Annotated in this window: 84 protein-coding genes, 1 tRNA gene, 2 rRNA genes and 1 pseudogene (1 of these 88 only partly in view); 55 read left to right on the top strand and 33 right to left on the bottom strand. The window is 56.7% G+C overall.

Annotation, left to right across the window (positions count from 1 at the left end):
* Positions 1-219: 219 nt before the first annotated feature.
* The 3 genes from rrf (RTX96_RS08375) (at position 220) to rrf (RTX96_RS08365) (ending at position 581) form a co-directional block, all read left to right on the top strand.
* Positions 220-335, top strand: a 5S ribosomal RNA gene (gene rrf, locus RTX96_RS08375).
* A 14-nt stretch (positions 336-349) separates the two neighbouring features.
* Positions 350-425: transfer RNA gene (locus RTX96_RS08370), tRNA-Thr, on the top strand.
* Between the two features lie 40 nt (positions 426-465).
* Positions 466-581, top strand: a 5S ribosomal RNA gene (gene rrf / locus RTX96_RS08365).
* A 312-nt stretch (positions 582-893) separates the two neighbouring features.
* On the opposite strand, the gene RTX96_RS08360 is transcribed toward rrf (RTX96_RS08365), so the two are convergent.
* The 6 genes from RTX96_RS08360 to RTX96_RS08335 form a co-directional block, all read right to left on the bottom strand.
* The gene (locus RTX96_RS08360; RefSeq protein ID WP_103821412.1) at positions 894-1,652 is read right to left on the bottom strand and encodes an amino acid ABC transporter ATP-binding protein; all 759 of its coding nucleotides are present in this window, start codon (positions 1,650-1,652) and stop codon (positions 894-896) included.
* A gap of 8 nt (positions 1,653-1,660) precedes the next feature.
* Positions 1,661-2,764, bottom strand: a complete 1,104-nt coding sequence (locus RTX96_RS08355; protein WP_312670711.1) for an amino acid ABC transporter permease — start codon at positions 2,762-2,764, stop codon at positions 1,661-1,663.
* A gap of 9 nt (positions 2,765-2,773) precedes the next feature.
* Positions 2,774-3,955, bottom strand: a complete 1,182-nt coding sequence (locus tag RTX96_RS08350; RefSeq protein WP_312670710.1) for an amino acid ABC transporter permease — start codon at positions 3,953-3,955, stop codon at positions 2,774-2,776.
* 85 nt (positions 3,956-4,040) lie between these two features.
* A complete protein-coding gene (locus RTX96_RS08345; protein WP_042389966.1) occupies positions 4,041-5,066 on the bottom strand; it encodes an amino acid ABC transporter substrate-binding protein in 1,026 nt (341 codons plus the stop codon).
* A 387-nt stretch (positions 5,067-5,453) separates the two neighbouring features.
* A complete protein-coding gene (locus tag RTX96_RS08340; RefSeq protein WP_042389968.1) occupies positions 5,454-5,675 on the bottom strand; it encodes a membrane protein in 222 nt (73 codons plus the stop codon).
* Between the two features lie 153 nt (positions 5,676-5,828).
* Positions 5,829-6,473, bottom strand: a complete 645-nt coding sequence (locus RTX96_RS08335) for a TetR family transcriptional regulator (protein ID WP_409418558.1) — start codon at positions 6,471-6,473, stop codon at positions 5,829-5,831.
* Between the two features lie 240 nt (positions 6,474-6,713).
* Here RTX96_RS08335 and RTX96_RS08330 point away from each other — a divergent pair, with 240 nt between their 5' ends.
* The 3 genes from RTX96_RS08330 (at position 6,714) to RTX96_RS08320 (ending at position 14,296) form a co-directional block, all read left to right on the top strand.
* Positions 6,714-9,836 (top strand): efflux RND transporter permease subunit, encoded by a 3,123-nt coding sequence (locus tag RTX96_RS08330; RefSeq protein ID WP_312670708.1) that lies wholly within the window; start codon positions 6,714-6,716, stop codon positions 9,834-9,836.
* A gap of 129 nt (positions 9,837-9,965) precedes the next feature.
* A complete protein-coding gene (locus RTX96_RS08325) occupies positions 9,966-11,126 on the top strand; it encodes an efflux RND transporter periplasmic adaptor subunit (protein WP_103821407.1) in 1,161 nt (386 codons plus the stop codon).
* A gap of 26 nt (positions 11,127-11,152) precedes the next feature.
* Positions 11,153-14,296: an efflux RND transporter permease subunit gene (locus tag RTX96_RS08320; protein ID WP_312268675.1), complete on the top strand. Its 3,144-nt coding sequence runs from the start codon at positions 11,153-11,155 to the stop codon at positions 14,294-14,296.
* Between the two features lie 33 nt (positions 14,297-14,329).
* Here the strand turns inward: RTX96_RS08320 and RTX96_RS08315 are convergent, their stop codons facing one another.
* Positions 14,330-16,390 carry a bifunctional diguanylate cyclase/phosphodiesterase gene (locus RTX96_RS08315; protein WP_312670707.1) on the bottom strand — a complete coding sequence of 687 codons (2,061 nt, stop codon included), beginning with the start codon at positions 16,388-16,390 and terminating at the stop codon, positions 14,330-14,332.
* 412 nt (positions 16,391-16,802) lie between these two features.
* Here RTX96_RS08315 and RTX96_RS08310 point away from each other — a divergent pair, with 412 nt between their 5' ends.
* The 4 genes from RTX96_RS08310 to RTX96_RS08295 all read left to right on the top strand — a co-directional run bounded on the left by RTX96_RS08310 (position 16,803) and on the right by RTX96_RS08295 (position 20,573).
* Positions 16,803-18,023, top strand: a complete 1,221-nt coding sequence (locus tag RTX96_RS08310; RefSeq protein WP_312670706.1) for an integrase arm-type DNA-binding domain-containing protein — start codon at positions 16,803-16,805, stop codon at positions 18,021-18,023.
* Positions 18,023-18,673 (top strand): hypothetical protein, encoded by a 651-nt coding sequence (locus RTX96_RS08305; protein ID WP_312670705.1) that lies wholly within the window; start codon positions 18,023-18,025, stop codon positions 18,671-18,673. The genes RTX96_RS08310 and RTX96_RS08305 overlap by 1 nt, the downstream gene beginning before the upstream one ends.
* A gap of 639 nt (positions 18,674-19,312) precedes the next feature.
* A complete protein-coding gene (locus tag RTX96_RS08300) occupies positions 19,313-19,597 on the top strand; it encodes an AlpA family phage regulatory protein (RefSeq protein ID WP_312670704.1) in 285 nt (94 codons plus the stop codon).
* A 139-nt stretch (positions 19,598-19,736) separates the two neighbouring features.
* Positions 19,737-20,573, top strand: a complete 837-nt coding sequence (locus tag RTX96_RS08295; RefSeq protein ID WP_312670703.1) for an antA/AntB antirepressor family protein — start codon at positions 19,737-19,739, stop codon at positions 20,571-20,573.
* Positions 20,574-20,898: 325 nt separating this feature from the next.
* Here the strand turns inward: RTX96_RS08295 and RTX96_RS08290 are convergent, their stop codons facing one another.
* Complete coding sequence (locus tag RTX96_RS08290) at positions 20,899-21,078, bottom strand: hypothetical protein (protein ID WP_312670702.1); 180 nt, start codon at positions 21,076-21,078, stop codon at positions 20,899-20,901.
* Between RTX96_RS08290 and RTX96_RS08285 the strand changes: the two genes are divergently transcribed.
* The 16 genes and pseudogenes from RTX96_RS08285 (at position 21,068) to RTX96_RS08205 (ending at position 33,669) form a co-directional block, all read left to right on the top strand.
* Positions 21,068-21,394, top strand: a complete 327-nt coding sequence (locus RTX96_RS08285) for a host cell division inhibitor Icd-like protein (protein ID WP_312670701.1) — start codon at positions 21,068-21,070, stop codon at positions 21,392-21,394. The genes RTX96_RS08290 and RTX96_RS08285 overlap by 11 nt on opposite strands.
* The gene (locus tag RTX96_RS08280; protein WP_312670700.1) at positions 21,387-21,581 is read left to right on the top strand and encodes a hypothetical protein; all 195 of its coding nucleotides are present in this window, start codon (positions 21,387-21,389) and stop codon (positions 21,579-21,581) included. The genes RTX96_RS08285 and RTX96_RS08280 overlap by 8 nt, the downstream gene beginning before the upstream one ends.
* The gene (locus RTX96_RS08275) at positions 21,578-21,778 is read left to right on the top strand and encodes a hypothetical protein (protein WP_268108816.1); all 201 of its coding nucleotides are present in this window, start codon (positions 21,578-21,580) and stop codon (positions 21,776-21,778) included. The genes RTX96_RS08280 and RTX96_RS08275 overlap by 4 nt, the downstream gene beginning before the upstream one ends.
* Positions 21,775-23,556, top strand: coding sequence for a DUF5906 domain-containing protein (locus tag RTX96_RS08270; RefSeq protein WP_312670699.1), 1,782 nt, complete (start codon positions 21,775-21,777; stop codon positions 23,554-23,556). Before RTX96_RS08275 ends, RTX96_RS08270 begins: the two co-directional genes overlap by 4 nt.
* Before the next feature lie 292 nt (positions 23,557-23,848).
* Complete coding sequence (locus tag RTX96_RS08265; protein ID WP_312670698.1) at positions 23,849-24,151, top strand: hypothetical protein; 303 nt, start codon at positions 23,849-23,851, stop codon at positions 24,149-24,151.
* Between the two features lie 10 nt (positions 24,152-24,161).
* Positions 24,162-24,407 carry a hypothetical protein gene (locus RTX96_RS08260; protein ID WP_312670697.1) on the top strand — a complete coding sequence of 82 codons (246 nt, stop codon included), beginning with the start codon at positions 24,162-24,164 and terminating at the stop codon, positions 24,405-24,407.
* 223 nt (positions 24,408-24,630) lie between these two features.
* Positions 24,631-25,795, top strand: a pseudogene (locus RTX96_RS08255) (phage major capsid protein).
* A 45-nt stretch (positions 25,796-25,840) separates the two neighbouring features.
* Entirely contained in the window at positions 25,841-26,401 is a 561-nt protein-coding gene (locus tag RTX96_RS08250) for an HK97 family phage prohead protease (protein WP_312670696.1), read from the top strand.
* 1 nt (position 26,402) lies between these two features.
* Positions 26,403-27,626, top strand: a complete 1,224-nt coding sequence (locus RTX96_RS08245; RefSeq protein ID WP_312670695.1) for a phage portal protein — start codon at positions 26,403-26,405, stop codon at positions 27,624-27,626.
* A complete protein-coding gene (locus tag RTX96_RS08240) occupies positions 27,623-27,964 on the top strand; it encodes a phage head closure protein (protein ID WP_312670694.1) in 342 nt (113 codons plus the stop codon). Before RTX96_RS08245 ends, RTX96_RS08240 begins: the two co-directional genes overlap by 4 nt.
* A complete protein-coding gene (locus RTX96_RS08235; protein WP_312670693.1) occupies positions 27,957-28,250 on the top strand; it encodes a head-tail connector protein in 294 nt (97 codons plus the stop codon). Before RTX96_RS08240 ends, RTX96_RS08235 begins: the two co-directional genes overlap by 8 nt.
* Positions 28,250-28,693, top strand: coding sequence for an HNH endonuclease (locus RTX96_RS08230; RefSeq protein ID WP_312670692.1), 444 nt, complete (start codon positions 28,250-28,252; stop codon positions 28,691-28,693). The genes RTX96_RS08235 and RTX96_RS08230 overlap by 1 nt, the downstream gene beginning before the upstream one ends.
* Positions 28,694-28,967: 274 nt before the next feature.
* A complete protein-coding gene (locus RTX96_RS08220; protein ID WP_312670691.1) occupies positions 28,968-29,324 on the top strand; it encodes a phage terminase small subunit P27 family in 357 nt (118 codons plus the stop codon).
* Positions 29,308-30,969 carry a terminase large subunit gene (locus RTX96_RS08215; protein ID WP_312670690.1) on the top strand — a complete coding sequence of 554 codons (1,662 nt, stop codon included), beginning with the start codon at positions 29,308-29,310 and terminating at the stop codon, positions 30,967-30,969. Before RTX96_RS08220 ends, RTX96_RS08215 begins: the two co-directional genes overlap by 17 nt.
* Positions 30,970-30,980: 11 nt before the next feature.
* Positions 30,981-33,437 (top strand): phage tail tape measure protein, encoded by a 2,457-nt coding sequence (locus RTX96_RS08210; RefSeq protein WP_312670689.1) that lies wholly within the window; start codon positions 30,981-30,983, stop codon positions 33,435-33,437.
* Positions 33,438-33,459: 22 nt separating this feature from the next.
* The gene (locus RTX96_RS08205; RefSeq protein ID WP_312670688.1) at positions 33,460-33,669 is read left to right on the top strand and encodes a hypothetical protein; all 210 of its coding nucleotides are present in this window, start codon (positions 33,460-33,462) and stop codon (positions 33,667-33,669) included.
* 247 nt (positions 33,670-33,916) lie between these two features.
* Here RTX96_RS08205 and fis read toward each other — a convergent pair whose 3' ends face one another.
* From fis to RTX96_RS08150, 11 genes are all read right to left on the bottom strand, one after another.
* Positions 33,917-34,213: a DNA-binding transcriptional regulator Fis gene (gene fis / locus RTX96_RS08200; protein WP_000462905.1), complete on the bottom strand. Its 297-nt coding sequence runs from the start codon at positions 34,211-34,213 to the stop codon at positions 33,917-33,919.
* A gap of 21 nt (positions 34,214-34,234) precedes the next feature.
* Positions 34,235-35,203, bottom strand: coding sequence for a tRNA dihydrouridine synthase DusB (dusB, locus tag RTX96_RS08195; RefSeq protein WP_103821404.1), 969 nt, complete (start codon positions 35,201-35,203; stop codon positions 34,235-34,237).
* Positions 35,204-35,563: 360 nt separating this feature from the next.
* Positions 35,564-36,445 (bottom strand): 50S ribosomal protein L11 methyltransferase, encoded by an 882-nt coding sequence (gene prmA, locus RTX96_RS08190; protein ID WP_312670687.1) that lies wholly within the window; start codon positions 36,443-36,445, stop codon positions 35,564-35,566.
* Between the two features lie 11 nt (positions 36,446-36,456).
* Complete coding sequence (gene panF / locus RTX96_RS08185; RefSeq protein WP_103821401.1) at positions 36,457-37,908, bottom strand: sodium/pantothenate symporter; 1,452 nt, start codon at positions 37,906-37,908, stop codon at positions 36,457-36,459.
* Entirely contained in the window at positions 37,898-38,140 is a 243-nt protein-coding gene (locus RTX96_RS08180; RefSeq protein WP_103821400.1) for a YhdT family protein, read from the bottom strand. The genes panF and RTX96_RS08180 overlap by 11 nt, the downstream gene beginning before the upstream one ends.
* 108 nt (positions 38,141-38,248) lie before the next feature.
* Positions 38,249-39,598, bottom strand: a complete 1,350-nt coding sequence (gene accC, locus RTX96_RS08175; RefSeq protein ID WP_103821399.1) for an acetyl-CoA carboxylase biotin carboxylase subunit — start codon at positions 39,596-39,598, stop codon at positions 38,249-38,251.
* Positions 39,599-39,608: 10 nt separating this feature from the next.
* On the bottom strand, positions 39,609-40,079 hold the full coding sequence (gene accB / locus RTX96_RS08170) for an acetyl-CoA carboxylase biotin carboxyl carrier protein (protein ID WP_042389989.1): 471 nt from the start codon (positions 40,077-40,079) through the stop codon (positions 39,609-39,611).
* A 21-nt stretch (positions 40,080-40,100) separates the two neighbouring features.
* Positions 40,101-40,553: a type II 3-dehydroquinate dehydratase gene (aroQ, locus tag RTX96_RS08165; RefSeq protein WP_103821398.1), complete on the bottom strand. Its 453-nt coding sequence runs from the start codon at positions 40,551-40,553 to the stop codon at positions 40,101-40,103.
* A 245-nt stretch (positions 40,554-40,798) separates the two neighbouring features.
* The gene (gene msrQ, locus RTX96_RS08160) at positions 40,799-41,398 is read right to left on the bottom strand and encodes a protein-methionine-sulfoxide reductase heme-binding subunit MsrQ (RefSeq protein ID WP_103821397.1); all 600 of its coding nucleotides are present in this window, start codon (positions 41,396-41,398) and stop codon (positions 40,799-40,801) included.
* The gene (gene msrP / locus RTX96_RS08155; protein WP_312670686.1) at positions 41,399-42,400 is read right to left on the bottom strand and encodes a protein-methionine-sulfoxide reductase catalytic subunit MsrP; all 1,002 of its coding nucleotides are present in this window, start codon (positions 42,398-42,400) and stop codon (positions 41,399-41,401) included.
* Positions 42,401-42,494: 94 nt separating this feature from the next.
* Entirely contained in the window at positions 42,495-43,469 is a 975-nt protein-coding gene (locus RTX96_RS08150) for an MDR family oxidoreductase (RefSeq protein WP_103821395.1), read from the bottom strand.
* A 144-nt stretch (positions 43,470-43,613) separates the two neighbouring features.
* Here RTX96_RS08150 and csrD point away from each other — a divergent pair, with 144 nt between their 5' ends.
* From csrD to tldD, 8 genes are all read left to right on the top strand, one after another.
* Positions 43,614-45,554 carry an RNase E specificity factor CsrD gene (csrD, locus tag RTX96_RS08145; RefSeq protein WP_103821394.1) on the top strand — a complete coding sequence of 647 codons (1,941 nt, stop codon included), beginning with the start codon at positions 43,614-43,616 and terminating at the stop codon, positions 45,552-45,554.
* A 305-nt stretch (positions 45,555-45,859) separates the two neighbouring features.
* Positions 45,860-46,903: a rod shape-determining protein MreB gene (mreB, locus tag RTX96_RS08140; RefSeq protein ID WP_006818047.1), complete on the top strand. Its 1,044-nt coding sequence runs from the start codon at positions 45,860-45,862 to the stop codon at positions 46,901-46,903.
* Positions 46,904-46,971: 68 nt separating this feature from the next.
* Complete coding sequence (gene mreC, locus RTX96_RS08135; RefSeq protein WP_103821393.1) at positions 46,972-47,967, top strand: rod shape-determining protein MreC; 996 nt, start codon at positions 46,972-46,974, stop codon at positions 47,965-47,967.
* On the top strand, positions 47,967-48,455 hold the full coding sequence (gene mreD / locus RTX96_RS08130; protein ID WP_042390004.1) for a rod shape-determining protein MreD: 489 nt from the start codon (positions 47,967-47,969) through the stop codon (positions 48,453-48,455). The genes mreC and mreD overlap by 1 nt, the downstream gene beginning before the upstream one ends.
* Before the next feature lie 9 nt (positions 48,456-48,464).
* On the top strand, positions 48,465-49,058 hold the full coding sequence (locus RTX96_RS08125; RefSeq protein WP_103821392.1) for a Maf family protein: 594 nt from the start codon (positions 48,465-48,467) through the stop codon (positions 49,056-49,058).
* Positions 49,048-50,517: a ribonuclease G gene (rng, locus tag RTX96_RS08120; RefSeq protein WP_103821391.1), complete on the top strand. Its 1,470-nt coding sequence runs from the start codon at positions 49,048-49,050 to the stop codon at positions 50,515-50,517. Before RTX96_RS08125 ends, rng begins: the two co-directional genes overlap by 11 nt.
* Before the next feature lie 58 nt (positions 50,518-50,575).
* Positions 50,576-54,376, top strand: a complete 3,801-nt coding sequence (gene yhdP / locus RTX96_RS08115; protein ID WP_312670685.1) for an AsmA2 domain-containing protein YhdP — start codon at positions 50,576-50,578, stop codon at positions 54,374-54,376.
* Between the two features lie 90 nt (positions 54,377-54,466).
* Complete coding sequence (tldD, locus tag RTX96_RS08110) at positions 54,467-55,912, top strand: metalloprotease TldD (protein ID WP_103821389.1); 1,446 nt, start codon at positions 54,467-54,469, stop codon at positions 55,910-55,912.
* Positions 55,913-55,956: 44 nt separating this feature from the next.
* Here the strand turns inward: tldD and aaeR are convergent, their stop codons facing one another.
* Positions 55,957-56,886 carry an HTH-type transcriptional activator AaeR gene (aaeR, locus tag RTX96_RS08105; protein ID WP_103821388.1) on the bottom strand — a complete coding sequence of 310 codons (930 nt, stop codon included), beginning with the start codon at positions 56,884-56,886 and terminating at the stop codon, positions 55,957-55,959.
* A gap of 180 nt (positions 56,887-57,066) precedes the next feature.
* Between aaeR and aaeX the strand changes: the two genes are divergently transcribed.
* The 5 genes from aaeX (at position 57,067) to RTX96_RS08080 (ending at position 62,043) form a co-directional block, all read left to right on the top strand.
* Positions 57,067-57,270, top strand: a complete 204-nt coding sequence (gene aaeX, locus RTX96_RS08100; protein ID WP_042390018.1) for a p-hydroxybenzoic acid efflux pump operon protein AaeX — start codon at positions 57,067-57,069, stop codon at positions 57,268-57,270.
* Between the two features lie 7 nt (positions 57,271-57,277).
* Positions 57,278-58,210: a p-hydroxybenzoic acid efflux pump subunit AaeA gene (gene aaeA / locus RTX96_RS08095; RefSeq protein ID WP_042390020.1), complete on the top strand. Its 933-nt coding sequence runs from the start codon at positions 57,278-57,280 to the stop codon at positions 58,208-58,210.
* A gap of 5 nt (positions 58,211-58,215) precedes the next feature.
* Entirely contained in the window at positions 58,216-60,183 is a 1,968-nt protein-coding gene (aaeB, locus tag RTX96_RS08090) for a p-hydroxybenzoic acid efflux pump subunit AaeB (protein WP_312670684.1), read from the top strand.
* A gap of 81 nt (positions 60,184-60,264) precedes the next feature.
* A complete protein-coding gene (locus tag RTX96_RS08085) occupies positions 60,265-61,719 on the top strand; it encodes an NAD-dependent succinate-semialdehyde dehydrogenase (protein ID WP_312670683.1) in 1,455 nt (484 codons plus the stop codon).
* 45 nt (positions 61,720-61,764) lie between these two features.
* Positions 61,765-62,043 (top strand): barstar family protein, encoded by a 279-nt coding sequence (locus tag RTX96_RS08080; protein WP_103821385.1) that lies wholly within the window; start codon positions 61,765-61,767, stop codon positions 62,041-62,043.
* A 70-nt stretch (positions 62,044-62,113) separates the two neighbouring features.
* On the opposite strand, the gene yhcN is transcribed toward RTX96_RS08080, so the two are convergent.
* Both yhcN and argR read right to left on the bottom strand, forming a co-directional pair.
* On the bottom strand, positions 62,114-62,377 hold the full coding sequence (gene yhcN, locus RTX96_RS08075; protein ID WP_103821384.1) for a peroxide/acid stress response protein YhcN: 264 nt from the start codon (positions 62,375-62,377) through the stop codon (positions 62,114-62,116).
* A 377-nt stretch (positions 62,378-62,754) separates the two neighbouring features.
* A complete protein-coding gene (argR, locus tag RTX96_RS08070) occupies positions 62,755-63,225 on the bottom strand; it encodes a transcriptional regulator ArgR (protein WP_103821383.1) in 471 nt (156 codons plus the stop codon).
* Positions 63,226-63,648: 423 nt separating this feature from the next.
* Between argR and mdh the strand changes: the two genes are divergently transcribed.
* Positions 63,649-64,587, top strand: coding sequence for a malate dehydrogenase (mdh, locus tag RTX96_RS08065; protein WP_103821382.1), 939 nt, complete (start codon positions 63,649-63,651; stop codon positions 64,585-64,587).
* A gap of 110 nt (positions 64,588-64,697) precedes the next feature.
* On the opposite strand, the gene degS is transcribed toward mdh, so the two are convergent.
* From degS to zapG, 3 genes are all read right to left on the bottom strand, one after another.
* On the bottom strand, positions 64,698-65,765 hold the full coding sequence (degS, locus tag RTX96_RS08060) for an outer membrane-stress sensor serine endopeptidase DegS (RefSeq protein WP_103821381.1): 1,068 nt from the start codon (positions 65,763-65,765) through the stop codon (positions 64,698-64,700).
* Positions 65,766-65,853: 88 nt separating this feature from the next.
* Positions 65,854-67,224, bottom strand: a complete 1,371-nt coding sequence (gene degQ, locus RTX96_RS08055; RefSeq protein WP_103821419.1) for a serine endoprotease DegQ — start codon at positions 67,222-67,224, stop codon at positions 65,854-65,856.
* Between the two features lie 167 nt (positions 67,225-67,391).
* Positions 67,392-67,790, bottom strand: coding sequence for a Z-ring associated protein ZapG (gene zapG, locus RTX96_RS08050; RefSeq protein ID WP_103821380.1), 399 nt, complete (start codon positions 67,788-67,790; stop codon positions 67,392-67,394).
* A 193-nt stretch (positions 67,791-67,983) separates the two neighbouring features.
* On the opposite strand from zapG, the gene zapE reads away from it, so the two are divergent.
* From zapE to nanQ, 11 genes are all read left to right on the top strand, one after another.
* Positions 67,984-69,111, top strand: a complete 1,128-nt coding sequence (zapE, locus tag RTX96_RS08045) for a cell division protein ZapE (RefSeq protein WP_103821379.1) — start codon at positions 67,984-67,986, stop codon at positions 69,109-69,111.
* A gap of 226 nt (positions 69,112-69,337) precedes the next feature.
* On the top strand, positions 69,338-69,766 hold the full coding sequence (rplM, locus tag RTX96_RS08040; RefSeq protein WP_024551131.1) for a 50S ribosomal protein L13: 429 nt from the start codon (positions 69,338-69,340) through the stop codon (positions 69,764-69,766).
* Between the two features lie 14 nt (positions 69,767-69,780).
* On the top strand, positions 69,781-70,173 hold the full coding sequence (rpsI, locus tag RTX96_RS08035; RefSeq protein ID WP_003025138.1) for a 30S ribosomal protein S9: 393 nt from the start codon (positions 69,781-69,783) through the stop codon (positions 70,171-70,173).
* A 312-nt stretch (positions 70,174-70,485) separates the two neighbouring features.
* Positions 70,486-71,124, top strand: coding sequence for a stringent starvation protein SspA (gene sspA / locus RTX96_RS08030; protein WP_103821378.1), 639 nt, complete (start codon positions 70,486-70,488; stop codon positions 71,122-71,124).
* A gap of 5 nt (positions 71,125-71,129) precedes the next feature.
* Positions 71,130-71,630: a ClpXP protease specificity-enhancing factor gene (sspB, locus tag RTX96_RS08025; protein WP_312670682.1), complete on the top strand. Its 501-nt coding sequence runs from the start codon at positions 71,130-71,132 to the stop codon at positions 71,628-71,630.
* A gap of 103 nt (positions 71,631-71,733) precedes the next feature.
* Positions 71,734-72,516 (top strand): transcriptional regulator NanR, encoded by a 783-nt coding sequence (gene nanR, locus RTX96_RS08020; RefSeq protein WP_312268662.1) that lies wholly within the window; start codon positions 71,734-71,736, stop codon positions 72,514-72,516.
* Positions 72,517-72,638: 122 nt separating this feature from the next.
* Positions 72,639-73,532 carry an N-acetylneuraminate lyase gene (nanA, locus tag RTX96_RS08015; RefSeq protein ID WP_312670681.1) on the top strand — a complete coding sequence of 298 codons (894 nt, stop codon included), beginning with the start codon at positions 72,639-72,641 and terminating at the stop codon, positions 73,530-73,532.
* A 64-nt stretch (positions 73,533-73,596) separates the two neighbouring features.
* Complete coding sequence (locus RTX96_RS08010; RefSeq protein ID WP_312670680.1) at positions 73,597-75,087, top strand: MFS transporter; 1,491 nt, start codon at positions 73,597-73,599, stop codon at positions 75,085-75,087.
* Between the two features lie 4 nt (positions 75,088-75,091).
* Positions 75,092-75,781 carry an N-acetylmannosamine-6-phosphate 2-epimerase gene (locus RTX96_RS08005; RefSeq protein ID WP_312670679.1) on the top strand — a complete coding sequence of 230 codons (690 nt, stop codon included), beginning with the start codon at positions 75,092-75,094 and terminating at the stop codon, positions 75,779-75,781.
* On the top strand, positions 75,778-76,647 hold the full coding sequence (nanK, locus tag RTX96_RS08000) for an N-acetylmannosamine kinase (protein WP_312670678.1): 870 nt from the start codon (positions 75,778-75,780) through the stop codon (positions 76,645-76,647). Before RTX96_RS08005 ends, nanK begins: the two co-directional genes overlap by 4 nt.
* Entirely contained in the window at positions 76,644-77,111 is a 468-nt protein-coding gene (nanQ, locus tag RTX96_RS07995) for an N-acetylneuraminate anomerase (protein ID WP_312670677.1), read from the top strand. The genes nanK and nanQ overlap by 4 nt, the downstream gene beginning before the upstream one ends.
* A 37-nt stretch (positions 77,112-77,148) precedes the next feature.
* Here nanQ and RTX96_RS07990 read toward each other — a convergent pair whose 3' ends face one another.
* Together RTX96_RS07990 and gltB are read right to left on the bottom strand one after the other, a co-directional pair.
* Complete coding sequence (locus tag RTX96_RS07990) at positions 77,149-78,567, bottom strand: glutamate synthase small subunit (RefSeq protein ID WP_103821370.1); 1,419 nt, start codon at positions 78,565-78,567, stop codon at positions 77,149-77,151.
* A 9-nt stretch (positions 78,568-78,576) separates the two neighbouring features.
* Positions 78,577-83,037 (bottom strand): glutamate synthase large subunit, encoded by a 4,461-nt coding sequence (gene gltB / locus RTX96_RS07985; protein WP_103821369.1) that lies wholly within the window; start codon positions 83,035-83,037, stop codon positions 78,577-78,579.
* 671 nt (positions 83,038-83,708) lie between these two features.
* On the opposite strand from gltB, the gene RTX96_RS07980 reads away from it, so the two are divergent.
* From RTX96_RS07980 to mtgA, 4 genes are all read left to right on the top strand, one after another.
* Complete coding sequence (locus tag RTX96_RS07980; RefSeq protein ID WP_312670676.1) at positions 83,709-84,629, top strand: TIGR01212 family radical SAM protein; 921 nt, start codon at positions 83,709-83,711, stop codon at positions 84,627-84,629.
* A 182-nt stretch (positions 84,630-84,811) separates the two neighbouring features.
* Complete coding sequence (gene arcB / locus RTX96_RS07975; RefSeq protein ID WP_312670675.1) at positions 84,812-87,154, top strand: aerobic respiration two-component sensor histidine kinase ArcB; 2,343 nt, start codon at positions 84,812-84,814, stop codon at positions 87,152-87,154.
* Between the two features lie 233 nt (positions 87,155-87,387).
* Positions 87,388-88,038 (top strand): isoprenoid biosynthesis glyoxalase ElbB, encoded by a 651-nt coding sequence (gene elbB, locus RTX96_RS07970; RefSeq protein ID WP_103821366.1) that lies wholly within the window; start codon positions 87,388-87,390, stop codon positions 88,036-88,038.
* On the top strand, positions 88,038-88,766 hold the full coding sequence (gene mtgA, locus RTX96_RS07965; protein ID WP_103821365.1) for a monofunctional biosynthetic peptidoglycan transglycosylase: 729 nt from the start codon (positions 88,038-88,040) through the stop codon (positions 88,764-88,766). Before elbB ends, mtgA begins: the two co-directional genes overlap by 1 nt.
* Here mtgA and yrbL read toward each other — a convergent pair.
* From yrbL to rpoN, 6 genes are all read right to left on the bottom strand, one after another.
* Positions 88,741-89,337, bottom strand: a complete 597-nt coding sequence (yrbL, locus tag RTX96_RS07960) for a PhoP regulatory network protein YrbL (protein ID WP_312670674.1) — start codon at positions 89,335-89,337, stop codon at positions 88,741-88,743. The genes mtgA and yrbL overlap by 26 nt on opposite strands.
* Positions 89,338-89,527: 190 nt before the next feature.
* Positions 89,528-89,800, bottom strand: coding sequence for a PTS phosphocarrier protein NPr (gene npr / locus RTX96_RS07955; RefSeq protein WP_103821363.1), 273 nt, complete (start codon positions 89,798-89,800; stop codon positions 89,528-89,530).
* A complete protein-coding gene (gene rapZ, locus RTX96_RS07950; RefSeq protein ID WP_042390071.1) occupies positions 89,797-90,651 on the bottom strand; it encodes an RNase adapter RapZ in 855 nt (284 codons plus the stop codon). Before rapZ ends, npr begins: the two co-directional genes overlap by 4 nt.
* Positions 90,652-90,696: 45 nt before the next feature.
* Positions 90,697-91,188 (bottom strand): PTS IIA-like nitrogen regulatory protein PtsN, encoded by a 492-nt coding sequence (gene ptsN / locus RTX96_RS07945; protein WP_103821362.1) that lies wholly within the window; start codon positions 91,186-91,188, stop codon positions 90,697-90,699.
* 82 nt (positions 91,189-91,270) lie between these two features.
* The gene (hpf, locus tag RTX96_RS07940; protein ID WP_103821361.1) at positions 91,271-91,558 is read right to left on the bottom strand and encodes a ribosome hibernation promoting factor; all 288 of its coding nucleotides are present in this window, start codon (positions 91,556-91,558) and stop codon (positions 91,271-91,273) included.
* 22 nt (positions 91,559-91,580) lie between these two features.
* Positions 91,581-91,995: the end of an RNA polymerase factor sigma-54 gene (gene rpoN, locus RTX96_RS07935; RefSeq protein ID WP_103821360.1), read on the bottom strand. Its footprint extends 1,019 nt past the window's final position; 415 of the gene's 1,434 nt are visible here — the last part of the coding sequence; the start codon falls outside the window, past its right edge; its stop codon occupies positions 91,581-91,583.

Raw genomic sequence — 91,995 nt, 5'->3', positions numbered from 1 at the left:
ATGAACCGTGAGGCTTAACCTTACAACGCCGAAGATGTTTTGGCGTGATTTGAGACGATTTTCAGCTTAGATTCAGACTAACGTGCGCAATAATTTGCGCAGCAGCAAGGCGGCAGGCGCAGGAAAGGAAGGAGCATACTGAAGTATGTGACTGACTTTGCGAGCGCAGGCAACGCGGCTGATGCGATAAAGTATTGCGTACCGAGCACAAAGAATTTGCCTGGCGGCACTAGCGCGGTGGTCCCACCTGACCCCATGCCGAACTCAGAAGTGAAACGCCGTAGCGCCGATGGTAGTGTGGGGTCTCCCCATGCGAGAGTAGGGAACTGCCAGGCATCAAATTAAGCGTGCTGATATGGCTCAGTTGGTAGAGCGCACCCTTGGTAAGGGTGAGGTCCCCAGTTCGACTCTGGGTATCAGCACCACTTTTTAGTGGTTAAAGTTCGGCACATAGTAAAGAATTTGCCTGGCGGCACTAGCGCGGTGGTCCCACCTGACCCCATGCCGAACTCAGAAGTGAAACGCCGTAGCGCCGATGGTAGTGTGGGGTCTCCCCATGCGAGAGTAGGGAACTGCCAGGCATCAAATAAAACGAAGGGCCCGGTCGAAAGACCGGGCCTTTTGTTTTACCTGTTGTCTGTCGGTGAGCGCTCTCCTGAGGAGGGACAAATCCGCCGGGAGCGGATTTGCACGTTGCGCAGCAACGGCCCGGAGGGCGGCGGGCAGGACGCCCGCCGTAGCTGCCAGGCATCAAACAAAGCAGAAGGCCATCCGTAAGGATGGCCTTTTTGCGTTGCGGCAGACCGGCGCCCGGTGGCGCTGCGCTTACCGGGCCTATAAAGTCTGCTGTTTCTGTAGGCCGGGCAAGCGTAGCGCCGCCCGGCAATACGATCCTAATGAATAACCTGCGAGAGAAACGCCCGGGTACGTTCTGATTTCGGATGGGCAAAGAACTCTTCCGGTGGGGCCTGCTCAACAATCTCCCCGCGATCCATAAAGATCACGCGGTCAGCAACCGTGCGGGCAAAGCCCATCTCGTGCGTCACACACAGCATCGTCATTCCCGACTCCGCTAAACCAATCATGGTATCGAGCACCTCCTTGACCATCTCCGGATCCAGCGCAGAGGTGGGCTCATCAAAGAGCATGATTTTAGGTTTCATACAGAGCGAACGGGCAATCGCCACGCGCTGTTGCTGACCTCCGGAGATCTGACCGGGGAACTTATGTGCATGTTCGGCGATACGCACGCGCTCAAGATAGTGCATCGCCAGCGCCTCGGCCTCTTTCTTTGGCATTTTACGCACCCAAATGGGAGCAAGCGTGCAGTTCTGCAATACCGTCAGGTGCGGGAAGAGGTTAAAGTGCTGAAACACCATCCCCACCTCCTGGCGTACCTTCTCAATATTGCGAATATCCTCATTCAGTTCGATGCCATCTACAACGATACGGCCCTGCTGATGCTCTTCCAGATGGTTAATGCAGCGAATGGTGGTTGATTTCCCTGATCCGGAAGGGCCGCAAAGTACAATGCGCTCTCCCTGCTTTACGTTCAGGTTAATGTCTTTCAGTACGTGGAACTGCCCATACCACTTATTTACGTTCTCGAGCGTAATCATCGCGTCGGCAGATTGCATAGTCATATTACTCATGGTGATCCTCAGTGCGGTGTACGCCCGGTGTTAAAGCGCTTCTCCAGATGCTGGCTGTAGCGCGACATGCTAAAACAGAAAATCCAGTAGACCAGTGCGGCAAAAACGTAGCCTTCCGTCGACATACCTAACCACTCAGGATCGACCGTCGCCTGCTGCACGCTGCTAAAGAGATCGAACAGGCCAATGATGATCACCAGGCTCGTGTCCTTAAACAGCGCAATGATGGTGTTCACCAGCCCTGGGATCACCATCTTCAGCGCCTGAGGCAGGATCACCAGCCCCTGGGTTTTCCAGTAGCCCAGCGCCAATGATTCAGCGGCTTCATACTGTCCCTTGGGCAGCGCCTGTAGCCCGCCTCGCACCACTTCAGCCACGTAGGCTGACTGGAACAGGATCACCCCGACCAGCGCCCGCACCAGCTTATCAATGCTGGTCCCTTCCGACATAAACAGCGGCAGCATCACCGAGGACATAAACAGCACGGTGATCAGCGGCACGCCTCGCCAGAACTCAATAAAAATTACCGACAGAATGCGTACCACCGGCATGGTTGATCGCCGACCTAGCGCGAGCAAGATCCCCAGCGGCAGCGCGCCGGCAATCCCTACGGAGGCGATAATTAACGTTAGCGTCAGGCCGCCCCACTGGCGCGTTTCGACACGCTCCAGCCCGAGAAAGCCACCGTACATCAGCCCCCACACAACCAGCGGATAGACCACCGCCCAGCAGGCAATGTAGCGTCCGCGTTTCGGCAGCCCATTCCAGAACATCGGTACAATTGAGAGCAGGCCAATCACCAGCGCGGTGTTGATGCGCCAGCGCTCGTCATGGGGATAGAGGCCATACATAAACTGGCCGAAACGTTCATGAATAAAGACCCAGCATGCGCCTTCTTTGGTGCAGTCCGCACGGGTTGAGCCAAACCAGTTCGCCTGAAACAGCGCCCAGTTCAGCAGGGGAGGAATAAGCTCCCACATCAGCCACAGGGCGACCAGGGTCAGCAGACTATTCGACCAGCTTGAGAACAGATTTTTACGCGCCCACTGAATATAGCGTCCAGTACCGGCACGGGCCGGGCGCGCGGGGTGAGACAGAAGTGCTTTTGTCATCATGGATCCTTAGCGCTCGACCAGGGCGATACGACGGTTATAGATGTTCATTAGCAGGGAGATGGTCAGGCTAATGATCAGGTAGACCGACATGGTGATGGCAATCGTCTCGATAGCCTGCCCGGTTTGGTTCAACACCGTTCCAGCAAATAGCGATACCATATCGGGATAGCCGATGGCCGCCGCCAGCGACGAGTTCTTCACAATGTTGAGATACTGGCTAGTGAGCGGTGGAATGATCACGCGCATCGCCTGCGGGATAATCACCTGACGCAGCGTTACCGGGTTAGGCAACCCCAGCGATCGCGCCGCCTCGTGTTGCCCAAAGGGCACCGACTGAATGCCTGATCGGATAATCTCGGCAGTAAACGCGGAGGTATAGACCGACAGGGCCAGAGTCAGCGCCGCCAGCTCCGGGATCAGCGCCATGCCGCCACGGAAGTTAAAGCCGCGCAGCTCGGGCACATCCCAATGCAGCGCCGCGCCGAACAGCCAGTGGGAGAGCAGCGGCAGCAGAATAATCAGCCCGAGCGCGGTCGGCCATGTCCGCCTTAGCTGACCGGTTTTCATCTGGTGCGCTCGATTGAAGCGGTACAGTCCCACGCTAACGGCGACGGCAATCAGCACCGCTACAATGAAACCGACAATGCCTTCGCCAAACGCGGGAGCAGGGATATAGAGCCCACGGTTGCTGAGAAACGCCAGGTCGAATGCGCTCACCGCCTGGCGCGGCCCCGGCAGGTTGCGCAGCACGGCAAAATACCAGAAGAAGATCTGCAGCAGCGGCGGGATATTACGAAAGGTTTCGATATAGATCGTCGACAGCTTGCGCAGCAGCCAGTTTTCAGACAGGCGGGCAAGGCCGAGGAAGAAACCGAGAAAAGAGGCAAAAACAATACATAGTGCGGAGACCAGCAGCGTATTGAGCAAGCCGACCAGGAATACGCGGCCATAGGTATCCCCCTGCTCATAATCGATCAGATGCTGGACGATGCCAAATCCGGCGCCACGATCGAGAAAGGCAAAGCCAGAGGTAATACCCCGGTTGCTCAGGTTAGTAACGGTGTTGTGTATCAAATAGATCGCGACGCTGACAACGGCCACGATAGCGATGATCTGAAACAGCCAGGCTCGAACCGCGGGGTTAGAAAGGGAGAACGATCCTTTAACGGTTGGGCGGCGTGGGGACATAGGAAAACCTCGGTAACCTTGACTCTGGGCTGGGCACTGCCTGAGCAGTGCCCGTTACAGCACTCTACCTTAGCGTACCGGTAGCTTAGCGCACCGGCGGCGCGTACTGGATCCCGCCGTTATTCCAGAGGTTGTTCTGGCCGCGTTTGATCTTCAGCGGACTTTCGGATCCCACGTTGCGCTCAAAGATCTCAGCGTAGTTACCGACTTTCTTGATAATGTTGTAGGCCCACTTGTTATCAAGCTTCAGATCCTTGCCGTAGTCCCCCTCTTTGCCTAACAGATGTGCCATATCCGGCGTTGCCGGGTTGGCCGCTTTCTCATCGACGTTTTTAGAGGTGATGCCCATCTCTTCTGCGTTCAGCATGGCGAACAGGGTCCAGCGAACAATGGAGAACCACTCTTCGTCACCGCGGCGAACCACCGGCCCCAGCGGCTCTTTGGAGATCACTTCCGGCAGAACGATCCACTCGCCCGGCGTGCTCAGCTTGATGCGCAGCGCATAGAGCTGTGACTGGTCAGAAGCCAGGGTGTCGCAGCGGCCGGACTCCAGCGCCTTCGCAGATTCGTCGGAGCGGTCAAAGGTCACCGGGGTATACTTCATATTGTTCGATTTAAAATAGTCAGCCACGTTCAGCTCGGTATCGGTACCGGCCTGGATGCAGACGGTGGCGCCGTCCAGCTCTTTGGCGCTCTTCAGGCCCGCTTTATTGTGGGTCAGGAAGCCGATGCCGTCATAGTAGGTCACGCCGGTGAATGCCATGCCCATGCCCGCATCGCGAGAGGAGGTCCAGGTGGTATTGCGCGACAGCACGTCTACCTCCCCGGACTGCAGGGCGGTGAAGCGCTCTTTGGCCGTCAGCGGGGTGTACTTCACTTTGGTGTCATCGCCAAAAACGGCAGCGGCAACGCCACGGCAAACGTCGACGTCAATGCCGGTAAACTTGCCGTTAGCGTCCGCGTAGGAGAAACCTGGCAGCCCATCGCTGATACCGCACTGTACAAAGCCTTTACTCTTTACGGCATCCAGCGTTGCGCCAGCATGCGCCTGGTTTACAACAGCAAACAGCGCACCGGCGGCAGCCAGGCTGGCGATCGTCATCTTTTTCATAATGCATCCTGTGTGGCGAAATTATTGTTATAAAGAGGCGCTCGGGAGACGCCTGAAACCTGTCTGTGGCGTTGGCCATACTCTTTAAAGCAAAGGTAGTGCCAGGTTTGCGGAAGGCGGAAAAGGGGAGTTCTCCCCGCAATATGCAGAGTGTAGACAGGAAAAAAAGTATGTAGCGCTCCGTAATGGTGCGAAATTCAAACCTGCGCCACAAAACAGAGCAAAATAGTTTCGCTGCGGAAGGATTAAAAACAGCAGGATGGAAAAAGCGCGGGAAAACGGTGGGGGTGTTTGAACCAGAAAGCACCGCAATTTTAACAGCGCATCAGAAGTGCACCGGGGCGGCGCAAAAAAGAAGGCGTGGGGGGAGCCACGCCTTGAGTCAGATTATTTCGTTAAGGCCACAATACCCAGCGTCAGGCCAGCAATCGCGGCAGCACCGCCAGCAACAGCCCCTGCGGTTTCCCAGTTATCCTGAGTCGTTCCTTTCATGCAGGTATTGGTATGCACCAGTCGGCCCTGATCGTCATAGGTTGGTACGCAAGGGGAGTCATGGGCACAGCCTGCGAGAACGGTAGATAACAGTGCAACGGCAATTAATTTTTTCATGATCACATTCACCTCATTTATGTGAATGGCGGTATTGTACCACTGGCCGCGGCGGGAACTTATGCCTCTATTCTTACAAAGCATGTCTAATGTAAAAAAGATGGAGAGAAACGGCGCATGTGAGCCGATTAAGGAGAAAAGATGGAGCCGACGTTATGCGCTCAACCTAACCTGTTTCTCTTCGGGCGTCGTGCGCAGCATAATCAGCAGCCCCTCAACCAGCTGTGGCGCCAGCGCGGCAAGATCGGAAGCCTTGTCCAGCATCAGCCAGTTTTTAACAATTCCACTCATGTATCCCTGGATGATAATCAGCGCCGTTTCCACGCTGACGCTTAAGAAGTGGGGATCCTGCTGCTGGCATTTCTCTAACATTTCGGCAACGTTTGCCGGATTAAAAAACAGCCGCTCGCGTATTTCCGCTTCCGGCGTCATATTTTGTGTAAATTCGCATTTATGGTAAAGAATTTCAACGAGCGCTTGTTCTAAAGGGCTTTTTGCAATTAAGCGGAGGGCCTCTGTCAAACTATGGCGAAATAGCCCCTGCGGATCATTGCGAAAATGTAACTGAGCTTTGCGATCTATTCGCTCTCTTAATGGTCGCTGCTCCTGCCAGATAGCGTTAAATAATTCTGTTTTATTTGTAAAATGCCAGTAAATAGCACCGCGCGTCATATTGGCTGCGCAGGCGATATCATCCAATGTCGTATTGGAAAACCCCTGCTGCGCGAATGTTAAAATAGCGGTGTCGATTAATAGCTGCCGAGTTTTGGCTGCCTCTTCTTTCGTCTTTTTCGCCATGCTTGCCACCGTCAGGCCAAAAGCGTGATTTACATTTGTTGAATAAAATATGCCCGAGAACGTACTATCTATCCTTGCATTTTTTTGTTGTTCATTCAACATAGCGCCACTATTTTCGCTATGCGTTAATAAATATTCATCCTATGAATGTTATTAAATAAAGTATTTATTTGGGTAATGAATGCTAACGCCATCCGGTAATAAACTCCGGTGATGAAAAAGAAAAGGTAATACGTTTATATGGCAAAGTTCTTTATCGATCGCCCGATTTTCGCTTGGGTACTGGCGATTATTTTAATGTTGGCAGGCGCGCTGGCCGTCATTAAGCTGCCCGTTGCGCAGTATCCTACGATTGCGCCGCCTGCCATTGCCATTAACGCTACCTATCCCGGCGCGGATGCGCAGACCGTGCAGGACACGGTCACCCAGGTGATCGAACAGAACATGAATGGCCTCGATAACCTGATGTACATGTCCTCCACCAGCGACTCCTCGGGCGGCGTCACGGTAACCTTGACCTTTAACTCCGGGACCGATCCCGATATCGCCCAGGTTCAGGTGCAGAACAAGCTGCAGCTCGCCATGCCGCTACTGCCCCAGGAAGTACAGCAGCAGGGTATCAACGTTAAAAAATCGAGCAGTAACTTCCTGTTGGTCATGGGCTTTATTTCAGATGATGGCAGCATGTCGCAGGACGACATTGCCGACTACATCTCCTCCAATATCAAGGATCCGGTGAGCCGTACGGAGGGGGTCGGTGACGTACAGCTGTTTGGCGCGCAGTATGCGATGCGCATCTGGCTCGATCCCAATAAGCTCAATCAGTATCAGCTCACCACCCTCGATGTGGTTAACGAAATCAAAGCGCAGAACAGCCAGATTGCCGCCGGGCAGCTGGGGGGGACGCCCTCGCCAGCGACGCAGCAGCTCAACGCCTCGATTATCGCCCAGACCCGCCTGCGAACGCCGGAGGAGTTTGGCAACATTACGCTAAAAGTGCAGGCGGATGGTTCGCGCGTATTGCTGCGCGACGTTGCCCGCATTGAACGCGGCGGCGAGAACTACAACGTTGTGGCCCGCTATAATGGAAAGCCCTCGGCGGGGCTGGGTATTAAGCTGGCGACAGGAGCGAATGCGCTCTCCACTGCCGACGCGGTAAAACAGCAGATGGCGCATCTGCAACCCTATTTCCCGCACGGCCTGAAGCTGGTCTACAGCTATGACACGACGCCGTTTATCAACATCTCCATCCGGGAGGTGTTTAAAACGCTGTTTGAAGCGATCGTGCTGGTGTTTTTGGTGATGTATCTCTTCCTGCAAAACCTGCGCGCTACGCTGATCCCCACCATCGCCGTACCGGTGGTGCTGCTGGGTACCTTTGCCGTGCTGGCGGCGTTTGGCTACTCCATCAATACGCTCACTATGTTTGGCATGGTGCTGGCCATCGGCCTGCTGGTGGACGATGCCATTGTGGTCGTCGAAAACGTCGAGCGCGTGATGACTGACGAAGGGCTGCCGCCAAAGGAGGCCACGCAAAAGTCGATGAGCCAAATCCAGGGCGCGCTGGTGGGGATTGCGATGGTGCTTTCTGCCGTGTTTATCCCAATGGCCTTTTTTGGCGGATCGACCGGGGTCATCTACCGACAGTTCTCTATTACTATCGTCTCGGCGATGGCGCTCTCGGTGCTGGTTGCCCTCATTCTTACCCCCGCGCTATGCGCGACGCTGCTTAAGCCGGTGCAGCACGATAAGACCCACCGGCTGTTTAGCCGCTTCAATCACCTGTTTGAGCAGAGCACCCGCCACTACACCGGCAGCGTGCAGAAGCTGCTCCACTGTACGGGCCGGTATATCGTTGTTTATCTCGTCATCGTGATCGGAATGGCAGTGCTGTTTCTAAGGCTGCCGACCTCGTTTTTACCCGAAGAGGATCAGGGCGTATTTCTGACGATGGTCACGCTGCCCGCCGGGGCAACCCAGGCGCGAACGGAAAAGATCATGCGCCAGGTAACGGATTACTATCTGACAAAAGAGAAAAACAACGTCGACTCGGTCTTTACCGTCACCGGCTTTGGCCTGAACGGTAAAGGTCAGAACAACGGCCTGGCCTTTGTTCGCTTAACGCCGTGGGCACAGCGCGAGGCGAAAGAGGATCGCGTTGGCGCTATCGTGGGCCGGGCTACGCAAGCCTTCAGCCGCATCAAGGATGGCATGGTTTTCGCCTTCAACCTGCCTGCCATTACCGAGCTGGGTACCGCGACGGGGTTTGACTTTGAGCTGATCGATCAGGCGGGGCTGGGCCATATGGCGTTGACCGCCGCGCGTAACCAGCTGCTGATGCAGGCGGCACAGCATCCGGACATGCTGGTCAGGACGCGGCCCAACGGCCTGGAGGATATGCCCCAGTTCAAGCTCAAGGTCGATCAGGAGAAAGCGCAGGCGCTGGGCGTCTCATTGAGTGATATCAACAGCACGATTGCCACCGCGCTGGGCAGCACCTACGTTAACGACTTTATTGATAACGGGCGCGTGAAGAAAGTCTATGCCCAGGCCGATGCGCCCTATCGCATGATGCCGGATGACATTAACACCTGGTATGTGCGTAACCAGGCCGGTGGTATGGTGCCGTTCTCCAGCTTCTCCAGCGCAGGCTGGATCCAGGGGTCACCTCGTCTGGAACGCTATAACGGCCTGCCGTCGATGGAGATCCTCGGCGAGGCGGCGCCGGGCAAAAGCAGCGGCGAAGCGATGAAGCTCATGGAGACGTTGGCATCGCAGCTGCCTGCTGGCGTCGGCTTTGACTGGACCGGCATGTCTTATCAGGAGCGACTCTCAGGTAACCAGGCCCCGGCGCTGTATGCCATTTCGCTGGTGGTGGTGTTCCTCTGTCTCGCCGCGCTGTATGAGAGCTGGTCGATTCCCTTCTCGGTCATGCTGGTGGTGCCGCTGGGCGTCGTGGGGGCGCTGCTGGCAGCGAGCCTGCGCGGCCTGAGTAACGACGTCTATTTTCAGGTAGGCCTGCTTACCACCATTGGGCTATCGGCAAAGAACGCCATTCTGATCGTCGAATTTGCTAAGGACCTGATGGATAAAGAGCACAAAAGCCTTATCGAGGCCACCCTTGAAGCGGTCAGAATGCGTCTGCGTCCCATTCTGATGACCTCCCTTGCCTTTATTTTAGGCGTAATGCCGCTGGTATTAAGTACTGGCGCAGGCAGCGGCGCACAAAATGCGGTCGGCACGGGGGTAATGGGTGGGATGATTGCGGCGACGCTGCTGGCGATATTCTTTGTGCCGGTATTTTTTGTCGTGGTCTGTCGGCGTTTAACAAAATCGAGCCACGTTATTACGCAGCAGCAATAACGCTTTCTCTTTTCGATGAGCCATTAATTATTCATCGGGCTGATTAAACAATTTCATTTATTGATGTGAATTATTTTTATCGTGGATTTTTGCGGTTAACGCCGTGCGTTGTGTTTTTGAGGAACTGCAATGAATAAATTTGGTGAATGTTTACGCCTATCGTCATTAGTATTAATTTCGGCGGGTCTACTCAGTGGCTGTAATGATAATAGCGACGGCGCGAAAAAAGCGGCTGCGCCAGAGGTCAGTGTTTATCAGGTAAAAGCCGCACCGCTGGCGGTCACCACAGAACTTCCCGGCAGAACCGAAGCGTTTCGTATTGCTGAAGTGCGGCCTCAGGTGAGCGGCATTATTTTACGCCGTAATTTCGTGGAGGGCGCGGATATTACCGCAGGCCAGTCGCTCTATCAGATCGATCCTGCGACCTATCAGGCGGACTATGCCAGCGCCCAGGGCGATCTGGCGAAGGCGCAGGCTGCGGCTAAGATTGCCCACCTCACCGTTAAGCGCTACCAGCCGCTTGTCGGCACGCAGTATATCAGCCAGCAGGAGTATGACACGGCTGTTGCCGACGCCCAGCAGGCTGACGCCGCGGTACAGGCCGCGAAGGCCGCCGTTGAAACCGCAAGAATAAACCTCGCCTATACCCAGGTCCGTTCGCCGATTAACGGCCGGATCGGTAAATCATCGGTAACCGAGGGCGCGCTGGTGACTAACGGCCAAAGCACCGCGCTGGCCACCGTGCAGCAGCTGGATCCCGTCTATGTCGACGTCACCCAGTCGAGCAATGACTTTATGCGCCTGAAGCAGGCCGTGGAGCAGGGCAACCTGCAAAAAAACAGCAATAAAACGGATGTTGAGCTGATTACCGAAAACGGTCAGCGCTATCCGCTGAAGGGCACGCTGGAGTTCTCAGACGTCACCGTGGATGAGAGTACCGGATCCATTACCATTCGGGCAGTTTTCCCCAATCCAGATCATAGCCTGCTGCCGGGCATGTTTGTCCGGGCGCGGATCGACGAGGGCGTGCAGCCAACCGCCATTCTTGTGCCGCAGCAGGGGGTAACCCGTAACGCCCGCGGCGATGCCACCGTGCTGCTGGTAAACGCTAAAAATCAGGTTGAATCACGCAACGTCGTCGCCTCGCAGGCCATTGGCGATAAGTGGCTCATTACGGACGGTCTGAAAGAGGGCGAAAAGGTCATCGTCAGTGGATTGCAGCGGGTTCGTCCTGGGGCAACGGTGACGATCGCCCCGAGCGCAGCAGATCAAACTGCCGCCGCGCATTAATCGTATAATCCCAATGAGAGCAAAAGATGGCTAAGTTTTTTATCGATCGTCCGATTTTTGCCTGGGTGCTGGCAATTATTTTGATGATTGCCGGGGCGCTGGCAATCTTACAGCTGCCCGTAGCGCAATACCCGACCATTGCACCACCGGCGATCGCTATTAGCGCTACCTACCCGGGGGCCGATGCCCAGACGGTGCAGGATACCGTAACGCAGGTTATTGAGCAGAACATGAACGGTATCGATAATCTGATGTATATGTCCTCTACCAGCGACTCGGCGGGAGGCGTCACGGTTACGCTGACCTTCAAATCCGGGACGGATCCAGACATTGCTCAGGTTCAGGTGCAGAATAAGCTGCAGCTGGCGATGCCGCTGCTGCCGCAGGAGGTTCAGCAGCAGGGGATCAGCGTCGAGAAGTCCAGCAGCAGCTTTTTGATGGTGGTGGGCTTTACCTCTGAGAACAAGAGCCTGAATCAGGATGATATTTCCGATTACGTCGCGTCGAACATTAAAGATCCTATTAGTCGTACCAACGGCGTCGGTGACGTACAGCTCTTCGGGGCGCAGTACGCAATGCGTATCTGGTTGAATGCCGATCTGCTCAACAAATACAACCTGACGACGATCGACGTGGTTAATCAGATCAAGGTGCAAAACGATCAGATTGCCGCGGGTCAGCTTGGTGGAACCCCCTCGATCCCTAACCAGCAGCTTAACGCCTCCATCATTGCCCAGACCCGGCTGAAGGATCCGGAGGAGTTTGGCAATATCACGCTGCGGGTCAACAGCGATGGTTCGCAGGTGCGGCTGAAAGACGTAGCCCGCATTGAGCTGGGGGGAGAGAACTACAACACGGTCACGAAAATCAACGGCCAGGACGCGGCGGCGATCGGCATCAAGCTGGCAACCGGGGCCAATGCGCTGGATACCGCTACCGCCATCAAAGCTAAGCTCAACGAGCTCCAGCCGTTCTTCCCCCAGGGCATGAAGGTGGTCTACCCCTACGACACCACGCCCTTTGTGAAGATCTCCATCCATGAGGTGGTAAAAACGCTGTTTGAGGCCATTATTCTGGTCTTCCTGGTGATGTACCTGTTCCTGCAGAATATCCGCGCGACGCTGATCCCCACCATTGCCGTACCGGTTGTTCTGCTGGGGACCTTTGCGATCCTCTCGGGGTTTGGCTACTCCATTAACACGCTGACCATGTTCGGTATGGTGCTGGCAATAGGCCTGCTGGTGGACGATGCCATCGTCGTGGTAGAGAACGTTGAGCGGGTAATGGCCGAGGATCATCTGCCGCCGAAAGAGGCGACGGAGAAATCCATGTCGCAGATCCAGGGCGCGTTGGTAGGGATTGCTATGGTGCTCTCGGCAGTCTTTATCCCGATGGCCTTCTTTGGCGGCTCTACCGGTGCGATCTATCGTCAGTTCTCCATTACCATCGTCTCGGCGATGGCGCTTTCGGTGCTGGTCGCGCTTATCCTCACGCCAGCGCTCTGCGCAACGCTGTTAAAACCCGTCGACCCTGATACGCACGGCGAGAAAAAGGGCTTTTTTGGCTGGTTCAACCGCCTGTTCGATCGCAGTACGCATCACTACACGGAAAGCGTTGCCCGCATCATCAACGGCACAGGGCGCTACCTGTTGATCTATGTGCTGATTGTCGCCGGAATGGCGGTGCTGTTTTTACGCCTGCCCACCTCGTTTTTACCCGATGAGGATCAGGGCGTCTTTATGACGATGGTACAGCTGCCTGCCGGGGCAACCCAGGCGCGCACGCAGAAGGTGTTGGATAAGGTCACTAATTACTACCTTAACAGTGAGAAGGCGAACGTCGACTCCGTCCTGACCGTCAACGGCTACAGCTTCAGTGGTCAGGGGCAGAACTCCGGGATGGCCTTTATCAGCCTTAAGCCGTGGGAGCAGCGCCCCGGTAAAGCGAACAGCGTTGGTGGCATCGTGGAGCGTGCCACGCGCGCCTTCAGCCAAATCCGCGACGGTCTGGTCTTTCCATTTAACCTGCCCGCGATTATCGAGCTGGGCACAGCGACGGGCTTTGACTTTGAGCTGATCGATCAGGCCAACCTCGGACATGAGGCCCTGACCAACGCGCGCAATATGCTACTCGCTGAGGTACAGAAGCACCCGGACCAGGTGGTGCGCGTGCGGCCAAACGGCCTTGAGGATACCCCGCAGTTTAAGCTGGAGGTGGATATCGAAAAGGCACAGGCGCTGGGGATTGACCTCTCGGATATTAACCAGACCATCTCCACCGCGTTAGGCGGAACCTACGTGAACGACTTTATCGATCACGGGCGGGTGAAAAAGGTTTATGTACAGGCGGATGCGCAATACCGCATGCTGCCAACGGATGTGAATAATCTCTACGTTCGCAGCAGCAACGGTGAGATGACGCCGTTCTCGGCCTTTACCACTTCACACTGGGTCTATGGTTCACCGCGTCTGGAACGCTATAACGGCCTGCCGTCTATGGAGATTTTAGGCGAGGCTGCGCCGGGCAAGAGTACTGGCGATGCGATGCAGCTTATGGAGAAACTGGCTTCTGGCCTGCCTTCCGGCATCGGCTATGACTGGACGGGGATGTCCTATCAGGAGCGTCTCTCTGGCAACCAGGCTCCGGCGCTGTATGCCATCTCGCTGATCGTGGTCTTCCTCTGCCTGGCAGCGCTGTATGAGAGCTGGTCGATTCCGTTCTCGGTTATGCTGGTGGTGCCGCTGGGCGTTATCGGCGCGCTGCTGGCGGCCTTAACGCGAGGAATGAATAACGATGTCTACTTCCAGGTCGGTCTGTTGACCACCATCGGCCTTTCGGCTAAGAACGCCATTCTGATCGTCGAGTTTGCCAAGGATCTCATGGATAAAGAGGGCAAAGGGCTGGTAGAGGCGACGCTGGAGGCGGTCCGCATGCGGCTGCGCCCGATCCTGATGACCTCGCTGGCCTTTATCCTCGGCGTCATGCCGCTGGTGATCAGCTCTGGCGCAGGCAGCGGCGCACAAAACGCGGTGGGCACCGGGGTGCTGGGCGGCATGCTCTCCGCGACGCTGCTGGCGATCTTCTTCGTCCCGGTATTCTTTGTGGTGGTACGGCAGTTCTTCACGAAAAAAGCCAAGGTATCTCGCGCAATAGTCTCGGAAGAGTTGTAGGCCGGGTAAGCGTAGCGCCACCCGGCGTTACGCTTACTTTGACTCAGCTCCCAGCTGCGTTGCCTCCTGGGCCGAGATGGGTTTACCCAGCAGATAACCCTGTAGCGTATTACAGCCCAGCTCGGTGAGAAACGCCTGCTGGGCCTGCGTCTCTACCCCTTCCGCCACCACCCTAAGGTTCAGCGTTTTGGCCAGCGCCACGATGGCGGAGACGATAGTGGCATCGTCGCCGTCACGGCTCAGCTCCCTAACAAACGCCCGGTCAATCTTCAGCTCGCAGGCTGGCAGGCGTTTCAGGTAGAGCAGGCTAGAGTAGCCGGTACCAAAATCGTCAATCGAGGCCTTCACCCCGGCATCGGTGAGCCTGGTCAATACGCGTACGCTCTCATCCGGGTTGCTCATGGCCGTGGTTTCGGTCACTTCAAGGATCAGGCTCTGGGGTGGAACCTGATGCCGCGTCAGGCACGCCATTACATGCTCTACCAGCCCCGTCTGCTCAAACTGCAGGGTCGAGAGGTTAACGGCCACCGTCCAGTGCGTATACCCCTGTTGACGCCACTCGCTCAGCTGGCGGCAGGCCTCATCAATTACCCAGTTGCCAATGGGAATAATCAGCCCCGTTTTTTCCGCCAGCGGCAGAAAACGGTCCGGCGTCAATAGACCGTGAACGCCGTGCTGCCAGCGCAGCAGCGCTTCAAAACCGACGATTGGCCCAGCGGGGGCCTGAAACTTGGGCTGGTAAAAAAGGCGTAGCTCGTTGCGCTCCAGGGCCAGCCACAGGTCGCTCATCAGCAGGAGCTGGGTCTGGGCCAGCGTATTCATCGAAGGCTGGAAGAAGTGGTAGCCGTTACGCCCCATATGCTTGGTGTGGTACATCGCTGCATCGGCGTTAAACATCAGCTCACGTTCGTTCTTGCCATCGTGAGGGTAGAGAGCAATGCCGACGCTTAAGGTGACCACCAGATCGTAGCGGTCAAGGGTAAACGGCTGATCGATGGCGCGCACCAGCGCATCCGCCAGCGTGGCCGCCTCATCCGGGGCGTTCACCTCCGCTAGCAGGACAAACTCGTCTCCGCCGATCCGCGCCAGCGTATACTGGCCCTTCAGCGGCTGGAGCAGACGCTCGGTCACGGCGATCAGCAGCTGATCGCCAACGTCATGGCCGTAAGCATCGTTGACGGTTTTAAACCCGTCGAGATCCATAAACATCAGAGCAAAAAAGGAGCCTTCACGACGGGCTTTATTAATCGCCTGGTCGAGCCGGTCCTCTAGCAGCACGCGATTAGGCAAGCGGGTGAGGGGATCGTGCAGCGCCAGCTGGGCCAGCTCGCGGTTGGCTTCCGCCAGCGAGGATGCCAGCAGCGAGGTCCGCGCCTGCAGACGGGCATCCAGCATAGAGACCAGCAGGGTAATACCCAGAATCGAGAGCGCGACGACGCTAACCAGCAGCGCCAGCCAGTTACCGTCTACGCCGTGATGCATGACCGAGTGCTGCATCGGAAACTGGGCTGCCATCATGCCGGTATAGTGCATACCAGCAATCGCGATACCCATTAAAATAGCCGCCCCCGCGCGCATTTGCGCCACCTGCGCGGCCTCGTGGCGCAGGCGGAAGGTGAGCCACAGCGCAGCCAGCGATGCCCCAAGGGCGATGAGCAGCGAGATCGTCACCCAGCGCATATCCCACACGATAGGCGGTGACACCTCTAACGCCGCCATGCCGGTGTAGTGCATACCGGCAATGCCGCAGCCCATCACCAGCGAGCCCGGCAGCAGGCGCCGCAGGCGCAGCTGGGATGTGCTGACCAGCCACAGAGCAAACAGAGACGAGCCTACGGCAATCAGCATCGACAGACCGGTGAGCAATGGATCGTAGCTCATGCTCATGGTCAGCGCCATCGCCAGCATCCCGATAAAATGCATGGCCCAGATGCCGATACCCAGCGCAAGGCCGCCGCCCGCCAGCCAGAGCCAGCCAGCTTTGCCGGGATTGGTCGAGACCCGGCCTGCCATATTCAGCGCAGTATAGGCTGCCATGATGGCAACGATAAAAGAGATCGCAACGAGGATCTGGTCGTATTGGCTAACCTGCATGATGCCACCAACTCATTCACAATAAAGGTTATTGATCGTTATATATTCATGCCAGTAGGCATAAAGGGCAGTGACATTAGCACCCAATTCAGAGCGGTGGAAGGGATTTAAGCCCCTGTTTTTGAGGAGGAATAGATGCAATTTCGTGCAGATAAAGGCCAGTAACAAAAAAGGCGCTTCCCCATGCCGGTTCGCGCCTTTTTAAACAAACACTTAACTGATTAGTATCAGTTCATGCCGTACTGTCATATTAGTTGTTCGCATGCTTTTAGGTGATTTTAATATTTATTTTATATTCAATGAGTTGCTAAAAAATATGCCTGTATATTGTTCCAGTGCTTTTCTTTGTTTATGCTATCATGCAAGCAATTATGTATAAACATTTGTATAAACACTTTGGGCTGGGTGGTCTATGGCTGGCGAACTTAACAAACTGAGCGATAGGAAGTTAAAGGGATTACATGGTATCCCGGCCAGTAAGATTGAGTTTTATGCTGATGGTGCCGGACTGAGCGCCAAGGTAACGAAAGCTGGTGGTATTAGCTGGGTGTTTACTTATCGACTCGACGGGCAGAAGCTGCATCGACTGACTCTAGGACGTTACCCGGATATGAGTCTCAAAGAAGCCCGTTCCTCACGTGATAAATGTCGCCAGTGGCTGGCCTCAGGTAAAGATCCAAAGCACCAGTTGGCACTAACTACTCAGCAAACGCTTAAACCGGTCACTGTGCAGGAAGCCATCGAATACTGGATACGCGAATATGCAGAAGAGAATCGTTCGAATGTTGAGCGGCATAAAGCGGAGCTGCGCAAGCACATTTACCCCTACATTGGGAAAATGGCTCTCTCTGACTGCGAAACACGATACTGGCTTGATTGCTTTGACAGAATGAAAAAGAAAACCCCGGTTGCCGCTGGCTACGTCTTTCAGATGTGTAAGCAGGCCCTGAAATTTTGTCGGGTTCGGCGCTATGCCGTCAGCACGGCTCTTGAAGATTTAACTATCCCAGATGTCGGTAAAAAACAGGCGAAAAAAGATCGGGTCTTGAATGATAAAGAGGCAGGCGATTTGTGGGCTGCAATTACGGCCGGTGATCATTTTATGCCTTACTATACTAATCTGCTCAAAGTAGTCACCGTATTTGGATGTCGAACTCAAGAGGCCAGACTGTCAGGCTGGAACGAGTGGGATTTGGATACATGGATCTGGACGGTTCCAAAAGAACACAGTAAAGGCGGCGAAAAGATTGTAAGGCCAGTTCCTGAAGCTTTGCGCCCTTTCATAAAAAAGCTTTACGATGAAACAAAATCATCCAGTTATTTACTTGGCACAGTGAAAAAAAGTGAAGCCGTGAGCCAGTGGGGGCGTAGTATCTATAAAAAGCTCGGGCATTCAGAAGCATGGACATTGCACGATTTACGTCGAACTTTAGCAACGCATATGAATAATATGGGTATCGCTCCGCACGTTGTTGAACAATTGCTGGGCCACTCAATGCCGGGAGTTATGGCAATTTATAACCGTAGTCTGTACTTGCCTGAGAAATTGGATGCGTTGAATAAATGGTATGACAGACTTGATATTTTATCTGGCGGGTTCACTAATATTGTTTTGTTGAATAGGGCTGAATAATGACTAGTTTTCTTAAGTTGGGTATTTTCGAGCGTGAAGCCAAAGCCCCGGAGCTAAATATTAAACAACTTGCGCTACTAATGTGTGGGGTAGATCCGACAGTTAAAACTGCTGATATCCCTGAGGCAAAAGTTGAAGCATATAATATATACTATAGACAGCTGAGTCGATGGTTATCAGCATCTAAATTATTTCGAGGTGGAAACTCAACAGCCTATCCCGCAGACTATATGTTTGCTCTGGCATATCCTCTTATTGATGAAGATATTACACCACAACCCATAAAGGACAGATGTCTTGCGGCAGTGGCTATAATTTCTAATCAAAACAAAGGGAAAGAGCACCTTTATGCTATGGGAGGGGATGAGCTTTTACAGGTCGGAATTGCATTGAAAAGCAGCAGGCGCGGCTTGCATCGTAAGGAAGATGAAAAGGAATATAATGATAAATTGATGGGGATGCTGGTCAAGCTTATAGCACATAAGATAGGCCATTCATTTGGCACCTCCAAAAAACCCAGTATTTCAGCCATTTTAAATGAACTATATAAATTAGCTGATGAGGAAGGTATATCTAAAACTGGATTATCTAAATCAGCAATATATGACAAAATCCGTAAGGCATTAAATTCGATTTATTATACAGAATGAATATTATTTGCCAGTGCTAGTAGATATTATTTATATTCCTGTGAAAATACTAATTAATTATATTTGTTGAAACTTTTGGCGATTCAATGATCGCCAAGGAGATTCAATTGTTAGATTTGATGTGTATTACCGTTACATTCAACAGCATTCAACAGCATTCAACAGCATTCAACAGCATTCAACAGCATTCAACGACACGTAACGACACGTAACGACACCCCACAGCACCCAACAGCACCTAACAGCACCTAACAATACCTTGCTCCATCCACGGTCCTTACCAGGTCATTACTTGCTAACTTTTTCCATCTTTGTTCATGGTTATTCATCACGGTTCATCACGGTTCATCACGGTTCATCACGGTTCATCACGGTTCGTCTTTGTTCTGAACAATCCAAGGTGAATCAAATCGTTAAAGAGCGGTGATCTTCGTTGAGTTATTGAAATTCATAATTTTTTCTCTCGATCTAGCCGTTGAAATTACTGTGGAAATTGCTTTAAACAGGGGAGTGTTATCTTGATGGAATTTCTCTCTTTCAATGGAATTGAGTGTTCTTTTAAAGGATTCCAGAATCAATGGAAATGCTGGTCGTTTATCCACTAATCTCTTCGCATAACATTGAAACAGTGGAGGCAGCATGCAAAATATTACCTTTACCCCGCCAAATCCTGAACAGCGCCGCACCCTTCTGGAGGAGTACGGCTTCAAGTTTGATCGCCGTATTCGTGAAGAAGAGTGCAGCGAGATCACCAGTCTTTCCCGTTCCAGTCGCTGGAAGATGGAGCAGCAGGGCCGCTTCCCTCTGCGCTGCCACTTCGGTCGTAACAGCTGCGCCTGGCTTCTTTCTGATGTGCTCTGGTGGGTGCGTAATCCTCCGGCGGTTGCGAATGTGAACAACCCATACAGCCGCAAATCGGCCTAACAGAAACCCAATGCAAACACCCGCAACTTCGGCTGATCAGCGTAAATAAAATAAGTTGTGAGCAATTGCGCTAAATAAATTGCAGCATCCTTAACGCTGTCGCGGCGGCTCTAAATATCAACTTTTTGGAGCGATAGAAATGACTCAGAAAAAATTAACTGCCTTAACTGGCAGTGCCCAGACTCAACCTAAAACCAGCCTGAATCATATTGGTGATCAAGACTTCGCAAACATCGTGCCTGTTATTGCTACCCAGATTAGTGGGCGAGATAACAACGTTGTTAGCGCGAAAGCATTGCACTCAGCGCTTGATATCGGGCGGGATTTCTCAACTTGGTTTGCAGATCGGGTAGAGGAATATGGATTTGTGCGTGGTGTCGATTATTTCACCGATGATGATATGACGGCAGCATGGTTAATGAATGACCAATATTCCCCAGTTTCGGGGAAAAATAAAGGTCGTGGACGCCCACAGAAAGATTACTTCCCAAACATCGCCACGGCTAAAGAGCTGGCAATGGTTGAACGAAATGAGCAGGGCCGAGCTGTTCGTCGTTACTTCATCCGCTGCGAGGAGGAACTGAGCCGTTCGGCACCAGAGATCGCCGCACAGCTTCGTCAGCAGTTACGCGCACGGATTACCGCCGCGAATCTGTATAAGCCAATGTGTGCAGCTCTCGATGCAGCACGAGCCGAGCAGGGAAAGGAGACGCAAGGACATCATTACAGCACCGAGAGCAACATGATTGCCAAAATGGCGCTGGGTGGACTGACGGCTAAGCAGTGGGCGCAGATTCACGGAGTAAAAGGCGAGCCACGCGACAGCATGAACGCTGATCAGCTGGAGCATCTGGCCTATCTGGAAAGCACCAATATCACGCTTATCGAAATGGGAATGGATTACCACAAGCGCAAAGCAGAGCTGCTTCGCTTGTCGCAGCGCTGGCTGGCTAAGCGTGTTGGAGGTGCTAAGTGATTTTGCACAACTCAATCGGGGTTACGCAGGATTTGCACGCCGAAATGATCGGTATGCAAACCAACTGCGAATGTTTAACGTTCGGGCATAGAGACAAACGCGAACAGTATTTAGGGTCAGGCCAAAACAACGTTAAACGTGGTTCAGAGGTTCCGACGAATAACGTCGAGAGCTGCGAAGATAACCAACCCTCTTTCAGAGGGGAAGTTCATCTTCTGCGCGGGTCATTACGTCCTGCGCAAAATTTGCAGGTAACTAAAAGACACCCGCAAAACAGACCCGAAATTATCGGGTCAGTTCACAGCATTACGGGAAGTAACCCTGTTCAGCCTTTTGGCTCGATGCCGCGCTGCTGTAATTCTTTCCGGATGATGCGTTTTATCCACGCAGAAACAGAAGCGTCGCCATCTTGCTGTAAGGCTTGTTTTATACCCGCTTCTAGCTCTGGTTCGACGCGTAATGCGATCTGCTTATTGCCTTTGGCTTTAATACTTATGGTTGACATTTGGTTGACACCTGATTACCTTGGGTTGGTGGTCAAGTGTATGACAGATGTATACCAAAAAGCAACGCCCCAGACTGTTAGCGCAGTTCTAGGGCGTCTAACCAAACCGTTAAGTGAGGTAACGATCATGGCTGAGCTACAGCATACCCAAACTCAACCAAAATTTACATGGCGTTTTCTTGCCCTCAGTTCTATCGGGTGCAACGTCGTTCACATTCCTGCCAGCACAGAGCGCGAAGCCCGGGAGCAATCCCCTGATGGCTGCGTAATGGTATTCGCCGGCCGCCTGCCTGTTCAGGAGGTGCGCCATGCATGAGCCTATTTCTATCGAACGCGCCGAGTATAAATCCGCTATGGCTGCGTCTTTGTGGGAAGTCATTCTTGAAAAGGCAAATGAGGAGTGTTCTCCCCAACTTGTTGATCTGCTTTGCATGGCTTGCGATATCAATCATGAAATTCACCAGGCTTTAGTAGCTGAGCTGGGGATGGGAGACAAAAAATGAAACACAGTATTCTTGAAGTCGTCACCCATGCGGAAAACGCCATGTCATACAACAGTCAGGCGCTGGCCGTGCTGGAAATGTGGATGGATAGCTTGAGTAGCGGTGATGATTGCGAAGCTAATCGCGTGGCCGCTGTTCGTAGTCTTGTGCATGAGGCGTTGTCCCACCTGCAGAAAGCTGCGGGAGTGCAGAAATGAAGCAGAAACTCGCACCGAACGTTAAGGCGCTGCCTCGTGACAAGATGGAAGAAGCCATCATCTTTGCCGGTACAGGAGCATGGAAAGCTGCTCGGGATTATCAGAAAGGCAGAGACGAGCATGGCGATGACGTGCCGCCGGTAGTTCTGGATCATACCCAGCTGGCGGAATTATCCCATCTGCGCATTGTTGATAAAGGGCGTCGATTTGCCAGAGTCTGTCAGGCTGGACTTATCGAGCAAAACCAAATCAGCATGATCGCCAATAAGTTGTGTGAAGCTGGCGTGACCAATGCTGAGTTTATCAATGAAAAAGGAGAAAAAGAGGACTGGACGCCCCTCATGAAGCGAATTGAGGATGAGCCACTGATCGTGCTTACGAGGGGAGGTGCGACGCCAGCGCTTAACCAAATGGGAGCCAGCCAGCGCGGGGAAGTATTGCTGGCGCACTACGATGGCAATCTGGCTATTCATGCCGACTCTGACACAGTGCACCACTATACGGGCGTTATATGGGTGCCGCTGCCGGATAAGGAGCTGCAGCGTGAAATGGCGCAAATCTACATTGAGGCTGAGGTGGCTTACTCGCAGAACGCGATTAAATCAGCAGTTGATACGATGAAGCTGGGGCTTCCGGTAATGGGTAACACTGCCCGGAATCTTATTGGTTTCAGCAACGGTGTTTTTGATACCCGGTTAGGTCAATTTCGCGCACACGATAAAAATGACTGGCTGATCGTAGCGAGCGATTTGCCATTCAGCGAACCAGCAGAAGGAGAGGCGCTGGCAACCCATGCGCCGAACTTCTGGAAATGGCTCCGCCGTTCTGTGGCGAATAATGATCGCAAAGCCGATCGCGTATTGTCTGCGCTGTTTATGGTGCTGGCGAACCGTTACGACTGGCAGTTGTTCCTTGAGGTAACGGGCCCGGGCGGAAGCGGTAAAAGTGTTATGGCGGAAATCTGCACGATGCTTGCAGGTAAGGCCAACACGGTATCGGCAAGCATGGCAGCACTGGAGAACCCAAGGGAAAGGGCGTTGGTGGTTGGTTATTCGCTGATCATCATGCCAGATATGACCCGGTACGCTGGCGACGGCGCAGGGATCAAGGCCATTACTGGCGGGGATAAGGTAGCTATCGATCCTAAACACAAAGCGCCGTACTCAACCCGTATTCCGGCGGTGGTGCTGGCCGTCAATAACAATGCCATGTCATTCAGCGACCGCAGCGGCGGGATTTCGCGTCGTCGGGTTATCTTTAACTTCTCAGAGGTGGTACCGGAAAACGAACGTGATCCTATGCTGGCCGAGAAAATTGAAGGTGAGCTGGCCGTAATCATTCGCCACCTGCTTACTCGCTTTTCCAGGCAGGACGAAGCTAAACAGCTTTTGCATGAGCAGCAGAAATCAGAAGAGGCACTGGCCATCAAACGTGAAGGGGATTCACTGGTGGACTTTTGCGGCTATCTGATGGCTCTCGTTGAATGCGAAGGAATGATTGTTGGCAATGCTGAAATGGTGCCGTTCAGCCCGAGGCGTTATCTGTATCACTCCTACCTTGCTTACATGTCGGCGCATGGCCTGGGTAAACCCGTATCGCTGACGCGGTTCGGTACCGACATGCCTGGGGCTATGTCAGAGTATGGCAAGGAATACAAGCGCAAGCAGTGTACCCGGGGACCGGATAAAGGACGCACGATCTCAAATGTCCTGTTAGGTGATGATGCTGATGGGTGGCTACCAGCAGCAACAGGAAATAATAATAGCGAACAGGGGTAGAGTTTAAAAATTACCGGTAAAGTGTCTACCGTGTCTACTGCTATAGATAAATTATTTATTAACAATCACTTAGGTAGGTAGACACTTGGTAGATAGTTTTTGTTACAGTGTCTACCGTGTCTACTTTTAGTTTGTTTTTTGCACGATGGTAGAGAGTCTGGTAGGCAGTAGTAGACACTTTAAGGATAAAGTCTCTACCACTTAATGCACTGATTATATTGGTTAATTTGTCAGAAGTAGACAGGTAGACAGTTTGAAGCACAAATTTTAATTTTTTAATTCAGGAGAGGGAATGTTTCATTTTAATGAACTCGGCGATGTAAAGATCATGAGCATGACACCTGCTAATCCTGGCTGGTATCTTCGGGTTAAGGAGAGATCAGGAGATACTGAATGGTGGTATATGCCGGTAGCTTGTTGGGCGCTATGCCGTTTTGATGACGGTGATATGATGCTGCCATGTGTAGTTAATGATAATGGCACTTTGACACCGAATGACCCGGATTCGAATCCATGCGATTTGGTTTACCTTCCAAATGCGAGGCCATTAGAAAGCCCTGTGTTCGGTGATATATGCTGCCAGCTTGAAAAATAATGAGGTTTTTATGCCAGTCACAGTTCAGGATATAAAAGAGCACCAAGATCATTTTGGTATTGGTGATATTACAAATATGGATATTGCCGAGTATAAGCGGCTTTTAGATGATGGTGCGTTCTTCTGGATTAACCACAATGAGATTATCCGGCACACGCTCTCAGAAGAGTATATTGCTGCAACGCCCGGGCAGGTTGATGCATTAATCGAGCATTTAAAGATGTTCAAGGAGAAGATGATCGCCGCTGGTAAGTAGTGTTTTGTAAATTATTTGTCCTCATGTTTCTTCGTGATTGCCCCTGTCTATTGCAGGGGTTTTCTTTATATTTTTCATGTATATCTTGAATAGTGGCACTCAGACGTGAGCCGCCACTGGCCGCCGGGTTTTTCGTCCTTCAGACAGACGCTCCGTTTCCCGGCGGCCTTACCCCTTCCGCGCTGGTTTCACGTCTCAACGTTCATTGTTACGGAAACCACTCATGAAAAAATTGCTCGAACTCCGCCAGGAGAAAACCACCCTCAAAACCCAGATGCGCGCGCTGCTGGACAAAGCCGACGGCGAGAAGCGCAGCCTGAACGACGAAGAAGGCCAACAGTTCGACGAACTGCGCGGCCGTGCCGATGCCCTCGATGTTGAGATCTCCCGTCTTGAAGCAGTCTCTGACGAAGAACGTCACCTTCCCGGCGCTAAGGTCGAAGGAAAAGGCGTCACCAATGCCGAGCTGCGTCACTACATTCTCACCGGCGAAACCCGCGCCCTGACCACGGCAACCGGTGCAGATGGCGGCTATACCGTTATCCCTGAGCTGGATAAAGAGATCATGCGCCAGCTGGCCGACGAGTCAGTGATGCGCCAGATCTCCACGGTCAAGACCATCTCCAGCAACGAATACAAAAAGCTGGTGTCCGTGGGCGGCGCTACCGTTAAACACGGTGAAGAAGGTCAGCCCCGCACCGAAACCAGCACACCGAAGCTGGAAGAAGTGAGCATCAAGCTCTACCCAATCTATGCCTACCCCAAAACCACCCAGGAGATCCTCGACTTCAGCGACGTGGATATTCTGGGCTGGCTCTCCTCTGAAATCAGCGACGCTTTCAGCGAGACGGAAGAAACCGATCTGCTGGAAGGCGACGGCAACAAAAAAGCCCGTGGCTTCCTTGACTATCCGCGCGGCCACAGGCGACAAGACCCGCCCGTTCGGCACGCTGGAAAAGATGGAGACCGCTGGCGCAGCACCGACCGCCGATGAATTGATCGACCTGCTGTTTAAGCTCAAATCGAAGTACCGCAAAAATGCCGTGTGGGTGATGAACTCCGGTTCCGCCGCCGCGCTGCAGAAGCTCAAGAACGGCAACGGGGATTATATCTGGCGCGATCGTCTGACTGCTGGTTCTCCGGATACGCTGCTGGGCCGTCCGGTTTACTACCTCGAAAACATCCCTGACGCGACAGCGGGCGAGCCGGTGCTGGCAGTGGGTGACTTTAAGCGCGGTTATTATGTGGTGGATCACACCACCGGCGTGCGCACCCGTCCGGACAACATCACCGAGCCTGGCTTCTACAAGGTGCATACCGATAAATACCTGGGCGGCGGCGTGGTTGATTCCCGCGCCATCAAAGTGCTGGAAATCGGCGGCGAGTAAACGAAAGGGGGCCTCGGCCCCTTTTCGGTCTGATGGAGTCCGACAATGAAAACCGTAGATTTTGAGATCCGCACCTCAGAGCTGATCGCCAGCAATAAAAAGCTGGTGGGTTATGCCGTGCGCTGGAACAGCCAGTCAGAGGTGATCTGGGATGAATTTGTAGAGCAGTTTGCGCCCGGCGCGTTCAGCGAAAGCCTGGCCTCCGGCAGCGATGTGCGGGCGCTGTATGAGCATAACTATACCCAGCTGCTGGGGCGTACCAAATCCGGCTCGCTGGTACTAGCAGAGGATGATACCGGGCTGCGCTTTGAGCTGACGCCGCCGGATACACAGCTGGGCCGCGACGTGCTTACGCTGGTGGAGCGGGGCGATCTCAGCGGGATGAGCTTTGGTTTCCGCGCACTTAAAGAGTCCTGGGAGATCGGCCAGTCACCTTACCTGCGCACCGTAACCGCTGCTGAGCTGCGGGAAATCACCGTCACCTCGATGCCTGCTTACCCGGAATCGGCTGTTGAGGTGGCGCAGCGCTCGCTGTTCACCCAGCATCCTGAACTGCGCCGCGCCGGTGATAACCGTCACCGCTGGGCCGAGCTGGCGGGGTTGTGATATGTGGCCTTTTCGCAGGAAAGAAGAGCAGCGCAGCATGACCATTGACCAGTTTCTGGAGATGGCAGGGATTCCCAATACCGGATCGGGTGAGTATGTCTCCGCCGGTACAGCGGAGTCCCTGCCGGCGGTAATGAATGCCGTGTCTGTCATCAGTGAAGCGGTGGCAACCATGCCCTGCTATCTGTACCGGGTACGCAACACCAACGGGCAGGAGGCGCGGGAGTGGCTGGGCGATCACCCGGTGGATTATCTGCTTAATGAGCGCCCCAACGACTGCCAGACAGCCTATCAGTTCAAGCGCACCATGCTGCGCCACTGCCTGCTGAACGGCAACGCCTACGCCGTGATCGAGTGGGGAAGGGACGGACAACCCAAATCACTGCACCCCTACGCGCCCGGTTCGGTTGTTCCTGAGCGTATAGCTGAGCACCGGTACCGCTACACCATCACCGAGCCGTTTACCGGCGCTGTGCGCACCTACCTGCAGGAAGAAATCCTCCACCTGCGTTATGCCACTGACGATGGCTTTCTGGGGAGATCACCAATCGCCATCTGCCGGGAAACGCTGGGGCTTGGGCTGGCCCAGCAGCGCCACGGTGCCAGCATCATGAAAGACGGCATGATGGCTTCAGGTATTCTGAAAGCCAAAGAATACCTGGACAGCGTGAAAGGTAAGCAGGCTCTCGAAGCGCTGGAGCGCTACAAAGGTGCCCGAAACGCCGGTAAGACGCCGATCCTTGAAGGTGGCATGGAGTACGAGCAACTTGGCATGAGCAATCAGGATGCCGAGTGGCTGGCCTCCCGTCGGCTCACTATCGAGGATATTGCCCGCATGTTCAACGTGTCGCCGATCTTCCTCCAGGAATACAGCAACAGCACCTACAGCAACTTCAGCGAGGCGAGCCGCGCTTTCCTCACCATGACCATGCGCCCGTGGCTGACGAACTTTGAGCAGCAGATTAAGGCCGCTCTGCTGGTGGCCTCTCCGGTGCCAGGCATTCGATATCAGGTGGAGTTTGATTCTGCCGACCTTCTCCGGGCGACGCCTACAGATCGTTATGCAACCTACGAACGCGGCATCAAGAACGGGATTATGAGCCCGAACGAGGCCCGCGAGCGCGAAGGTATGCCGCCGCGCGAAGGTGGTGATGAGTTCAGCCAGGCATGGAAGCAGGAGGTCAAAGTCAGCGACGGGAGCGGGAAAAAGGAGGGTGAGCAGTGAGAGCCGGAAAAATGAAGCATCGCGTCACCATCCAGGAAAATGTAAGCCGTCAGAGCCCCACTACGGGGGCAGTCATCAAAGAATGGCGCGATGTAGCCACAGTCTGGGCCGAAATCACCAGCATCAGCGGCCGTGAGCTTATCGCCGCGCAGGCCGAGCTGTCTGAGGTCACCGTAAGGGTGTGGATCCGCTATCGCAAAGGGCTGACCACCAAGCATCGGCTGACATACACCGAGCCGGGCATGGCGCAGGCCGTCTACAACATTACCGCCGTGCTGCCTGATTCAGATCGCACCCGGGTAGAGCTGCTATGCAGCGGAGGCCTGAATAATGGCTGATTACATTGGTCTTGAAGAGGCGAAGCTCCATTGCCGAATTGATGGCAGCGACGAAGACGCACTGATTCAGGCGTATATCGCCGCGGCGCTGGAGGTGTGCCAGCAGCACATAGGCAAGCGGTTCGATGCCGGACTGGCATTCAACCCGGCCATCAAGGTGGGCTGCCTGATGTACATCTCCCAGCTCTACGAATATCGCACCACTGTCAGCGACATTGAGGCAAAGGAGGTGCCGCTGGCTATCTCCGCGCTGTGGTCAGCGTACCGCGATCCGGGGGTGTACTGATGCCCTGGCAACCCTTACGCCGGTGTACCGAGCCGGGATGCAATAAGCGAGTGAAGTCCGGCAAATGCGATGAACACAAACGCATTGCGCAGCGCCAGCAGGACGAGCGCAGAGGAGGCCGCCGCGAACGTGGTTACTCCGCGTCATGGGAGAAGTACCGCCTGCAGTTCCTGAGGGCTAACCCGCTGTGCGTCGAATGCCTGAGGCAGGGCCTCTATGTGCCAGCAAAGGTGGTGGATCACATCATCCCGATCAACGGTGGTGATGACGTGCTGTTCTGGCCCGCATGGAATCATCAGGGCATGTGCCAGGCACATCACAACCAGAAGACCGTACAGCGGGACCCCACTACCAAAGCGAACCGTAAAGCAGGGCTGTACCGCGAGCAGGAAGAGCGGGCAGCGCGTCGCAACGACTGGATGCATGAGGTGGGCAATGACTGAGCGTGAGCAGCAACAACTGATGAACGGCCTGATGAAGCACCGCGCTGCGTGGCAGCCGCCCCGAAGGAGAGCGCATGAGAGGCCGCCAGCGAAGCGCATGACCCAGCGTGACCGGGAGCTGATGGAATGCATGCGCAACCGCTGACAGGCCGCACGGACGGGGTGGGGGAGGTTTTCAGGACAAAAGCCCTGGCGCAAGGCACCGCCTCCCCCCTCAGATTTTTACGCGCGGTGATTTTTTTGAAAATAAACGCGATGGAAACGAGAAATTTTTATGGCAAGACCACCCAAACCGCCCGCGTATCTTGATGAGCTGGCAGTGCAGCAGTGGAAGGCAAAGGCGAAGCAGCTGGCCGAACGTGACGACCTGACGCCCGCCGACTGGAATCACCTGGAGCTTTATTGCGTTAACTACTCGATGTACCGCAAAGCAGTGGAAGACCTTGCTGCGCGCGGCTTCAGCATCAGGAACAGCCAGGGCGGCGAGAGCAGAAACCCGGCGCTGAGCGCAAAGTCCGACGCTGAAAAAATCATGATCAAAATGTCCGCGCTGCTGGGCTTTGACCCGGTAAGCCGCCGCCGGAACCTGGTGGAAACGGAAGAGGAAGACGAGCTTGACCGCCTGGAATGATTACGCAAACGCCATAAAATCGGGCGAAATCCCGGCCTGTAAGCGCATAAAACAGGCTGTGAACCGGTACTTTTCTGACCTGAACGACCCCCGTTACGTCTTCGATACGGCGACTGTGGAGCGGTTTATTGCCTTCTCCCGGCTCTGCCCTCACGTCAAAGGTCCGCTGCGCGGGCAGCCTATTGAGCTGGAGCCGTGGCAGCAGTTCGCTTTTGCCAATCTGCTGGGCTTCAGGTTCAGAGACGGTGGCCGGCGGAAATACAGCAGCGCCTTTATCGAAGTTCCACGCAAGAACGCCAAATCCACCGTGGCTGCCATGCTGGCTAACTGGTTTCTGGTTATGGAGAAGGGGCAGCAGGACATCTACACGGCGGCGGTGAGCCGGGATCAGGCCCGTATCGTGTTCGACGATGCCCGGCAGATGTGCCTGCTGTCGAAACCGCTGAAGAAGCGCGTCAATATCCAGGCTCACAAAGTCATTTTCCCGAAGAGCAACAGCCTGCTGAAGCCGCTGGCGGCGAAAGCGGCCACCATTGAGGGGACTAACCCCAGCCTGGCGATCGTCGATGAATATCATCTTCACCCGGATAACAGCGTTTATTCCGCGCTTGAGCTCGGCATGGGCGCGCGTCCGGAGGCCGTTCTGTTCGCCATCACTACCGCCGGGAGTAACGTTGTCTCCGCCTGTAAGCAGCATTACGACTACTGCTGCCAGATCCTGGCCGGGGAAGATCCCAATGAATCGCTGTTTGTCCTGATCTACGAGCTGGACGACGAAAGCGAAGTAGATAAGCCGGAGATGTGGATAAAGGCCAATCCCAACCTGAATGTGTCAGTCGATGCGAAGAAGCTCGAGTCAACTATCCAGAAAGCGCGCGGCATCCCTTCTCAGTGGGTGGAGATGCTGACCAAGCGTTTCAATATCTGGTGCCAGGGCTCCACGCCGTGGATGGGCGTCGGGGCATGGGATGCCTGTAAAGCGGATTATACCGAGGAGGACCTCGCTGGCAGGGAGTGTTATGCCGGGCTGGATCTGTCATCGACCAGCGATATTACCAGCGTGAGCTACTCCTTCCCGTTCGGCCGGCAAATCCGCCTGCTGACCCGCCATTATCTGCCGGAGGCGCAGCTGCTGAACGTGGCGAACAAAAACCGCGCTATCTACCGTCAGTGGGTTAAGGCGGGCTGGATCCGCACCACGCCGGGAGACTGCATCGATTACGACCGCATCCGGGATGACATCCTGCGTGATGCCGAGATCTTTAACATCAGGCTGGTGGGCTTCGATACGTGGAACGCCACGCACCTGCGCACCCAGCTGCAGGGGGCGGGCCTTGACGTCGAGCCCTTCCCGCAAACCTATCTGAAATTCAGCCCGGTGGCGAAATCCTTCGAGGTATTCGTAAACCGCAGGGTTGTACGCCACAACGGGGATCCGGTGCTGGCCTGGGCAATCAGTAACGTGGTGATGGAGTCCGACGCCAACGCCAACATTAAGCCCAACAAGAAGAAGTCCTCAAACAAGATAGATCCGGCGGTGGCCACGCTTATGGGCTTTGGCACCTTCCAGGCAGAGCACGAGGATTTTGCATTCGATATGAGCGAGAGCCACAAACAACGCCTCAGCAACTTTGACGGGGTGTAGGAGAAAAAATTATGGCAGGTAAATCACTGGGAACGCTGACCATCGACCTGATCGCCAAAACAGGCGGATTCACTTCAGGACTGGATAAAGCCGGGCGCTCCTCCGACAAATGGCGCAAGCAGGTTGAAAACGACGCCAAAAAGGTGGGCGTTGCGATAGGTTCTGCCGCGCTGGCCGCCGCCGCTGCGGCTACTGCTGTGGGGGTGGCCAGTATTGATCTGATTAAAACCACCTCCCAGCAGGTAACCGAAACAGACCGCTGGGCAAAGTCACTGAAGATGTCCACCCAGTCCCTGATGGCGTGGCAGTTTGCCGCTGAGAAGGCGGGCGTGTCCGGCGACCAGATGGCCGATATTTTCAAGGATATCGGCGACAAGATCGGGGATGCCGTTCTGAACAAATCCGGCGAGGCCGTGGACGCGCTGAACGCGCTGGGGCTATCTGCCGCTAAACTGTCAAAAGCCAGCCCGGATGAGCAGCTTCTGGCGATCGGCGATGCCCTGGAGAAGATTCAGACCAATGCCGAGAAAACGACCATCCTCGAAAGCATGGGTAACGACCTCTCGAAACTGCTGCCGATCTTCGACAACAATAACGAAAAGCTTCAGCAATTCCTCTCAATGGCAAAAGATTACGGCGTTGCGCCGGATCAGAAATCCATCGAGGACCTGGTGAAAGTAAACCGGCTGTTTGAGGATATGGAGGCGCAGGCGCGGGGGCTTAAGCTTCAGATTGCCAGCGGCCTGGTCAAGATAAACCTCGATCCCCTCAGAAACGCCCTTAGCGATGTGAAAAAATCCCTCACCGATCCCAAAGTGCTGCAGGGGCTTTCCGATCTCGTCACCGGTTTTGCTCAGATGGCAGGCTTCATGATCAGGACTGCAGCGGAAGCCGGTAAGCTGGTGGCGCTGACAACACGATTTTCCTCGCGTATGGGAGCATCGCTTATTAACGGGGTTGATGTGAGTGGCTACGACTCCACCTCCAAGATTGACTCCCGCCTTCTGGATTTAGGGCTGCAGGTGGCCAGCTACAGCGCGCCCGGAAATGAGGTGGCCAGAAAGTATGGATCACAAAGTTCACTGGAAGGTATACAGAAAGAAATAGCCGCGCTTCAGCAGCACAGAAAGGTGCTTATTGATAATGCTAATGCGGCTAAAGAAGTTCAGGACATCCTCGACAGCAATAAAACATACGGACTTACCCTGGACGAGAAAAACGGCCCCGGTAAAACGGACGGCGCCGCCAAAAAGCTGGAGAGCGCCTTCAAAACTGCCGAGCAGGGCTATCTGCGCCAGAAAGCGCTGATCGATACTACCGGCAAAAAGAGCGTTGAGGTCACCGAGCTGCAAAAGCTCCAGTTCGATATTCTGGACGGGAGGCTTGAAGGACTTAACCAGGCCCAAAAGGTTCGCCTGGAGCAACTGGCCTCAGAGGTTGACGTGCTTAATGCCACTAAAAAAGCCAATGAGGAGAATCTCAGGATTGCCGAGTACGTGGCAAACCTGCAGCGCGAGAACGCCAACGCCGCAGCCTCGCTTGATGCAGAGGTTATCGGGGCCGGGCAGGGCGACAAAGCCCGCGAGCGTATGCGTGAACGGCTCGATATCGACCGGGAGTATAACGAAAAGCGGGAGGAGCTTGAGCGCCGGTACCAGAGCGGTGATATCGACTCGCCGGAGAAATACGCCCGTTACAGCCAGGCGCTGGATACCTGGCTCGATGAGCGCCGCAGCAAGCTTGAAGATCACTTCCGGCAAATTGACCAGCTGAATGTTGACTGGGTGATCGGCGCGCGTGACGGCCTGGCTAACTGGGTGGATGATGCCACGAACTACGGCTCGCAGGCTGCCAGCGCAATGGAAAGCGCCATGTCCGGTGCCACCAGTAACATTGTTGATATGCTCAATGACAACAAGGCATCCTGGAAAGACTGGAGCGTCAGCGTGCTGAAGTCGATTGAGAGCGTGATGGTCAACATGGCGATCGCCAGTGCCGTCAGCGGTATCGGCTCTCTGTTCAGCTTTGGTGCGGCAGCGGGCGGCAGCACGCCAGCAGGCTCTTACGCCAGCGCAGCGGCGGGGGTGAAGCTCAATGCTAAAGGCGGAGTGTACGAATCCGCCGATCTGAGCCAGTTCAGTAACAGCATCGTCAACAGCCCGACCATGTTCGCGTTCGCCAAGGGTGCTGGCCTGATGGGTGAGGCCGGGCCGGAGGCGATCATGCCGCTGACGCGCGCCGCCGATGGTTCGCTGGGCGTCCGGGCGCTGGACTCAGGCCAGAAGCAGGGCGGGGGGATGTCCATCAGCATCGGCGATATCAATATCTCCACCCAGTCGCAGCAACCTGTTAACCAGGGCATGGGCAACGCTATCGGCAGCCAGCTGACGGCTGCGATCCGGAACGTTATCAGCGAAGAGGCCCAGCGGCCGGGAACGCCTCTCTGGCGTGCAATTAAAGGTGTCTGACCGATAAATGACAGGTGAAAAAATGACAGATCTTGAGAACGTGTTTTACCGGATGATGCCCGAGGAGCTGCCCCAGCACCGGAAAGAGGAAGGGGCAAGGATCATGGCAGAGAACGCGGAAAAGGAAGTGCAGAAGCAATCAGTGATCACCGGCCTGACGCCAGACCTCCTTCGGGAAGCGCTTATTCAGACGATGAATATACACCACAGGCCGAAGAAAGAGCTCCATTAGCGGCGTGTTAATCAATACGGACGCATTCACCCTCAATGTGGGGGCGTCCGCCTTTCTCATCCCGACCGGCCCAGTAACCCGCAGCCGGAGACGAAGTAGCGCACAAGGGCATTATCATCGGATTGTGTTCTGATGCTTTTTTATTTGTGCGAGCCAAAGTGTATAAACATATGTATAAACATTAATAAAAAAGGCGCTTCCCCATGCCGGTTAGCGCCTTTTTAAACAAACACTTAACTGATTAGTATCAGTTCATGCCGTATTTTTTCAGTTTCTTACGCAGGGTACCACGGTTGATGCCCATCATCAGTGCAGCACGGGTCTGGTTACCGCGGGTGTATTGCATCACCATGTCCAACAGGGGCTGTTCAACTTCAGCCAGTACCAGCTCATACAGGTCATTCACATCCTGACCGTTCAGTTGAGCAAAATAGTTCTTCAGTGCCTGTTTCACGGAATCACGCAGGGGTTTTTGAGTTACCTGGTCCTGAGAGTTAACGGTAGAAACGGTCAGTACGTCAGAATTTACGCGTTGTTCGAACATAGTTCTGTCAGCTCTTTATTTCTAATACGCAAAATTTTCGAAGTATGCCTCCAACGCCTCCAGCTGTTCGCTGGCATCCTCAATGGCGTTGAATGTGCGCCGAAACTGGTCATCTGGAGCGTGCTCCTGGAGATACCAGGAGACGTGTTTACGCGCAATTCGGTACCCTTTTGCTTGACCGTAAAAGTCGTGCAGTTCCCGAACGTGTGCGCAAAGTAAGCGCTTAACCTCTGCCAGAGGCAGGGGGGGCAGCAGCTCCCCAGAGTCCAGATAGTGCTGGATTTCCCGAAAGATCCAGGGTCTTCCCTGAGCCGCGCGACCTATCATCAGAGCATCAGCCCCTGTATAGTCGAGCACGGCTCTGGCTTTAAGCGGGTCAGTAATGTCGCCATTCGCGATAACCGGAATGGAAACCTTCTGCTTAACTGCCCGAATGCTGTCGTATTCCGCGTCTCCGTTGAACAAACAGGCGCGGGTGCGTCCATGAATGGTCAGAGCCTGGATACCACAGTCTTCAGCCAGTTGGGCAATTTCTACACAGTTACGGTGCTCCGGCGACCAGCCGGTGCGAATCTTCAGCGTAACCGGTACCTCCACTGCTGCCACCACCGCCGTCAGGATCGACTTCACCAGATCGGGGTGCTGTAACAGGGCGGAACCTGCCAGCTTGCGATTCACCTTTTTAGCCGGGCAACCCATATTGATATCAATAATCTGGGCACCGCTTTCCACGTTGATACGCGCGGCTTCCGCCATCTCTTCAGGGACGCTACCGGCAATTTGCACCGTGCGGATCCCAGGCTCATCAACGTGCACCATCCGTAAACGTGATTTATCACTCGCCCATACCTCTGGGTTAGAGGACATCATCTCGGATACGGTTAAACCCGCTCCCATCTCGTAGCACAGCGTCCTGAATGGCCTGTCGGTGATGCCTGCCATCGGTGCTGCGATCAGGCGATTTCTGAGCTGGTGGTGTCCGATTCGCATGAGTTAAGAAATGACCATACTGTGACTGCAAGGCGGCGTATATTACGCATTTTTTTCATGAGATGAAAGGCCAAACTTTGAACAATACCCGGTTGCAGATCAATGAATCGTAAGCAATGATGAGAGCAAGAAATAAATATCATTAGGAATCATGATTTTAACGTAAATCGCATTTTTTTTAACCGCTAATATTTTCCTGAAAGTTATCCGTTTTTATTGCATCTGCGGTGATGCTAACGGGATAATACGCTGTTTTTATAAGCAAAAAAGCGCTTTCTAATGAGATCGGGCTCTCATTTCTGCTTATCGTTTTGGCGAATTTACAAACAGAAACGTGGCCCGCAGGCCACGTTGGGGAGATTAGCGTTTGTACCCGGTAATGCGGCACCACTCTTCTTTTTCGACTACCGGGTCGAGCGTGAAGCGATCGGCGTAGGCTTCGCACACGCTCTCGGCCTGGCTGGCCAGAATACCCGAAAGCCCTAACAGGCCACCGCTCACCGGCAGAACGCTAATCAGCGGGGCCAGTTCACGCAGCGGACCCGCGAGAATATTGGCAACCACGACGTCAGCCTGCATCTCGGCAGGCTGATCCTGCGGCAGATACAGTGCCAGGCGATCGGAGACGCCGTTGCGTTCGGCGTTGTCACGGCTGGCCTGAATGGCCTGCGGATCGATATCAATGCCAATCGCCTTTGCCGCGCCCAGCTTCAGGGCGGCAATCGCCAGAATGCCGGAGCCGCAGCCAAAGTCGATCACGGTCTTGCCCGCCAGATCGAGGCTGTCCAGCCACTGCAGGCACAGCGAGGTGGTGGGGTGCGTGCCGGTACCAAACGCCAGGCCTGGGTCGAGCATCACGTTAACCGCGTTAGCATCCGGCACGTCGCGCCAGCTCGGACAGATCCACAGACGCTCGCCAAAGCGCATCGGGTGGAAGTTCTCCATCCACTCGCGCTCCCAGTCCTTGTCTTCCAGCTGCTCAATCTTGTGCGCAAAGCCACTCCCCAGCAGCGGGTGCCCCTCAAGGATAGCCACCACCTCGTTCATATCGGTTTCGGCGTCAAACAGGCCAATCACGTCCGTATCGCCCCACAGGCGGGTTTCACCCGGCAGCGGCTCAAACACGGGCGTATCGTGCGTATCCTGGAAGGTGATGGAGACCGCGCCTGCTTCCAGCAGGGCATCGCTCAGCTCTTCCGCATTGGCACCGGTTGTATTCAGTTTTAATTGGATCCACGGCATGGCAAAACTCTTTATTTATCAATTGAAATAGCATTGGCTTCCGGAGCGGGGTGACCAAAACGGTTCCCTACTATAAACGCCAGCAAACTTAACAGCAGCGACGGCACAATCGGGTGGAACCCGAGGTACTGAATATTGAAGGTCGCTAATAGCGCGTACAGCACGCCGCCGACAATCATGGCGCTTAGCGCGCCGGCAGCGTTGGCCCGCTCCCAGTACAGCCCCAGCACCAGCGGCCAGAGGAACACCGCCTCCAGCCCGCCAAAGGCCAGCAGGTTTAGCCAGATGATCATCTCCGGCGGACGCCAGGCCGCCAGCAGCAGCAGCGCCCCCAGAATCAGCGTGATCGCCGACGACATCCGCTTCAGGCGGCGCTCGTTGTGGATCTGCTCCGGGCGCAGGTTCAGATAGAGATCTTTGATGATCGTAGCGGAACTTTGCAGCAGCTGCGCGTTGATCGTCGACATGATCGCCGCCATCGGTGCGGCGAGGAAGATCCCGGCGGCAAAGGGCGGCAGCACTTTAACCATCAGGGTCGGGATCACCAGATCCGGCACCGTCAGGTCAGGGATCACCGCCCGTCCCAGCGCGCCCGCGAGGTGCATCCCAAGCATTAAGATCGCGACCACCACGGTGCCGATAATAATCCCCCGGTGCACCGCCTTGCTGTCCTTATAGGAGATGCAGCGCACGGCGGTATGCGGCAGGCCGATCACGCCGAAACAGACCAGCACCCAGAACGAGGTCATAAAGGTCGGGGAGAGGATATCATCAGCGCCCTGGGGCGTAACCAGCTGTGGATCGATATGCCGCAGGGTCTCCACAGCGTTACCGAGACCGCCTGCCGCATGCACCACGCCAATCAGCAGCACGATGGTGCCGATGAGCATTACCATGCCCTGCATGGCGTCGTTGAGCACGCTGGCACGAAAGCCGCCGTAGGCGGTGTAGAGCGCGATGCTGATACCAAAGATCAGCAGGCCGGTCTCATAGGGGATACCCGCCGCCGACTCCAACAGCCGGGCGCCGCCAATAAACTGCACCGCCATCGCGCCAATAAACGCCACCAGCAGGCTAATACTTGCCAGCCACACCAGCAGACGGCTCCGGTAGCGGCCAAACAGCATATCGTTAAGGGTTACCGCGTTGTAGCGCCGCGCCAGAATGGCAAATTTCTTGCCCAGGATACCCAGCGACAGCCAGACCGCAGGTAGCTGGATCATCGCCAGCAGCACCCAGCCAAGGCCATACTTATAGGCCGCGCCCGGACCCCCAATAAACGAGCTGGCGCTGATATAGGTCGCGGTCAGCGTCATCGCCAGCACCAGGCCGCCCATCGAGCGGCTGCCGAGAAAGTATTCGTTTAGAAACGTTCCCGTTTTGCGCTGGCGCATGGCATAGACCGACAGGCCAAACACCACCAGCAGGTAGGCAACCAGAGGCAGGATCACTTCAAGCTGCATCATCATCCTCCAGCGGGATGTCGCGATAGATAAACGTCACCATTGCCCAACACAACAGAATAAACAGCAGCGGGATCAGCAGACAGGCCATCTCAAACCAGTGCGGCAGGCCGGTAAAGCCCGCCTCAGAGCTGGGTAAGTAAGCAGTTACTAACCACGCAGCAAGATAGAAAAGGGTAAGCCACAGCGCCCAGCGGGCCTCTCTGTGGGCCTGAACGAAACGTTGATCCATTATCGTTCCTCGTAAATCAGCAAAGCGGGGATTGTACCCTATGGAACTTTGCGATCCCCAGAAATAAAAAAGGGCCGGAAGATCCGGCCCTTGATGCGGCAAGCGCGCTTATTTTTCCTGAAGACCGAGCTTCTTCTCCAGATAGTGGATGTTGGTTCCACCGTGCTGGAAGTTCTCGTCATTCATGATGCGGGTCTGCAGATCGACGTTGGTTTTGATGCCGTCGATGATCAGCTCCTGCAGGGCGTTCTTCATGCGGGCAATCGCCACGTCACGGTTCTCACCGAAGCAGATCAGCTTACCGATCATGGAGTCATAGTACGGCGGTACGGTATAACCGGCGTAGATATGGGACTCCCAGCGCACGCCAAAGCCACCTGGCGCATGGAAACGGGTAATTTTACCCGGGCTTGGCAGGAAGGTGTTCGGGTCTTCGGCGTTAATACGGCACTCGACCGCATGGCCTTTCACCACCACGTCTTCCTGTTTGATGGAGAGCGGCTGACCGGCAGCGATACGCAGCTGCTCTTTGATCAGATCCACGCCGGTGATCATCTCGGTAACCGGATGCTCAACCTGGATACGGGTGTTCATCTCAATGAAATAGAACTCGCCGTTTTCGAACAGGAACTCGAAGGTACCCGCTCCGCGGTAGCCGATATCCACGCACGCTTTCGCGCAGCGATCGCCGATAAAGCTGCGCAGCTCCGGCGTAATGCCCGGTGCCGGTGCCTCTTCGACCACTTTCTGGTGGCGGCGCTGCATAGAGCAGTCACGCTCCGCCAGATAGATAGCGTTGCCCTGACCGTCCGCCAGCACCTGAATCTCAATGTGGCGTGGGTTCTCCAGGTACTTCTCCATGTAGACCATGTCGTTGTTGAACGCGGCTTTCGCTTCCGCTTTGGTCATGGAGATAGACTGCGCCAGCTCGGCGTCGCTGCGCACGACGCGCATACCGCGACCGCCGCCGCCGCCGGAGGCTTTGATGATCACCGGGTAGCCGATGCGTTTGGCATGGGCGCGGTTAGCATCCATATCATCGCCCAGCGGGCCATCAGAGCCAGGTACCGTCGGTACGCCCGCTTTTTTCATCGCGGTGATCGCGGACACTTTGTCACCCATCAGGCGAATGGTGTCGGCTTTCGGGCCGATGAAGATAAAGCCGGAGCGCTCAACCTGCTCGGCAAAGTTGGCGTTCTCAGAGAGGAAGCCGTAACCCGGATGGATTGCCATCGCGCCGGTGATTTCAGCGGCGCTGATGATAGCCGGGATGTTCAGATAGCTTTTTACGGACGGAGCCGGACCGATGCAGACCGTCTCATCCGCCAGAAGTACGTGTTTCAGATCGCGATCCGCAGTGGAGTGCACGGCGACGGTCTTGATGCCCAGTTCTTTACAGGCACGCAGAATACGCAGAGCAATCTCGCCACGGTTAGCGATGACAATTTTTTCCAGCATGTGCGCCTCGTTACTCGATAACGACCAGTGGCTCGTCAAATTCAACCGGTTGACCACTTTCCACCAGAATGGCTTTCACCACGCCGGACTTGTCGGCTTCGATCTGGTTCATCATTTTCATCGCTTCAACGATGCACAGGGTATCGCCCGCGTTCACTTTCTGGCCAATTTCGATAAAGGCTTTCGCGTCCGGGCTAGGGGTGCGGTAGAAAGTCCCGACCATTGGGGAACGTACGATGTGGCCACTGATTTGCGCTGCAGCCGGTGCTTCGGCTACCGGAGCCGGTGCCGGTGCTACGGCGTTAGAGAGCGCAGGCTGCTGCATCATCGGTGCGGCATAGGCCTGCTGCATCACTGGATAGCCTGCGTTCGGTGCAGACCGACTGATGCGAACAGACTCTTCGCCTTCAGAAATTTCCAGTTCGGAGATGCCTGATTCTTCAACCAGCTCGATCAGTTTTTTAATCTTACGAATATCCATGAGTGGGTTCCGTACTCTTGTTTAGTGTGTTTGTGACAGGCGTTTAACCGCCGTCTGTAATGCGTATGAATAGCCGTCAGCGCCGAATCCACAGATGACGCCAGCAGCGATATCGGAGAGATAGGAGTGATGGCGGAATGGTTCGCGTGCGTGAACGTTGCTCAGGTGGATCTCGATAAACGGGATATCCACGGCAAGCAGCGCATCACGCAGGGCTACGCTGGTGTGCGTAAACGCGGCCGGATTAATCAGGATATAGTCAATGTTGTCTTTAGCCTGATGAATGCGGTCGAGCAGTACGTACTCTGCGTTCGACTGTAAATGCTCTAGCCCGACGTTCAGCGCCTCCGCTTCCGCGGTTAAACGGTTAACAATTTCTGTTAACGTCAGCGTGCCGTACTTGTCTGGCTCACGCGTGCCCAGCATATTTAGGTTGGGACCGTTTAAGAGCAAAATGTGCAACTTGTCCGCCATTGTGCTGCTATCTCCTGCAAATCTCCGGTAAAAAACAAAATATACCTTCGTTGCATGGTTGTCACGTTTTCAGCGCACGAAATGCCCTGTCGTGAAAACCAAAGTCGCACATTATAACGATTTCGTAGCATTTGGCAGCTAAATACTGGTCTTATCAGGGAAGATTATCTTACGCCCGCCGGAAAACGGGCGTAATGGCTATCAGAATTGTGGCAAACCGCACACATTACTGGACGATCGCTGCGCTATCGCCACCACTGGCGAAACTTCTTATAACGCCAGGCAAGCAGGATGCAGGCGAGAGCGGCGTAGATAAGCGGCTGGGGCGAGAGGACCTTTACCGACCAGAGATAGTGAATGGGGGCAAGGATCGCCACCAGATAGACGAAATTATGCAGACGCTGCCAGTTACGCCCCAGCTTTCGCTGCGCGGCCTGGGTGGAGGTCAGCGCCAGCGCCAGCAGCAGCAGCCAGCTGACGATCCCCAGCGTCAGATAGGGACGCGTGACCAGCTCCTGGCCCAGCAGCGCCAGGTTATTGATCCCCAGCTCCAGCAGCGAGTAGCTCACCAGATGCAGCGAAGCCCAGGCAAAGCACCAGAGGCCCAACAGCCGCCGGGTACGGATCAGCAGCGGCTGTTTGCCATAGCGCGCCAGCGGGGTGATAAGCAGCGAGGCGAGAAGGAACTTTAAGGCCATTCTGCCGGTAAAGTGCTGGATATCCTTCGCCGGATCGGCGCTGAAGTAGCCCTGGCTGGCCGCCCAGAAGAGCCATAATAGAGGAAGCAGGCCCGCCAGATGCAGAACGACCTTAAGCCAGACGATCTGTTTTGCCGTAAGCCGCACCTAGAAGTTCTCCCGTAGATCGATACCGCGATAGAGCGAGGCTACCTCATCGGCATAGCCGTTAAACAGCAGCGTTGGCTGGCGCTTAACGTCAAGAATGCCGCCCGAGCCGATAAACCGCTCCGTAGCCTGCGACCAGCGCGGATGATCGACGTGCGGGTTCACGTTAGCGAAAAAGCCGTACTCGTTAGGGGCGGAGAGGTTCCAGGTGGTCGGCGGCCGCTCGCGGGTCAGCGTAATACTGACGATCGACTTAATGCCCTTAAAACCATACTTCCACGGCACGGTCAGGCGCACCGGCGCGCCGTTTTGCGGCGGCAGCGCTTTACCGTAGACGCCGGTAGTAAGCATGGTCAGCGGGTGCATAGCCTCGTCGAGACGCAGGCCCTCTACATAGGGATACGCCAGCCCACCGCCAATAAAGCGGTCCTTCTGGCCGGGCATCTGCTCCGGGGAGTAGAGCGTCTTAAACGCCACATATTTCGCGTTGCTGGTGGGCTGTACCAGTGCGAGAAGCTTGTGCAGCGGAAAGCCGATCCACGGCACCACCATCGACCAGGCTTCGACGCAGCGCATCCGGTAGATACGCTCCTCCAGCGGAAAGCGCCGGGTCAGATCGTCATGATCGAGGGTCAGTGTCTTTGCCACCTCGCCGTCGATCGTCAGCGTCCAGGGATCGGTCTTCATGCTGCCCGCGTTAGCGGCGGGATCGGCTTTGTCGAGGCCAAACTCATAGAAGTTGTTGTAACCGGTGACCTTATCCTCGGGCGTGAGGGGGAGAGTGCTTTGGAATTCGGCAGGCTTGCTGAAGTCAAGCGGCTTACCCGCCGGCGCTTTTGGCCGATCGTTACCTTTAAACCAGTCGAGCAGATCGGCATGGGCAGCTGATGAAAGCGACAGCGCCGTGGCGCTGATGCCCAGCGCTTTTAAAACCTGTCTGCGCTGCAGCATAAAAACGGATTCCGCCGTGACATCCGCTTCCCTCAGCATTCTCTTCTTCATTACATCCTCCGCCAGCGTCTACTACTCAGCTATTAATGCTCTAATCATGACGGAGGAGTAGCGTTAGCGCGAGCCTCTGGTAAAAATTTGCTGATCAGGCAATTTTCACCAGCGTGCGGCCCTGGGCCTGGTTGTTGATAATCGCGTTGGCAAACTCCGGCGCTTGCTCAAGCGCGATCTCCGTTGCGCTCTGCTCATAGAACGATTCGGGCAGATCCTGCGCCAGACGCGACCAGGCCTCAGCGCGTTTTGCGGCCGGGGTCATCACGGAGTCAACGCCCTGCAGACGCACGTTGCGCAGAATAAACGGCATCACCGTGGTTGGCAGCGCAAAGCCGCCCGCCAGGCCACAGGCCGCCACGCAGCCGCCATAGTTCATCTGGGCCAGCACCTTGGCCAGCACCTTATCGCCCACGGTATCCACTGCACCGGCCCAGAGCTGTTTCTCCAGCGGACGGCTCTCGGCAAACTCGTCGCGGCCCAGAATGCGGCTGGCTCCGAGACGCTTAAGATAGTCGTGGGTGCTCTCCCGGCCGGAGACCGCCGCGACCTGGTAACCGAGCTTATGTAGCAGGGCCACCGCCGTGCTGCCCACGCCGCCGCTGGCGCCGGTAACCACAATCTCACCGTCGGCAGGACGCACGCCCGCCTCTTCCAGCGCCATCACGCAGAGCATGGCGGTAAAGCCCGCGGTGCCGATGATCATCGCCTTCCGGCCGTCCAGACCCTGCGGCAGCGCCACCAGCCAGTCACCGTTGACGCGCGCCCGCTGCGACAGACCGCCCCAGTGGTTCTCCCCGACGCCCCAGCCGGTCAGCAGCACCTGCTGGCCAACGTGGAAGCGCGGATCCTCGCTGGCGTGCACCGTACCGGCGAAGTCGATTCCCGGAATCATCGGAAAATTACGGATAATTTTACCTTTGCCGGTGATTGCCAGCGCATCCTTATAGTTCAGACTGGACCAGGCAATATCGACCGTTACATTACCTTGCGGCAGCTGGCTATCGGCAATATCCTGCACCGAGGCGAGCGTTTTTCCATCCTGCTGTTCTAAAATCAAGGCCTGCATATCTCTTCTCCGGTTGCTTGATGATTGGCAAAAAATTTCTGAAGACTATACTCGCTAATTAAAACGCTATGCCGATTTAACGCAATAAATTGCCAGATTGCCCGGTACAGGCGCCAGCTCTTAACCCACGGAGTTAACACACGGATGCGCTTAACGACGAAATTCTCGGCTTTTGTCACCCTGCTAACCGGGCTGGCGATCTTTGTCACGCTGCTGGGGTGCTCGTTCAGCTTCTACCGCGCGATTGAGCAGAAAATTGCCGAGCGCGTGGAGTCGGTCGCGGCGGTGATTGACACGCGGCTGGTTGCACAGCCAGCATCGGCGCTCGCTATCCAGCTGGATGAGCTGATGGTGCCCATTGATATCGTGCGGGTGGTGGTAAAGCAGGGGGAGCATACCCTGCTCGATCATACGCGCAGCGGCAGCTACCGTCCCGCCGGCAGCAGCGATCTACAACGTGAACGCGTTGTCCCCTCGATTAAAAATCCAGGCACAAGCATCCTGCTGGTCTATCAGGATCCGATGGCCAACTACTTTCACTCGGTTATTACCACTGCGCCGCTGACCCTCGCCGTTGGCTTTATGGTCATCATTATCTTCCTGGCGGTACGCTGGCAGCGCCGTCAGCTGGCGGGGCAGGAGCTGCTGGAGAATCGGGCTACCCGCATCCTCAACGGCGAGCGCGGCCAGCGGGTGCGGGGCAGCATCTACGAGTGGCCCGCCCGAGCCAGCAGCGCGCTCGATCTGCTGCTGACCGAGATCCAGTTTGCTGGCGAGCAGCGCAGCCGCATGGATACGCTGATCCGCTCCTATGCTGCTCAGGACACCAAAACCGGGCTGAACAACCGGCTCTTTTTCGATAACCAGCTGGCGACGCTGCTGGAGGATCAGGAGAAGGTTGGATCGCACGGGGTGGTGATGATGATCCGCCTGCCGGACTTTGACCTGCTGCGCGACAGCTGGGGAGCGGCAGCCACGGAAGAGCACTTCTTTATTCTGATTAACCTGCTCTCGACCTTCATTATGCGCTACCCTGGCGCATTGCTGGCCCGCTACCATCGCAGTGACTTTGCGGTGCTGCTCTCTCACCGCACGCTTAAAGAGTCAGAGAGTATCGCCGCCCAGCTGCTGAAGTCCGTCGACGTCCTGCCGCCGTCAAAAATGCTCGACCGGGAAGATATGATGCACATCGGCATCTGCGCCTGGCGCAGCGGGCAGAGTACCGAGCAGGTGATGGAGCATGCCGAGGCGGCAACGCGCACCGCCGTGCTGCAGGGGGCAAACAGCTGGGCTGTCTACGATGACAGCCTGCCGGAGAAGGGGCGCGGCAACGTGCGCTGGCGGACTCTGATCGAGCAGATGCTCAGCCGGGGCGGGCCACGCCTGTACCATAAGCCTGCCATCAACCGCGACGGCAGCGTTCACCATCGCGAGCTAATGTGCCGCCTGTTCGACGGCGAGCAGGAGGTGATCTCCGCCGAGTATATGCCGATGGTGCTGCAGTTCGGCCTCTCGGAGGAGTATGACCGGCAGCTCATCACCCGACTGGTGGCGTTTTTAGGCTTCTGGCCAGAGGAGACGCTGGCTCTGCAGATCACCGTGGAGTCGTTGATTCGCCCGCGGTTTCAGCGCTGGCTGCGGGATACGCTGATGCAGTGTGAAAAATCGAAGCGAAAACGCATTATTTTTGAACTTGCAGAGGCAGATGTTTGTCAACACATCAGTCGGTTACAGCCGGTGGTGCGATTGATTAACGCGTTAGGTGCACGGGTGGCGGTGACCCAGGCAGGCCTGACGCTGGTCAGTACCAGCTGGATCAAGGCGTTGGACGCCGAGCTATTAAAGCTGCATCCAAGCCTGGTACGCAATATTGAGAAGCGCACCGAGAATCAGCTGCTGGTGCAAAGCCTGGTGGAAACCTGCAAAGGTACGCAGACGCGCGTCTTTGCTACCGGTCTCCGCTCCCGAAGCGAATGGCAGACGCTAATTGAGCGTGGCGTCGCGGGCGGGCAGGGGGATTTCTTTGCCGCGTCGGAACCGCTTGATGCAAGCGTGAAAAAATATTCACAAAGATACTCGGTTTGACCTGCCGTTTAATGTGTTTTCACGTAGAATAACGCGCGCTGTATCGCCTGGGGGTGTGCATGTCTGCCTGCCAGCCCGAACAGCGTAAGACAGTGAATGTCCTTAGATGCGTTACAAAATGATAAGGCGAGGAGCGCTGCTATACCGTGGAGTCCTGAAGGAGTCAGGCCAATTTGTAACAGAGGAAACGAACTGCACTAATTTTCACCGTAGCAGATGATTTTTGCGCCTTGTCGCTGCTGCGTGTGGTTGGTAAAGTAAGCGGATTTTGTTTTCCGCCCCAGCTTTCAGGATTATCCCTTAGTATGTTGAAAAAATTTCGTGGCATGTTTTCCAATGACTTGTCCATTGACCTGGGTACTGCGAATACCCTGATTTATGTAAAAGGACAAGGCATCGTATTGAATGAGCCTTCCGTGGTGGCTATTCGTCAGGATCGTGCCGGTTCTCCGAAGAGCGTCGCTGCTGTAGGCCATGAAGCTAAGCAGATGCTGGGCCGTACCCCTGGCAATATCGCGGCTATCCGCCCGATGAAAGACGGCGTGATCGCTGACTTCTTCGTGACGGAAAAGATGCTGCAGCACTTCATCAAGCAGGTGCACAGCAACAGCTTCATGCGTCCAAGCCCACGCGTACTGGTCTGTGTGCCGGTTGGCGCGACCCAGGTTGAACGCCGCGCCATCCGTGAGTCTGCCCAGGGGGCAGGTGCCCGCGAGGTCTTCCTGATTGAAGAGCCGATGGCGGCTGCAATTGGTGCTGGCCTGCCGGTATCCGAAGCGACCGGCTCGATGGTGGTGGATATCGGTGGTGGTACGACCGAAGTGGCAGTGATCTCCCTGAACGGCGTGGTCTACTCCTCCTCCGTGCGCATCGGCGGCGACCGTTTCGACGAAGCCATCATCAATTATGTGCGTCGTAACTACGGCTCCCTGATCGGTGAAGCGACCGCTGAGCGTATCAAACATGAAATCGGCTCTGCCTATCCGGGCGATGAAGTGCGCGAGATCGAAGTTCGTGGCCGTAACCTGGCCGAGGGCGTGCCGCGCGGCTTTACCCTGAACTCTAACGAAATCCTTGAAGCGCTGCAGGAGCCGCTGACCGGCATCGTGAGCGCGGTGATGGTGGCCCTGGAGCAGTGCCCGCCGGAGCTGGCGTCCGATATCTCCGAGCGCGGGATGGTCCTGACCGGCGGTGGTGCGCTGCTGCGTAACCTTGACCGTCTGCTGATGGAAGAGACAGGCATTCCTGTCGTGGTTGCAGAAGATCCACTGACCTGCGTAGCCCGTGGCGGCGGCAAGGCGTTGGAAATGATCGACATGCACGGCGGCGACTTGTTCAGCGAAGAGTAGTCCGCATTGGGTCCGGGGTAACGCAGCCGTTGCCCCCGATCTATCCGGCCTGAGAAGACGCATAGCCTATGAAGCCCATTTTTAGCCGTGGCCCGTCGCTACAGATTCGCCTGATCCTGGCGGTGCTGGTTGCGCTTGGTGTCATTATCGCCGACAGCCGCCTCGGTACGTTCAGCCAGATCAGAACGTACATGGATACCGCCGTCAGTCCTTTCTATTTTGTCTCAAATGGTCCCCGTGAACTGCTCGATAGCGTGTCACAAACGTTAGCCTCGCGCGATCAGCTTGAGCTTGAAAACCGGGCGCTGCGCCAGGAGCTGCTGCTGAAAAACAGCGAGCTGCTGATGCTGGGACAGTACAAACAGGAGAACGCGCGTCTGCGCGAGCTGCTGGGCTCACCCCTGCGTCAGGATGAGCAAAAAATGGTTACCCAGGTCATCTCGACGGTGAACGATCCCTACAGCGATCAGGTGGTGATCGACAAAGGCAGCGTGAACGGCGTCTATGAAGGCCAACCGGTGATCAGCGATAAAGGCGTCGTTGGCCAGGTGGTGGCGGTGGCCAAGCTCACCAGCCGCGTGCTGCTGATCTGCGATGCGACCCATGCGCTGCCGATCCAGGTGCTGCGTAACGATATCCGCGTGATTGCGGCCGGTAACGGCTGCACCGACGATCTCCAGCTTGAGCATCTGCCGGCTAACACCGATATCCGCGTTGGCGACGTGCTGGTCACCTCCGGCCTTGGTGGACGTTTCCCGGAAGGGTATCCGGTCGCCGTGGTTTCGTCCGTGAAGCTCGACACCCAGCGTGCCTATACGGTTATCCAGGCACGTCCAATGGCGGGTCTCCAGCGTTTACGCTACCTGCTGCTGCTGTGGGGAGCCGATCGTAACGGCGCCAATCCGATGACCCCGGAAGAAGTACACCGCGTGGCCAATGAGCGGCTGATGCAGATGATGCCGCAGGTACTGCCTACACCAAACTCAATGGGGCCGCCTGCGCCTGTCCCTGAGCCTGCTACCGGCATTAATACGCCGACGCAGCCTGTTTCCGGGGGGCAATAGTGGCCAGCTATCGTAGCCAGGGACGCTGGGTCATTTGGCTCTCGTTCCTCATTGCGCTGTTGCTGCAAATCATGCCCTGGCCGGATAACATTCTTGTTTTCCGGCCAAACTGGGTGCTGCTTATTCTGCTCTATTGGATCCTTGCCCTGCCGCACCGCGTAAATGTCGGTACAGGTTTAATGATGGGTGCCATACTGGATCTGATCAGCGGCTCAACGCTGGGTGTACGCGCCCTGTCGCTCAGCATCATCGCTTACCTCGTCGCCCTGAAATATCAGCTCTTCCGTAACCTGGCGCTTTGGCAGCAGGCGCTGGTGGTTATGCTGCTGTCGCTGGCGGCGAATATCATTGTTTTCTGGGCCGAGTTTTTAGTTATCAACGTGTCGTTCCGCCCGGAAGTATTCTGGAGCAGCATTGTTGACGGCGTGCTCTGGCCGTGGCTCTTCCTGCTGATGCGTAAAATCCGCCAGCAGTTTGCGGTGCAATAAAAGGTATTTATGACAGATCTCTATCTCGCCTCCGGTTCGCCACGCCGCCAGGAGCTGCTTACCCAGCTCGGCGTCTCTTTTGAGCGCATCATCCCTGGCGTGGAGGAGCAGCGCCATGCCCAGGAGAGCGCCCAGCAGTACGTGGTGCGCCTGGCGCGGGAGAAAGCCCAGGCCGGGGTCGCGCTGGCCGCGCAGGATCTGCCGGTGCTGGGCGCAGATACGATTGTCATCGTAAACGGTGAAGTGCTTGAAAAACCCAGAGATACCCACCATGCTGCTGCAATGCTGCGCCAGCTTTCGGGGCATACCCATCAGGTGATGACCGCCGTCGCGCTGGCCGACAGCCAGCGGGTGCTGGAGCGCCTCGTGGTCACCGACGTGACCTTTAAGGTACTTGCCGAGAGCGAAATTGCCGCCTACATTGCCAGCGGTGAACCGATGGATAAAGCAGGTGCGTATGGCATCCAGGGGCTGGGCGGCTGCTTTGTTCGCCGCATCAACGGTAGCTACTATGCTGTTGTTGGCCTGCCGCTGGTGGAGACCAGCGAACTGATAAGCGATTTTAACGCACTGCGTGAGGGAAGGGATAAACATGACGGCTGAATTGCTGGTGAACGTAACGCCATCGGAGACGCGCGTCGCCTATATTGATGGCGGCATCCTGCAGGAGATCCACATCGAGCGCGAAGCGCGGCGCGGGATCGTCGGCAATATCTACAAAGGGCGTGTGAGCCGGGTCCTGCCGGGCATGCAGGCGGCTTTTGTAGATATTGGTCTCGATAAAGCAGCGTTCCTTCATGCCTCCGATATCATGCCCCACACCGAGTGCGTCGCTGGCGAAGAGCAGAAGAACTTTACCGTCCGCGACATCTCCGAGCTGGTGCGTCAGGGTCAGGATCTGATGGTTCAGGTCGTCAAGGATCCGCTGGGTACCAAAGGCGCCCGTCTGACCACCGATATTACGCTGCCCTCGCGCTATCTGGTCTTTATGCCTGGGGCATCCCATGTGGGCGTCTCCCAGCGCATTGAGAGCGAAAGCGAGCGCGAGCGGCTGAAGAAGATCGTGGCGGAGTACTGCGACGAGCAGGGCGGCTTTATCATCCGTACCGCGGCGGAAGGCGTCTGCAATGAGGATCTCGCCTCGGATGCGGCCTACCTGAAGCGCGTCTGGACCAAGGTGATGGAGCGCAAAAAACGTCCCCAAACCCGCTACCAGATGTACGGTGAGCTGGCGCTGGCCCAGCGGGTGCTGCGCGACTTCGCCGACGCTCAGCTTGACCGCATCCGTGTCGACTCGCGTCTGACCTTTGAAGCGCTGCTGGAGTTTACCGCCGAGTACATTCCAGAGATGACCAGCAAGCTGGAGCACTACAGCGGACGCCAGCCGATCTTCGATCTCTTCGACGTCGAAAATGAGATCCAGCGTGCGCTGGAGCGCAAGGTCGAACTGAAGTCCGGGGGCTACCTGATTATCGACCAGACCGAGGCGATGACCACCGTCGATATCAATACCGGCGCGTTCGTGGGCCATCGCAACCTCGACGACACTATCTTCAACACCAATATCGAAGCGACCCAGGCGATCGCCCGCCAGCTGCGCCTACGCAACCTTGGCGGCATTATCATCATCGACTTTATCGACATGAGTAATGAGGATCACCGCCGCCGGGTGCTGCACTCCCTGGAGCAGGCGCTGAGCAAGGATCGGGTCAAAACCAGCATCAACGGCTTCTCCCAGCTTGGCCTGGTGGAGATGACGCGCAAGCGCACCCGAGAGAGCGTGGAGCACGTGCTCTGCAACGAGTGCCCAACCTGCCACGGCCGCGGGACGGTCAAAACGGTAGAGACCGTCTGCTATGAGATCATGCGTGAAATCGTTCGTGTGCACCACGCCTACGATTCCGATCGATTCTTAGTCTATGCTTCTCCTGCGGTGGCCGAAGCGCTAAAAAGCGACGAATCCCATGCGCTGGCAGAAGTCGAAATCTTTGTTGGCAAACAGGTAAAAGTACAAATTGAGCCGCTCTATAACCAGGAGCAGTTCGACGTGGTCATGATGTAATTACGCAGCATGCTGCGACACGAGCAAGGCCTGTTTTTTGGCTGACAAGGAGAGATGCGTGAGGCGACTGCCTGGGATACTGCTGCTGACTGCCGCGACGTTGATTGTCATCGTCGCGCTGCTGGTGAGCGGGCTGCGTCTTGTGCTGCCGCATCTCAATAGCTGGCGTCCGGCGCTGCTGGCAAAGGTTGAGGCGGCCACCGGCATGCCGGTCAACGCCAGCTACATTCAAGCCAGCTGGCAAAACTTCGGTCCGCAGGTTGAGGTGCGCGATATTAGCGCCGGCCTGAGCGACGGCGGCGAGTTCTCGGTTAAGCGCGTTACCCTGGCGCTGGATGTGTGGCAGAGCCTGCTGCACCTGCGCTGGCAGTTTCGCGATCTCACCTTTTACCGGCTGCGCATCTACACCAATACGCCGTTGCAGCAGGGCGACAACGATCAGGGCTTCGAAAGCAACCGTCTCAGCGATCTCTTTCTGCGTCAGTTCGATCACTTCGATCTGCGCGACAGTGAGATCAGCTTTTTAACGCCCTCCGGCCAGCGGGCCGAACTGGCGATCCCCCAGCTTACCTGGCTTAATGACAGCGCGCGCCACCGGGCCGAAGGGCAGGTGAGCCTCTCCAGCCTGACCGGCCAGCATGGCGTGATGCAGGTGCGGATGGATTTGCGGGACGATAATGGCCTGCTTAATAACGGACGCCTGTGGCTACAGGCCGATGACGTCGACGTTAAGCCGTGGCTGGGAAAATGGATGCAGGACAACATTGCCCTGGATAGCGCCCGCTTCAGCCTCGAGGGGTGGCTAACGCTCAGCAAAGGCGACGTTGCCAGCGGCGACGTGTGGCTGAAAAAGGGCGGCGCGAGCTGGCAGGGCGATGCAAAACCGCACCGCCTGAGCGTGGATAACCTGACGGCGCACGTGACCCGCGCAGCGGGCGGCTGGCAGTTTGCTATCCCCTCGACCCGCGTCACGCTGGATAATAAGCCCTGGCCGAAGGGGGCGCTGACCCTGGCGTGGATCCCCGAGCAGCAGGTGGGCGGGGCAAACAACACCCGGAGCGACGAACTGCGCGTTCGTGCCAATCATCTGGAGCTGAGCGGGCTGGACGGTCTGCTGCCGATTGCCGAGAAGCTCTCTCCCGCGCTGGGTGAGATCTGGCGGGCAATGCAGCCTGCCGGGCAGATTGAGCAGCTGGCGCTGGATATCCCGCTCCAGTCTACGGAGAAAACGCGCTTTCAGGCACGCTGGCAGGATCTCTCCTGGCAGCAGTGGAAGCTGCTGCCGGGCGTCCAGCATCTGGCCGGAACCCTGAGCGGCAGCGCGGAGAACGGTCGGCTGACGGCTGAGGTGACGCAGGCCACCATGCCCTATAAAACCGTGTTTCGTGCCCCGCTGGAGATCAAAAAAGGCGTTGCCACCCTCAACTGGCTGAAAAACAGCAGTGGCTTCCAGCTGGATGGCCGCCAGATTGACGTTGAGGCTACCGGCCTGCACGCCCGGGGCGATTTCCGCTATCTCAAACCTACCGACGACGAGCCGTGGCTGGGGATCCTTGCCGGGATCAGCACCTCGGATGCCGGGCAGGCGTGGCGCTATTTCCCGGAAAATCTGATGGGCAAAGCGCTGGTGGACTACCTGAGCGGCGCCATCCAGGGCGGCCAGGTGGATAACGCCACGCTGGTCTACGGCGGTAATCCGCATCTCTTCCCCTACAAGCATAACGAAGGGCAGTTTGAGGTACTGGTACCGCTGCATAACGCCGTTTACGCTTTCCAGCCTGGCTGGCCTGCGCTGAAGGATTTTGATATCGAGCTGGACTTCCTCAACGACGGCCTGTTTATGAAGAGCGATGAGGTCAGCCTCGGCGGGGTGAAGGGACGCAACCTTATAGCCGCCATTCCGGACTATCTGAAAGAGAAGCTGCTGATTGACGCTGATATCAGCGGGCCGGGTAGAGAGGTTGGTCCGTATTTCAACGAGACGCCGCTGAAGGCGTCGCTTGGCGCAACCCTGGACGAGCTACAGCTTGATGGCGATGTGAGCGCTCGCTTACATCTCGATATTCCGCTGGACGGCGAGATGACCACTGCCAAAGGCGAGGTAAATCTTCGGGATAACAGCCTGTTCATCAAGCCACTCAACAGCACTCTGCACAATCTGAACGGCAGCTTTAGCTTTGTGAACGGTAACCTGCAGAGCGAGCCGCTGACCGCCAGCTGGTTCAATCAGCCGCTCAACGTCAACTTCTCTACCACCGAAGGTAAAAAGGCCTACGAGGTGGCGATCGATATGAATGCGAACTGGCAGCCTGCCCGCACCGGCGTGCTGCCGAAACAGGTTAATGATGCCCTCAGCGGCAGCGTGGCGTGGAACGGCAAGGTTGGCATCGAGCTGCCTTATAACGCAGGCGCGCGCTATAACGTCGATATTAAGGGCGACCTGAAGGATCTCGCCAGCCGACTCCCCTCGCCGCTCAATAAACCCGCGGGCCAGCCGCTGCCGGTGAAGCTGAACGTGACGGGCAACCTGCGCAGCTTCGATCTGACCGGGGCGGCGGGCAGCGATAGCCACTTCAACAGCCGCTGGCTGCTTAACCAGAAGCTGACCTTAGATCGTGCCATCTGGGCCTCGGAGAGCCAGACCGTTCCGCCGCTGCCAGCGCAGAAGGGCGTCGAGCTAAACCTGCCTCCGCTTGATGGTGCCCAGTGGTTAGGGCTGTTCCAGCAGGGGGTGGCCAGCAACGTCAGCAGCGCCACGGCCTTCCCGGAAGCGATCACCCTGCGCACGCCCGCACTCACCCTGGGCGGACAGCAGTGGAACAACGTCAGCCTGGAGACGCAGCCTGTGGCGGGCGGCACGAAGGTCGACGTACAGGGGCGTGAGATCGCGGCGGCGCTGACGATGGCGGATAACAGGCCCTGGACCGCCGCCATTCGCTATCTCTACTATAACCCGACGCCGGTGACCAGCGAGCCGCTGTCGCCAAAAGCGTTGCTGACCGGTAAAACGCGGATCGATTTCAGCGGCTGGCCCGATCTTCAGCTGCGCTGCGCCGAGTGCTGGCTGTGGGGGCAGAAGTATGGCCGCATTGAGGGCGATTTTACTGTTAAGGGCGATACGCTCTCGCTGACCAATGGCCTGGTAGACAGCGGCTTTGCTCGTCTGACCGCCGACGGTGAGTGGGTTAACCGCAGCGGCGCGGAGCGCACCTCAATTAAAGGCAAGCTGCGTGCGGATAAGATCGATTCAGCCACCGAGTTCTTTGGCGTCAGCACGCCGATGCGTGACGCGCCGGTAGACGCGGATTACGACCTGCACTGGCGTGATACCCCGTGGCAGCCGGACGAGGCCTCCCTCAACGGCGTGCTGCATACCCGCCTCGGCAAGGGCCAGATCGCCGACGTCAGTACCGGCCGCGCCGGGCAGCTGCTGCGCCTGCTGAGCTTTGACGCCCTGCTGCGCAAGCTGCGCTTTGACTTCAGCGACACCTTTAGCGAAGGTTTCTACTTTGACTCTATCCGCAGCACGGCGTGGATCAAAGATGGCGTTCTGCATACCGACGATACGCTGGTGGACGGTCTCGAGGCGGACATCGCCATGAAGGGATCGGTTAACCTGGTGCGCCGCGAGCTGGACGTCGAGGCCGTCGTCGCACCGGAGATCTCCGCCACCGTCGGCGTTGCGGCCGCATTCGCCGTTAACCCGATCGTTGGCGCAGCGGTATTTGCCGCCAGCAAAGTGCTGGGGCCGCTGTGGAGCAAGGTCTCTATTCTGCGCTACCACATCAGCGGGCCGATGGATAAACCGCAAATCAACGAAGTGCTGCGCCAGCCGCGGACCCCGCCTGCGAAGAAATAGCAATGATTTGACGAGTTGAGCGAATTGCCTCACTCTCAATAGATATAAATTTTTAACCGCCTCGCGCGGCAACCTGAGAGTAGCAAAACGATGAGTTTGAACCTGGTTAGTGAACAATTACTCGCGGCAAACGGCCTGAGCCATCAGGATCTGTTTTCCATCCTCGGCCAGCTGGCCGAGCGCCGTCTCGACTACGGCGACCTCTATTTCCAGTCGAGCTATCACGAATCCTGGGTTTTAGAAGATAACATCATTAAAGATGGCTCTTACCATATCGACCAGGGCGTCGGCGTACGCGCCGTCAGCGGCGAGAAGACCGGCTTTGCCTATGCCGACCAGATCAGCCTGCTGGCCCTGGAGCAGAGCGCTCAGGCTGCCCGTACCATCGTCCGCGACGCTGGCGATGGCCGGGTGCAGACCCTCGGCGCGGTTGAGCACAGCGCCCTTTACACCAGCGTCGATCCGCTGCAGAGCATGAGCCGGGAAGAGAAGCTGGATATTCTGCGCCGGGTCAACAACGTGGCGCGTGCCGCCGATAAGCGCGTGCAGGAGGTGACCGCCAGCCTGACCGGCGTCTATGAGCTGATCCTCGTCGCGGCCACCGACGGCACCCTGGCGGCGGACGTTCGCCCGCTGGTGCGTCTGTCGGTGAGCGTGCAGGTGGAAGATGAGGGTAAACGCGAGCGCGGCTCCAGCGGCGGCGGCGGTCGTTTTGGCTACGAGTGGTTCCTCAGCGACGCCGACGGCGAAGCGCGGGCGGATGCCTGGGCCAAAGAGGCAGTACGCATGGCGCTGGTGAATCTCTCTGCGGTGGCGGCCCCGGCGGGTACGCTGCCGGTAGTGCTGGGCGCGGGCTGGCCGGGCGTGCTGCTGCACGAAGCGGTGGGTCACGGTCTGGAAGGGGACTTTAACCGTCGCGGTACCTCGGTCTTCAGCGGCCAGATGGGTGAGCTGGTGGCCTCTGAACTCTGCACCGTGGTTGATGACGGCACTATGATGAACCGCCGTGGCTCTATCGCCATCGACGATGAGGGGACGCCGGGCCAGTACAACGTGCTGATCGAAAACGGTATCCTGAAAGGCTACATGCAGGACAAGCTCAACGCGCGTCTGATGGGTGTGGCACCGACCGGCAACGGCCGTCGTGAATCTTACGCCCATCTGCCGATGCCGCGCATGACCAACACCTATATGCTGGCCGGGAAATCGACCCCGCAGGAGATCATCGAGTCGGTAGAGTACGGGATCTTTGCCCCGAACTTTGGCGGCGGCCAGGTGGATATCACCTCCGGCAAGTTTGTCTTCTCAACCTCGGAAGCCTATCTGATTGAGAACGGCAAGGTGACGACGCCGGTGAAAGGCGCGACTCTGATCGGTTCCGGCATTGAAGCTATGCAGCAGATCTCGATGGTCGGCAACGATCTTAAGCTCGACAGCGGCGTCGGCGTCTGCGGTAAAGAGGGGCAAAGCCTGCCAGTGGGCGTGGGTCAGCCAACCCTGAAAGTTGATAACTTAACCGTGGGCGGCACGGCCTAATCCTGCTCGTTCTTCCTGCCGGTGAGATCCGGCAGGAAACACCCTTACTTCTCTTTCGCGCGTCCGCGCATTGCCTGAAACACCTGCGACACCGCCACAAAGTAGTTGGTCAGCGCATCGATACAGACCTGCACCTTCAGCGGCAGCTTATCCTTCTCGGTATAGAGGGCATACACCGGCCGCGGATCCGACTGGTAGCGCGGGAAGAGGATCTCCAGCGTCCCCCGGTTGATCTCGTCGATCACCCACATCAGCGGCACGTAGGCGACGCCTGCGCCCACCGTTAGCCAGCGGGTGAGGGTCATAGGATCGTTGGTGACAAAGCGACCCTGGGGCACGATCTTCGTCGACAGTCCCTCTGGAGCTACCAGCTCAAACTCATTGTCGGGGCGCACGCTATACTCTAGCCATGAGTGGTTGACGAGATCGGCCGGCTTTTCAGGCACGCCGTACTGCGCCAGATAGCTTTTAGCCGCGCAGACCACCATCGGCATCGCCCCCAGTCGGCGGGAGAAGAGACTGGAGTCCTGCAGCGCCCCTACGCGGATCACCACGTCCAGTCCGTCGGCAATCAGATCCGGGGCCGGGATCCCGGTGACCAGATCCACCGACAGGCCAGGATAGTCGCGCAGCATCTCAGCGGTCATTTTGGCCAGCACGTTCTGCGCCATAGTGGAGGAGCAGCCAATGCGCAGGGTGCCGATAGGGGTATTGTTAAAGGCATAGAGCTGTTCATGCACATCCTGCGCCTCGTGCAGCATTCGGCGGCAGCCCTGGTAGTAGATCTTGCCCGCTTCGGTCAGGGCCAGGCTGCGGGTGCTGCGGTTGAGCAGCTTAACCTGCAGCTCATCTTCCAGTCTGGCGACGATCTGGCTGATGGAGGAGACGCTCATCTGGAGCTGTCGGGCAGCAGCGGTGAACGATCCTAGCTCAACCACTTTGGCAAACACCGACATGCGTTTTAATCTTTCCATTGTTCACTCTGGCTTAAAAGTGATTTAGATAACACAATATAGATAACAACATAACAGTTACGATAAAATACTGTTAGCTGAGTAATAGACACGTCACTCTCGCCCGGCCCCTCTGGCCCTTATTCCTGCGGTGACGTGAATAATAAACCATCGCCTGCACGCTCTCTAATCAAGGTCAACATGAGTCTGTTTCCCGTTATCGTGGTCTTCGGCCTGTCGTTCCCGCCGATATTCTTCGAGCTACTGTTATCGCTGGCCCTCTTTTGGCTGGTGCGCCGCGTGCTGATCCCCACCGGGATCTACGATTTTGTCTGGCATCCAGCCCTGTTCAATACAGCGCTCTACTGCTGCCTGTTCTACTTATTGTCGCGCCTGTTCGTCTGAGGTTGATGTGAAAACGTTTATAAAAAATATCTCCCGTACTGCCATCACCGTGATTTTGGTAATACTGGCTTTCATCGCTATTTTTCGTGCCTGGGTCTACTACACCGAGTCGCCGTGGACGCGCGACGCCCGCTTTAGCGCCGACGTGGTGGCGATTGCGCCCGACGTCGCCGGGCTTATCACCGACGTGAAGGTGCATGATAACCAGCTGGTGAAGAAAGACCAGGTGCTCTTTACTATCGACCAGCCGCGCTACCAGAAAGCGCTGGAGGAGGCCGAGGCGGACGTCGCCTACTACCAGGCACTGGCCACGGAAAAACGCCGCGAAGCCGGGCGGCGCAACCAGCTCGGCATCCAGGCGATGTCCCGGGAAGAGATTGACCAGGCGAACAACGTCCTGCAAACCGTGCTTCACCAGCTGGCAAAAGCCGAGGCCACCCGCGATATGGCGAAGCTGGATCTGGAGCGCACGGTGATCCGCGCCCCGTCTGCCGGCTGGGTAACCAACCTTAACGTCTATACCGGGGAGTTTATCACCCGCGGTTCAACGGCGGTGGCGCTGGTAAAACACGACTCCTTCTACGTGCTGGCCTATATGGAAGAGACCAAGCTGGAGGGCGTGCGTCCCGGCTATCGCACCGAAATTACGCCGCTTGGCAGTAACCAGGTGCTGAAGGGCACGGTGGACAGCATCGCCGCCGGGGTAACCAACGCCAGCAGCAGCCGCGACGCCAAGGGGATGGCGACCATCGACTCTAACCTTGAGTGGGTTCGTCTGGCGCAGCGCGTGCCGGTGCGTATCCGCCTCGACAGCCAGCCGGGCAACCTCTGGCCGGCGGGCACCACCGCCACGGTAGTGATCACCGGGGAGAAAGACCGGGACGCCAGCCAGGACTCCTTCTTCCGCAAGCTGGCCCACCGTCTGCGTGAGATGGGCTAATCACGATGGGCATCTTCTCCATCGCTAACCAGCACGTGCGCTTTGCCATTAAGCTGGCCTGCGCCATTGTGCTGGCGCTGTTTGTTGGCTTCCACTTTAATCTTGAAACGCCGCGCTGGGCGGTGCTGACGGCGGCGATTGTAGCCGCTGGCCCGGCCTTTGCCGCCGGGGGCGAACCCTACTCAGGGGCGATCCGCTACCGGGGCATGCTGCGTATCGCCGGGACCTTCATCGGCTGCGTTGCCGCGCTGGTGATGATCATCGGCATGATCCGCGCCCCGCTGGTGATGCTGATGGTCTGCTGTCTCTGGGCGGGCTTCTGCACCTGGATCTCCTCGCTGGTGCGTGTTGAAAACTCTTACGCGTGGGGGCTGTCGGGCTATACCGCGCTGATCATCGTTATCACCGTGCAGGCCGAACCGCTGCTCACTCCGCAGTTCGCCGTTGAGCGCTGCAGCGAGATCGTCATTGGGATCGTCTGCGCCATCGTGGCCGATCTGCTCTTCTCGCCGCGCTCGGTGAAGCAGGAGATCGACCGCGAGCTCGACGGCCTGCTGCTGGCGCAGTACCAGCTGATGCAGCTCTGCGTGCAGAATGGCGATGGCGATGAGATGGATAAGGCCTGGGGCGCGCTGGTGCGGCGTACCAACGCTCTGGACGGGATGCGTACCAACCTCAACATGGAGTCGTCGCGCTGGACGCGGGCCAATCGCCGTTTGAAGGTGATCAATACCCTGTCGCTGACCCTGATTACCCAGGCGTGTGAAACCTGGCTGATGCAGCAGTCGCGTCCGGAACTCGTCACCGATACGTTCCGGGAACTGTTCGCTACGCCGGTAGAGACGGTGCAGGACGTGCATAAGCAGCTCAAGCGGATGCGCCGGGTGATTGCCTGGACCGGCGAGCGCGATACGCCCATCACTATTTACAGCTGGGTGGGTGCGGCGACCCGCTATCTGCTGCTCCGGCGTGGGGTGATCGGCAATACCCGCATCAGCGCTACCGAAGAGGAGGTGTTGCGCACCGAGGCGGTGGTCAAAGCCGAGTCGGCAGAGCGTCACCATGCGATGGTCAACTTCTGGCGTACCACGCTCTCCTGCATGGTCGGGACCCTGTTCTGGCTCTGGACCGGCTGGACCTCGGGCAGCGGGGCGATGATCATGATTGCGGTGGTCACCTCGCTGGCGATGCGCCTGCCTAACCCGCGCATGGTGGCGATGGACTTTGTCTACGGCACCCTGGCGGCGCTGCCCATCGGGGCGTTCTATTTTCTGGTGGTGATGCCTGCCACCCAGCAAAGCATGCTGCTGCTCTGCATCAGCCTGGCGGTGCTGGCCTTCTTTATCGGTATCGAGGTGCAGAAGCGGCGGCTGGGCTCGCTGGGGGCGCTGGCGAGTACCATCAACATTTTGGTGCTTGATAACCCGATGACCTTCGAGTTCAACCGCTTCCTTGATAGCGCGCTGGGGCAGATTGTTGGCTGCGTGTTGGCGCTGCTGGTGATCCTGCTGGTGCGGGATAACTCACGGGCGCGTACCGGCCGGGTGCTGCTAAACCAGTTCGTCTCGGCGGCGGTCTCGGCGATGACCACCAACACGGCGAGACGCAGAGAGAATCACCTACCGGCGCTCTATCAGCAGCTCTTTTTACTGCTGAACAAGTTCCCGGGGGACGTGGGTAAATTCCGTCTGGCGCTAACCATGATTATTGCCCACCAGCGTCTACGCGATGCGCCGATCCCGGTGAATGCGGATCTCTCTGCTTTCCACCGCCAGCTGCGGCGTACGGCTGATAACGTCATCTCGGCTCGCAGTGACGAGACGCGTCGCCGCTACTTCAGCCAGCTGCTGGAAGAGCTGGACGTCTATCAGGAGAAACTCCACGCCTGGGATGCGCCGGAGCAGGTCACCCATCCGGTGAAACGGCTGGTGGATGTGCTCCACAAATACCAGTCTGCCCTGACTACTCGTTAAGCCAAAACCGACGCCAGAAGCGTCGGTTTTTTTGTAGCTATACTTAGCGGAGTCATTCATTCACGGGGATCGGGAGGACGCATGGCAACCCAGGCACTTCAGGACAATGCGCTTTTTCAGACAGGCTATTTTGTAGACGGCGTATGGAAAACGCTGGATAGCACCTTCGACGTAACCAACCCGGCAACGGGCGAGGTGATTGCGAAGGTTGCGAAAGCAGGTAAAAAAGAGACCGAGGAGGCGATTGCCGCCGCCGCGCGGGCGTTTCCTGCCTGGCGGGCGAAAACCGCCAAAGAGCGTTCCGCTATTCTCTACCGCTGGTACTCACTCATTATTGAGAACAAAACCTGGCTGGGACAGCTGATGACCAGCGAGCAGGGCAAACCGTTGAAAGAGGCGGAGGGCGAGGTTGAATACGCCGCCAGCTTTATCCAGTGGTTCGCCGAAGAGGCCAAGCGCGCCAACGGTGAGATCATTCCTCAAATTAAGCCCGGCTCGCGCATCCTGGCGACCCGCGAGCCGATTGGCGTCGTGGCGGCCATTACGCCGTGGAACTTCCCGATGGCGATGCTCACCCGCAAGCTGGGTCCGGCGCTGGCTGCGGGCTGTACCGGCGTCATCAAGCCCGCCAACAATACACCCCTCAGCGCTTTTGCTCTGGTGCAGCTGGCGAAAAAAGCGGGCGTCCCGGACGGGGTACTCAACGCCGTAGCAGGCACTACCGCTGAGATCAGCGATGCGATCATGGCCAGCCCGCAGGTGCGTAAAATCTCCTTCACCGGTTCGACGGCGGTCGGTAAAACGCTGGTGCGTAACGCGGCTGAAACCATGAAAAAGGTGTCGATGGAGCTGGGAGGCAACGCGCCCTATATCGTCTTTGACGATGCAGACATTGATGCCGTCGTGGAAGGGGCGATTGCCAATAAATTCCGCAACGCCGGACAGGTGTGCGTCAGCGTCAACCGTTTCTATATCCACGAAGCCATCTATGACCACTTCGTGAACAAGCTTGCCGAGCGGGTTAACGCCCTGAAAGTGGGCAACGGCATGGAAGAGGGCGTGGTAGTCGGACCGCTCATCGAGTCGGCGGCGGTGGACAAGGTGCGCGAGCACGTAGAGGACGCCATTGCCAAAGGCGCAACCGCCTTGGCCGGGGGGAAAGCCCACGCGCTAGGGGGGAACTTCTGGCAGCCAACGGTGCTCACTAACTGCAGCGACAGCATGAAGCTGGCCGCGGAGGAGACCTTTGGCCCGGTAGCTGCCTGCTTCCGCTTTACTACCGAGGATGAGGTCATTCATCGCGCCAACGACACGCCGTTTGGCCTGGCAGCCTACTTCTATACCCAAAATTTGCAGCGCGTCTTCCGCGTATCGCAGGCGCTGGAGGCCGGGATGATTGGGGTGAATGAGTGCGCGGTATCTACCGAGCTGGGGCCGTTTGGCGGGGTGAAAGAGTCCGGCCTGGGCCGCGAGGGATCGGTGCTGGGGCTGGAAGAGTACCTGGAGGTTAAGACTCTTCATCTCGGAGGATTATAAACGCTGGGGCGGCATAAGCCGCCCATCCGGGCAGGGTGGCGAATAATGAATATTTACACGTTTGATTTCGACGAAATTGACGATCAGAATGCTTTTTATCGCGAATTTTGCCGTACTTTTACTATTGATCGGAACAAGGTGAATAATCTGGACTCTCTGTGGGAGGCGGTAACCGGTGAGGATAGCGCTTTGCCAATGCCGCTTGAGATCGAGTTTGTCCATCTACATGAAAAGCAACGCCGTCGTTTTGGCGCGTTGATCCTACTCTTTGACGAGGCTGAAGAGGAGTTGGGGGGCATGCTGCGGTTTAACGTGCGCGCCTGAGGGCAAGCCGCAGGCATAAAAAAGCCCCCGACAGGCGGGGGCAAGGTCGTAGGAGACTACGACGAGGGATTTATTTGTAGAGTTCTGCAGTCGCGTGCCAGTGGTCACCGGTACGTGCTTCGATAATACGGTAAGAGGATGCGCCCTTGGCTTCGGCTTTATCGTTCAGCGCATCACGGATATCCATCGGTGAGGAGCTTACTGCGCCAACGGAAACCGTACCGATTGCCTGGCGGCCCTGTGCCTGATCGGCGCTAATAGAGTCGGCAGCAAAAGCACCGAAAGAGAGGGCGGAAAGGATACTGAGAGCGGCTACAGTTGTTTTGATTTTCATGATTTCTACCTCATCGGATTCTTATTTACTGGGGTCTTTTTCGTGACCCTCATCACAAAATCAAGTATACACTAATCACCGCAAAAATTAATACCATGCTAATGGTTTCACAGGTTATTACGTCACATAAATTTAACTTCTTATAACGCAACAGAATAAAAAAAGGGTTTTAAGAGACGCATGTACTACCTATCTCTAAGAAAATCATATGGATATGAAATTTTAGCTTTTTGTGCGATCGATCAGGGTAGATCCGCTGGGTGACAGAGGAATGACAGGTAATCGCACATTCTGTTAAAGGAATGGGCAGTGAATTATGGGGATAATCAAGCAAACAGAGAGAGATTCCCCTCGACAAGCTGCGAGGGGAGAGAGGATTACAGCTCCTGCTCGAACAGTACCAGGATGGCGTCGTAGAGATCCTTCACGGTAAAGCCGCTGGCAGGGGTAGTAAAGATAGTATCGTCCCCAGCGATGGTACCAAGAATACCTTCGGATTTTCCTAACGAGTCCAGCAGGCGCGCGATCAGCTGCGCGGCACCGGGGCTGGTATGGATAACCACCACCGCATCGTTATAGTCGATGTCCAGCACCAGATTTTTCAGCGGACTGGAGGTCGTCGGTACACCAAGCTCTGCAGGCAGGCAGTAGACCATCTCCATTTTGGCGTTGCGCGTACGCACCGCGCCGAACTTTGTCAGCATCCGGGAGACCTTGGATTGATTAATGTTATCAAACCCTTGCTCCTGAAGAGCGAGCACGATCTCACCCTGGGAACTGAACTTCTCTTCTTTAAGCAGCGCTTTGAACGCCTTAACTAATTCTTCTTGTTTTGCCGAGCTTCGCATAAGTCACCCGTAGAATGGCGATTGAAACAACATTATTATGCATAAAAATGAATTTTTATGCAAATAGTCTGCCATTATTAAGGCTGAAATAATGTTATGAAAGCCGCGGATTTTATCAAAATAACTTATCGAGAAACATGCCTGTGTCACGAGTCACAAATAAGATTAAAAGTAAAATAAATGTTATTAAAGTGCTGTTGTTTTGCTAGCTTTACAGGGTGTATTGTACCGCCTGCGGGGATATGCCTGGCGTTATGAAGGAAATTTTCATGCTGCCGAAAAGGGCAACAGAAAGTGGATGATGCTAAAAGCGAGTTGAAGCGCGTTTTTTCTGCAGGAAGAACGGTATCATTTACCCCATGTTGTCATGTCCTTAGCAACGGAGTAACGGTATATTTCGCTAACCATAATAAGGAGTTTAGGATGAAAGTTGCAGTCCTCGGCGCGGCCGGCGGTATTGGCCAGGCGCTAGCCCTACTTCTCAAGACCCAACTGCCTTCAGGTTCAGAACTCTCTCTGTACGATATTGCGCCTGTTACCCCGGGCGTGGCGGTTGATCTGAGTCATATCCCTACAGCAGTAAAAATAGCGGGCTTTGCCGGCGAAGATGCGACCCCAGCGCTGGAAGGTGCGGACGTGGTCCTGATCTCCGCAGGCGTCGCGCGTAAGCCGGGAATGGATCGCTCCGATCTCTTTAACGTCAACGCCGGGATTGTTAAAAACCTGGTGAATCAGGTAGCGAAGACCTGTCCGCAGGCGTGCATCGGTATCATCACTAACCCGGTCAATACTACCGTCGCTATCGCCGCTGAAGTGCTGAAAAAAGCGGGCGTCTATGACAAGAACAAGCTGTTCGGCGTCACCACGCTGGACATTATCCGCTCCAACACCTTTGTGGCCGAGCTGAAAGGCAAACAGCCCTCTGACGTTGAAGTGCCGGTTATTGGCGGCCACTCTGGCGTCACTATTCTGCCGCTGCTGTCGCAGATCCCAGGCGTCAGCTTCTCCGAACAAGAAGTTGCCGATCTCACCAAACGTATCCAGAACGCGGGCACGGAAGTGGTCGAAGCGAAAGCCGGTGGCGGGTCTGCAACCCTGTCTATGGGCCAGGCGGCGGCGCGCTTTGGTCTTTCGCTGGTGCGCGCCCTGCAGGGTGAGCAGGGCATCGTTGAGTGCGCCTACGTCGAGGGCGATGGCGAGCATGCTCGCTTCTTCTCTCAGCCGCTGCTGCTGGGTAAAAACGGCGTCGCGGAGCGCAAGCCTATCGGCACGCTCAGCGCTTTCGAACAGCAGGCAATGGAAGGGATGCTGGAGACGTTGAAAAAAGATATCCAGCTCGGCGAAGAGTTTGTGAACAAGTAATACAGAACCGTGGTTTCCGTAGGCCGGGTAAAGCTGTAAGCCGCCACCCGGCGTTACCGCAATGCCCGGTGGCGCTATGCTTACCGGGCCTACGGAATGACAACACTACGCTAGTTGGTAGCCGGGTACTCCTGAATCGTCACGTGCAGCAGCAGCTTTTTATCCTCACGCATCACCTCGACCGGGATCTCTGAACCTGGACGGATCTCCGCGACCTGATCCATCGTCTCCAGCGCCGAAATAGCTGGCTTGCCATTCACCGAAACAATGACATCGTTGACCTGAATACCTGCACGCGCCGCCGGGCCGTCCGGTGCCACTTCGTTCACCACGATCCCCTGGATCTGATCGATCCCACCGCCCTGGATATGCAGAGGCGCGATCTCTCTGCCGCCGATACCGATATAGCCACGGATCACGCGTCCGTCGCGGATCAGCTTATCCATAATTTTAGTGGCCAGCTGGAAGGGGATAGCGAAGCCGATCCCCTCCGGCGTTTCGCCATCGTTACTCTTATCAAACGAGAGGGTATTGATCCCCATCAGCTCGCCCAGAGAGTTAACCAGCGCACCGCCGGAGTTACCGTGGTTAATGGAGGCGTCGGTCTGCAAAAAGTTCTGCCGCCCGGATGGGTTCAGGCCGATACGACCGGTTGCGCTGATGATCCCCTGGGTGATGGTCTGGCCGAGGTTGTAGGGGTTACCAATCGCCATGACCACGTCGCCGATGTGCGGCGTACGCTGGCGGTTGATAGGGATCACCGGCAGGCCGCCGGTGGCGTTGACCTTCAGCACGGCCAGGTCCGTGAGGCTATCGGAGCCGACCAGCAGCGCCTCAAACACGCGACCGTCCTGCAGGGCGACGATGATCTGATCCGCATCGTTAATCACGTGCTTGTTGGTAATGATGTACCCGCGCTGGTCCATAATCACCCCGGAGCCCAGGGTGCGGATCTCCAGCTGATTATTCGTCGAGCTGGCCGCGCTGCGGTTATAGACGTTTACCACCGCGGGCGCAGCGCGGCGCACCGCCTGGTTATAGCTCACCGGTGTTTCATCGGTGCTGTCAAACTGTGGGGTGGAGGAGGCGCTCAGCTGACGTAGCGAGGGCAGGGCAGCCAGCAGCAGGCTACCTACAATGAGGCCAATGGCGACAGATCGTAATAGCTTCACTAACATGATGCAGACGTCGTTAAAGAGGGTGCGGGCAGCATAGCACGACTTATCCGGACATCACACAGAGTCGATGATGTCCGGCAGCCTGGGATTAACGCAATAATAAATAGAGCGTATCATTGCCGCGCACAACATGCAGCGCAATGATATTCGGCTTGGTCTCCAGCACCTTGCGCATCTCGGCGATAGAGTGCACCCGCTCGCGGTTGACGCCGATAATCACGTCATCTTTATGCAGTCCTGCCTGGGCGGCGGGGCTGTCCTTTGCGACTTCCTCAATCGTGATACCTTTAGCACCATCCTTCAGCTGCCCATCGGCCAGGCTTGCGCCCTGTAACGCCGGAGAGAGGCTCTCTGCGCTGGCGGAGGAGGCGGTGCTTTTATCCAGCGTCACTTCCACTTCCTGGCCTTTGCCATCGCGCAGCAGGCCAAGCTTCACCTTGGTGCCGGGCGCGGTAGTGGCAATGCGCGAGCGCAGTTCGGCAAAGCTGTTCAGCGGCTTGCCGTTCAGGCTGACGATCACATCGCCCGATTTAATTCCTGCTTTGGCTGAGCCAGAGCCTGGCAGCACTTCGCTCACGAAGGCCCCGCGCTGCACGTTGAGGTTAAACGCCTTGGCGATATCGGCGCTCATCTCCATGCCTTTGATACCCAGCAGGCCACGCTGGATCTCCCCGGACTGAATCAGCTGCTGGGCGAGGGTTTGCGCCATGTTGCTGGGGATAGCAAAGCCGATACCGATGCTGCCGCCGGTCGGGGCCAGAATCGCGGTGTTGATACCGATCAGCTCGCCGTTAAGGTTCAGAAGCGCCCCGCCGGAGTTGCCGCGGTTAATAGAGGCGTCGGTCTGGATAAAGTTTTCCAGCCCCTCAAGGTTCAGCCCGCTGCGTCCGAGCGCCGAGATAATCCCTGAGGTAGCGGTCTGGCCGAGGCCGAACGGGTTACCCACCGCAACGGCAAAATCACCGACCCGTAGCTTATCGGAGTCGGCAACGGCTATTTGCGTCAGTCCAGTGGCGTTCTGCAGCTGTAGCAGGGCGATATCGCTCTGGTCATCGCCGCCAATCAGCTTGGCTTCAAACTCACGGCCATCGTTAAGCTGGACGTTAATCTTCTGCGCCTGGTTAATGACGTGGTTATTGGTCAGCACATAGCCTTTTGCAGCATCGATGATCACGCCGGAGCCGAGCCCTTCAAACGGCTGGGCCTGCCCATCAGGCAGCTCGTCGCCGAAATATTTCTTTAGCTCTTCAGGGATTTTCTGCTCGGGAGCCACCGCTGTGCCCTCTACCTGTACGCTCACCACCGCAGGCAATACTTTCTCCAGCATCGGTGCAAGGCTGGGCAGCGCTGGCTGACCGGGGATCTGTGCGGGCAGCGAAGCCGCCGCCGGGAACGGTGCCGAGAGAGATAATCCGACACTTAACGCTAATGCACTCAACAGCGGGTTTCTTTTCTTCATTGTGCAAGCTCTCGTGACCTGAAGTGTAAGGAAAAAAATGCCCCAAAACGGATCGATGTTATTGAATTTTCAACCGGGTAACAATGCGGTTAATGATTAAATAATAGCTGGGATGGAGAAAGAAGAGGCGGGCGTAGCCTGTACGCCCGAAAAAAAGCAGGTTCGGATCAGTCGCGTTTCGGCGCACCGCGCAGCAGGCCTGATGCGCTGTCGGAGTAGTCACGCGGCATCTGGACCGGTGCCTGATCGTTACCGGCCTCGGACTCGGCAAGGCGATTGCGGAACGGATTGTCCTCAGCAGACATCTCCGGCAGCAGCTGGCTGGAGCTTTTCGCCATGTGCTGATAAAGCTGGCGATAGTCGTGGGCCATATTATCAAGCAGCTCTGCGCTGCGGGCAAAGTGGCCGGTAAGCTCTTCGCGATACTCTTCCAGCTCGGCTTTGTTCTTCTCTAGCTCATACTGTAAGGCCTGCTGCTGGCGCAGTTTGCGGTTTCCAAAGCGCATGCCCACAGCACCAATGATGATGCCGACGACTAATCCAATTAGCGCATATTCCCAGGTCATGAACATCTCCCGTTGTGTTGTAGGTCCGTAGGGTGTAGGCGGCGAGGCTCCTTGCCTGTGCCTCATTATGCCACTATAACCGCTAAATCCGTATAAGTGGAATCCTGGCACAGCATCGCGTAGTGTAGAACGGCCTTTTTTTCACCAGCCAGGACCTGCGGCATATTAATTATCAAGGAATAACAATAGCATCATGCAGAGCCTTACCCCCACATTGCGATATCAACTGGCCCTAAAAGAGGGGAGCCATCAGCCTGACGACGTCCAGCGCGAAGCCGTTAACCGACTGGAAACGATCTACCAGCAGCTAACGAACCGTACGGAGACGCCCGCTTCCGGCGGTGGATTGCGCGCCGCGTTTGGCAAGCTGCTGGGCAAGCGCGAGACGCCTGCTGCTGCGCCGGTGCGCGGCCTGTACATGTGGGGCGGCGTGGGGCGGGGGAAAACCTGGCTAATGGATCTCTTCTACCATAGTCTGCCGGGCACGCGTAAACAGCGACTGCACTTTCACCGCTTTATGCTGCGAGTGCACGAGGAGCTGACGCAGTTACAGGGGCAGAGCGATCCGCTGGAGATTGTCGCCGACCGCTTTAAAGCCGAGACCGACGTGCTCTGCTTTGATGAGTTTTTTGTTTCGGATATCACCGACGCCATGCTGCTGGGCGGCCTGATGCAGGCGCTGTTTGCCCGCGGTATTACGCTGGTGGCCACGTCGAATATCCCGCCGGAGAATCTCTATCGCAACGGCCTGCAGCGCGCACGTTTCCTGCCGGCTATTGAGGCCATTAAACAGCACTGCGACGTGATGAACGTTGACGCCGGGATCGATTACCGCCTGCGCACCCTGACCCAGGCGCACCTCTGGCTGTCGCCGCTGAATGCCGAGACGGCGCAGCAGATGGAGACGCTGTGGCAGGCGCTGGCCGGGACGAAGCGGGAGAATCACCCGCAGCTGGAGATCAACCACCGTCCGCTGCCGACGCTGGGAGTAGAGAACCAGACGCTCGCGGTCTCCTTCACCACTCTGTGCGTGGATGCCCGCAGTCAGCATGACTACATCGCCCTCTCGCAGCTGTTCCATACCGTGCTGCTGTTTGATGTCCCGGTGATGACCCCGCTGATGGAGAGCGAAGCCCGGCGCTTTATCGCGCTGGTAGATGAGTTTTATGAGCGTCACGTTAAGCTGGTGGTCAGCGCCGATGCGACGCTGCATGAGATCTACCGGGGTGAGCGACTGAAGTTTGAGTTCCAGCGCTGCCTGTCGCGTTTGCAGGAGATGCAGAGCGAGGACTATTTAGCCCGCGAGCACCTGGCCGGATAATGGCGAAAATCGCTTCATGAAGTATAAAAAGGGGTCGATCTTTGACCCTGACTTCTCTATAATCTTGCGACCCCACGTTACGAGAAGGTTTTTTTCCCAAAACTTTCTATGTGCTGGCATTTGCTATTCGAAGGGGTAGGTTTGCCGGACTTTGTCGTGTGAGCCTCAACTGACTAAACGTTTGGGTGTTCACCAACGTGTAACTTATTACTTGGGTAAGCTTTTAATGAAAACTTTTACAGCTAAACCAGAAACCGTAAAACGCGACTGGTATGTTGTTGACGCGACCGGTAAAACTCTGGGCCGTCTGGCTACCGAACTGGCTCGTCGCCTGCGCGGTAAGCACAAAGCGGAATACACTCCGCACGTAGATACCGGTGATTACATCATCGTTCTGAACGCTGACAAAGTTGCCGTAACCGGTAACAAGCGTACTGACAAAGTGTACTATCACCACACTGGCCACATCGGTGGTATCAAACAAGCGACCTTTGAAGAGATGATTGCCCGCCGTCCTGAGCGTGTGATTGAAATCGCGGTTAAAGGCATGCTGCCAAAAGGCCCGCTGGGTCGTGCTATGTACCGTAAACTGAAAGTTTACGCGGGTAACGAGCACAACCACGCGGCACAGCAACCGCAAGTTCTGGACATCTAATCGGGATTATGGCAATGGCTGAAAATCAATACTACGGCACTGGTCGCCGCAAAAGTTCTGCAGCTCGCGTTTTCATCAAACCGGGCAGCGGTAAAATCGTTATCAACCAACGTTCTCTGGAACAGTACTTCGGTCGTGAAACTGCCCGCATGGTAGTTCGTCAGCCGCTGGAACTGGTCGACATGGTTGAGAAACTGGATCTGTACATCACTGTTAAAGGTGGTGGTATCTCTGGTCAGGCTGGTGCGATCCGTCACGGTATCACCCGCGCTCTGATGGAGTACGATGAGTCCCTGCGTGGCGAACTGCGTAAAGCTGGCTTCGTTACCCGTGATGCTCGTCAGGTTGAACGTAAGAAAGTCGGTCTGCGTAAAGCACGTCGTCGTCCGCAGTTCTCCAAACGTTAATTTGTCTCTGCTTACGCAGAACGAATGGCGCAAAAACCCGGTTTATGCCGGGTTTTTTTATGGACAAAAAACAAGATATCCACAGTAATCATTGATTTTTTCCTGATTTGCAGCATTTCCAGAATCCCCTCACCACAAAGCCCGCAAAATCTGGTAAACTATCATCCAATTTTCTGCCCAAATGCCGGGGATTGCTCATTTTTTGCTGCTTTTTGCACAAATGCGTCTCTTCGGGTGGATGGGTGACCTTACATCTGGCTAGTCACTGTGTGGCTCGCAGCAGTAATATTCTGAATATACCTGGAGGTTTTCATGGCTGTCGCTGCCAACAAACGTTCGGTAATGACGCTGTTTTCTGGTCCTACTGACATCTATAGCCACCAAGTCCGCATCGTGCTGGCCGAAAAAGGTGTTAGTTTCGAAATCGAACACGTGGAAAAGGATAATCCGCCTCAGGATCTGATTGACCTCAACCCCAATCAAAGCGTACCGACGCTGGTGGATCGCGAGCTGACCCTGTGGGAGTCTCGCATCATTATGGAGTACCTGGACGAGCGCTTCCCGCATCCGCCGCTGATGCCGGTCTATCCGGTTGCGCGTGGTGAGAGCCGTCTTTACATGCAACGCATTGAAAAAGACTGGTACACGCTGATGAACGTTATCGTCAACAGCGCCGGTGCTCAGGCGGATGCCGCCCGTAAGCAGCTGCGTGAAGAGCTGCTGGGTATCGCCCCGGTCTTTACCCAGAAACCTTACTTCCTGAGCGATGAGTTCAGCCTGGTAGACTGCTACCTGGCACCGCTGCTGTGGCGTTTACCGCAGCTGGGCATTGAGCTGAGCGGTACCGGTTCAAAAGAGCTTAAGGGCTACATGACCCGCGTTTTCGAACGCGACTCCTTCCTCGCTTCTCTGACAGAAGCCGAACGCGAAATGCGCCTCGGCCGGGGTTAATACGCATGGATTTGTCACAGCTCACTCCACGCCGTCCGTATCTGCTGCGCGCATTCTATGAATGGCTGCTGGATAACCAGCTCACGCCGCACCTGGTGGTAGACGTGACCTTGCCTGGCGTACGTGTGCCGATGGAGTATGCCCGCGATGGGCAGATCGTTCTCAACATCGCCCCGCGTGCGGTAGGTAACCTTGAGCTGGCGAACGACGAAGTGCGTTTCAACGCGCGCTTCGGCGGCGTGCCGCGCCAGGTTTACGTGCCGCTTGCTGCCGTGCTGGCTATCTACGCCCGCGAAAACGGCGCAGGTACCATGTTCGAGCCAGAGGCGGCCTACGATGGCGAAGCGGTTACCGTCAACGACGATGACGAAACGGCAACGGCTGAAAGCGAAACCGTGATGTCGGTGATCGACGGCGACAAGCCCGACCACGTTAATGACGACAACGAGCCCGATAACGATCCGCCGCCGCGCGGCGGTCGTCCGGCGCTGCGCGTCGTGAAGTAATCTCACAGGCCCCTCGGGGCCTGTTTTGCTTTCTGCCCCTTTTCGCCACCTCTGACATCCTGTGTTATGATGAATTGTTTTCCTCTTCCGGCACCGGACTGCTATGAAACCAATTGATCTTCAAGCTGAAAACTCAACGGAAATGCCTGGCCGCACGCTGCGACGCCGTCCGCTTGCGCGCAAAAAGCTCTCTGATATGGTGGAAGAAGAGCTGGAGCAAATGATCCGTCGCAAGGAATTTGCTCAGGGAGAGCAGCTGCCCTCCGAGCGAGAATTAATGGAGTTTTTCAACGTCGGCCGTCCCTCTGTACGCGAAGCGCTGGCGGCGCTGAAGCGTAAGGGGCTGGTACAGATAAACAACGGCGAACGCGCGCGCGTCTCCATGCCGTCTGCCGATACCATCATTAGCGAACTCTCCGGTATGGCGAAAGATTTTCTGACCCAGCCCGGCGGTATCGCCCATTTTGAGCAGCTGCGCTTGTTCTTTGAGTCCAGCCTCGTGCGCTATGCTGCGGAGTATGCCAGCGATGAACAGATCGAACGGCTGACAAAAGCGCTGGAGATAAACAGTCAGTCGCTTGATGACAATGCCCTGTTTATTCGATCCGATGTCGATTTCCACCGGGTATTGGCAGAGATCCCCGGCAACCCGATCTTTATGGCGATCCACGTTGCATTGCTCGACTGGCTGATTGCCGCGCGCCCTAAAGTACCGGATCCTGAGCTCTATCAGCACAATGAGATCAGCTATCGGCAACATATTGCGATTGTAGAGGCGATCCGCCGCCGCGATCCTGATGAGGCCGATCGCGCCCTGCAAACTCACCTCAATAGCGTTTCTGCGACCTGGCATGCTTTCGGCCAGAGTGCCAAAGCCAAAAAATAACCCTCCTTTAGTGAAGCAGATCGCAATATAAAGGTTCTGTATGGGATCGCTGCTTAAACGATCTGGTATAACAGGTATAAAGGTATATCGTTTAAACAGGCCCATTATCAATTGAGGTAGCTATGACAATGCAATTACGTGGCGTAATGGCCGCACTTCTGACGCCGTTCAACAGCCAGCAGATGCTGGATCAAGAGAGCCTGCGCCGTCTGGTTCAGTTCAATATTCAGCAAGGTATTGACGGTCTTTATGTCGGCGGCTCGACGGGGGAGGCCTTTGTACAAAGCCTTGCCGAGCGTGAGCAGGTGATGGAGATCGTGGCTGACGAGGCGAAGGGAAAAATAACGTTAATTGCGCACGTGGGCTGTGTCAGTACCGCAGAAAGCCAGCGGCTAGCGACCGCTGCCGCCCGCGTTGGTTTTGACGCCGTGTCCGCGGTCACACCGTTTTACTATCCCTTCAGCTTTGAAGAACATTGCGATCATTACCGTGCAATTATCGATTCTGCCGAGGGTTTACCGATGGTGGTGTACAACATCCCGGCACTGAGCGGCGTCAAATTGACGCTTGATCAGATCGATACGCTGGTTACCCTGCCGGGCGTTGCTGCGCTAAAACAAACGTCTGGCGATCTCTTCCAGATGGAGCAGATCCGCCGTTCGCATCCGGATCTGGTGCTCTACAACGGTTACGACGAGATCTTTGCCTCTGGCCTTTTGGCAGGCGCAGACGGTGGGATCGGCAGTACCTACAACATCATGGCCTGGCGCTATCAGGCGATTGCAAAAGCGGTACGCGAAGGGGATAACGCCACCGCGCAACGCCTGCAAAGCGAATGTAACAGGGTCATCGACCTGTTAATAAAAGTGGGTGTCTTCCGGGGCCTGAAAACGGTTCTGCACTATATGGACGTGGTCGCTGTGCCGCTGTGCCGCAAGCCGTTTGCCCCGGTGGATGAACACTATCTGCCGGAGCTGGAAGCGCTGGCGCAACAGCTAATGGCTGAGAAGGCGTAATGCGTACCCGGTGGCGCATAACGCCAGCGGGTAAAAATCACTGACCGAGCATCGGGAGAGTTAAATGAGTATTTCTACCCAAAGCATCCCGTGGTACCGCCATCTTAGCCGCCCTCAGTGGCGCGCCTTCTCCGCTGCCTGGCTGGGATATCTGCTTGATGGCTTCGATTTTGTGTTGATTGCATTAGTTCTGACAGAAGTAAAAAGTGAATTTGGCCTGACGACGGTAGAGGCGGCCAGCCTGATTTCGGCGGCCTTTATCTCGCGCTGGTTCGGTGGGTTGCTGCTGGGAGCAATGGGCGATCGCTACGGGCGTAAGCTGGCGATGATCACCAGCATCGTCCTTTTCTCGTGTGGCACGCTGGCCTGCGGTTTCGCGCCGGGCTATGTCACCCTGTTTATTGCCAGGATGGTTATCGGGGTAGGAATGGCGGGCGAGTATGGCTCCAGCGCAACCTATGTCATTGAAAGCTGGCCGAAACACCTGCGCAATAAGGCGAGCGGTTTTCTTATCTCTGGTTTCTCCGTCGGTGCCGTGGTGGCCGCTCAGGTGTATAGCCTCGTCGTGCCCGTATGGGGCTGGCGCGCGCTGTTCTTCCTGGGCATCTTGCCCATCGTATTTGCCCTTTGGCTGCGTAAAAACATCCCTGAAGCGGAAGACTGGAAAGCGAAACACGAAGGCAAAGCGCCGACGCAAACAATGGTCGATATCCTCTATCGTGGGAAATACCGTGCGATCAATATTGTGATGACCCTGTTTGCTGGCACGGCGCTGTGGTTCTGCTTTGCCGGTGAGCTGAACAACGCGGGGCTGGTGGTTATTCTCGGCTTGCTGTGCGCCATTATATTTATCAGTTTTATGGTGCAAAGCAGCGGCAAACGCTGGCCCACGGGCGTTACGCTCATGGTGGTGGTGCTGTTTGCCTTTCTCTACTCATGGCCCATTCAGGCGCTATTACCTACCTATCTTAAAACCGAACTGGCGTATGACCCATCAACGGTAGCGCAGGTGCTGTTCTTTAGCGGATTCGGTGCGGCCGTAGGCTGCTGCACGGGGGGCTTCCTCGGAGACTGGCTGGGCACGCGTAAAGCTTACGTCTGCAGTCTGCTGGCCTCGCAGCTGCTGATTATCCCCGTCTTTGCGATCGGGGGCGCAAATCTCTGGGTGTTGGCCTTGCTACTCTTTTTCCAGCAGATGCTGGGGCAGGGGATCTCAGGAATACTTCCCAAACTTATCGGCGGCTATTTTGATACCGACCAGCGTGCTGCCGGACTGGGCTTTACCTACAACGTGGGGGCTCTGGGTGGGGCCATCGCGCCGGTGGTTGGGGCGTTGCTGGCGCAGAATATGGAGCTCGGCACGGCATTGGGTTCGCTCTCCTTTGGCCTGACGTTTGTGGTGATCCTGCTCATCGGTCTGGATATGCCTTCCCGTGTACAGCGCTGGATCAGACCGGAAGCCCTGCGAACACATGATGCCATAGACGGCAAACCGCTGAGTGGCGCAATGCCTTTCAGCGCCAGTAAAAGTAGCCTGATCAAACACAAAGGATAACGTGATGTCATTAATTGAAACGCTAAGCCAAAAGAGCGCGGCACTGGGCGGATTGATTGTCTCCTGCCAGCCGGTGCCGGGGAGCCCGCTGGACAGGCCAGACATTGTCGCGGCAATGGCGCAGGCGGCAGAGCAGGCTGATGCCGTGGCGGTACGCATTGAGGGTATTGAGAATCTACGTGCCGCACGTCCACTACTTTCGGTTCCTGTTATTGGCATTATTAAGCGCGATCTGCCTGATTCGCCGGTGCGTATTACCCCCTTTCTTGAGGATGTGGATGCGCTGGTGCAGGCGGGGGCCGACATTATTGCCTTTGATGGCACCGATCGCGTTCGGCCAACAACGCGTGAAGCCATTGTGGAGCGGATCCACCATCACCAACGGCTGGCTATGGCGGACTGTGCTTCCCTTGAGGATGGGCGCTACTGTCAGCGGCTCGGGGCGGAGCTGATAGGCTCTACGCTCTCAGGTTACCTGACGCCAGATACGCCCAACGATCCCGACCTGGCGCTGGTGCGTGCGTTAAGCGATGCGGGGTGCCGCGTCATTGCCGAGGGCCGGTACAACTCACCGGCGCTGGCGGCGCAGGCGATGCAACACGGAGCATGGGCCGTCACCGTTGGCTCAGCAATCACCCGGCTGGAGCATGTCTGCCAGTGGTTTAATGACGCCATGCGTGAGGCGGTGAAATGACGACATTGGCCATTGATATCGGCGGTACGAAGCTGGCTGCGGCCCTGGTGGAGGGCCAAACCATCACGGCACGCAGGGAGTGTGCCACGCCAGCCAGCCAGACGTCGCAGGCACTCCAGGAGGCTCTGCATTCGCTGGTTGTGCCATTCATGGCGCAGGCAGAGCGGGTGGCGGTAGCCTCGACGGGGATCATTCATAGTGGCGTCCTGACAGCCATCAATCCATCCAACCTGGGCGGGCTGGCGCAGTTTCCGCTCGTTGGGTTTCTCTCGGCGATAACGGATTTACCCGTAATGGCAATCAATGATGCTCAGGCTGCGGCCTGGGCGGAGTTTTGTGCCTTGCCTGGCGATGACGATATGGTGTTCCTGACGGTCTCCACCGGCGTGGGGGGCGGAGTGGTTCTCAACGGACAATTACTTATGGGAAGCGGTGGGCTGGCCGGGCACCTGGGCCATACGCTGGCCGATCCTGCCGGTCCCTATTGCGGCTGCGGGCGGCGAGGCTGCGTTGAGGCCATTGCATCGGGGCGCGGCATTGCCGCTTTGGCAAGAGATGAGCTGGCCGGGCTGGATGCCAAAGCGATATTCATGCATGCAGCACAGGGCGCTCCCCAGGCGCGCAAGCTAGTGGCAAATTCTGCACGCACGCTGGCACGCCTTATCGCTGACGTGAAGGCCATCACCGACTGTCAGGTGGTGGTTGTGGGGGGCAGCGTTGGGCTGGCTGAGGGCTATTTAGCGCAGGTTGCAGATTTTCTGGCGCAGGAGCCCGCTGTTTATCAGGTCTCCCTTCGGGCAGCACACTACCGTCATGACGCCGGGCTATTGGGCGCGGCGCTGTTAGCACAAGGAGAGCAGGTATGATATTGGGAGAGGTGCAGTCGCTGAAATCCTCAGGCCTACCCGCCATATTGATCAACGCGTTAACGCTGGCACTCACCGCCAGTCCGCAGGAGAAACCTCCCGGGCACTACATCCTACAGGACGATGATATCTTCATGAATGTTATGCAGTTTGCTACCCAGGAGCCCGTCACGAAGCGGGCTGAACTGCATGAGCAGTATATAGATATCCAGCTGCTTCTGGCTGGAGAAGAACGCATTCTGTTTGGTACTGCGGGCTCAGCGCGTGAGTGCGAGGAGAAGCATATCCCCGAGGACTATCAGCTGTGCAGCCAGATTGCGGGAGAGCAGTCGGTGGTATTGAGTCCCGGGATGTTTGCGGTATTTATGCCTGGCGAGCCACATAAGCCGGGCTGTGTGATTGAGTCGACGCGCGATATTAAGAAAGTGGTTGTGAAGGTTCGTGCCAGTCTGTTAGAGGCATAAAAAAAGCCGGATGGCATTTGCCCATCCGGCTCGTTGTTTACACTTCGAGGTAATTCATGATGCCGTCGGCGGCTTTACGCCCTTCAGCAATCGCCGTCACCACCAGGTCCGAGCCGCGTACGATGTCACCACCGGCGAAGATTTTCGGGTTGCTGGTCTGGAAGGCGTTTTCGTTGCCTTCCGGGGCGATGATGCGGCCCTGGGCGTCCAGCTCAACGCTGTGCTGCGCCAGCCAGGACATGCTGTGCGGACGGAAACCAAACGCCATCACCACTGCATCGGCCGGTACCACGTGCTCGGAGCCAGCGACGATCTCAGCCCGGCGGCGACCGTGCGCATCCGGTGCGCCCATTTCGGTACGCGCCATCTTCACGCCGCTCACCTTGCCGTTAGCGTTCACTTCAATACCCAGCGGCTGAACGTTGAACTGGAACTCCACGCCCTCTTCACGCGCGTTTTTCACTTCGCGGCGGGAGCCTGGCATGTTCTCTTCGTCACGGCGATAGGCACAGGTCACGTGGGTGGCACCCTGGCGAATAGAGGTGCGTACGCAGTCCATCGCGGTATCACCGCCGCCCAGCACCACCACGCGCTTGCCTTCCATGCTGACGAAAGGCTCTTCTGCGGTCTCACCGAAGCCCATGATCTGCTTGGTGTTAGCGATCAGGAACGGCAGGGCGTCAAACACGCCAGAGGCATCTTCGTTCTCCAGACCGCCGCGCATGGACTGATAGGTGCCCACGCCGAGGAACACCGCATCGTAATCTTTCAGCAGCTCTTCAAGCTGCACGTCGCGGCCCACTTCGACGTTGAGTTTGAACTCAATGCCCATGCCGGTGAAGATCTCCCGGCGGCGGGTCATCACCTCTTTCTCCAGCTTGAAGGCCGGAATACCAAAGGTCAGCAGGCCGCCAATCTCCGGATGGCGATCGAATACTACCGCCTTTACGCCGTTGCGGGTCAGCACGTCGGCGCACGCCAGGCCTGCCGGGCCCGCGCCGATAATGGCGACGCGCTTGTCGGTCTGCTTCACGCCGGTCAGGTCCGGACGCCAGCCCATCTCGAACGCTTTATCGTTGATATAGCGCTCAATGTTGCCGATGGTCACCGCGCCGAACTCGTCGTTCAGGGTGCAGGATCCTTCGCAAAGGCGATCCTGCGGACAGACCCGACCGCACACTTCCGGCAGGGTGTTGGTCTGGTGCGACAGCTCGGCGGCTTCAAAAATACGCCCCTCGTTGGCCAGCTTCAGCCAGTTCGGGATGTAGTTATGCACCGGGCACTTCCATTCACAGTACGGGTTGCCGCAGGAGAGGCAGCGATCTGCCTGCGCTTTGGCCTGGCCCTCTGAGAACGGCTCATAGATCTCAACAAATTCGATTTTACGGATCTTCAGCGCTTTCTTAGGCGGATCCACGCGCTGTAAGTCAATAAACTGGTACACGTTTTGGCTCATTGCTACCTCTTACTGCGCCTGCACGCGCAACTCTGCGGCGCTGCGACTACGGTGACCCAACAGGGCTTTAACATCGCTGGACTTCGGCTTAACCAGCGCAAACTTCGCGGCGAAGGCAGGCCAGTGCGCCAGAATCTCTTCCCCACGCGAGGAGCCGGTATGCTGTACATGCTCGGTGATCAGACCGCGCAGGTGCTCTTCGTGGATCGCGAGGTCATCGACGCTCAGCACTTCCACCAGCTCCGGGTTCACGCGGTTGCGGAACTCGCCGTCTTCATCCAGCACGTAGGCGAAGCCGCCGGTCATACCCGCGCCAAAGTTGACACCTGTCTTGCCAAGAATACAGACGATGCCGCCGGTCATATATTCACAGCCGTTGTCACCAATGCCTTCCACCACGGTGATGGCCCCGGAGTTACGCACCCCGAAACGTTCGCCCGCGCGGCCTGCGGCGTACAGACGACCCCCGGTCGCGCCGTACAGGCAGGTGTTACCAATAATGCTCGCTTCATGGCTACGGAAGGCCGAGCCGACCGGCGGACGCACCGCCAGCAGACCGCCCGCCATGCCTTTACCGACGTAGTCGTTGGCATCCCCGGTCAGGTAGAGCTCAACGCCGCCGGCGTTCCACACGCCGAAGCTCTGGCCTGCGGTGCCGCTGAAGTGGGCTTTAATCGGATCCGACGCCAGGCCCTGATCGCCATGCGTCTGGGCAATGTAGCCGGAGAGCGATGCGCCCACCGAACGGTCGGTGTTGCGAATATCAAACCAGAAGGTTTTGCTCTGGCGCTCGTCCACGAACGGCTTCGCCTGATTCAGCAGCTGGGCGTTGAGCACGCCGTTATCAAACGGCGGGTTGTGCTCGGTGCAGTGAAGCGCTTTGCCCGGATGCGGCTCGGCGGTCTCCAGCAGCTTCGACAGATCCAGCTTCTGCTGTTTGGCAGTAAAGCCCTCCAGCGCGGTAAGCAGATCGGTACGGCCAATCAGGTCCACCAGGCGGGTCACGCCCAGCTGCGCCATCAGCTCCCGGGTCTCACGAGCGATAAATTCAAAGTAGTTGGTCACTTTGAACGGCAGGCCGTGATAGTGGTTCTTACGCAGCTTGTCATCCTGGGTTGCAACGCCGGTTGCGCAGTTGTTCAGGTGGCAAATACGCAGGTATTTACAGCCCAGCGCTACCATCGGGCCGGTGCCGAAGCCGAAGCTCTCTGCACCCAGAATTGCCGCTTTGATGATGTCTACGCCGGTTTTCAGGCCGCCGTCGACCTGCAGACGGATCTTGTGACGCAGGCCGTTCGCCACCAGCGCCTGCTGGGTCTCAACCAGCCCCAGCTCCCACGGGCAGCCCGCGTATTTCACTGAGGAGAGCGGGCTTGCGCCAGTGCCGCCGTCGTAGCCGGCAATGGTGATGAGATCCGCATAGGCTTTTGCCACGCCGGTGGCGATGGTGCCCACGCCCGGCTCGGAGACCAGCTTCACGGAGATCATAGCCTTCGGATTGACCTGCTTGAGGTCAAAGATCAGCTGGGCCAGATCCTCGATGGAGTAGATATCGTGGTGCGGCGGCGGGGAGATCAGGGTCACGCCCGGCACCGAGTAGCGCAGCTTAGCAATGTACGGGGTGACTTTATCCCCCGGCAGCTGGCCGCCTTCCCCAGGCTTCGCGCCCTGGGCCACTTTAATCTGAATAACGTCCGCGTTCACCAGGTAGGCCGGGGTCACGCCGAAGCGGCCGGAGGCAACCTGCTTGATACGCGACACTTTGTTGGTGCCGTAGCGAGCCGGATCTTCTCCGCCTTCGCCGGAGTTCGAGTTGCCGCCGATGCTGTTCATCGCTTCGGCCAGCGCTTCGTGGGCTTCCGGACTCAGCGCGCCGATAGACATCGCCGCGGTATCGAAGCGTTTAAACAGCTCGCTGGCGGGCTCCACGTCATCAACGTTCACCGCATCCGCAGGCGGGGTGATGTGCAGCAGATCGCGCAGCGTAGCCGCCGGGCGCTCGTTGACCAGCTTCGCGTACTGCTGATAGTCGCTGTACTCGCCGCTCTGTACCGCCTGTTGCAGGGTGCGCACCACGTCCGGGTTGTAGGCATGGTATTCACCGCCGTGCACGTACTTCAGCAGGCCGCCCTGTTCCAGCGGTTTACGCGCCAGCCAGGCACGCTTCGACAGGTTAAGCAGATCCTGCTGGAAGTCAGCAAAGCCCGCGCCGCCGATGCGGCTGATCACGCCCTGGAAGCAGAGATCGGCAACCTCATCATGCAGGCCGACCGCTTCGAACAGCTTCGAGCAGCGGTAGGAGGCGATGGTGGAGATGCCCATTTTGGACATGATCTTATACAGACCTTTGTTGATGCCGTTACGGTAGTTCAGCATCACGGTACGGTAGTTCTTATCGATGGCGTGCGTATCCACCAGCTTCGCCAGCGTCTCATAGGCGAGGTACGGGTAGATAGCCGTCGCGCCGAAGCCCAGCAGCACGGCGAAGTGGTGCGGATCGCGGGCGCTGGCGGTCTCAACGATGATGTTGGCATCGCAGCGCAGGCTCTTCTCCACGAGGCGGGTCTGGATAGCCCCCACCGCCATCGGAGCCGGAACCGGCAGGCGATCTTTAGCGATGTTGCGGTCAGAGAGCACCAGCAGCACCGTGCCGTCGCGCACCATCTGCTCTGCTTTATCACACAGCGCGCTCACCGTGTCTTCCAGCGACGCGGTGTTGACGTCAAAGGTGATATCCAGCGTGTCGGCGCGGTAGTGGTGTTCCGACATGGTGGTCAGCTGTTTAAAGTCGGAGTAGAGCAGGATCGGTGATTTAAAGGTCAGACGATGCGCCTGGCCTTCGGCTTCACAGAAGACGTTCATCTCCCGGCCGATGCTGGTGGCGAGCGACATCACGTGCGCTTCACGCAGCGGATCGATTGGCGGGTTGGTCACCTGCGCAAACTGCTGGCGGAAGTAGTCGTAAATGATGCGCGGCTGGCTGGAGAGCACGGCGAACGGGGTATCGTCACCCATTGAGCCGACCGCCTCCTGGCCGTTTTCACCCAGCACGCGGATCACGGAATCCAGCTCTTCGGCGCTGTAGTTAAACTGCTTCTGGAAGCTAGCCAGCAGGTCATCGCCCATTTCACGGCTGCCCACTGCGTCATCCGGCAGATCTTCAAACGGCACCAGACGGCGCACGTTCTTCTCCATCCACTCTTTATAGGGGTGGCGGCTCTTCAGATCGTTATCGGTTTCGCCGGAGTGCAGAATGCGGCCGCCGCGGGTGTCTATCACCATCAGCTCGCCTGGCCCAACGCGGCCTTTTTCTACCACTTCATCCGGCTGGTAGTCCCAGATCCCCACTTCTGAGGCGCAGGTGATCAGCTTATCTTTGGTGATGACGTAGCGCGCCGGGCGCAGACCGTTACGGTCCAGGTTACAGGCGGCAAAGCGACCGTCGGACATGACGATGCCCGCCGGACCATCCCACGGCTCCATGTGCATGGAGTTGAAGTCAAAGAAGGCGCGCAGCTCCGGATCCATATCCGGGTTGTTCTGCCAGGCTGGCGGCACCAGCAGGCGCATGGCGCGCACGATGTCCATCCCGCCCGCCAGCAGCAGCTCGAGCATGTTATCCAGCGAGCTGGAGTCGGAGCCGGTTTCGTTGACGAACGGCGCGGCGTCGTGCAGATCCGGGATCAGCGGCGTCTTGAATTTATAGGTACGCGCGCGCGCCCACTGGCGGTTACCGGTGATGGTGTTGATCTCACCGTTGTGGGCCAGGTAGCGGAACGGCTGGGCCAGCGGCCAGCGCGGTACGGTGTTGGTGGAGAAGCGCTGGTGGAACAGGCAGATGGCCGACTCCAGACGCAGATCCGCGAGGTCCAGGTAGAAGCGCGGCAGATCCGCCGGCATACAGAGACCTTTATAGATGTTGACGAGGTTAGAGAGGCTACAGACGTAGAACTCTTTATCCTCCTGAAGGCGTTTTTCGATACGGCGGCGTGCAATAAACAGACGGCGCTCCATATCACGCGGACGCCAGCCCGCAGGGGCGTTAACAAAAATTTGCTCAATACGTGGCAGCGAGGAGAGGGCGATTTCACCGAGCACCCCTTCGTTGGTCGGCACATCACGCCAGCCCACGATAGACAGGGTCTCTTGCTGAAGTTCTTCTTCGACGATGCGGCGCGCAACGGCGGCCTTTTCAGCGTCCTGGTTCAGGAACAGCATGCCCACGGCGTAATTTTTGGCTAAGCGCCAGCCGCGCTCTTCGGCAACCAGGCGGAAGAAACGGTCAGGTTTTTGCAGCAGCAGGCCACAACCGTCGCCGGTTTTACCATCGGCAAGGATCGCACCGCGGTGCTGCATTCGGGCCAGTGCGTGAATAGCGGTACGCACTACCTTGTGGCTAGGTTCGCCTTCTATGTGGGCGATCAGGCCGAAACCACAGTTATCTCTCTCAAGAGATTTATCGTACAACATATCAGTGAACCTCCCCAGGCTCTACGTGACTCTCTCATGACCGTGGCGCGCAGGCGCAGAAAGGGCGTGGCGACGGAGCCTACAGGCCTCGCATGTCGCCCTCTATCATCCTTTTCGCGTAGGTCAAACAAGTGTTGAGGACTTGCTTCAGAGGGAATCTAAATTACTGCATAAATATGGTGAGCAGACTGCTCACCCAGAAAGCTTCCAGCGGATATCCAACTTATCGGGAATCGACACACAGGTCAAATCACAATCTTATTTATGCGAAAATGTGCTAACAAGGGGTTAAGTTCCTAATTTTATAAGGTATTTTGCTATTTTACAGGCGTGTTACAGCTGCAGCAGCCAGTGGCAGAGTGTGATCTCTCTCACTATAAGAAAGCGCTATTGTTATTGGTATCACCTGTTTTTTTACCTTAGTGCGCTATTTTTCGCTGGTTCGGCTGAGTAACCCGCATAAAGACACTGTTTTACACTTGCGCAAAAATTGTCGAAAAACAGGTCCGCAATATAAGGAAAAGTAATCAACATTGCCATGAATGAAATAGCGGTAATTTTGCTTGATTATGCAAAGAAAATAGCGCCGCTATGGCGCTTGATCCAGGTCATCGCCGACGGAGTCTAAAAGTGGCAGGCTTGGCCCTTTCTTCAGGGCGGCCTTTCAGATTATGCAGTTACAAAAATTAGTCAACATGTTTGGTGGGGATCTTGCCCGCCGCTATGGCGAAAAAGTCCATAAGCTCACCCTGCACGGCGGATTTAGCTGTCCGAATCGCGATGGCACTATTGGCCGCGGCGGCTGCACCTTTTGCAACGTAGCCTCATTTGCCGACGAGACCCAGCAGAACCACTCCATTACCGAGCAGCTGGCTTACCAGGCGACGCGCGTTAACCGTGCCCAGCGCTACCTTGCCTATTTCCAGGCCTATACCAGCACCTGGGCCGAGGTACAGGTGCTGCGGGCAATGTACCAGCAGGCGGTGGGCCAGGCCAATATTGTCGGGCTGTGCGTAGGGACGCGCCCGGACTGCGTTCCAGAGGCGGTGCTGGATCTGCTCAGCGAATACCAGCAGCAGGGCTATGAGGTCTGGCTGGAGCTGGGCCTGCAAACGGCTCACGATAAAACCCTGCACCGCATCAACCGCGGTCACGACTTCGCCTGCTATCAGCGCACCACCCGGCTGGCTCGCCAGCGCGGGCTGAACGTATGCAGCCACCTGATCGTTGGCCTGCCGGGGGAGGGGGAGGCGGAGTGCCTTGCGACGCTACAGCGGGTGGTTGAGACCGGCGTTGATGGCATCAAGCTGCATCCGCTGCATATCGTCACCGGCAGCACGATGGCCAGGGCCTGGCAGACCGGGCGGCTGAGCGGTATCGAGCTGGATGCCTATACCCGCGCCGCCGGGGAGATGATCCGCCATACGCCGCCGGAGGTTATCTACCACCGTATCTCCGCCAGCGCCCGCCGTCCGACCCTGCTCGCGCCGCTGTGGTGCGAGAATCGCTGGACCGGTATGGTAGAGCTGGATAAGTATCTCAACGCCCACGGGGCGCAAGGCTCCGCGCTGGGAAGGCCGTGGTTGGCTTAAGCGGGCAGTGTCTTTGTAGGTCAGGTAAGCGAAGCGCCACCTGACAAATCTATGCGGACCCGGTCACGACGGATGACGCCTTATTCGGCCTAAGGTTGAATCCCACACTTTTTTGCACAACCTTCAACGCTTTGCTCAGAATTGAGTATTATTGTGCGACGTTGTGGTGAAGGAACTCGTTAATGAAGCAAATCCGATTACTCGCGCAGTACTATGTCGATCTGATGATGAAGCTGGGTCTGGTACGCTTCTCCATGCTGCTGGCCCTCGCGCTGGTCGTACTGGCGATTGTTGTCCAGATGGCCGTAACAATGGTGCTGCATGGCCGGGTCGAGAGCATTGACGTGATCCGCTCGATCTTCTTCGGGCTGCTGATCACCCCGTGGGCGGTCTACTTTCTGTCGGTGGTGGTTGAGCAGCTGGAGGAGTCCCGCCAGCGGCTGTCTAAGCTGGTGGAGAAGCTCGAAGAGATGCGCGAGCGCGACCTCAAGCTCAACGTTCAGCTGAAAGAGAACATCTCTACGCTCAACCAGGTGCTCAACGACCGTGCTATCGCCGAGGCCGAGCGCCAGGCGACCTTTGAACAGCTTAAGATTGAGATGCAGGAGCGCGAGCAGACCCAGATCCAGCTGGAGCAGCAGTCCTCATTCCTGCGCTCGTTCCTCGACGCCTCGCCGGATCTGGTCTTCTACCGCAACGAAGATAAAGAGTTCTCTGGCTGCAACCGGGCGATGGAGCTGCTGACCGGCAAAAGTGAGAAGCAGCTGGTTAACCTCAAGCCGGACGACGTCTACTCGCCGGAGGCAGCGGAGAAGGTCAACGAAACCGATGAGAAGGTATTCCGTCACAACGTCTCCCTGACCTATGAGCAGTGGCTGGAGTATCCTGACGGGCGCAAAGCCTGCTTTGAGATCCGCAAGGTTCCCTACTATGACCGGGTGGGTAAACGCCACGGGCTGATGGGCTTTGGCCGGGATATTACCGAGCGCAAGCGTTACCAGGACGCGCTGGAGCGCGCCAGCCGGGACAAAACCACCTTCATCTCCACCATCAGCCACGAGCTGCGCACGCCGCTGAACGGCATCGTCGGCCTGAGCCGCATCCTGCTCGACACCGAGCTGAGCGACGAGCAGGAGAAGTACCTGAAGACGATCCACGTCTCTGCGGTCACGCTGGGTAATATCTTCAACGATATTATTGATATGGACAAGATGGAGCGCCACAAGGTACAGCTAGACAACCAGCCGGTGGACTTCACCAGCTTCCGGGCCGATCTCGAAACGCTCTCCGGCCTGCAGGCGCAGCAGAAGGGGCTGAGCTTTGTCGTCGAGCCGACGCTGCCGCTGCCGCATAAAGTGATCACCGACGGTACCCGGCTGCGGCAGATCCTGTGGAACCTCATCAGCAACGCGGTGAAGTTTACCCAGCAGGGTCAGGTAACGGTGCGCATTCGCTATGACGATAACGAGATGCTGCGCTTCGAGGTTGAGGACTCCGGCATCGGCATCCCGCCGGCGGAGCAGGATAAAATTTTCGCCATGTACTACCAGGTTAAAGACAAGCACGGCGGCAAACCGGCCACCGGGACGGGGATTGGCCTTGCGGTCTCGCGCCGTCTGGCGAAAAGCATGGGCGGCGACATCACGGTCAGCAGCCAGCCGGGCAAAGGCTCGCGCTTTGTGCTGACGGTGCACGCCCCTGCCGTAGCGGAGGAGGTTGAAGACGGCTTCGAAGATGACGAGATGCCGCTGCCGGCTCTCAACGTGCTGCTGGTCGAGGATATCGAGCTGAACGTGATCGTAGCGCGATCGGTGCTGGAGAAGCTGGGCTGCAGCGTCGACGTTGCCATGACCGGAACAGAGGCGCTGGCGATGTTTACGCCGGGCGAGTACGACCTGCTGCTGCTGGATATCCAGCTTCCGGACATGACCGGGCTGGACATCTCCCGTCAGCTGACGCAGAACTACGCCCGCGAGGATCTGCCGCCGCTGGTGGCCTTGACCGCCAACGTATTGAAAGATAAAAAAGAGTACCTGGACGCGGGGATGGACAATGTCCTGAGCAAGCCGCTGGCCGTACCGGCGCTGACCGCGATGATCAAGAAGTTTTGGGATACCTGTGACGACGACGGAGAGGAGAGTCCCGTGGACGCTGTCGATAACGATAAGGCACAGACGCTGTTAGATGTTCCGATGCTGGAGCAATACCTTGAAATTATTGGTCCAAAGGTGATCGTCGACGGCATCGCGATGTTCGAGAAGATGATGCCAGGCTATATCGCGATCCTTGAATCAAACCTCACCGCCCGCGACCAGAAAGGGATTGCGGAAGAGGGACATAAGATCAAGGGCGCGGCGGGATCGATTGGTCTGCGCCGTTTGCAACAGCTGGGCAAGCAAATTCAGTCTTCAGACCTGCCGGCGTGGTGGGATAACGTAGGAGAATGGATTGAAGAGATGAAGCTGGCCTGGCAGGACGATATTGCGGTGCTTAAGGCGTGGGTAGCCGGGGCGGGCAAAAAATGACCCCGGATAGACCGGGGTGCGCGAATACTGCGCCAACACCAGGGAAATTGTGGCTGTGCCGGAATTTTTTGGGTTGGTTATTTAATGGGCACAGGCGGTAAATTTGTCAAGCCCGCACATAAGATAGCAAATCTTAACTTATTTGTTATATGAATCGATGAAATGTGTGAGGCGTAGCGCTCTTATCGGAATTTTTAATAAGCGTCAGCATCTTGCAAGAAAGGATCGGCAAAATGAAAAAAGTGGGAGTGGTACTGAGCGGCTGCGGCGTTAACGACGGATCTGAAATTCATGAGGCCGTCATTACGCTATTAGCGATTGCCCGCAGCGGCGCGGAGGCGGTCTGTTTTGCCCCGGATAAACCGCAATCGGACGTGATCAACCATCTTACCGGCGATCCAATGGCCGAGAGCCGTAACGTACTGATTGAGGCGGCACGCATTGCCCGCGGCGCGATCCAGCCGCTAAGCCAGGCCTCCGTCGACGCGCTGGATGCCCTGATCGTGCCGGGCGGCTTTGGTGCGGCAAAGAACCTCAGTAACTTCGCCACCCAGGGCGCGGAGTGCAGCGTGGATAGCGGGCTAAAGCAGCTGGCGCTGGCGATGCACGCCGCCGGTAAACCGCTGGGGTTTATCTGTATCGCACCGGCTATGCTACCGAAAATCTTTGATTTCCCGCTGCGTCTGACCATCGGGACAGACATCGACACCGCCGACGTGCTGGAGGAGATGGGTGCGGAGCATGTGACCTGCCCGGTGGATGACATCGTAGTGGACGAAGAGAACAAGGTGGTAACGACTCCCGCCTATATGGTGGCGCAGACTATCGCCGAGGCCGCCAGCGGCATTGAGAAACTGGTTACGCGTGTGCTGGTGTTGGCGTAATGAAGTCACGCAGTACCTCACTGAAGGCAAAACTAAAGCGTCTGCTGCTGGGTATTCTGCTGGGACTGGCCCTGCTCTGGGGGGGCGGCATCCTGCTGTTCAGCTTTATGCCGGTTCCCTTCTCGGCGGTGATGGCGGAGCGTCAGGTATCAGCCTGGCTGAGCGGCGATGTCGGCTATGTTGCCCACTCAGACTGGGTGGGCATGGATGAGATCTCACCGTGGATGGGGCTGGCGGTGATTGCCGCTGAGGATCAGACCTTCCCGACGCACTGGGGTTTTGACGTCGATGCTATTCAGAAAGCAGTTTCCCATAACGAGCGTAACGCCAGCCGGATCCGCGGCGCGTCTACGCTCTCGCAGCAGACGGCGAAAAACCTCTTCCTTTGGGATGGACGCAGCTGGCTGCGTAAAGGACTCGAGGCCGGGCTGACGCTGGGAATGGAGACGGTGTGGAGCAAGCGGCGGATCCTGACGGTTTATCTCAACGTCGCAGAGTTTGGCGAGGGGATATTTGGCGTTGAGGCGGCGGCCCAGCGCTACTTTAACAAGCCCGCCAGCCGCCTGACCATGTCAGAGGCCGCGCTGCTGGCGGCCGTGCTGCCCAATCCTATCCGCTTTAAGGCCAATGCCCCCTCTGGCTACGTGCGTAGCCGTCAGGCGTGGATCCTGCGCCAGATGCGCCAGCTAGGCGGAGAGGGCTTTATGACCCAACATTCGCTGCACTGAGCCCGCTGGCCAGCGCGGGCTGAGCGATAAAGCGCTGCCACAGGCGGGCCTGCTTACGTGCGCAGGCCCAGCCGGACCAGGTGGCCAGCGGGATCAGCGTGCCTTCGCCAATGTTGTCGCACACCACCGGCACCACGTGATTCGGGCTGATGCGACGGCAAAGCACATTCTGCGGCTTCAGGTTCATGGTAACGATACGGTTTTTGCGCAGGTAGCTTTTTAGCGCCCTGAGCAGCGGGTAGAGCGCCTTGCTGTTGCCTGCTTCACGGCACTGGGCGGCATACTCCGTCAGGGTTTTTGATGGGGAGCCGTCAAAGTCGGTGATGATGTCGTAGACGTATCCCGTCCCCAGATCGGTTTCGACCGTGCCGTAGTAGCGCGGCAGTCCGCTCCAGTCTGTTAAACGGCGAGAGAGATGGGCATAGTAGCTCAGCTCGCGCTTGATCTCTTTGTCGCCGCCGCTCTCGTAGTTGTAGATAATCTTAATGCAGCGCTGGGCATTATCCGGATGCGCATAGCATTGACGGTGCCGACCGGTGCCCAACGGGGTGAGATGAGATAAGCGAATCATACGTTGTCCTGCTTTTTTGGAAATTGTTTTGGAAACAATCCAAGTATGGCCAGGCAACTTAAATGGAAAATAAACGGCTAGCTTAAGGTTATCTTAAGGAAACGTTGGCAGGGGTTAAGCGCACAAAAAGAACAATTTACAGGCGTTATAGGCCGGGTAAGGCGTAGCCGCTACCCGGCGCGACCGGCAATTAGTCTTCATCAAAACCGGCGTTGAACAGGGCGATGACGGCGGCAAGCGCCTCCTGCTCCTGCGGACCGCTGGCTTCAATCTCAATCTGGCGGCCTTTGGCAGAGTCGAGCATTAGCAGGGCAATCACGCTGCTGGCCTCTGCCTCGGTGCCTTCGTCATTGCGCAGCAGCACCTCCGCATCAAACCCCTGAACCAGCTCAAACAGCTTCATCGCGGGGCGAGCATGCATCCCCAGCGTGTTTGTGATCTCAACGGTCTGCTTAACGGTCATGTTTTGCGTTTTTCCAGCGTGCGGTGGCGGGACTGCACGTTTTTACCCCGCGAGCGGAAGTAGTCCGCCAGCTGCTCGGCAATATAGACCGAACGGTGTTTCCCCCCCGTACAGCCAATGGCGACGGTGAGATAGCTGCGGTTGTTGGTCTCCAGCATCGGCAGCCACAGTTCGAGATAGCTGCGGGTCTGGTAGATAAAGTTGTGCACTTCGGTATGCCGGTCAAGGAACGCCGCCACCGGTTTATCAAGGCCGGTCATCGGGCGCAGCTTCGGATCCCAGTGCGGGTTCGGCAGGAAGCGGACGTCAAAGACGTAGTCGGCGTCAATAGGAATGCCGTGCTTGAAGCCGAACGACTCAAAGACCATAGTCAGCTCACGTTCGCGCTTGCCCAGCAGGCGGGTACGCAGCATCTCCGCCAGCTCGTGCACCGACATCTCTGAGGTATCAACGATCAGATCCGCCCGCGAGCGCAGCGGCTCCAGCAGATCGCTCTCTTCATCGATGGCGCTCTCCAGCGACAGGTTCTTGCTGGAGAGAGGGTGCAGGCGCCGGGTATCACTGTAGCGGCGGATCAGCGTATTGCGATCGGCATCAAGGAACAGCAGCTGCGGCGAGAAGGCCGACGGCAGGTTGTTCATTGCCTGTTCAAAGATTTCTGGCGACTCTGGCATGTTACGCACGTCAATGCTGACGGCCGCAGAGATCTGGCGGTCTGCCAGCGATTTCGCCAGTTCGGGCAGCAGCACCACCGGTAGGTTATCCACGCAGTAGAAGCCCATGTCTTCCAGCGCTCGCAGGGCAACTGATTTACCCGAACCCGAGCGACCGCTGACGATCATCAGTACCATGTACCGTTTCTCCTCAGGCGAGCAGATGTAAAAGCATTTCCCCGGTTACGCGTCATTATGGCTGCCTTCGCTATCCGTGATGATCTGATACAGCTCCTCATCGCTCTGCGCGGCGCGCAGGCGTCGACAGATGGTTTTGTCCGCCAGGCGACGGGCAACAAGGGAGAGCGTATGCAGATGCGTCTTTGTCTGATCGGCAGGAACCAGCAGGGCAAACAGCAGATCCACCGGCTGGTTATCGATAGCATCAAAGGCGATAGGCGTCTCCAGCTGCACAAAAACGCCGACGGCGCGCAGGGTATCTTCCTCTACCTTGCCGTGGGGAATGGCGATACCGTTGCCAATACCGGTACTGCCCATCTTCTCACGGGTCAGAATAGCCTCAAAGACCACCTGTGGCGGCAGGCTGAGCTGCTTCGCAGCCAGCTCGCTGATAATCTCCAGCGCACGCTTTTTACTCTGGCAGTGCACGCCGCTGCGGGTACATTCCTGGTTAAGGACATTGCTCAGTTGAAGAGCGGAATCGTTGTTCATCATAAATTCACCTAAGCGTTGCTCGTGCAGACAACCTGCTGCATTGCCACAGCAGGTTGCTAAATGCCGTCGAACGCCCGGACAATTAGTGTTGTTTCAGTTTATCTTTATGTTTGGTTAGCTGTCGCGCCAGTTTATCAATTAAACCGTCAATGGCCGCATACATGTCTTGCCCTTCCGCACTGGCGTGAAGCTCGCCACCGTTTACGTGCAGTGTGGCGTCCGCGACGTGAGTCACTTTCTCCACTTTTAACACAATGTAGACCTGATTGATCCGCTCGAAGTACTGCTCCAGCTTAGCAAATTTTGTACCGACAAAATCGCGCAGTGCTTCAGTAATTTCGACATTGTGCCCTGTAATGTTGAGCTGCATAGTGTCTTCCTTATCGGTTGGGTCACACCAGCTGCTTGCGCTGGTTAGACGGCGGGATGGATAAAGACTCTCGATACTTCGCAACGGTACGGCGCGCCACCATGATACCCTGGTCGGACAGCAGGGTGGTCAACTTACTGTCACTCAGTGGTTTCGCAGGGTTTTCTGCGGCTATCAGCTTCTTCACCAGCGCACGAATGGCCGTCGATGAGGCTTCGCCGCCGCCTTCGGTATTCACATGGCTGGAGAAAAAGTATTTAAGCTCAAAAATGCCCCTCGGGCTGTGCAGGTATTTTTGGGTCGTCACGCGTGAAATGGTGGATTCATGCATCTCGACGGCCTGGGCGATATCTGCCAGCACCATCGGTTTCATAAACTCTTCGCCTTTGTCGAAAAAGGCCTGCTGCTGTTCAACGATGCAGCGGCTGACGCGCAGC

Source organism: Pseudescherichia sp. (assembly GCF_032052675.1).
Taxonomy (GTDB): Bacteria; Pseudomonadota; Gammaproteobacteria; order Enterobacterales; family Enterobacteriaceae; genus Pseudescherichia.
The sequence above is the reverse complement of the archived record's forward strand: the minus strand, read 5'-3'. Positions and strand labels throughout refer to the sequence as shown.

Coding starts and splice junctions, on each gene's coding strand:
- ptsN (WP_103821362.1), bottom strand. CDS start 91,188: ATGATGAACAACGATTCCGCTCTTCAACTGAGCAATGTCCTTAACCAG.
- RTX96_RS08340 (WP_042389968.1), bottom strand. CDS start 5,675: ATGAAAAAATTAATTGCCGTTGCACTGTTATCTACCGTTCTCGCAGGC.
- RTX96_RS08345 (WP_042389966.1), bottom strand. CDS start 5,066: ATGAAAAAGATGACGATCGCCAGCCTGGCTGCCGCCGGTGCGCTGTTT.
- RTX96_RS08125 (WP_103821392.1), top strand. CDS start 48,465: ATGACAGATCTCTATCTCGCCTCCGGTTCGCCACGCCGCCAGGAGCTG.
- aaeR (WP_103821388.1), bottom strand. CDS start 56,886: ATGGAAAGATTAAAACGCATGTCGGTGTTTGCCAAAGTGGTTGAGCTA.
- RTX96_RS08335 (WP_409418558.1), bottom strand. CDS start 6,473: ATGGCGAAAAAGACGAAAGAAGAGGCAGCCAAAACTCGGCAGCTATTA.
- RTX96_RS08310 (WP_312670706.1), top strand. CDS start 16,803: ATGGCTGGCGAACTTAACAAACTGAGCGATAGGAAGTTAAAGGGATTA.
- mreB (WP_006818047.1), top strand. CDS start 45,860: ATGTTGAAAAAATTTCGTGGCATGTTTTCCAATGACTTGTCCATTGAC.
- mdh (WP_103821382.1), top strand. CDS start 63,649: ATGAAAGTTGCAGTCCTCGGCGCGGCCGGCGGTATTGGCCAGGCGCTA.
- rpsI (WP_003025138.1), top strand. CDS start 69,781: ATGGCTGAAAATCAATACTACGGCACTGGTCGCCGCAAAAGTTCTGCA.
- aroQ (WP_103821398.1), bottom strand. CDS start 40,553: ATGGCGGACAAGTTGCACATTTTGCTCTTAAACGGTCCCAACCTAAAT.
- mtgA (WP_103821365.1), top strand. CDS start 88,038: ATGAAGTCACGCAGTACCTCACTGAAGGCAAAACTAAAGCGTCTGCTG.
- aaeX (WP_042390018.1), top strand. CDS start 57,067: ATGAGTCTGTTTCCCGTTATCGTGGTCTTCGGCCTGTCGTTCCCGCCG.
- RTX96_RS08305 (WP_312670705.1), top strand. CDS start 18,023: ATGACTAGTTTTCTTAAGTTGGGTATTTTCGAGCGTGAAGCCAAAGCC.
- RTX96_RS08300 (WP_312670704.1), top strand. CDS start 19,313: ATGCAAAATATTACCTTTACCCCGCCAAATCCTGAACAGCGCCGCACC.
- degQ (WP_103821419.1), bottom strand. CDS start 67,224: ATGAAGAAAAGAAACCCGCTGTTGAGTGCATTAGCGTTAAGTGTCGGA.
- RTX96_RS08250 (WP_312670696.1), top strand. CDS start 25,841: ATGAAAACCGTAGATTTTGAGATCCGCACCTCAGAGCTGATCGCCAGC.
- dusB (WP_103821404.1), bottom strand. CDS start 35,203: ATGCGAATCGGACACCACCAGCTCAGAAATCGCCTGATCGCAGCACCG.
- nanK (WP_312670678.1), top strand. CDS start 75,778: ATGACGACATTGGCCATTGATATCGGCGGTACGAAGCTGGCTGCGGCC.
- accC (WP_103821399.1), bottom strand. CDS start 39,598: ATGCTGGAAAAAATTGTCATCGCTAACCGTGGCGAGATTGCTCTGCGT.
- zapG (WP_103821380.1), bottom strand. CDS start 67,790: ATGACCTGGGAATATGCGCTAATTGGATTAGTCGTCGGCATCATCATT.
- RTX96_RS08270 (WP_312670699.1), top strand. CDS start 21,775: ATGAAGCAGAAACTCGCACCGAACGTTAAGGCGCTGCCTCGTGACAAG.
- RTX96_RS07980 (WP_312670676.1), top strand. CDS start 83,709: ATGCAGTTACAAAAATTAGTCAACATGTTTGGTGGGGATCTTGCCCGC.
- RTX96_RS08360 (WP_103821412.1), bottom strand. CDS start 1,652: ATGAGTAATATGACTATGCAATCTGCCGACGCGATGATTACGCTCGAG.
- RTX96_RS08290 (WP_312670702.1), bottom strand. CDS start 21,078: ATGTCAACCATAAGTATTAAAGCCAAAGGCAATAAGCAGATCGCATTA.
- RTX96_RS08210 (WP_312670689.1), top strand. CDS start 30,981: ATGGCAGGTAAATCACTGGGAACGCTGACCATCGACCTGATCGCCAAA.
- nanR (WP_312268662.1), top strand. CDS start 71,734: ATGAAACCAATTGATCTTCAAGCTGAAAACTCAACGGAAATGCCTGGC.
- RTX96_RS08235 (WP_312670693.1), top strand. CDS start 27,957: ATGGCTGATTACATTGGTCTTGAAGAGGCGAAGCTCCATTGCCGAATT.
- RTX96_RS08330 (WP_312670708.1), top strand. CDS start 6,714: ATGGCAAAGTTCTTTATCGATCGCCCGATTTTCGCTTGGGTACTGGCG.
- fis (WP_000462905.1), bottom strand. CDS start 34,213: ATGTTCGAACAACGCGTAAATTCTGACGTACTGACCGTTTCTACCGTT.
- RTX96_RS08280 (WP_312670700.1), top strand. CDS start 21,387: ATGCATGAGCCTATTTCTATCGAACGCGCCGAGTATAAATCCGCTATG.
- RTX96_RS08245 (WP_312670695.1), top strand. CDS start 26,403: ATGTGGCCTTTTCGCAGGAAAGAAGAGCAGCGCAGCATGACCATTGAC.
- RTX96_RS08205 (WP_312670688.1), top strand. CDS start 33,460: ATGACAGATCTTGAGAACGTGTTTTACCGGATGATGCCCGAGGAGCTG.
- RTX96_RS08010 (WP_312670680.1), top strand. CDS start 73,597: ATGAGTATTTCTACCCAAAGCATCCCGTGGTACCGCCATCTTAGCCGC.
- hpf (WP_103821361.1), bottom strand. CDS start 91,558: ATGCAGCTCAACATTACAGGGCACAATGTCGAAATTACTGAAGCACTG.
- RTX96_RS08355 (WP_312670711.1), bottom strand. CDS start 2,764: ATGACAAAAGCACTTCTGTCTCACCCCGCGCGCCCGGCCCGTGCCGGT.
- RTX96_RS08220 (WP_312670691.1), top strand. CDS start 28,968: ATGGCAAGACCACCCAAACCGCCCGCGTATCTTGATGAGCTGGCAGTG.
- tldD (WP_103821389.1), top strand. CDS start 54,467: ATGAGTTTGAACCTGGTTAGTGAACAATTACTCGCGGCAAACGGCCTG.
- gltB (WP_103821369.1), bottom strand. CDS start 83,037: ATGTTGTACGATAAATCTCTTGAGAGAGATAACTGTGGTTTCGGCCTG.
- argR (WP_103821383.1), bottom strand. CDS start 63,225: ATGCGAAGCTCGGCAAAACAAGAAGAATTAGTTAAGGCGTTCAAAGCG.
- sspB (WP_312670682.1), top strand. CDS start 71,130: ATGGATTTGTCACAGCTCACTCCACGCCGTCCGTATCTGCTGCGCGCA.
- sspA (WP_103821378.1), top strand. CDS start 70,486: ATGGCTGTCGCTGCCAACAAACGTTCGGTAATGACGCTGTTTTCTGGT.
- panF (WP_103821401.1), bottom strand. CDS start 37,908: ATGCAGCTTGAAGTGATCCTGCCTCTGGTTGCCTACCTGCTGGTGGTG.
- accB (WP_042389989.1), bottom strand. CDS start 40,079: ATGGATATTCGTAAGATTAAAAAACTGATCGAGCTGGTTGAAGAATCA.
- RTX96_RS08080 (WP_103821385.1), top strand. CDS start 61,765: ATGAATATTTACACGTTTGATTTCGACGAAATTGACGATCAGAATGCT.
- RTX96_RS08265 (WP_312670698.1), top strand. CDS start 23,849: ATGTTTCATTTTAATGAACTCGGCGATGTAAAGATCATGAGCATGACA.
- RTX96_RS08260 (WP_312670697.1), top strand. CDS start 24,162: ATGCCAGTCACAGTTCAGGATATAAAAGAGCACCAAGATCATTTTGGT.
- nanA (WP_312670681.1), top strand. CDS start 72,639: ATGACAATGCAATTACGTGGCGTAATGGCCGCACTTCTGACGCCGTTC.
- RTX96_RS08350 (WP_312670710.1), bottom strand. CDS start 3,955: ATGTCCCCACGCCGCCCAACCGTTAAAGGATCGTTCTCCCTTTCTAAC.
- rplM (WP_024551131.1), top strand. CDS start 69,338: ATGAAAACTTTTACAGCTAAACCAGAAACCGTAAAACGCGACTGGTAT.
- zapE (WP_103821379.1), top strand. CDS start 67,984: ATGCAGAGCCTTACCCCCACATTGCGATATCAACTGGCCCTAAAAGAG.
- csrD (WP_103821394.1), top strand. CDS start 43,614: ATGCGCTTAACGACGAAATTCTCGGCTTTTGTCACCCTGCTAACCGGG.
- RTX96_RS08325 (WP_103821407.1), top strand. CDS start 9,966: ATGAATAAATTTGGTGAATGTTTACGCCTATCGTCATTAGTATTAATT.
- aaeB (WP_312670684.1), top strand. CDS start 58,216: ATGGGCATCTTCTCCATCGCTAACCAGCACGTGCGCTTTGCCATTAAG.
- yrbL (WP_312670674.1), bottom strand. CDS start 89,337: ATGATTCGCTTATCTCATCTCACCCCGTTGGGCACCGGTCGGCACCGT.
- yhcN (WP_103821384.1), bottom strand. CDS start 62,377: ATGAAAATCAAAACAACTGTAGCCGCTCTCAGTATCCTTTCCGCCCTC.
- elbB (WP_103821366.1), top strand. CDS start 87,388: ATGAAAAAAGTGGGAGTGGTACTGAGCGGCTGCGGCGTTAACGACGGA.
- RTX96_RS08085 (WP_312670683.1), top strand. CDS start 60,265: ATGGCAACCCAGGCACTTCAGGACAATGCGCTTTTTCAGACAGGCTAT.
- rng (WP_103821391.1), top strand. CDS start 49,048: ATGACGGCTGAATTGCTGGTGAACGTAACGCCATCGGAGACGCGCGTC.
- RTX96_RS07990 (WP_103821370.1), bottom strand. CDS start 78,567: ATGAGCCAAAACGTGTACCAGTTTATTGACTTACAGCGCGTGGATCCG.
- RTX96_RS08295 (WP_312670703.1), top strand. CDS start 19,737: ATGACTCAGAAAAAATTAACTGCCTTAACTGGCAGTGCCCAGACTCAA.
- mreC (WP_103821393.1), top strand. CDS start 46,972: ATGAAGCCCATTTTTAGCCGTGGCCCGTCGCTACAGATTCGCCTGATC.
- RTX96_RS08315 (WP_312670707.1), bottom strand. CDS start 16,390: ATGCAGGTTAGCCAATACGACCAGATCCTCGTTGCGATCTCTTTTATC.
- rapZ (WP_042390071.1), bottom strand. CDS start 90,651: ATGGTACTGATGATCGTCAGCGGTCGCTCGGGTTCGGGTAAATCAGTT.
- RTX96_RS08005 (WP_312670679.1), top strand. CDS start 75,092: ATGTCATTAATTGAAACGCTAAGCCAAAAGAGCGCGGCACTGGGCGGA.
- RTX96_RS08180 (WP_103821400.1), bottom strand. CDS start 38,140: ATGGATCAACGTTTCGTTCAGGCCCACAGAGAGGCCCGCTGGGCGCTG.
- nanQ (WP_312670677.1), top strand. CDS start 76,644: ATGATATTGGGAGAGGTGCAGTCGCTGAAATCCTCAGGCCTACCCGCC.
- RTX96_RS08230 (WP_312670692.1), top strand. CDS start 28,250: ATGCCCTGGCAACCCTTACGCCGGTGTACCGAGCCGGGATGCAATAAG.
- arcB (WP_312670675.1), top strand. CDS start 84,812: ATGAAGCAAATCCGATTACTCGCGCAGTACTATGTCGATCTGATGATG.
- prmA (WP_312670687.1), bottom strand. CDS start 36,445: ATGCCGTGGATCCAATTAAAACTGAATACAACCGGTGCCAATGCGGAA.
- RTX96_RS08285 (WP_312670701.1), top strand. CDS start 21,068: ATGGTTGACATTTGGTTGACACCTGATTACCTTGGGTTGGTGGTCAAG.
- npr (WP_103821363.1), bottom strand. CDS start 89,800: ATGACCGTTAAGCAGACCGTTGAGATCACAAACACGCTGGGGATGCAT.
- RTX96_RS08275 (WP_268108816.1), top strand. CDS start 21,578: ATGAAACACAGTATTCTTGAAGTCGTCACCCATGCGGAAAACGCCATG.
- RTX96_RS08320 (WP_312268675.1), top strand. CDS start 11,153: ATGGCTAAGTTTTTTATCGATCGTCCGATTTTTGCCTGGGTGCTGGCA.
- msrP (WP_312670686.1), bottom strand. CDS start 42,400: ATGAAGAAGAGAATGCTGAGGGAAGCGGATGTCACGGCGGAATCCGTT.
- RTX96_RS08150 (WP_103821395.1), bottom strand. CDS start 43,469: ATGCAGGCCTTGATTTTAGAACAGCAGGATGGAAAAACGCTCGCCTCG.
- degS (WP_103821381.1), bottom strand. CDS start 65,765: ATGTTAGTGAAGCTATTACGATCTGTCGCCATTGGCCTCATTGTAGGT.